The organism is Exiguobacterium sp. s91, from assembly GCF_018618915.1.
Classification (GTDB): Bacteria; Bacillota; Bacilli; order Exiguobacteriales; family Exiguobacteriaceae; genus Exiguobacterium_A; species Exiguobacterium_A abrahamii.
This window is the reverse complement of record NZ_JACSMZ010000001.1, coordinates 1,312,916-1,420,634: the sequence shown is the minus strand read 5'-3', so window position 1 is coordinate 1,420,634 and position 107,719 is coordinate 1,312,916. Positions and strand designations below refer to the sequence as shown.

133 protein-coding genes (1 of these 133 only partly in view) are annotated in these 107,719 nt (G+C 48.1%); 76 read left to right on the top strand and 57 right to left on the bottom strand.

Annotated features, from left to right (window positions below; all coding sequences use genetic code 11):
• On the bottom strand, window positions 1-326 hold the 5' portion of the coding sequence (locus KNQ06_RS07370; RefSeq protein ID WP_215147752.1) for a type 1 glutamine amidotransferase domain-containing protein. It extends 337 nt beyond the left edge of the window; the window shows 326 of its 663 coding nt (coding positions 1-326); its start codon is at window positions 324-326; its stop codon lies off the left edge, out of view.
• A 163-nt stretch (window positions 327-489) separates the two neighbouring features.
• The gene (locus tag KNQ06_RS07365; protein ID WP_215147750.1) at window positions 490-876 is read right to left on the bottom strand and encodes a hypothetical protein; all 387 of its coding nucleotides are present in this window, start codon (window positions 874-876) and stop codon (window positions 490-492) included.
• A 397-nt stretch (window positions 877-1,273) separates the two neighbouring features.
• Here KNQ06_RS07365 and KNQ06_RS07360 point away from each other — a divergent pair, with 397 nt between their 5' ends.
• Entirely contained in the window at window positions 1,274-1,609 is a 336-nt protein-coding gene (locus KNQ06_RS07360; RefSeq protein WP_215147748.1) for an ATP-binding protein DrrA1-3 family domain-containing protein, read from the top strand.
• Here the strand turns inward: KNQ06_RS07360 and KNQ06_RS07355 are convergent.
• From KNQ06_RS07355 to KNQ06_RS07345, 3 genes are all read right to left on the bottom strand, one after another.
• Entirely contained in the window at window positions 1,598-2,209 is a 612-nt protein-coding gene (locus KNQ06_RS07355; protein WP_215147746.1) for a YdeI/OmpD-associated family protein, read from the bottom strand. The genes KNQ06_RS07360 and KNQ06_RS07355 overlap by 12 nt on opposite strands.
• A 64-nt stretch (window positions 2,210-2,273) precedes the next feature.
• On the bottom strand, window positions 2,274-3,359 hold the full coding sequence (locus tag KNQ06_RS07350) for a diguanylate cyclase (protein WP_215147744.1): 1,086 nt from the start codon (window positions 3,357-3,359) through the stop codon (window positions 2,274-2,276).
• A 155-nt stretch (window positions 3,360-3,514) separates the two neighbouring features.
• Window positions 3,515-3,898, bottom strand: coding sequence for a hypothetical protein (locus KNQ06_RS07345; protein WP_023468155.1), 384 nt, complete (start codon window positions 3,896-3,898; stop codon window positions 3,515-3,517).
• Window positions 3,899-4,039: 141 nt separating this feature from the next.
• Here KNQ06_RS07345 and KNQ06_RS07340 point away from each other — a divergent pair, with 141 nt between their 5' ends.
• The 4 genes from KNQ06_RS07340 (at window position 4,040) to KNQ06_RS07325 (ending at window position 7,416) form a co-directional block, all read left to right on the top strand.
• Window positions 4,040-5,044, top strand: a complete 1,005-nt coding sequence (locus KNQ06_RS07340; RefSeq protein WP_215147742.1) for an ABC transporter ATP-binding protein — start codon at window positions 4,040-4,042, stop codon at window positions 5,042-5,044.
• The gene (locus tag KNQ06_RS07335; protein ID WP_215147740.1) at window positions 5,041-5,835 is read left to right on the top strand and encodes an ABC transporter permease; all 795 of its coding nucleotides are present in this window, start codon (window positions 5,041-5,043) and stop codon (window positions 5,833-5,835) included. Before KNQ06_RS07340 ends, KNQ06_RS07335 begins: the two co-directional genes overlap by 4 nt.
• Complete coding sequence (locus KNQ06_RS07330) at window positions 5,832-6,623, top strand: ABC transporter permease (protein ID WP_215147738.1); 792 nt, start codon at window positions 5,832-5,834, stop codon at window positions 6,621-6,623. The genes KNQ06_RS07335 and KNQ06_RS07330 overlap by 4 nt, the downstream gene beginning before the upstream one ends.
• 262 nt (window positions 6,624-6,885) lie before the next feature.
• Complete coding sequence (locus KNQ06_RS07325) at window positions 6,886-7,416, top strand: hypothetical protein (protein WP_215147736.1); 531 nt, start codon at window positions 6,886-6,888, stop codon at window positions 7,414-7,416.
• Between the two features lie 68 nt (window positions 7,417-7,484).
• On the opposite strand, the gene KNQ06_RS07320 is transcribed toward KNQ06_RS07325, so the two are convergent.
• The 3 genes from KNQ06_RS07320 to KNQ06_RS07310 form a co-directional block, all read right to left on the bottom strand.
• Window positions 7,485-7,907, bottom strand: coding sequence for a MarR family winged helix-turn-helix transcriptional regulator (locus tag KNQ06_RS07320; RefSeq protein WP_023468160.1), 423 nt, complete (start codon window positions 7,905-7,907; stop codon window positions 7,485-7,487).
• Between the two features lie 19 nt (window positions 7,908-7,926).
• Window positions 7,927-8,346, bottom strand: coding sequence for a MarR family winged helix-turn-helix transcriptional regulator (locus tag KNQ06_RS07315; protein ID WP_215147734.1), 420 nt, complete (start codon window positions 8,344-8,346; stop codon window positions 7,927-7,929).
• Between the two features lie 154 nt (window positions 8,347-8,500).
• The gene (locus KNQ06_RS07310) at window positions 8,501-9,031 is read right to left on the bottom strand and encodes a hypothetical protein (RefSeq protein ID WP_215147732.1); all 531 of its coding nucleotides are present in this window, start codon (window positions 9,029-9,031) and stop codon (window positions 8,501-8,503) included.
• Window positions 9,032-9,230: 199 nt separating this feature from the next.
• Between KNQ06_RS07310 and arr the strand changes: the two genes are divergently transcribed.
• From arr to KNQ06_RS07295, 3 genes are all read left to right on the top strand, one after another.
• A complete protein-coding gene (arr, locus tag KNQ06_RS07305; RefSeq protein WP_215147730.1) occupies window positions 9,231-9,632 on the top strand; it encodes an NAD(+)--rifampin ADP-ribosyltransferase in 402 nt (133 codons plus the stop codon).
• 19 nt (window positions 9,633-9,651) lie between these two features.
• Window positions 9,652-10,167 (top strand): hypothetical protein, encoded by a 516-nt coding sequence (locus KNQ06_RS07300; protein WP_149427283.1) that lies wholly within the window; start codon window positions 9,652-9,654, stop codon window positions 10,165-10,167.
• A 104-nt stretch (window positions 10,168-10,271) separates the two neighbouring features.
• Window positions 10,272-10,448: a hypothetical protein gene (locus tag KNQ06_RS07295; RefSeq protein WP_156501836.1), complete on the top strand. Its 177-nt coding sequence runs from the start codon at window positions 10,272-10,274 to the stop codon at window positions 10,446-10,448.
• 17 nt (window positions 10,449-10,465) lie between these two features.
• Here the strand turns inward: KNQ06_RS07295 and KNQ06_RS07290 are convergent, their stop codons facing one another.
• Entirely contained in the window at window positions 10,466-10,897 is a 432-nt protein-coding gene (locus tag KNQ06_RS07290; protein ID WP_058265849.1) for an Rrf2 family transcriptional regulator, read from the bottom strand.
• Window positions 10,898-11,060: 163 nt separating this feature from the next.
• On the opposite strand from KNQ06_RS07290, the gene KNQ06_RS07285 reads away from it, so the two are divergent.
• Together KNQ06_RS07285 and KNQ06_RS07280 are read left to right on the top strand one after the other, a co-directional pair.
• Window positions 11,061-11,696, top strand: coding sequence for an NAD(P)-dependent oxidoreductase (locus tag KNQ06_RS07285; protein ID WP_058704052.1), 636 nt, complete (start codon window positions 11,061-11,063; stop codon window positions 11,694-11,696).
• A 128-nt stretch (window positions 11,697-11,824) separates the two neighbouring features.
• Window positions 11,825-12,007 (top strand): hypothetical protein, encoded by a 183-nt coding sequence (locus tag KNQ06_RS07280; RefSeq protein ID WP_214857531.1) that lies wholly within the window; start codon window positions 11,825-11,827, stop codon window positions 12,005-12,007.
• 56 nt (window positions 12,008-12,063) lie between these two features.
• On the opposite strand, the gene KNQ06_RS07275 is transcribed toward KNQ06_RS07280, so the two are convergent.
• From KNQ06_RS07275 to KNQ06_RS07260, 4 genes are all read right to left on the bottom strand, one after another.
• A complete protein-coding gene (locus KNQ06_RS07275; protein ID WP_214723063.1) occupies window positions 12,064-12,345 on the bottom strand; it encodes a hypothetical protein in 282 nt (93 codons plus the stop codon).
• An 89-nt stretch (window positions 12,346-12,434) separates the two neighbouring features.
• The gene (locus tag KNQ06_RS07270; RefSeq protein WP_149427285.1) at window positions 12,435-12,830 is read right to left on the bottom strand and encodes a hypothetical protein; all 396 of its coding nucleotides are present in this window, start codon (window positions 12,828-12,830) and stop codon (window positions 12,435-12,437) included.
• Complete coding sequence (locus KNQ06_RS07265) at window positions 12,796-13,599, bottom strand: hypothetical protein (protein WP_215147728.1); 804 nt, start codon at window positions 13,597-13,599, stop codon at window positions 12,796-12,798. Before KNQ06_RS07265 ends, KNQ06_RS07270 begins: the two co-directional genes overlap by 35 nt.
• 26 nt (window positions 13,600-13,625) lie before the next feature.
• Window positions 13,626-14,168, bottom strand: a complete 543-nt coding sequence (locus tag KNQ06_RS07260; RefSeq protein ID WP_064300890.1) for a GNAT family N-acetyltransferase — start codon at window positions 14,166-14,168, stop codon at window positions 13,626-13,628.
• A 215-nt stretch (window positions 14,169-14,383) separates the two neighbouring features.
• Between KNQ06_RS07260 and KNQ06_RS07255 the strand changes: the two genes are divergently transcribed.
• From KNQ06_RS07255 to KNQ06_RS07245, 3 genes are read left to right on the top strand one after another with little or no spacing between them, the layout of a single operon-like run.
• Window positions 14,384-15,013, top strand: a complete 630-nt coding sequence (locus KNQ06_RS07255) for a DedA family protein (RefSeq protein WP_058704058.1) — start codon at window positions 14,384-14,386, stop codon at window positions 15,011-15,013.
• 54 nt (window positions 15,014-15,067) lie between these two features.
• Window positions 15,068-16,195: an MGDG synthase family glycosyltransferase gene (locus KNQ06_RS07250; RefSeq protein ID WP_064300891.1), complete on the top strand. Its 1,128-nt coding sequence runs from the start codon at window positions 15,068-15,070 to the stop codon at window positions 16,193-16,195.
• A gap of 17 nt (window positions 16,196-16,212) precedes the next feature.
• Complete coding sequence (locus tag KNQ06_RS07245; protein WP_064300892.1) at window positions 16,213-16,899, top strand: polysaccharide deacetylase family protein; 687 nt, start codon at window positions 16,213-16,215, stop codon at window positions 16,897-16,899.
• A gap of 46 nt (window positions 16,900-16,945) precedes the next feature.
• On the opposite strand, the gene KNQ06_RS07240 is transcribed toward KNQ06_RS07245, so the two are convergent.
• Window positions 16,946-17,194 carry a hypothetical protein gene (locus KNQ06_RS07240; protein ID WP_064300893.1) on the bottom strand — a complete coding sequence of 83 codons (249 nt, stop codon included), beginning with the start codon at window positions 17,192-17,194 and terminating at the stop codon, window positions 16,946-16,948.
• A gap of 78 nt (window positions 17,195-17,272) precedes the next feature.
• Complete coding sequence (locus KNQ06_RS07235; protein ID WP_214723069.1) at window positions 17,273-18,382, bottom strand: GGDEF domain-containing protein; 1,110 nt, start codon at window positions 18,380-18,382, stop codon at window positions 17,273-17,275.
• A gap of 155 nt (window positions 18,383-18,537) precedes the next feature.
• Between KNQ06_RS07235 and KNQ06_RS07230 the strand changes: the two genes are divergently transcribed.
• Both KNQ06_RS07230 and KNQ06_RS07225 read left to right on the top strand, forming a co-directional pair.
• The gene (locus KNQ06_RS07230) at window positions 18,538-19,071 is read left to right on the top strand and encodes a DUF402 domain-containing protein (RefSeq protein WP_215147726.1); all 534 of its coding nucleotides are present in this window, start codon (window positions 18,538-18,540) and stop codon (window positions 19,069-19,071) included.
• Complete coding sequence (locus KNQ06_RS07225; RefSeq protein ID WP_215147724.1) at window positions 19,068-19,553, top strand: NUDIX hydrolase; 486 nt, start codon at window positions 19,068-19,070, stop codon at window positions 19,551-19,553. The genes KNQ06_RS07230 and KNQ06_RS07225 overlap by 4 nt, the downstream gene beginning before the upstream one ends.
• A gap of 36 nt (window positions 19,554-19,589) precedes the next feature.
• Here KNQ06_RS07225 and KNQ06_RS07220 read toward each other — a convergent pair whose 3' ends face one another.
• Window positions 19,590-20,087, bottom strand: a complete 498-nt coding sequence (locus tag KNQ06_RS07220; protein ID WP_214804852.1) for a DinB family protein — start codon at window positions 20,085-20,087, stop codon at window positions 19,590-19,592.
• A gap of 90 nt (window positions 20,088-20,177) precedes the next feature.
• On the opposite strand from KNQ06_RS07220, the gene KNQ06_RS07215 reads away from it, so the two are divergent.
• The 5 genes from KNQ06_RS07215 (at window position 20,178) to KNQ06_RS07195 (ending at window position 23,642) form a co-directional block, all read left to right on the top strand.
• Window positions 20,178-20,942, top strand: a complete 765-nt coding sequence (locus tag KNQ06_RS07215) for a helix-turn-helix domain-containing protein (RefSeq protein ID WP_214804854.1) — start codon at window positions 20,178-20,180, stop codon at window positions 20,940-20,942.
• Window positions 20,933-21,568, top strand: coding sequence for a M15 family metallopeptidase (locus tag KNQ06_RS07210; protein ID WP_215147722.1), 636 nt, complete (start codon window positions 20,933-20,935; stop codon window positions 21,566-21,568). The genes KNQ06_RS07215 and KNQ06_RS07210 overlap by 10 nt, the downstream gene beginning before the upstream one ends.
• On the top strand, window positions 21,565-21,810 hold the full coding sequence (locus tag KNQ06_RS07205; protein ID WP_023468184.1) for a phage holin: 246 nt from the start codon (window positions 21,565-21,567) through the stop codon (window positions 21,808-21,810). Before KNQ06_RS07210 ends, KNQ06_RS07205 begins: the two co-directional genes overlap by 4 nt.
• Window positions 21,811-21,944: 134 nt before the next feature.
• The gene (locus KNQ06_RS07200; protein WP_215147721.1) at window positions 21,945-23,081 is read left to right on the top strand and encodes a GGDEF domain-containing protein; all 1,137 of its coding nucleotides are present in this window, start codon (window positions 21,945-21,947) and stop codon (window positions 23,079-23,081) included.
• A 24-nt stretch (window positions 23,082-23,105) separates the two neighbouring features.
• Window positions 23,106-23,642, top strand: coding sequence for an Imm64 family immunity protein (locus KNQ06_RS07195; RefSeq protein ID WP_215147720.1), 537 nt, complete (start codon window positions 23,106-23,108; stop codon window positions 23,640-23,642).
• Between the two features lie 53 nt (window positions 23,643-23,695).
• Here KNQ06_RS07195 and KNQ06_RS07190 read toward each other — a convergent pair whose 3' ends face one another.
• Together KNQ06_RS07190 and KNQ06_RS07185 are read right to left on the bottom strand one after the other, a co-directional pair.
• Window positions 23,696-23,989 carry a hypothetical protein gene (locus KNQ06_RS07190; RefSeq protein WP_029341604.1) on the bottom strand — a complete coding sequence of 98 codons (294 nt, stop codon included), beginning with the start codon at window positions 23,987-23,989 and terminating at the stop codon, window positions 23,696-23,698.
• A gap of 200 nt (window positions 23,990-24,189) precedes the next feature.
• A complete protein-coding gene (locus KNQ06_RS07185) occupies window positions 24,190-24,867 on the bottom strand; it encodes a hypothetical protein (protein ID WP_149427297.1) in 678 nt (225 codons plus the stop codon).
• Between the two features lie 124 nt (window positions 24,868-24,991).
• Here KNQ06_RS07185 and KNQ06_RS07180 point away from each other — a divergent pair, with 124 nt between their 5' ends.
• Window positions 24,992-26,065, top strand: a complete 1,074-nt coding sequence (locus KNQ06_RS07180) for a threonine aldolase family protein (RefSeq protein ID WP_215147719.1) — start codon at window positions 24,992-24,994, stop codon at window positions 26,063-26,065.
• Here the strand turns inward: KNQ06_RS07180 and KNQ06_RS07175 are convergent.
• Window positions 26,035-26,442, bottom strand: coding sequence for a MerR family transcriptional regulator (locus KNQ06_RS07175; protein ID WP_035397549.1), 408 nt, complete (start codon window positions 26,440-26,442; stop codon window positions 26,035-26,037). The genes KNQ06_RS07180 and KNQ06_RS07175 overlap by 31 nt on opposite strands.
• Before the next feature lie 82 nt (window positions 26,443-26,524).
• Here KNQ06_RS07175 and KNQ06_RS07170 point away from each other — a divergent pair, with 82 nt between their 5' ends.
• The 3 genes from KNQ06_RS07170 (at window position 26,525) to KNQ06_RS07160 (ending at window position 28,653) form a co-directional block, all read left to right on the top strand.
• Window positions 26,525-27,274: an SDR family NAD(P)-dependent oxidoreductase gene (locus KNQ06_RS07170; protein WP_149427299.1), complete on the top strand. Its 750-nt coding sequence runs from the start codon at window positions 26,525-26,527 to the stop codon at window positions 27,272-27,274.
• Between the two features lie 541 nt (window positions 27,275-27,815).
• The gene (locus tag KNQ06_RS07165) at window positions 27,816-28,157 is read left to right on the top strand and encodes a DUF3139 domain-containing protein (protein WP_174316267.1); all 342 of its coding nucleotides are present in this window, start codon (window positions 27,816-27,818) and stop codon (window positions 28,155-28,157) included.
• Between the two features lie 247 nt (window positions 28,158-28,404).
• On the top strand, window positions 28,405-28,653 hold the full coding sequence (locus KNQ06_RS07160; protein WP_215147718.1) for a hypothetical protein: 249 nt from the start codon (window positions 28,405-28,407) through the stop codon (window positions 28,651-28,653).
• A gap of 68 nt (window positions 28,654-28,721) precedes the next feature.
• Here KNQ06_RS07160 and KNQ06_RS07155 read toward each other — a convergent pair whose 3' ends face one another.
• On the bottom strand, window positions 28,722-29,048 hold the full coding sequence (locus KNQ06_RS07155) for a DUF3139 domain-containing protein (RefSeq protein ID WP_149427301.1): 327 nt from the start codon (window positions 29,046-29,048) through the stop codon (window positions 28,722-28,724).
• 363 nt (window positions 29,049-29,411) lie between these two features.
• Between KNQ06_RS07155 and KNQ06_RS07150 the strand changes: the two genes are divergently transcribed.
• Entirely contained in the window at window positions 29,412-29,606 is a 195-nt protein-coding gene (locus KNQ06_RS07150) for a hypothetical protein (protein WP_023468199.1), read from the top strand.
• 180 nt (window positions 29,607-29,786) lie between these two features.
• Here the strand turns inward: KNQ06_RS07150 and KNQ06_RS07145 are convergent, their stop codons facing one another.
• Window positions 29,787-30,203 carry a hypothetical protein gene (locus KNQ06_RS07145; RefSeq protein WP_215147717.1) on the bottom strand — a complete coding sequence of 139 codons (417 nt, stop codon included), beginning with the start codon at window positions 30,201-30,203 and terminating at the stop codon, window positions 29,787-29,789.
• Window positions 30,204-30,463: 260 nt separating this feature from the next.
• On the opposite strand from KNQ06_RS07145, the gene KNQ06_RS17095 reads away from it, so the two are divergent.
• The gene (locus KNQ06_RS17095) at window positions 30,464-31,369 is read left to right on the top strand and encodes a methyl-accepting chemotaxis protein (protein ID WP_215147716.1); all 906 of its coding nucleotides are present in this window, start codon (window positions 30,464-30,466) and stop codon (window positions 31,367-31,369) included.
• 172 nt (window positions 31,370-31,541) lie between these two features.
• Window positions 31,542-32,477 (top strand): cation diffusion facilitator family transporter, encoded by a 936-nt coding sequence (locus KNQ06_RS07135; protein ID WP_064300911.1) that lies wholly within the window; start codon window positions 31,542-31,544, stop codon window positions 32,475-32,477.
• A gap of 46 nt (window positions 32,478-32,523) precedes the next feature.
• On the opposite strand, the gene KNQ06_RS07130 is transcribed toward KNQ06_RS07135, so the two are convergent.
• On the bottom strand, window positions 32,524-32,841 hold the full coding sequence (locus tag KNQ06_RS07130) for a hypothetical protein (RefSeq protein WP_215147714.1): 318 nt from the start codon (window positions 32,839-32,841) through the stop codon (window positions 32,524-32,526).
• Window positions 32,842-33,016: 175 nt separating this feature from the next.
• Between KNQ06_RS07130 and KNQ06_RS07125 the strand changes: the two genes are divergently transcribed.
• Window positions 33,017-34,216, top strand: a complete 1,200-nt coding sequence (locus KNQ06_RS07125; RefSeq protein ID WP_215147712.1) for an MFS transporter — start codon at window positions 33,017-33,019, stop codon at window positions 34,214-34,216.
• A 378-nt stretch (window positions 34,217-34,594) separates the two neighbouring features.
• The gene (locus KNQ06_RS07120) at window positions 34,595-35,335 is read left to right on the top strand and encodes a sugar nucleotide-binding protein (RefSeq protein ID WP_215147710.1); all 741 of its coding nucleotides are present in this window, start codon (window positions 34,595-34,597) and stop codon (window positions 35,333-35,335) included.
• Between the two features lie 48 nt (window positions 35,336-35,383).
• Here the strand turns inward: KNQ06_RS07120 and KNQ06_RS07115 are convergent, their stop codons facing one another.
• Window positions 35,384-36,523: a globin domain-containing protein gene (locus tag KNQ06_RS07115; RefSeq protein ID WP_215147708.1), complete on the bottom strand. Its 1,140-nt coding sequence runs from the start codon at window positions 36,521-36,523 to the stop codon at window positions 35,384-35,386.
• Window positions 36,524-36,662: 139 nt separating this feature from the next.
• On the bottom strand, window positions 36,663-38,294 hold the full coding sequence (locus KNQ06_RS07110; RefSeq protein ID WP_215147706.1) for an ABC transporter substrate-binding protein: 1,632 nt from the start codon (window positions 38,292-38,294) through the stop codon (window positions 36,663-36,665).
• 102 nt (window positions 38,295-38,396) lie between these two features.
• On the opposite strand from KNQ06_RS07110, the gene KNQ06_RS07105 reads away from it, so the two are divergent.
• The 7 genes from KNQ06_RS07105 (at window position 38,397) to KNQ06_RS07075 (ending at window position 45,399) form a co-directional block, all read left to right on the top strand.
• A complete protein-coding gene (locus tag KNQ06_RS07105) occupies window positions 38,397-39,632 on the top strand; it encodes an MDR family MFS transporter (RefSeq protein ID WP_215147704.1) in 1,236 nt (411 codons plus the stop codon).
• A gap of 15 nt (window positions 39,633-39,647) precedes the next feature.
• Entirely contained in the window at window positions 39,648-40,220 is a 573-nt protein-coding gene (locus tag KNQ06_RS07100) for a GNAT family N-acetyltransferase (RefSeq protein WP_215147702.1), read from the top strand.
• Between the two features lie 101 nt (window positions 40,221-40,321).
• A complete protein-coding gene (locus tag KNQ06_RS07095) occupies window positions 40,322-42,019 on the top strand; it encodes an RNA-directed DNA polymerase (protein WP_215147700.1) in 1,698 nt (565 codons plus the stop codon).
• A gap of 212 nt (window positions 42,020-42,231) precedes the next feature.
• Entirely contained in the window at window positions 42,232-43,002 is a 771-nt protein-coding gene (locus tag KNQ06_RS07090) for a CPBP family intramembrane glutamic endopeptidase (RefSeq protein WP_215147698.1), read from the top strand.
• Between the two features lie 81 nt (window positions 43,003-43,083).
• Window positions 43,084-43,749 (top strand): GntR family transcriptional regulator, encoded by a 666-nt coding sequence (locus tag KNQ06_RS07085; RefSeq protein ID WP_149427313.1) that lies wholly within the window; start codon window positions 43,084-43,086, stop codon window positions 43,747-43,749.
• Window positions 43,749-44,681: a DMT family transporter gene (locus tag KNQ06_RS07080; protein WP_215147697.1), complete on the top strand. Its 933-nt coding sequence runs from the start codon at window positions 43,749-43,751 to the stop codon at window positions 44,679-44,681. The genes KNQ06_RS07085 and KNQ06_RS07080 overlap by 1 nt, the downstream gene beginning before the upstream one ends.
• A gap of 16 nt (window positions 44,682-44,697) precedes the next feature.
• Entirely contained in the window at window positions 44,698-45,399 is a 702-nt protein-coding gene (locus KNQ06_RS07075) for a DUF554 domain-containing protein (protein ID WP_149427315.1), read from the top strand.
• Window positions 45,400-45,443: 44 nt separating this feature from the next.
• Here KNQ06_RS07075 and KNQ06_RS07070 read toward each other — a convergent pair whose 3' ends face one another.
• Both KNQ06_RS07070 and KNQ06_RS07065 read right to left on the bottom strand, forming a co-directional pair.
• Window positions 45,444-45,914: an NUDIX hydrolase gene (locus KNQ06_RS07070; RefSeq protein WP_149427316.1), complete on the bottom strand. Its 471-nt coding sequence runs from the start codon at window positions 45,912-45,914 to the stop codon at window positions 45,444-45,446.
• A 3-nt stretch (window positions 45,915-45,917) separates the two neighbouring features.
• Entirely contained in the window at window positions 45,918-46,664 is a 747-nt protein-coding gene (locus KNQ06_RS07065) for an arylamine N-acetyltransferase family protein (RefSeq protein WP_215147696.1), read from the bottom strand.
• 237 nt (window positions 46,665-46,901) lie between these two features.
• Here KNQ06_RS07065 and KNQ06_RS07060 point away from each other — a divergent pair, with 237 nt between their 5' ends.
• Genes KNQ06_RS07060 through KNQ06_RS07050 form a run of 3 tightly spaced genes read left to right on the top strand, consistent with a single transcriptional unit; the run spans window position 46,902 to window position 49,776 of the window.
• Complete coding sequence (locus tag KNQ06_RS07060; RefSeq protein WP_483299330.1) at window positions 46,902-47,768, top strand: ABC transporter substrate-binding protein; 867 nt, start codon at window positions 46,902-46,904, stop codon at window positions 47,766-47,768.
• Between the two features lie 59 nt (window positions 47,769-47,827).
• Window positions 47,828-48,811, top strand: coding sequence for a FecCD family ABC transporter permease (locus KNQ06_RS07055; protein ID WP_064300928.1), 984 nt, complete (start codon window positions 47,828-47,830; stop codon window positions 48,809-48,811).
• 5 nt (window positions 48,812-48,816) lie between these two features.
• Window positions 48,817-49,776 carry a FecCD family ABC transporter permease gene (locus KNQ06_RS07050; protein ID WP_215148265.1) on the top strand — a complete coding sequence of 320 codons (960 nt, stop codon included), beginning with the start codon at window positions 48,817-48,819 and terminating at the stop codon, window positions 49,774-49,776.
• A gap of 105 nt (window positions 49,777-49,881) precedes the next feature.
• On the opposite strand, the gene KNQ06_RS07045 is transcribed toward KNQ06_RS07050, so the two are convergent.
• From KNQ06_RS07045 to KNQ06_RS07035, 3 genes are read right to left on the bottom strand one after another with little or no spacing between them, the layout of a single operon-like run.
• Window positions 49,882-50,811: an ABC transporter ATP-binding protein gene (locus KNQ06_RS07045; RefSeq protein WP_215147695.1), complete on the bottom strand. Its 930-nt coding sequence runs from the start codon at window positions 50,809-50,811 to the stop codon at window positions 49,882-49,884.
• Entirely contained in the window at window positions 50,811-51,500 is a 690-nt protein-coding gene (locus KNQ06_RS07040; RefSeq protein WP_149427320.1) for an ABC transporter permease, read from the bottom strand. Before KNQ06_RS07040 ends, KNQ06_RS07045 begins: the two co-directional genes overlap by 1 nt.
• Window positions 51,501-51,524: 24 nt before the next feature.
• A complete protein-coding gene (locus KNQ06_RS07035) occupies window positions 51,525-51,938 on the bottom strand; it encodes a DUF4064 domain-containing protein (protein ID WP_215147694.1) in 414 nt (137 codons plus the stop codon).
• A 187-nt stretch (window positions 51,939-52,125) separates the two neighbouring features.
• On the opposite strand from KNQ06_RS07035, the gene KNQ06_RS07030 reads away from it, so the two are divergent.
• Window positions 52,126-52,428 (top strand): DUF2089 family protein, encoded by a 303-nt coding sequence (locus KNQ06_RS07030; RefSeq protein WP_215147693.1) that lies wholly within the window; start codon window positions 52,126-52,128, stop codon window positions 52,426-52,428.
• The gene (locus tag KNQ06_RS07025) at window positions 52,425-52,709 is read left to right on the top strand and encodes a hypothetical protein (protein WP_050677872.1); all 285 of its coding nucleotides are present in this window, start codon (window positions 52,425-52,427) and stop codon (window positions 52,707-52,709) included. Before KNQ06_RS07030 ends, KNQ06_RS07025 begins: the two co-directional genes overlap by 4 nt.
• Before the next feature lie 114 nt (window positions 52,710-52,823).
• Here the strand turns inward: KNQ06_RS07025 and KNQ06_RS07020 are convergent, their stop codons facing one another.
• Window positions 52,824-56,045, bottom strand: coding sequence for an ABC transporter permease (locus tag KNQ06_RS07020; RefSeq protein WP_215147691.1), 3,222 nt, complete (start codon window positions 56,043-56,045; stop codon window positions 52,824-52,826).
• 368 nt (window positions 56,046-56,413) lie between these two features.
• On the opposite strand from KNQ06_RS07020, the gene KNQ06_RS07015 reads away from it, so the two are divergent.
• On the top strand, window positions 56,414-56,737 hold the full coding sequence (locus KNQ06_RS07015; RefSeq protein WP_214769977.1) for a DUF3784 domain-containing protein: 324 nt from the start codon (window positions 56,414-56,416) through the stop codon (window positions 56,735-56,737).
• A 99-nt stretch (window positions 56,738-56,836) separates the two neighbouring features.
• On the opposite strand, the gene KNQ06_RS07010 is transcribed toward KNQ06_RS07015, so the two are convergent.
• Complete coding sequence (locus KNQ06_RS07010; RefSeq protein WP_215147689.1) at window positions 56,837-57,304, bottom strand: GNAT family N-acetyltransferase; 468 nt, start codon at window positions 57,302-57,304, stop codon at window positions 56,837-56,839.
• 119 nt (window positions 57,305-57,423) lie between these two features.
• On the opposite strand from KNQ06_RS07010, the gene KNQ06_RS07005 reads away from it, so the two are divergent.
• A complete protein-coding gene (locus KNQ06_RS07005) occupies window positions 57,424-58,035 on the top strand; it encodes a DUF3885 domain-containing protein (protein WP_215147687.1) in 612 nt (203 codons plus the stop codon).
• Between the two features lie 514 nt (window positions 58,036-58,549).
• Here the strand turns inward: KNQ06_RS07005 and KNQ06_RS07000 are convergent.
• From KNQ06_RS07000 to KNQ06_RS06990, 3 genes are read right to left on the bottom strand one after another with little or no spacing between them, the layout of a single operon-like run.
• The gene (locus KNQ06_RS07000) at window positions 58,550-58,927 is read right to left on the bottom strand and encodes a VOC family protein (RefSeq protein ID WP_214769983.1); all 378 of its coding nucleotides are present in this window, start codon (window positions 58,925-58,927) and stop codon (window positions 58,550-58,552) included.
• A 17-nt stretch (window positions 58,928-58,944) separates the two neighbouring features.
• A complete protein-coding gene (locus tag KNQ06_RS06995; protein WP_215147685.1) occupies window positions 58,945-60,108 on the bottom strand; it encodes an MFS transporter in 1,164 nt (387 codons plus the stop codon).
• On the bottom strand, window positions 60,105-61,109 hold the full coding sequence (locus KNQ06_RS06990) for an ROK family protein (protein WP_215147683.1): 1,005 nt from the start codon (window positions 61,107-61,109) through the stop codon (window positions 60,105-60,107). The genes KNQ06_RS06995 and KNQ06_RS06990 overlap by 4 nt, the downstream gene beginning before the upstream one ends.
• Window positions 61,110-61,373: 264 nt before the next feature.
• On the opposite strand from KNQ06_RS06990, the gene KNQ06_RS17090 reads away from it, so the two are divergent.
• The 4 genes from KNQ06_RS17090 to KNQ06_RS06970 all read left to right on the top strand — a co-directional run bounded on the left by KNQ06_RS17090 (window position 61,374) and on the right by KNQ06_RS06970 (window position 63,948).
• Complete coding sequence (locus KNQ06_RS17090; RefSeq protein WP_133208597.1) at window positions 61,374-62,279, top strand: methyl-accepting chemotaxis protein; 906 nt, start codon at window positions 61,374-61,376, stop codon at window positions 62,277-62,279.
• Between the two features lie 109 nt (window positions 62,280-62,388).
• Window positions 62,389-62,877: a GNAT family N-acetyltransferase gene (locus KNQ06_RS06980; RefSeq protein WP_215147681.1), complete on the top strand. Its 489-nt coding sequence runs from the start codon at window positions 62,389-62,391 to the stop codon at window positions 62,875-62,877.
• 34 nt (window positions 62,878-62,911) lie between these two features.
• Window positions 62,912-63,490 carry a GNAT family N-acetyltransferase gene (locus KNQ06_RS06975; protein WP_215084254.1) on the top strand — a complete coding sequence of 193 codons (579 nt, stop codon included), beginning with the start codon at window positions 62,912-62,914 and terminating at the stop codon, window positions 63,488-63,490.
• Entirely contained in the window at window positions 63,472-63,948 is a 477-nt protein-coding gene (locus KNQ06_RS06970; RefSeq protein WP_064300945.1) for a GNAT family N-acetyltransferase, read from the top strand. The genes KNQ06_RS06975 and KNQ06_RS06970 overlap by 19 nt, the downstream gene beginning before the upstream one ends.
• Window positions 63,949-63,988: 40 nt before the next feature.
• Here KNQ06_RS06970 and KNQ06_RS06965 read toward each other — a convergent pair whose 3' ends face one another.
• Entirely contained in the window at window positions 63,989-65,041 is a 1,053-nt protein-coding gene (locus tag KNQ06_RS06965) for a C45 family autoproteolytic acyltransferase/hydrolase (RefSeq protein ID WP_023468255.1), read from the bottom strand.
• A gap of 162 nt (window positions 65,042-65,203) precedes the next feature.
• On the opposite strand from KNQ06_RS06965, the gene KNQ06_RS06960 reads away from it, so the two are divergent.
• Window positions 65,204-66,910 (top strand): methyl-accepting chemotaxis protein, encoded by a 1,707-nt coding sequence (locus tag KNQ06_RS06960; RefSeq protein ID WP_214723142.1) that lies wholly within the window; start codon window positions 65,204-65,206, stop codon window positions 66,908-66,910.
• 127 nt (window positions 66,911-67,037) lie between these two features.
• On the opposite strand, the gene KNQ06_RS06955 is transcribed toward KNQ06_RS06960, so the two are convergent.
• Window positions 67,038-67,541 (bottom strand): DNA topology modulation protein, encoded by a 504-nt coding sequence (locus KNQ06_RS06955; protein WP_149427332.1) that lies wholly within the window; start codon window positions 67,539-67,541, stop codon window positions 67,038-67,040.
• Between the two features lie 81 nt (window positions 67,542-67,622).
• Here KNQ06_RS06955 and KNQ06_RS06950 point away from each other — a divergent pair, with 81 nt between their 5' ends.
• Window positions 67,623-68,045: a hypothetical protein gene (locus tag KNQ06_RS06950; RefSeq protein ID WP_149427333.1), complete on the top strand. Its 423-nt coding sequence runs from the start codon at window positions 67,623-67,625 to the stop codon at window positions 68,043-68,045.
• Window positions 68,046-68,295: 250 nt separating this feature from the next.
• Here the strand turns inward: KNQ06_RS06950 and KNQ06_RS06945 are convergent, their stop codons facing one another.
• Window positions 68,296-69,042: a bacteriorhodopsin gene (locus tag KNQ06_RS06945; protein WP_214770013.1), complete on the bottom strand. Its 747-nt coding sequence runs from the start codon at window positions 69,040-69,042 to the stop codon at window positions 68,296-68,298.
• 151 nt (window positions 69,043-69,193) lie between these two features.
• Here KNQ06_RS06945 and KNQ06_RS06940 point away from each other — a divergent pair, with 151 nt between their 5' ends.
• Entirely contained in the window at window positions 69,194-69,634 is a 441-nt protein-coding gene (locus tag KNQ06_RS06940; protein WP_214804892.1) for a VOC family protein, read from the top strand.
• A 20-nt stretch (window positions 69,635-69,654) separates the two neighbouring features.
• Here the strand turns inward: KNQ06_RS06940 and KNQ06_RS06935 are convergent, their stop codons facing one another.
• Together KNQ06_RS06935 and KNQ06_RS06930 are read right to left on the bottom strand one after the other, a co-directional pair.
• Window positions 69,655-70,923 (bottom strand): NAD(P)-binding domain-containing protein, encoded by a 1,269-nt coding sequence (locus KNQ06_RS06935; protein WP_214770019.1) that lies wholly within the window; start codon window positions 70,921-70,923, stop codon window positions 69,655-69,657.
• Window positions 70,924-70,959: 36 nt separating this feature from the next.
• Window positions 70,960-71,406 carry a MarR family winged helix-turn-helix transcriptional regulator gene (locus KNQ06_RS06930; RefSeq protein WP_023468262.1) on the bottom strand — a complete coding sequence of 149 codons (447 nt, stop codon included), beginning with the start codon at window positions 71,404-71,406 and terminating at the stop codon, window positions 70,960-70,962.
• 121 nt (window positions 71,407-71,527) lie between these two features.
• Between KNQ06_RS06930 and KNQ06_RS06925 the strand changes: the two genes are divergently transcribed.
• From KNQ06_RS06925 to KNQ06_RS06915, 3 genes are all read left to right on the top strand, one after another.
• Window positions 71,528-72,007: a GNAT family N-acetyltransferase gene (locus KNQ06_RS06925; protein ID WP_149427337.1), complete on the top strand. Its 480-nt coding sequence runs from the start codon at window positions 71,528-71,530 to the stop codon at window positions 72,005-72,007.
• Window positions 72,008-72,161: 154 nt separating this feature from the next.
• Window positions 72,162-72,779 (top strand): flavodoxin family protein, encoded by a 618-nt coding sequence (locus KNQ06_RS06920; protein ID WP_149427338.1) that lies wholly within the window; start codon window positions 72,162-72,164, stop codon window positions 72,777-72,779.
• Window positions 72,776-73,261 (top strand): YusW family protein, encoded by a 486-nt coding sequence (locus tag KNQ06_RS06915; RefSeq protein ID WP_244290134.1) that lies wholly within the window; start codon window positions 72,776-72,778, stop codon window positions 73,259-73,261. The genes KNQ06_RS06920 and KNQ06_RS06915 overlap by 4 nt, the downstream gene beginning before the upstream one ends.
• 40 nt (window positions 73,262-73,301) lie before the next feature.
• Here the strand turns inward: KNQ06_RS06915 and KNQ06_RS06910 are convergent, their stop codons facing one another.
• The 5 genes from KNQ06_RS06910 to KNQ06_RS06890 form a co-directional block, all read right to left on the bottom strand.
• On the bottom strand, window positions 73,302-74,087 hold the full coding sequence (locus KNQ06_RS06910) for an endonuclease/exonuclease/phosphatase family protein (RefSeq protein WP_149427339.1): 786 nt from the start codon (window positions 74,085-74,087) through the stop codon (window positions 73,302-73,304).
• The gene (locus KNQ06_RS06905) at window positions 74,084-74,614 is read right to left on the bottom strand and encodes a GNAT family N-acetyltransferase (RefSeq protein ID WP_214770027.1); all 531 of its coding nucleotides are present in this window, start codon (window positions 74,612-74,614) and stop codon (window positions 74,084-74,086) included. The genes KNQ06_RS06910 and KNQ06_RS06905 overlap by 4 nt, the downstream gene beginning before the upstream one ends.
• Before the next feature lie 283 nt (window positions 74,615-74,897).
• Complete coding sequence (locus KNQ06_RS06900; protein WP_215147679.1) at window positions 74,898-75,359, bottom strand: hypothetical protein; 462 nt, start codon at window positions 75,357-75,359, stop codon at window positions 74,898-74,900.
• Complete coding sequence (locus KNQ06_RS06895; protein WP_023468270.1) at window positions 75,359-75,565, bottom strand: helix-turn-helix transcriptional regulator; 207 nt, start codon at window positions 75,563-75,565, stop codon at window positions 75,359-75,361. Before KNQ06_RS06895 ends, KNQ06_RS06900 begins: the two co-directional genes overlap by 1 nt.
• Window positions 75,566-76,036: 471 nt before the next feature.
• Entirely contained in the window at window positions 76,037-76,318 is a 282-nt protein-coding gene (locus KNQ06_RS06890; protein WP_149427343.1) for a hypothetical protein, read from the bottom strand.
• Between the two features lie 226 nt (window positions 76,319-76,544).
• Here KNQ06_RS06890 and KNQ06_RS06885 point away from each other — a divergent pair, with 226 nt between their 5' ends.
• The 4 genes from KNQ06_RS06885 (at window position 76,545) to KNQ06_RS06870 (ending at window position 79,339) form a co-directional block, all read left to right on the top strand.
• Complete coding sequence (locus tag KNQ06_RS06885) at window positions 76,545-76,721, top strand: hypothetical protein (protein ID WP_169738094.1); 177 nt, start codon at window positions 76,545-76,547, stop codon at window positions 76,719-76,721.
• An 80-nt stretch (window positions 76,722-76,801) separates the two neighbouring features.
• Window positions 76,802-77,854 carry a flavin monoamine oxidase family protein gene (locus tag KNQ06_RS06880; RefSeq protein ID WP_215147678.1) on the top strand — a complete coding sequence of 351 codons (1,053 nt, stop codon included), beginning with the start codon at window positions 76,802-76,804 and terminating at the stop codon, window positions 77,852-77,854.
• The gene (locus tag KNQ06_RS06875) at window positions 77,851-78,762 is read left to right on the top strand and encodes a PhzF family phenazine biosynthesis protein (protein ID WP_215147677.1); all 912 of its coding nucleotides are present in this window, start codon (window positions 77,851-77,853) and stop codon (window positions 78,760-78,762) included. Before KNQ06_RS06880 ends, KNQ06_RS06875 begins: the two co-directional genes overlap by 4 nt.
• Window positions 78,734-79,339, top strand: a complete 606-nt coding sequence (locus KNQ06_RS06870; protein ID WP_215147676.1) for an HAD-IA family hydrolase — start codon at window positions 78,734-78,736, stop codon at window positions 79,337-79,339. The genes KNQ06_RS06875 and KNQ06_RS06870 overlap by 29 nt, the downstream gene beginning before the upstream one ends.
• 40 nt (window positions 79,340-79,379) lie before the next feature.
• Here the strand turns inward: KNQ06_RS06870 and KNQ06_RS06865 are convergent, their stop codons facing one another.
• The 3 genes from KNQ06_RS06865 to KNQ06_RS06855 form a co-directional block, all read right to left on the bottom strand.
• Window positions 79,380-80,561, bottom strand: coding sequence for an MFS transporter (locus KNQ06_RS06865; RefSeq protein ID WP_214723174.1), 1,182 nt, complete (start codon window positions 80,559-80,561; stop codon window positions 79,380-79,382).
• Between the two features lie 17 nt (window positions 80,562-80,578).
• Complete coding sequence (locus KNQ06_RS06860; RefSeq protein WP_023468277.1) at window positions 80,579-81,172, bottom strand: TetR/AcrR family transcriptional regulator; 594 nt, start codon at window positions 81,170-81,172, stop codon at window positions 80,579-80,581.
• Between the two features lie 117 nt (window positions 81,173-81,289).
• Complete coding sequence (locus KNQ06_RS06855; RefSeq protein WP_050677910.1) at window positions 81,290-82,342, bottom strand: YrzE family protein; 1,053 nt, start codon at window positions 82,340-82,342, stop codon at window positions 81,290-81,292.
• Between the two features lie 282 nt (window positions 82,343-82,624).
• Between KNQ06_RS06855 and KNQ06_RS06850 the strand changes: the two genes are divergently transcribed.
• From KNQ06_RS06850 to KNQ06_RS06840, 3 genes are all read left to right on the top strand, one after another.
• Window positions 82,625-83,926, top strand: a complete 1,302-nt coding sequence (locus KNQ06_RS06850; protein WP_215147675.1) for a hemolysin family protein — start codon at window positions 82,625-82,627, stop codon at window positions 83,924-83,926.
• 300 nt (window positions 83,927-84,226) lie between these two features.
• Window positions 84,227-85,519: a globin-coupled sensor protein gene (locus tag KNQ06_RS06845; RefSeq protein ID WP_149427349.1), complete on the top strand. Its 1,293-nt coding sequence runs from the start codon at window positions 84,227-84,229 to the stop codon at window positions 85,517-85,519.
• 79 nt (window positions 85,520-85,598) lie between these two features.
• Window positions 85,599-86,294, top strand: a complete 696-nt coding sequence (locus tag KNQ06_RS06840; protein WP_149427350.1) for a hypothetical protein — start codon at window positions 85,599-85,601, stop codon at window positions 86,292-86,294.
• A gap of 143 nt (window positions 86,295-86,437) precedes the next feature.
• Here KNQ06_RS06840 and KNQ06_RS06835 read toward each other — a convergent pair whose 3' ends face one another.
• Window positions 86,438-87,067: a serine/threonine protein kinase gene (locus tag KNQ06_RS06835; protein WP_244290135.1), complete on the bottom strand. Its 630-nt coding sequence runs from the start codon at window positions 87,065-87,067 to the stop codon at window positions 86,438-86,440.
• A 145-nt stretch (window positions 87,068-87,212) separates the two neighbouring features.
• Here KNQ06_RS06835 and KNQ06_RS06830 point away from each other — a divergent pair, with 145 nt between their 5' ends.
• The 5 genes from KNQ06_RS06830 to KNQ06_RS06810 are packed head-to-tail and all read left to right on the top strand — an operon-like array spanning window position 87,213 to window position 91,382.
• A complete protein-coding gene (locus KNQ06_RS06830) occupies window positions 87,213-88,691 on the top strand; it encodes a carboxypeptidase M32 (RefSeq protein ID WP_215147674.1) in 1,479 nt (492 codons plus the stop codon).
• Window positions 88,691-89,413 (top strand): glycerophosphodiester phosphodiesterase, encoded by a 723-nt coding sequence (locus tag KNQ06_RS06825; protein WP_251133489.1) that lies wholly within the window; start codon window positions 88,691-88,693, stop codon window positions 89,411-89,413. Before KNQ06_RS06830 ends, KNQ06_RS06825 begins: the two co-directional genes overlap by 1 nt.
• A gap of 13 nt (window positions 89,414-89,426) precedes the next feature.
• Window positions 89,427-89,897, top strand: coding sequence for a hypothetical protein (locus KNQ06_RS06820; RefSeq protein WP_023468285.1), 471 nt, complete (start codon window positions 89,427-89,429; stop codon window positions 89,895-89,897).
• A complete protein-coding gene (locus tag KNQ06_RS06815; RefSeq protein WP_029341679.1) occupies window positions 89,887-90,444 on the top strand; it encodes a guanylate kinase in 558 nt (185 codons plus the stop codon). Before KNQ06_RS06820 ends, KNQ06_RS06815 begins: the two co-directional genes overlap by 11 nt.
• 50 nt (window positions 90,445-90,494) lie before the next feature.
• Window positions 90,495-91,382: a phosphotransferase family protein gene (locus KNQ06_RS06810; RefSeq protein ID WP_215147673.1), complete on the top strand. Its 888-nt coding sequence runs from the start codon at window positions 90,495-90,497 to the stop codon at window positions 91,380-91,382.
• Window positions 91,383-91,460: 78 nt separating this feature from the next.
• On the opposite strand, the gene KNQ06_RS06805 is transcribed toward KNQ06_RS06810, so the two are convergent.
• From KNQ06_RS06805 to KNQ06_RS06790, 4 genes are all read right to left on the bottom strand, one after another.
• Window positions 91,461-91,706, bottom strand: a complete 246-nt coding sequence (locus KNQ06_RS06805; protein WP_023468288.1) for a hypothetical protein — start codon at window positions 91,704-91,706, stop codon at window positions 91,461-91,463.
• An 85-nt stretch (window positions 91,707-91,791) separates the two neighbouring features.
• On the bottom strand, window positions 91,792-92,277 hold the full coding sequence (locus tag KNQ06_RS06800) for a tetratricopeptide repeat protein (RefSeq protein WP_215147671.1): 486 nt from the start codon (window positions 92,275-92,277) through the stop codon (window positions 91,792-91,794).
• Between the two features lie 72 nt (window positions 92,278-92,349).
• Window positions 92,350-92,793 carry a MarR family winged helix-turn-helix transcriptional regulator gene (locus tag KNQ06_RS06795; RefSeq protein ID WP_023468290.1) on the bottom strand — a complete coding sequence of 148 codons (444 nt, stop codon included), beginning with the start codon at window positions 92,791-92,793 and terminating at the stop codon, window positions 92,350-92,352.
• 71 nt (window positions 92,794-92,864) lie between these two features.
• A complete protein-coding gene (locus KNQ06_RS06790) occupies window positions 92,865-93,941 on the bottom strand; it encodes a GTP pyrophosphokinase (RefSeq protein WP_231681756.1) in 1,077 nt (358 codons plus the stop codon).
• A gap of 140 nt (window positions 93,942-94,081) precedes the next feature.
• Between KNQ06_RS06790 and KNQ06_RS06785 the strand changes: the two genes are divergently transcribed.
• A complete protein-coding gene (locus KNQ06_RS06785; protein ID WP_050677919.1) occupies window positions 94,082-95,218 on the top strand; it encodes a hypothetical protein in 1,137 nt (378 codons plus the stop codon).
• A gap of 131 nt (window positions 95,219-95,349) precedes the next feature.
• Here the strand turns inward: KNQ06_RS06785 and KNQ06_RS06780 are convergent, their stop codons facing one another.
• Window positions 95,350-95,772 carry an organic hydroperoxide resistance protein gene (locus tag KNQ06_RS06780; protein WP_029341685.1) on the bottom strand — a complete coding sequence of 141 codons (423 nt, stop codon included), beginning with the start codon at window positions 95,770-95,772 and terminating at the stop codon, window positions 95,350-95,352.
• Window positions 95,773-95,881: 109 nt separating this feature from the next.
• Between KNQ06_RS06780 and KNQ06_RS06775 the strand changes: the two genes are divergently transcribed.
• Entirely contained in the window at window positions 95,882-96,313 is a 432-nt protein-coding gene (locus KNQ06_RS06775; protein WP_023468293.1) for a MarR family winged helix-turn-helix transcriptional regulator, read from the top strand.
• 17 nt (window positions 96,314-96,330) lie between these two features.
• Here KNQ06_RS06775 and KNQ06_RS06770 read toward each other — a convergent pair whose 3' ends face one another.
• Window positions 96,331-96,786, bottom strand: a complete 456-nt coding sequence (locus tag KNQ06_RS06770; protein WP_064300971.1) for a hypothetical protein — start codon at window positions 96,784-96,786, stop codon at window positions 96,331-96,333.
• A gap of 125 nt (window positions 96,787-96,911) precedes the next feature.
• Here KNQ06_RS06770 and KNQ06_RS06765 point away from each other — a divergent pair, with 125 nt between their 5' ends.
• From KNQ06_RS06765 to KNQ06_RS06750, 4 genes are read left to right on the top strand one after another with little or no spacing between them, the layout of a single operon-like run.
• Complete coding sequence (locus tag KNQ06_RS06765; RefSeq protein ID WP_056061365.1) at window positions 96,912-97,403, top strand: PH domain-containing protein; 492 nt, start codon at window positions 96,912-96,914, stop codon at window positions 97,401-97,403.
• Complete coding sequence (locus KNQ06_RS06760; protein WP_215147669.1) at window positions 97,400-98,848, top strand: PH domain-containing protein; 1,449 nt, start codon at window positions 97,400-97,402, stop codon at window positions 98,846-98,848. Before KNQ06_RS06765 ends, KNQ06_RS06760 begins: the two co-directional genes overlap by 4 nt.
• A 34-nt stretch (window positions 98,849-98,882) precedes the next feature.
• Window positions 98,883-99,803 carry an alpha/beta hydrolase gene (locus tag KNQ06_RS06755; protein WP_215147668.1) on the top strand — a complete coding sequence of 307 codons (921 nt, stop codon included), beginning with the start codon at window positions 98,883-98,885 and terminating at the stop codon, window positions 99,801-99,803.
• Between the two features lie 18 nt (window positions 99,804-99,821).
• A complete protein-coding gene (locus tag KNQ06_RS06750; RefSeq protein WP_215147667.1) occupies window positions 99,822-100,613 on the top strand; it encodes a PP2C family serine/threonine-protein phosphatase in 792 nt (263 codons plus the stop codon).
• Window positions 100,614-100,648: 35 nt separating this feature from the next.
• On the opposite strand, the gene KNQ06_RS06745 is transcribed toward KNQ06_RS06750, so the two are convergent.
• Window positions 100,649-100,795, bottom strand: a complete 147-nt coding sequence (locus KNQ06_RS06745; protein WP_023468299.1) for a hypothetical protein — start codon at window positions 100,793-100,795, stop codon at window positions 100,649-100,651.
• Between the two features lie 148 nt (window positions 100,796-100,943).
• Between KNQ06_RS06745 and KNQ06_RS06740 the strand changes: the two genes are divergently transcribed.
• A complete protein-coding gene (locus KNQ06_RS06740) occupies window positions 100,944-101,540 on the top strand; it encodes a DUF1129 family protein (protein WP_029341691.1) in 597 nt (198 codons plus the stop codon).
• Window positions 101,541-101,561: 21 nt separating this feature from the next.
• A complete protein-coding gene (locus KNQ06_RS06735) occupies window positions 101,562-102,746 on the top strand; it encodes a hypothetical protein (protein WP_214723187.1) in 1,185 nt (394 codons plus the stop codon).
• 47 nt (window positions 102,747-102,793) lie between these two features.
• Here the strand turns inward: KNQ06_RS06735 and KNQ06_RS06730 are convergent, their stop codons facing one another.
• A complete protein-coding gene (locus KNQ06_RS06730; protein WP_149427360.1) occupies window positions 102,794-103,204 on the bottom strand; it encodes a hypothetical protein in 411 nt (136 codons plus the stop codon).
• 83 nt (window positions 103,205-103,287) lie between these two features.
• Complete coding sequence (locus KNQ06_RS06725) at window positions 103,288-104,751, bottom strand: potassium/proton antiporter (protein WP_149427361.1); 1,464 nt, start codon at window positions 104,749-104,751, stop codon at window positions 103,288-103,290.
• A gap of 160 nt (window positions 104,752-104,911) precedes the next feature.
• Here KNQ06_RS06725 and KNQ06_RS06720 point away from each other — a divergent pair, with 160 nt between their 5' ends.
• From KNQ06_RS06720 to KNQ06_RS06710, 3 genes are all read left to right on the top strand, one after another.
• On the top strand, window positions 104,912-105,784 hold the full coding sequence (locus KNQ06_RS06720) for an SDR family NAD(P)-dependent oxidoreductase (protein WP_023468304.1): 873 nt from the start codon (window positions 104,912-104,914) through the stop codon (window positions 105,782-105,784).
• Between the two features lie 222 nt (window positions 105,785-106,006).
• A complete protein-coding gene (locus KNQ06_RS06715) occupies window positions 106,007-106,492 on the top strand; it encodes a GNAT family N-acetyltransferase (protein WP_064299892.1) in 486 nt (161 codons plus the stop codon).
• A 73-nt stretch (window positions 106,493-106,565) separates the two neighbouring features.
• The gene (locus KNQ06_RS06710; protein ID WP_050677930.1) at window positions 106,566-107,615 is read left to right on the top strand and encodes an oxidoreductase; all 1,050 of its coding nucleotides are present in this window, start codon (window positions 106,566-106,568) and stop codon (window positions 107,613-107,615) included.
• Window positions 107,616-107,719 lie beyond the last annotated feature (104 nt).

The following is a 107,719-nucleotide window of genomic DNA, read 5'->3' as shown; positions in this document are numbered from 1 at the left end:
GCATCACTTTGAGGCAAGTCGAACATCGTACCGTGTCCGCCTGGCATGAAGATCGCATCGAATGCTGAGAAGTCTTGGATTGATTTTAAATCAAGTGTCTCTTTCAAGAGTGGAGCTGTTGCTTGAATCTCAGCTGGGACTTCGTCTTCCAGGCTCCGAGCGTCGATTGGTGATTCGCCGCCGTTTGGGCTTGCAACCGTTACTGTGTATCCTGCGTTCTTGAATTCGATGTATGCTTCCGCGAACTCAGACAACCAAAGTCCTGTCGCGTGACCTTCCTTCATTTCTTTTGCGTTCGTGACGACCATTAAGATGTGTTTACTCATGATATGTTCCTCCTTTTTCGTTTGCCGATTGGCTACGTGATTAGAATACGCCCAACTCTAACGAAAAACAAATTAATAAAAATGAGCTTATCGATAAATAAATTTATACATAAAAATAAAAACTGCTTCCTACCATGATGGCGGAAGCAGTTTGAAAGATAGATTAACGTACGTCAGAAGAATAGTTAGCTAACATCGAGTGACTTCGTACCGTCACGATGACACTGGCAAGACTCGCGACTGTTCCGAGGACGGCGACGATGATCGTCGAGGAACCGTTCGGAATCAAGAAGCCGACCGGAATTAGTCCGACGAAGCTAAAAACGATCAGTGATTGATAAATGACATTGACGATCTTCAGTACAGGGTGTTCGAAAAACGATAGGATGAGTGGTGGTAGGAATAAGACGACAATTAGTCCAATCGCGATGTAGACCGATAACGGCTCCTCAAACGAAATGGAATTGCCTGTTGAATGGCGTGCTGCGACGAGCACGGCGACGATCGCGACGCATAAGGTTACACAAACGAACGTTAACCGTTTTAGCATATGAATCCCTCCTTTTTACTCTGATTCCATAATAAACCATTTTTCAAATGGAAGACAATCTTTTTCCGGACGTCCAGTAATGACGAATCGCTTAGATGATGACGTCGGGACGATCCCAGTGTAATAGATGTCCTGACTCCGGGACGAAATGGACCGTTGCTTGCGTCATCTCATGTAATAGGTTCGTTGCCTGCTGACGGATCGATAATTGAAAAATAAGGAAACTTTCTTCAAAGAGTAGCGTAGAGTAAGATGACACGTCATTTACATAGAGGAGAATTCACATGGAAACCATCATCACGATGCTCTTAACAGCCGTTACCTTATATGGACTCGGTGTCCTTGTCACGAAAGTAAAAGAACGCTTGAATTAAAAGCGGAAGGAAAAACGATCTTCTTGACCTCACATGACTTGAATGAGATCGAAAAGATGTGTGACCGTGTCGCGATCATGACGGAGGGAAGAATCGTCCGCTATGGAACCGTTGCGTCCTTACAAGAAGCAATGAGGAAGGAGATTCAAATCAGTATTCGGACTGTTCCGCGATTAGCGCCATCGCATCTGCCAGCATACGCTCGGCTTTTGTCGCAAGCTGATGATTGTACACGGCTTGATTTATCGACGGAAGAGGATATTCCAGAGTTACTCGTCATGCTTGCGAAACAAGACGTCAAAGTCTACGAGGTGCAGATCGAACGCCAATCATTAGAAGAGATTTTCTTAGCGGTCTGACCGACTAGCCTCTGATTCCGTCTCCGGAACATCTTCGAGTAAAAGACGATCCCCGTCATTCCACTGACCGTACATCTGATTCCGTTTCGTTTTTTCAATCAACGTTTGCAGACGTTTTTCATAGAGAACGGGATCCTTGCGTACACTTTGAATCGTATCAATCCGGATCCGTCGATAGAGCTCCGGGAAGTCATTAAACTGTTCATAGACGATCGGGTCTTCTTGTAGACGCGCCTGAATGGCGTCATCGATGACGAACGCATCAGTGCGCATGTCTGGTAGAACCTGTCGTCCGGACGGTTGCATCAAGCCGAGGCGTTCCAAGCGGCGGACCCGTTCCTTGTTCAGTTCGGTCCAGTTGCTGTTCTTTCGACGCGGGGTGAACCGTTGCGCCAGTTCACCGTCTTCGGTCTTCTTTGCAATTCCATCAATCCAGCCGAAGCAAAGTGCCTCTTCGACGGCATCGAGATAAAGTAACCCGCCCCCGATTTGTTTTCGGCTGAGAATCACCCAACAGAAGGACGCGTGATCCGCGTGGTTCTTCAGCCACTGTCGAAAGCCATCGCGATCGGTAAAGCGTAAGACATTCGTGATTTCCACGTTCGTTCCTCCATTTCATATAGCAGTGCCCCCTCAACGTCACGCGAGGGGGCACTTTTTTTCTTTAACGCAACGGGTCATGATGAAAGACACAATTCCGACCACTCTTTTTCGCTTGATAGAGGGCAGCGTCTGCCTGCTGGATCGTTTGTAAAAAATTATGAGTCTCGGACGGTTGATGAGTTTGACGAGACACACCAATCGATAACGTCACTTGCAGCGGTTCCGTCGCTGATAACTCATACGTCCGTTTGGCACTGGCTTCACAGATTTGTTCCGCGAGTCGACGCGTCTCCGGCAACGAATGCTCCGGCAACAGCATCATGAACTCTTCACCGCCGAATCGCCCGAGCACACAAGAAGGAGGACAATACGATGTAAGCAAAGAGCTGATTTGCCGTAAGATATGATCACCGCGGTCATGACCGTAAGTATCATTGACCTGTTTGAAATGATCGACATCGATGATCATGATTGAAAAATCCGTTTGTTGTGATTTGTACCGTTGGACGGTCTCTTCTAGACGACGTCGATTATCAAGCCCTGTCAATGTATCCGTCAAGGCAAGACGCCGATGCATCCGGACTTGATTGAAGTGCCAGCGGACTTGATGCAAGATGCTGTGCAAGAGAAAACCAGCGCAGCCATTCCCGACGAGAAAGATCGTCATCGCTGTCACGTCATTCGGTTGAACATGTTGAACGTATGGTAAACAGAGAATGAGTGCAATCGTGAAGATGACCGGAAACGAGATGAATCGATCCGGTGCTTCATTTTGTAAGTACAAGACAACGATGCTGACGATCAGATACGTACCTATCAGCCAATAGGCATGAGCGGAATCAAAAACGAACGTTTGAAGGGAAGCGAAGACGAGGGTCGTGATGAAGCCGCTACTGATACCTCCATAAATGAAAGCGATGACGATCAAGGTAATCGACAAATCGAAACGGAATCCCTCATAGGTGATGGCGTTATGGATGACCCAGTAGCCGGCACCTGTCGCAAGAGTCAGTACTAACAGATTTTTCTTCAGCCAGCTGTCGAACGTGTTTCGAAACTGAAATCGTTTAAAAAAGAACAGGGAGATGAGCACGAAGAAAAAAGTCAGAGCGACGTTGAGGATTAGATGGTTCAGTATATTCCACATATTCGTGTTCCTCTCAAATGAGTTCTGAAAAATAACTACAAAAAAATGTTTCATTCAATGAATATTTATTCTATATAGCCAACAATACCCTAAAGATGTATGAAAATATCTTGATTTCCGTATATTTTAAAAAAGATTAGATTTCTTCAACTAAATCAATAATACTCTGAGATTTTTTCACGTGAAGACTCGACGAGATAATCAAGTGAGACGAAATTGCGAATGAATGCATACGAGCCAATTTCCTCGATGGATACGCCTAATCTCTCTGCCTGGTGACTGCGGTCATCTTCTTGCGATTGCAGCATCTCGAAGCCTGCTGCTTGCATCCGCTCTCCGTCGAATTCGAGCGTAACGACATCTCCATCTTGCCAATCATTTTTTAATTGATGAAAGTGCGTTTGATACGCTGCGCTTGGAGGATCGACTTCAAAGGCGATCCAGCCTGTTGGTGCATCGATTTGGAATGTCGGTGACAATCCACCGCGTGTCACGATTGATTTCATATGATGCCGATGTGTCATATGACGTAATAGCATGGTCAGACCACTCCTTTTTTATCTATTATTACGCGACAGCGTCAGAATATCGAGAAAAATTTTCAAAAGAGATGGAAGGATATTGGATTTTTCTGGTATACTACGTTTTCGGAAAGCGTTTGCACAAAAGGGGGAGAATACATGCAACCATATGCCGTCAAAGCAACAGGACTGACGAAACACTATCAAATCCTACAACGGGAACCGGGACTACGTGGAGCGATCAAAGCGTTATTTCACCGGACATATCGGACGAAAGAGGCAGTCAAAGCAATTGATTTGACGATTGCGCCAGGAGAACGGGTCGGCTATATCGGTTTTAATGGCGCCGGGAAATCAACGACGATCAAGATGCTCGCTGGTGTCCTGCGTCCGGATGCGGGGAACGTCCGGGTGTTCGGACTTGATCCACATGCCGACCGCGTCAAGAACGCGTCGCAAATCGGAGCCGTCTTCGGTCAGCGGACGCAACTGTTCTGGGACATTCCGGTCCAAGAATCGTTTGAGCTGTTGAAGGAAATCTATCAAGTACCGACGTCAGAGTTTGCCGAGACGCTCGCGTGGTTTCGGGAGAAGCTCGATCTCGCACCGCTTCTAGACGTACCGGTCCGACAACTGTCGCTCGGACAAAAGATGCGCTGTGAACTAGCCGCAGCCTTCCTGCATCGACCAAAAGTCGTCTATCTCGACGAACCGACGATCGGACTTGATATTGAAATTAAGGAGACAATCCGTCACTTCATCCGCGAGATGAGTGATCGCTGGGGAACGACCGTCATCTTGACGACGCACGACATGCAGGACATCGAGGAAGTCTGTGACCGTGTGATCGTCCTCGACGACGGCAAAATCATCTATGACGATACGATCGATCAGTTGAAGGCATCGTTCAGTCACGAGCGGACACTTCGAATCACGCTCGAAGAACCGGTGCCGTTCGTTTTACCGACGGCATTGATCAATCGTGTGATCATGTTTGAGACGGATGAGCTAACGTACGAGCTCGCCTTTGACGACCGAGAACTGTCAAGCGGTCAAGTCATCAAGGAAATCGTTTCGCTGTACGCCGTTCGGGACGTCTCCGTGTCCGTCCCGAAGATGGAGACGTTAATCCGCAAGCTCTACCGAGCGGGGATCAGCGCATGAGAATTAGCAAATATACCGCGTTGATGCGGTCCCAAATCAAGGTTGATCTCGCCTACACGGCCTGGTACTGGGCAAGCATGTTTAGCGTGACGATGCGTCTGTTCATCCTCTATTTCTTCTGGCAAGCCGTGTATGCCAATAAGACCGATGTTTCCGGTATCTCGCTGTCAACGATGCTGACGTATGCGGTGCTTGCGACGATGATCGATCAGTTCCGCGGGGGTGCCGGACGCGATCTCGCCCGGATGATCAAACAAGGGGCGATCGCAATCGAGTTACTCCGTCCGTATCACTTGCTCGATAAGTTACTCGCCCAAGACATCGGCTCAAAAGTCTCGATCTTGTTCCGCTCGATTCTACCACTCGTCCTCGTCTCGATCTTGTTCATCGGCGTGGATCGACCACAGTCGTGGTTGGCTGGCATCGCCTTCGTTGGTAGTGTCCTTTGTGCCGTGTTGCTCGCGACATTGATTGATCTGCTCGTCGGCATCTTTGCCTTCTATACCGTCAACATTTGGGGACTATCCGTCTTACAGGACGCCGTCATCACGATCATGTCCGGTGCAATCGTACCGTTGACGCTGTTCCCGGACTGGTTTCAGACGATCAGTCTGTACTTACCGTTCGCTTCACTCGTCTACGTCCCGGTTGCGATCTATACGGGAGAGATTGGCGCAAGCGGCATCTTGCAAGCGTTACTGATTCAAATCGGCTGGTTGATCGGATTCTTCGTCATCTTGCGAATCACGTTCGCGCTCGCGATCCGGAAAGTGACGGTGTTCGGCGGATGAAACGATACATAAAACTCTACTGGTTGTATGCCAAAAGTCATTTTAAGGTCATGATGGAATACCGGATCGATTTCCTGATTGGTGTCTTGTCGGTCTTCGGTCAACAGTTCGCCTCACTCTTTTTCCTGTCGGTCGTCTTTCAGCATATCGAGACGCTAAACGGCTGGGACTTTTACGAGATTCTATTCATTTACGGGATCGCCTTTTTAGGACGAGCCTTACATCATATCTTCTTTGATAACCTTTGGACGATCGGTTGGCAGTACATCCGGACCGGGAATCTAGATCGGTTGTTGATGCGCCCCGTCAATCCGTTGTTTCAAATCATCGCTGAGCGCGTCCAACAAGACGGATTCGGTCAACTGTTGATTGGTGGTGGGGTGCTCTATGTTGCTTCCAATCACCTCGACATGATCTGGAGCTTCGGTGATGTCTTGATGCTGATCGTACTTGTTCTTTCGAGCGGATTGCTCTATATCGCGATCAATCTGTTTTTTGCGACGTTCTCGTTTTGGATGGTCGACAGTTTACCGATCGTCTCAGCAGTTTTCAGTTTGAGTGATTTTGCTCGTTATCCGATGACGATCTACTCGAAGGTGTTGATGTTCGTCTTGACTTACATCATCCCCTTCGGCTTTACTGCCTTCTACCCGGCGATGTATTTCTTTGACGGAAGAGGCTATGGTGTGATGGCGATTGCGACACCACTTGTCGCGATCATCGCCTGTTTGATCGCTTATCGTTTCTGGTTGTTCGGACTGAAGGCATTTGCGAGTACGGGATCATGAAATAAGAAGAACCTTGAAGTGTTGCGACGCTTCAAGGTTCTTTTTGGATGTTTTTATCAGCTCGTTCGTAAAGATTTTGCATAGTTGAAAGATCAGCGATGTCAACTGTGTACAGCAATGGATGATGGTTAAAAATCAGGTTAAGAAAAATAATCCGTTCCCTTGATTCCTGAAAAAGGAAATTTTAAGTGTCTTGATTTTGTATAATGAAGAGGGAAGACGGAAGGAATATAAACATTATTCAAAGGAGGAGTGTAGTGAGATGAGAGTCGTAAGAGTAGACCGATTGGTAGTGGCATTGAGCATCTTTAGTGGACTTCTCGTATCCTTGGGTCGCTCGACGCAAGTGTATCCGCAATCAAGCAGCGGCAATGGTAATCTAGGGCTTATACCGCTCCTGCTACTCCTATTGATTTTTCCATTTGGCATCAGTCTCGTGGTGCAATGGATGAGAGCAGCGCAGTTACGTTTTTTATCCCTAATTGGTTTATCGATCTGTACGATGATCTATCTTGTGTGTGGCATCTTCTATCAAGTCGAGCAATTCAGCCAGTATCAAGTTTTCGTTAAACAACAAGTTAGGGCGGAGAATGGAACGATCGATGAAAGTTACTTAACAAGTATTACGTCGGTACCTTCGCCCTATATGAACAGTCAGTTCTTTAACAGCAATACTTTCTTGATTTACTGGGCAAGCATCTTATTAGTGGCAAGCTTGATTGCATGGTGGACTCGAAATAAATCGTTATTGTCGGATTCAGATAAAAGGAATACGTTCCCATTTGAACAATGAAAGAGTCCTTCTCTCAACTGTGCTTTCAGAAGAGAGAAGGACTCTTTTGTTATAACGATTACGCGCATTTAAAAATGATCGCTTTGCATCTTATGAAGCAATTGATCGAACGTCTCGTGGTCCTTTGATGTAAAGGCACGGAAATAACGATCATCAATCTCTTCGATCTCGGGAGCTGACGTTTGAATCAGCGCTGCACCATCTTCCGTTAAGAGAATCCGCTTTTCCCGGTTGATTCGTTTTCGGATGACGAGGTGTTCCGCGAGCAACTTCTTGACCGTTTGCGAAATGGCACCGCTTGAGAGTTCGAGCGTGCGTTCAAGTGATTTTTGTGTCGCACTCTCTTGATGATACAGGGTCATCAATAAATCGAATTGGGATTTTGAGAGCCCTTTTGGTTTCAATACATCGTTGACTTCTTTCGAATAACGAGAATGGATCCGCTGAATGGCGTTCCAGTGTTGCATTGAAGATTCGAATGTGAAGGTCATGATTTTTCCTCCTATTCTGTCATGCTGGGTTGAGCTTATCGAAGAAACGGATTAATTCTTCCTGTTGTCGAGCCGTCAGAGCGGCGAATTGTTCTTGTTGAAAACGTTCATAGGCAGGCAACACTTCTTGCAGAATGGCTGTTCCTTTTTCCGTCAATAGCAAATAGTTCGTCTTCCATTTGCGCTTGCGGGTGATGAGTTGCCGATCAAATAAACGTTTGATTCCGTGTGAAATCGTGCCGTCGGTCACTTGGATCCGTTCCGCGATTTCCTTCTGGCTCGTGCATGAGGTTGTCTGTAGGCAACGCAACACTTCAAGGTTCGTATGGGAGAGATCCCATTGTTTCAAAAAAGCATTGACGCGCTTGATTTGTTGATTATGATACGTCGAAATCGTCTGCCAGCATGTCATGGGATATGTCTCTGTCATTGTTGTCATGGGGAACCTCTTAAATGTAGAATGTACTGCTGATGAATTACTTTTACCATACCATATTAAAAATATGTAGTGCTACTAGTTTGAACGCAAACCCATCACTTCCCATCATTGCCTAGGAACTATACAAAAAAAGACCTGAACGTGTCAGGTCGTTTCAGGAAGGAATCCCATTTGAGAGCGTGAGATAGGAATCCGTTAACTGGAATCCATATTTCGTAAAACATTGATCTGAGACGCGTCCTTGTAAGGTGATCTTCGAATAATCACCACGAATCGCGTAATGGGTATACTTTTTTTCGATGTCATGAATCAACGACTCAAGTAACAGACCACGCTCGCCGAGTCCTTCTTCCCGAACATTGATTTCAAGTAAACAGAATGTACCGTATTCGGTGAGGGACGTGCGCTCCGTTCGTTCATGAAGCACGGTTAAGAACGAACGTTTTGAGATGAGGGATCGACTATTGGGTGGTTCAAGGATCGTGACGTAATAACTGAGTGCCGGGGGACGCACGTTACGCGTGACTTCAACGACTTGCCGCTGATTGTTGTACGCGAGACCAACGAATTGTTCCTGCGGATGATGCGGCAGGGTCAGTCCTTCTTGCTCACAAACGGTTTGCCACTCGGCTTCTGGAATCCAGACAGCCTCTTCGGTTTTCGCTAAAGCTTTAAAGAACTTCACGTTGAACGGATGACCTCCTATAGGGTATGTAAAATGACTATTCCCATCATGCCTGATGGCTAGACAAAAAACGAGTTACAATCTGACGACAAATGCTCTTCCTTTGCTATAAGTATACCGTGAAATTTCGTTTTGAAACAGACTACACCTGAATGAATCGACTGTCTATACTGAATGTATCCAGTCAGGAGGCGAGCATATGAAAACAGTTGAAGGTCCTTTTTTCCATGGCACGAGAGCCACGTTGCGAATCGGTGACGAATTGAAACCAGGACACGCGTCGAATTTTCGTCAACGACCGCTCCAGCACGTCTATTTCACAGCAACACTTGATGCAGCGAAGTGGGGCGCGGAGCTCGCACAAGGTGACGCTCCGGAGCATATCTATATCGTCGAGCCACTCGGAGCGTATGAGGATGATCCGAACTTGACGAACAAACGGTTCCCAGGCAATCCGACCCGGTCGTATCGTTCGACTGAACCTGTGAAGATCATCGCTGAACTCGGAACGTGGGAACGGCATACGGATGAAGAGATTGAGACGATGAAAGCATCCCTGCAGCGATTACGCGCAGAAGGGAAGGATACGATCATCGACTAAACGAACGGGGGAGAAAAGCTTGCCTGTACATGATTTTAAATCGATCCAACCGACGAATGTGAACGTCATTGATCAATTATTAGTCAATCACTTGCACGCCATCCGCCTGAATCAACAGGACGAGCGATGGATCACGATCCTTGGAGATCCGTTCGTTCCACCCATTGAAACGATCGTTGGCGTCTATTGTGTCTACCGGAAATCAATTCTTGATCTGTTGCAAGGTAGGATTGCCTCTATCGAATCGTATGACTTTCAGAAGGCATCTGCGAATGACAAACTCATGACAGCAGAAAGCGTCGAAGGAGTGCTTGATATGGCGACATTCGTCGTCATTGCTTCAGAAGACGACACCTATATGTCTCACTACTTCATCGGTGGTGATGCAAAGAAACTCAATTCGATCTTAAACGTATGCTTTGGTCATCCGAATGCGTTGGACGAACAAGCATCAAAACATTCTATCAAACGCTTCGAGCAGGATGTTTTGATCGTTGAAAAGATGGGATTCATGAAATTGCTTCGAAATGAATAGAGAAACGAATTGAATGTAAGATAAGCACTACCACGTATTTTTTTGTCAGAATGTACTGCAAGGTGAAGATGGAATGGTACAATATGTAAAAAGGGGGCGTTTATATGTCTCGCTTCAAACAAGAAAAGAAACAACCACTCGATCATCTCCGCGATGGTGTCGATCAAGGTCTCGGTAGTGCCGTACCACGTGGGCAAAACGACGGGATGCGTGGTCTGGAGATGCTCGCAGTGCTTGTCGTCCTCGGTGGAGGATATCTACTATATCAATGGTTTTTCTAAAGCAAGAAGCATCGCCCTTACGAGGACGATGCTTCTTTTTGTTCGATTTCACTGACGATATCATCTAATGTGACGTGAGCGAGTACCTTCTCAAGCGCGGATTGCGCAAGCTCAAAGATGGGTGTGACTGTCGATTGGATGTTTCGTCCGACTGGGCAGTCTGGGTTCGGTGCGGCATGGACGCCGAACAATTCCTTGTCCGGTACGACAGCAACGGCGTGATAGACGTCAAGCAGCGTAATCTTAGACAACGGGCGGGCGAGTCGCGCACCGGCGACACCCGGACGGACCTCGATCAAATCAGCTTTCTTCAACATGCTCATGATTTTACGGATGACGACCGGATTCGTATTGACGCTGCCAGCAATCAAGTCGGATGTCATCTTCTCGTCGGTCGCGATCAACGAGAGAATATGGATGCCGACGGAAAAACGTGTACTGATGGCCAACGGATGACCCTCCTTCTTAAAAACATTGTTCTCTCATTATACGTCGTATTGTTCATTTGGCAAGAAACGGGGAATAGGAACAACACTGTTGACAAACAAAGTAATTGTAACTATATTAGTTACATGTAATCGAAATAGTTACATATCAAAAGGAGGAATCATCATGAATATCGGAATCATCGGCGCAACAGGAAAAGCAGGGCAATTGATTTTACAAGAAGCAATCACACGTGGTCATGACGTCACGGCAATCGTCCGTAACGCGGCAAAAGTGACGGCAAACGTCACGATTCTCGAGCGTGATGTACTCGCACTGACGAAAGATGACTTAAACGGGTTTGACGCCATCGTCAATGCGTTTAACTCAGCACCGGGTGAGGAGACGAAACATATCGAAGTCGGGCGTCATTTAATCAACGTGTTAGCAGGAAGCAAGACACGACTTTTCGTCGTCGGTGGGGCGGGAAGCCTATTCGTCGATGCCGAGCATACAGTACGTGTCATGGAAACACCGGATTTCCCGGAAGCGTATTATCCGACAGCCTCGAACATGGGAAAAAACTTGATCGAACTGCAAGGGCAGCAAGACGTGACATGGACGTATCTCAGCCCCGCTGGATTCTTTGATCCGAGCGGTCAACGTACAGGAGCGTATACAGTCGGCGGTGAGCAGATGATTTTAAACGCAAAAGGGGAAAGCTACATCAGTTACGCGGATTACGCCATCGCGGTAGTCGATGAGCTAGAAAACGCGCAACATCTCAACGAACGATTCTCGGTCGTTGGCGAACAAGGGTGATGGTGTCAGACCGACTTACGTAGTCGGTCTTTTTTAATGGGCGGAGTGAGAGATACAGCGGAGGACGGATGGCATAGTAGCATGGTTTGTTTAATATGAGAATAGAAACGACTAAAGGAGCTCAAATCATGATGCGACGATGCTTTAGTATCATCAGTCTATTAGCTGTCTTGATCGTCTGTACGACATCAACACAACCGTCCCGGTTCGAACGTTCGGAACCGGTCGCGACGATCGAGGATCATTACGAGGGACAAATCAATTGGCCGAGTGAAAGCGATCCGTTGATAGAACTTCACGCCAAACCGTGATCTACATATTGCCGATCAAAGCCCGTCTTCTTGAGGAAGACGGGCTTTTAGTGACGTTAAATGACAGTCATTGCGTTCAAGAAGACGAACAAGAACGTAATGCCGCTCGTCAAAATCAAAAAGGGGAGGACGATCAGTAATTCAAGATGCGGACGAACACCGTGGAAGAACAGAAAGAACAGTGTCAAACAGGCGGTCGTGATCGTCAACGCAAGTGAGGCAATCAATTCATGAAGGGGTTCAACGAACGGAATGAGGGACGCTCCAGTGATCGTGTCAAAAGCGAAACCGAAGGACAAAAAAATGAGTAAGTACAAAAGTGATTTTTGACGAAACATGCGGCATGTCTCCTTTACTGAACGATACATTCAGTATAATGCCCAGCTTGTCATTCTTATCTAACAAAAATGTAAGAATGTGGCTGATTTCAAACAACTGAATCGTTTTTGTATAGTAATGTCAAACGTGTCAACAAAAAATAGAGGAAGGCGGCGCTACTCGCAATCGCCTGAAAATAGAGCGGTTGAAACAGACCATTGAAGACGATTAATAAGATGCCACCAATAAGGAAGGCGATGCCTTGATTCAGAAAGAGATGTGATGTAAAGGAAAGTGGACGCGTTCGGAAGCCGAAGTAACGAATCGCGTCAGTCAGGATGCCGCCGACCGTGATGACAATCATAAACGACAGCAATGTCTCGAAAACACCTGAATAATACCCAGCGTCCGTCTCGGCCATAAGGCGTGGTGACGACGGGAGATGTTGATACAGCATCAAAAAAATCCAGTTAGTCATCAGTAGTCGAAATGACAGACGGATCATGGTGTTCCTCCTTCCCGGTTTTCATGACGATGAATAGACGGGTGACCATCACATATAAAAAGGCAGCGACTACGTTTCCGATGAAAAATAAAGCAGGAAGTGAAGTGAACAAAATGAACGCGCCAGCAAACACGAAGACCGTGCCTTGATGAACGAGGAGATGTGTCGTCCACGGTAGCGAACGTTTCGTGAAACGGACAGCTAACAGCAAGTCACCCAACGCGATGCTACTGAAAAACAGTAGCATGACAGCATCCAACTGTTCATTGACCAACTGCTCCGTGTAGGACAAAAACGGCACCATCATCGTCATCGAACCAAACAAGTTAAGAAACAAAAAGAAGCTGAGGACGGTCCGACCAAGCCACCCGAACAGATAGGGGAGAAATGACGGATACTTCCGTGCCGACTCGGAGACAAGAAGATACACTAATGCTACTCCAGAACAGAACAAGACAAAATAGAACGAAAATGGATTGGGTTGCACAAGTAGATAGAGGACGATACTTGCGAACAACGCGACGACCTGATTGAGGATGATCCGTTGTGCGAATGAGATAGTCGAACGGAATAACAGGCGCGGCAGCCCTTCTGTCAAGAGTGCGCCGATTAGGATGACTGGACCGGCAAACAGTAGACCAATCAGGAAGAAGTCGGTGAAGGACGTGCCGTAGATTGCTGGATCCCCCATCTCATGCCCAGCAATCAGTGCGTACAAGAAAGCGAACAATATCGCGGAAATGAAACTGTTCTTTACGATTGATGCCATAGAAATAAGTCCTTTCCGTTTGTTGCTCAAAATAGTTTGTACCAATACAGCGTCAGATCGATGTCTGGATTGGCGGATTGTTTTAGGCTATCGACACCACCGAGCACGAAGCCTTCTCGCGCGTAAAACCGGCAAGCTATCAGATTATCGTCCTGTGCTTCAAGGGACAGACCGATCAACTCACGTTGCTGTGCCCACTTCGTCGCAGCGGCGAGCAGTTGGTGTCCGACGCCTAGTTTACGAAACGATTGTTTGACGGCGATGTTCTCGATGTAGGCGAAACGGTTCCAGTCACGTACGAGACGAATCTGACCGATACAAGAAGTGCCGGAGAAGGCGAGTAGGACGATACGATCTTTATGATCAATATAAGTAGACCAATCGAGACGGTCGTCCGGGAAATGGGTCTCGGTAACTGTTTCATAAAGTTCTTCCGTGTAGGACCAGGTGGTACCGGAAAACTGCGGAACGATGTGTCCGATGATTGGAAACGGATCGTTGGCATCATTGACGAGTGGAATACTCTCGATCGAGAGAGGGCGAATTTTCAATTGTTCAGTCTCTTTCATCGTCATCCTCCTTCTATCTTTAAAGATATAGTTCACTCTCTTCATCATCTCCTAAATGCTGAGAACTGTCACGAGGAGAGGTACGAGAACAGGTCAATTTTTAGCTGAAAACGGGTTTTAATTTTTCTAAAAAAGGAATTGCATGAACAGGAACGAATACATAGTCAGAAGACGATGAAACAGTACAGAGAGACAGCAGTAGAGGACGTGACAACATGAACATGGATACGGTCAACCAGTATCTCGATGCCTATGGATATGGCGTTATTTTCATTTTTTTATTTTTTGGCATCGTCGGGATCCCGGCACCGGAAGAATCACTACTCGTCCTGATTGGTATCTTAAGTGGTCAGAACGAAGAACGTTTGATTTATTCAATCTTGACGGCATTCGCCGGAACGTACGTCGGCATGTTGACGGCATATGGCGCGGGGCGCTTCTTTGGACCGACCGTCTTACGATACGGTCGGTTCATCGGATTGACGAGGGAGCGCTGGGAGCGGGTGTCAAACGGCTACATGGGACGCATCAATCGGACGATCATCGCCGGTCTTTATATTCCGGGCGTGCGGCAAATCAATCCGTATTTTGCGGGGATGAAGCAGATTCCGTTCGGTCGTTATTTCTGGGTGTCAGCACTTGGTTCCGCGCTATGGGTCGTTCCTTTCGTCTTACTCGGTCACTTTGCCGGGAAGACGTTCCATATCAAGCCGGAAGTCGTACCGTATTTCGGACTTGCCTTACTCGTATTGTTCCTGCTCGGTGTACTCGTCAAATGGCTCAAGCGTAAACGGCTTGAAAAACGCGTCGTTTCAGGGAAAAACCAAGCGGGAAAAGAAGACTAAGCGATACTTCTTTTTAAAGGATTTTTGCGGATAGTTTGAAGGAGTGGACATACGATGCAAAAAATAGTGATCTTTCCTTTTTTAAGGATGCGATCCGGTCATCATCTCGTCGCGGAAGCCATCGCCGAACGATTGCAGGGACCAGATGTTGAAGTCAAGGAAGTAGAGTTACTCAGTACGATCAGCCCGTTCGCGGAATGGGTGACATCGAAGTTTTATCTGAACTGGATTCGACATTTCTCAAACGGTTATAGTCGTTTTTACCATCGGCATATTGCCGGGCGCTCGAGTAACGCGCGCTCAAGGGGATGGACGTCGCATTATTTCCAACAGCAGATGTTACGAATCATCCGAACGGAACAACCGGATGTCATCATCTGTACGCATGCATTTCCGTCCTATCTCTTGAATCAATTGAAGGAACGAAACCTTTGTGATGTACCCGTCATCAATGCCTATACCGATCTATTCGTCAGTCGCGTCTGGGGAAAGAAGCATATCGAGTATCATCTGTTGCCGAATCGTGAGGCGAGGCGGGAATTGCACGCGCACCATGCTGTACCAAAAGAGCGGTTGTTCGTAACAGGAATCCCTGTCCATCCAGCAATTTCTGGTGGTTCCATCATTCGTTCGACGCAGTCCCGCAAACAAATTCTTGTTGCTGGCGGAAACGGTGGACTCGGTCAACTCGAGACGTTGCTGACGCAAATCGAACAGTGTGCGGAAGCAGATTTTCATGTCTTGTGCGGGAACAATCAGACGCTCTATAAACGACTAGCCACGCGACGTCATCCACATATCCATCCACTCGCCTATATCGATTCAAGGGATGAGATGAATCAACTGTATGAACGGATGGATGCGATCGTCACGAAGCCGGGTGGCGTGACGGTTAGCGAAGCGTTCGAAAAACGTATACCGCTGTTCATTCAACACGTCCTACCGGGGCAAGAAGAAATCAATCGCACGTATTTGATGGAGAAAGGGCTTGCGTTCTCCTTTAATCAAACGGATACACTCGCGGACGTCATCCGTCGGACGCTTGAGAATCCGGACGTCATGCACGCTTGGCAACAAGCGGTCACACAGTATCAAAATGATCGCGTCATGGCCGATCAGCGATTTTTCGCTGAACGGATTGCGGGTTGCCTGCAAGATCGTCGTCAAAAAGTAAATGGATAATAAGGGAGTTAGTTTACATGCGTTCACGTCTTGTCACAGCGGGAGTTCTCGCGACACTCGCCTATACGGTCGTTCCGTATATGGCGTCACGCGTCTTTGGATGGCGCGTGACGAAATCACTGGACTCACGATCCGTCGCCTTGACGTTCGATGATGGTCCAGATCCTGTCTATACGGCAGAACTTCTTGATCTCTTACAACAAGAAGGCATTCATGCGACGTTTTTCGTCGTGGGTCATAAAGCAGAAGAACATCCGGACCTCATTCGCAGGATGCACGAAGAAGGGCATCAAGTCGGTATCCACAATTATATCCATCGTCCGAACTGGTCGATGCGACCGTCGACCGTCCGGACAGGCATCGAGCGGACGGCTACAATCATTGAACGGATCACGGGCGAACGTCCGACGGTCTATCGTCCACCGTGGGGTGCGCTTAATGCTGGAGATGTCCTTTGTCCTCCTTCTTACAACATGATTCTCTGGTCGAAGATGGCAGAGGACTGGAAGCTAGAGGGCGGAAAGGCAAAAATCAAACGGCTGCTATCAAATGTGTCAGAAGGAGACATCATCTTGCTCCATGATAATGGGGATACGTTCGGTGCAGATCCACAAGCACCCGTGCAGACGATTGCGGCGCTGAAAGAACTCTTGCCGGAGTGGAAAGCACGCGGCTTACAGTTTCGGCGAATCGATCAAGCATAAAGAAAGAGGACTTACCGGTTTCATGGTAAGTCCTCTTTTGCATGGATTAAGCATTGCGTGACATGTCGTCCTCGTCTGCTTGACTATGATGGAGGATCAAGCGTCGTACGACGAACGAGCGTAAGAATAAGATGAAGGTGATGAGCGGAAGTAGTAACCACCACGATTGTGTTAAAAATAAGTCATCAAACGTCGTGATCATGACGAAATGACGCCCAATGTACAGCCACATGAACAAGGAACTGACGAATAGAATCGCTTCTGATGTCGTCATGAACTCAAAATCGGATTTCATTGCTTCACTCCTTATGGATGATCTGTTTTTGCATCACCCAGCGCAGTCTACTCAATAATCGAATGGGTATGATAAAAATTAAGAACGGACCGGTTCGCGGTCTTGCGTCGTCATCGCCGCCTCAGCATCGACCTCGTACAGAATGACGCGGTTCCGCCCTTGTTCCTTGGCAGCATATAACGCTTCGTCGGCAAGGATATTCATCCGCTGGGCAGCGACGTGTTTCCCATGGGCGATGCCGACGGACGCTGTGATCGAGATGGCGGGAAAGCCGTCGAGCTGAAAGCGCGTGTTCGCGATCCGCTCCCGGATTCGGTTGGCGACCTTCGCAACTTTCGACGGCGTCAAATCATAGACGAGGACCATGAATTCCTCTCCCCCGATGCGCGCCGTGATATCGTGCGGACGCGTTTCTTCCTGTAAGATCCGTGCGAACTGTTGCAAGACGAGATCCCCGTTCGCATGCCCGTATGTATCGTTGACATGCTTGAAGTGATCGATGTCGAGTGCGAGCACATTGTAGACACGTCCTTCTTCTTCGAGCAACGCCGTCCGTTCGTCCCAAACACGGCGATTGTACAGACCCGTCAAATGATCAAGTTCCGCTGATTGTTTGTAGCGCTGCACCTGTTCGTTGAGCAATTGAAAATCAATCGTCAATAGACTCGATAACAGTCCGACTGCGAGTCCGATCGTCCATGTCGAAGCGAGCAAGCGAAGAGCGGCGTCACTAAAGCCGAGATTGATTGAGACAGCAATCGAGATCATGAACAAGGCCCAGACGTTCATGATGAGATTTTGCAGTAACGGTCGGTGGAGCAACCGTTTATGGATGAAGTACATCCCGGAGCTGATGCCAAGGACTGCAAGAAAGGCGACGACCGCTTGTGGTGTCCAGCCGAAGTAGAACCGGGAGCAGCCGATGATCAGCGTTGCGATGATCAGTGGTGAGCGGACGCCATAAAAGGCGAGCAAGACGAGCGGTAAATGACGCAAATCCATTCGTAACGACTCGTTGACGGCGATCCCTTTAAACATCAATAGCACTCCGAGCAGCCCGGTCGCGAGACCGACGATGAGGGATTTCAAGCTACTTGACGCGAGACGTTGACTATAAATGATTTTGGCGATCAAATAAAAGCCGGTGAAGGCGATGCAAGCATTCAATAACAACTCGGCAATGAACATCGGTTCCACATCCTTGAGTATGATACCTTCACGATAGCAGTTTGATAAAGGATGTCAACGAGAGACTCTCAAAATTTTAGTAAATCAGGTAAAGACTTGCTTCGATATGATCATTTGGTAAAATAAGAGAGCTTTAGGGAAAGGGAGGGATGAGGTTGGAACCGAAACATCTAACGATAGAAGCGCGAAAATTTGATGGACGTCCGCACTATTCATGGAGCGGGTATGTCCTTGAACAGACGGAAGCGTATCTGCTCGTCGCGAATACGCCCGGACGGACACTTTTACATCATCGTCGCGAAGCGGTTTATACATATGACAATTATAGTCTCGAATTCTATCCGCTTGATGCGGATTTTACGGTCGGTCTTGATTTAGAGCGGACGGGAGAGGTGACGTACTACTGTAACATTTGCTTACCGCCGGTTCTTCAAGGAAATACCTTATCGTTCATTGATTTGGATCTCGATCTCGTCCATCGCGAGGGAGTGTGGACGGTTGTCGACGAGGACGAATTTTTAGAGAACCAACAATTGTACGACTATCCGCCTGATGTGATTGAACGAGCTCGTGCATCGTTACTGAACCTACAAGAACGAATCGCGCAGCAACAGTTTCCGTTTGACGGCTTTTTGGATCCATTCATCCCGACCGTCCTGCAGATGAAGAGAAGGGGGAATGACATATGAAGACGATTCGTTGTCACCGGGCATTCGGTGTTTATGGATTATTGATGAAGGAGGATGCCTTACTCGTCATCGACAAGAATGGTGGACCGTATATCAATCGCTATGACTTACCAGGGGGAAGCCTCGAAGAAGGAGAGACGCTCGCTACGGCGATGCGCCGGGAATTCACGGAAGAGACTGGGCTCGAAGTAGCACTTGAACGACAGATCGGCGTCGCTGACTTCAAGCTTCCGTGGGACTGGCGCGAGTTCGACGAAGTCCATCACATCGCTGTTTTTTATCTCGTCCGACAGACGGGGGGAACGCTTAGTATCCCTGAACAATTTGTCGGACAAGACTCGCTCGGTGCGCGCTGGGTCAAGGCGAGTGACGTCTCGATTGATAACGCGTCACCGCTCGTACTCGAAGCGTTTCGCTGGATCGAGGAACAGCAACTCGATCTCGAGGCACGACACTTTTCGAGTTGGGACGTCTTGAAATGAACAGGAGCGCTCTTCGTTAACGGAGAGCGCTTTTTCTTATGGGAGATTCGCTAATGCGGCATCAAGCCGTCGTTTTTGATGGCGATGGTGCGCGAGATGATACATGACGAGAGCATACCACTCGGCGGCATTCAACCAGCCCATCCCACCGTGTTGCGTCTTTTGGTCAGCGGGTGCCGACTTTGCGATGGAAGCAAGTGCAGTGTGACGATCGGTCAACTCAAGCCAACGCGTCCGTAATCGGTCGACGTGAGCCGTCTCGTCCGGTGGTGCGTTCATCGCATCCGGTAACCGGATCGGTGTCGCCGGAAACGCACCGGCAGCAAACAGTACCTCGCCAAAAGGTGACTTCCCGGACGTGGTCATGGGTGCGAACTGGCACGACTCGACCTCATCCAAATACTCATGACTGACGACGATCAGATGATCGTACATCTGACTGATCGACCATGTGTCATGATCCAGATGATGAATCAAGGAATCCGGTTGATAGTGATCAAGCTCCTGTAGATAATAGGTGAATAGTTCGTTCATCCTGTCACTCCTCTCAAAAAACATCTCCCTATTCTTTTCGAACAATCCTCGACTTCTTCCTGTCATATTTCCTAGAAAGGAGGAATCACCATGCAAGTTCCATATCTCCCGGTTCCCCATACGCTCTTACGGAGCGGGACGGCATTTGCGTCCGTCCATGAAAAGATGATCTATCTGATCCTTGAAAGCTTCAGTGGTCAGGATGGTCAAGCATTCCCGTCCTATCAAACGATCGCCGACGCTGTTCCGTGCAGTAAATCGACGGTCAAGTCGTGTATCCAGTCCTTGATCGCAAGCGGTCGGATCGAGAAAGTCGAACGGTTCACGAAACACGGGGGACAGACCTCGAATGCTTACCGTGTCCTGCCCCGTGCCGACATACCGTCCCCGGCGAGTCACGAGACGACTGCCCCCGAGGTTTCTGCTGACTCCGAAGAAGAAGTCTTGAAGAAAACGACTTTAAAAAAGGAACTGGTGCAGCAGTACGAAACGAATCTAGGTAAAGCGACACCACGAATCGAGCAGGAATTGCTACAGCTGGCAACAGACCATCCGATCGAGCGAATCCAGTATGCGATCGAAGAGGCAGCGCGGGCGAACAGTCGTCATTTTGGTTACATCGAGCAAGTCGTCAAACGCCTTGCGACCGGATCTGCGGCAGTACGTCCGAAACAAGGAACCAAACGTTCAAGAAGAGAAACTTCATTATTTCAATTACCGAATTGGATGGAACGAGAAAAAGCAGCGCAACGAGCATATGAAGCACACCATAAAGAGAAACAGACCATACCTGACGACGCCGAAATTGCAGAATTATTACAAGCACTGACAAGGGAGGGAGCTTTATGCAACTAGAAGAATTACTCCGACGTGCCAATCAAAAACTATCCGCTCCTGGCATGCATCCGTCTGTCATCCGGATCGCGCGTGACGTGATACGAGAGCTTTATCCGCATGGAATCAAGCTCGGTGTAGCGCAAAGCTTTCGGAGTATCTCGGAACAGAATGCGTTGTATGCAAAAGGACGGACGACACCAGGGCCCATCGTGACGCAAGCCCGCGGCGGACAATCGAACCATAACTTCGGTGTCGCAATCGATGTCTTCCTTTACGAAGACGGAGCAGTATTCCTTTCTCCACCAGATGCGCGACTCCGGCGGATTGTTGCAGCGATGAAACGACGCGGAATGGACTGGGGAGGGGATTGGTCTCGTTTTCCCGACTACCCACATTTTGAACTGTACGATCATGTCAGTCTTGCCCGCCATCATGTGCCAAAACCGGGACACTATCTACGGGAAAAAATCCAAGCACCGGAACTCATCCGAGCCCTTGAAAAACGCTTGGGACTTGTGGTGACGGGAGTCTTTGATGCCCGATTGACGCACGCCGTTCGAACGTTCCAACAGACGTGTCGTCTAGTCGCTGACGGGATCGTTGGTCCGCAAACATGGCGTCGTCTCTTTCCGGTGTCACCATGATTCGTCTTCAGGCGTGGATCCGTCTCTTGATTCCGCTCTATGTCTTTCTTGAGTTACTCTTACCGACGCTCGGTTTTACAGCATTGCCAGTATCGTCAAGTGACGTCGAACGGTTCGTGACGGGTCTGATCGGACTGGTCGGTCTACTCGTCGCTTGGTGGAAGAACAATGATGTGACAGAACGAGCACTGAGACGAAGGCAGTCACAGGAACAGCTGGAAAACACATCCCTGACCGATTAAGAAGGCTGGAAGCGTTTGGAATGTTCTAGCAACGGGCATTATTTCATACAAACGACTAACAGTTTGATTTCAAGACACCGATATAAGGGATAGACTTTAGTCAATTAGATAGAGAAAGAAAGGTCGGTCTTTTTGTGAAATGGTCAACGTTGCAGCGCTATTTGTTTTTGGCACTCTGTGCGCTTTTATTTACAAGCGTCTGGAGCTATCAAGCTTTCCTAAAAATCGAACGAGAGAATGCACGCATCTTAAACGAGGCGATTCCGATCTCGACGGAAGCAGCAGAGTTGTTTCCGGCGTTACTAAATCTTGAACTGGTCGTTCGCAGTTACATCCTCTCACCGAACGAGGCGGATCTAGCCCAGTATGATCGGACGATTGATCGGCTTGATCAAACGGTCAAGCGACTCAATCAACTCGATGAGAATCATCCGATCATGCGAAAGCTCGTCCGGACGGAAGCGATCCCACGAATTGAGACGGCAACCCGGTTTTATGATGCCCAACTGGCACTCGTTCGAAGCGGGGATCAAGCAGTCGCTGAGGCAAAACGCTATCAAGGGATGCAATATATCGAGACATTTCGTCCGATCGATGCCCGTCTACGGACGGACGTCAACCGAATCATTGCCGAAGCAACGAATCGTTCCGAACAAGCATCGAGTGCTGCGAAATGGGTCATCGTCGTCGTTGCAAGCATCGCTGTCATCGTCTTGATTGCCTTCATCCAGACGTTTCGGATGGAACGCAGCAAACAAGCCTTGATTCATCGTTCGCTTCACGACGCCTTGACCGGCATCCCGAATCGACGAGCGTTCGATGAACGATTGGAACATCTCCTCGAAAAAGCCAAACAGCACCAGACACCACTCTCCCTGATTTTGATCGATGTCGATGCCTTTAAGTCGTACAATGATACGTATGGTCATTTAAAAGGGGATGAATGTTTAAAAGAAGTCGCCCGCGTCCTGAAGCGTCAAGCACGGCATGGACAAGTCGCACGGTACGGTGGGGAGGAATTCACAGTCTTGTTGCCGCGCGGAGCAGAAGAAACCCGGCGCATTGCAGAACGAATCCGACAGGACATTCTCGACTTGAATATCGTACATGAACGCTATGAACCACTTTGCCGGGTCAGTGTCAGTCTTGGCTTGACGTCGCTTGTACCCGGAGCAGAGACGACGGAAAAAGAGGTGATCGACCAAGCCGATCAAGCGTTGTATCGGGCGAAAGAGAATGGTCGGAACCAAATCGGTGACATGGCAGGGTAATGCATAATCAGATGGGAATGAAGAATGGTGATACAGGTAGGATTTGTTTTTGAAAAAACGGAAAACATGGAAAACGCTGCTCGAACGGTCTTGGATGCATTTCATTCAGACATACGAGTTCTCGGATACAGTTACGCGACGGATATTGATGGATCACATTGGGGCGAGGAAAAAGGTCTTCCGAAAGACTGGCGTCCATTGCTGAGTCATCATTATGGGAATGCCTCGCTTGTCTTCTCAGCGTATCATGGTTTAACGACAATACCTGTTCGAATGACGATTGAAAAAGAGCCTGACTGCTTTGGTTTTCGATTCGGTTTTCAAGAAGAGAAGTTAATTCCGTTGACGACCGACCAGCAAGAATTGTTGTTCATGGAGGACATGCAAAGGGTTGCTGGCAGGTCAAACGCTCTGTATGCCTTTTGTGATTTTGATGCGGAAATCGAGCATCCGATAACAGAACGGGAACACATCAATCGAGAATATGCGATCATCTACTGGTCCAAGGAGCAGACTTTTTTAAAGAACGGTTGGAAAATCGATGGTTTTACAGACCGATGAACACAAAAATACCCCACGTGAGAACTTACTTCTCATACGGGGTATTTTTATGTTCATTGTAAGATGACGCAATACGATCGATCGGAAATGAGAGGCGCCGATATGACATAGACCGCTTTGACGGGAACACCACCAACACGTGCATCGAGTTGTTTGAGCTGGGACCGAATCTTGCGGCTTAAGCCATAGCGTGTTTCAGTACTGAGCTCATCGACATCTTCTTGGACGTGCAAGAGAAGTTGGAACGGTTCAAGTGAAAAGATTGAAAAATCACAGGAAATCCGCGGATCCTCGAATTTTTCATTCAATTCCTTCTTAATGTAATAGGCTTCTTGCGCACTGATCATCTTCTCTCACCTCACTCTCCTGGTTGAACGACTTTTTCTCTACTATAGTCTATATTACCCAGTTTTCTGGCAACTAATCGTCTGATTTTGAAAAAAAGTCAATCCAAACTTTAAAAACACTTGAAACGTTTTTTTAAGATGTCATCCTACTCGACAGCAAAAGAAAAACCGCCGAGCTTCAATGAGCAGGGCGGCAGGATTCAAGAGATCGATGATTGAACTTGGCATGTCCGAAGATACTGCTCCATCGATTGGGCGAAGAAGGTCAATTGATGCGTCGAGATGACCGGTACCTTCCCATACCGCACTTCAAAGTAGAGCGGATCAACAGGAGATGGGAACGCAATCCGATCAAACCATTCCGTTACCGTCTCGTGGGTCCGGCGTTGTAAGGACAGTGGCAATTGTGCATTAAAGTGAGCGAGTTGTTTTCGAATCGAGTCAGCAGGCAGGTCTTTTGTCTCATAAATGAAGATTGGAAACCGTGGCGGAAGCACGTACCCTGATGGATCGATACGAGGTCGACGCAACCACTGGAGATAATGCCAGAAAAACCAGCTACAAAACAGGAGAATGAGACATAGTATGAGAAGATAAGGAGGTGTCGTCACCGAAGAGTCGAACCCTGTCCGGAACCATGGAGCTGGTGGATCGGCTTCGCTCATCGTGACCGTGCTCTCGCCATAAGACGTTCCTTCTTCGATCGTATCGATGATCGATTCCTTTGGACCGCAACGGTCGACGCAATATGTATTCGTTGCTGGATCAATTCGTCCAAGCAGTGACGTATAGAGCGACGGGACGAATTGTTGCATGGTGAGTAGTAGTAGACAGACAAGTGGAATAAGAAGCAATAGGCGAGTGCGAAGCGTTTGCACGATAGGAACACCTCCTTTGACGAGTACGTTTAACAGACTTTCGCTACACAGTATAGCAAAAGTGGAGAGGGAATATTTTGATTTTTTCAAAAAATAGTCATTGATTTAGAAGGGAATGAAAGAGATGGATTTACGATCGAGTTACCAAGAAACGACGAAACGTTTAGATGGACATGGGAGTCGGACGGTTGGCGTGTTACAAGAAGCGCTCCGAACTGTCTCGGCTGATCAACCAAGTGATATTTATGGCAACGGCGAATTAATCAAGACATTCGAGCGCAAGATGATAGACTTACTCGGGCACGACGATGCGGTCTTTTTTCCGAGTGGTACGATGGCGCAACAGATTGCGCTACGTATCTGGTCGGATGAACAGAACAATCGTAAGGTCGCTTATCACCCGCTCTGTCATCTCGAAATCCACGAACAGGACGGTTTAAAAAAATTGCACGAGATCGAACCAGTACTAGTCGGAGAAGCCGATCGATTGATGACGATAGACGACGTCAAAGCTTTACCGGACGTTAGTTGTTTGTTACTCGAACTACCACAACGCGAACTCGGCGGATTGCTTCCATCGCGTGAAGAACTCGAAGTGATTTGTGCGTATGCCCGCAAACAGAATATCCGTCTTCACTTGGACGGTGCCCGTTTACTTGAGGTCTTACCGTATTATGAGGCAGAAGCTAAGGACATCGCGCAACTGTTTGACAGTGTCTACATCTCCTTTTATAAGGGACTCGGCGGCGTCGCAGGAGCAATCTTAGCTGGACCAGAACCGTTTTGCCAAGAGGCACGAAACTGGAAACGTCGCTACGGCGGTGACTTGATCAGTCTATATCCGTATATTCTGTCTGCCGATTTTTATTATGAACAACGAAAAGACCGCATGGCAGAGTACCATGCAGCCGCAAAGGAGCTTGCGAGCCGATTGAATACGATCTCAGGCATCTCGACTCGTCCCCTTGAGCCGGTCTCGAACATGTTTCATCTCTACTTCAAGGCAGAAAAAGCAGTCGTCGAGGAAAAATTGATTGAAATCCAGTCGCACGGAAAAGTTGGTATCGCTGGCTATCTAGTTGAGAAAGATAGCGGCTGCGCGACGGAAGTCAACATCGGCGACAGTTTTCTTGCGTTGCCGCCTGACGAGCGTGAAACGGTCTATCGTCAATTGACGGAGGCGTTCTCAGAGGATTGAACAACATCAGGAGCGGGAATTGTAGGATGGAGGCGACGATAAGTGTCGACTTTTTCTGCAATCATTCGCTCCGTTTCCTGTAATGCTGCTAGTTGTGCTAAGACGTTCGCATGGTGGGCTTCAAGCAATGCGAGCCGTTCTTGCGTCGTATCCTGCTCGCCGTGAGCAAGGAACAGCGTCACGTAAGAACGGATTTGCTCGATCGGCATATGCGTTTCGCGCAAGCGGAGGACGAACCGAAGCCACGTCACGTCTTGGTCGTCGTATCGACGTTGACCGTTCTGGCGCTTCGGAAACAGTAGCCCTTCTTTTTCGTAATAGCGGATCGTATGGGCACTCGTATCGGTCAATCGACTGATTTCAGAAATCGTATACATACATCTCACCTTTCTGCTTGACTTAGAGTTCACTCTAAGGATTAGACTCTCACTATACCAAATCAAAAAGGGGATATGCTACATGAAGTACACGGTCATTACAGGAGCAAGTTCAGGAATTGGATATGAGACAGCAAAACTACTCGCAGGAAAAGGGAAATCACTCGTTCTCGTCGCGCGACGGACGTCTGAGCTCGAAAAACTTCGGGATGAAGTCAAACAAATCTCACCAGATAGTGATGTCATCCTCAAGTCGGTCGATCTCGCAGATAACCAAAACGTCCATGATTTATATGAAGGACTAAAGGAACTCGACATCGAGACGTGGATCAACAATGCTGGATTCGGCGATTTTGATCTCGTCCAGGACATTGAGCTCGGGAAAATCGAGAAAATGCTTCGCTTGAACATCGAGGCGCTGACGATTCTATCGAGTCTGTTCGTCCGCGATCATCATGACGTTGAAGGAACGACACTCGTCAATATCTCGTCAGCAGGTGGCTACCGGATCGTTCCGAACGCGGTCACGTATTGCGCGACGAAGTTCTATGTCAGTGCCTATACGGAAGGGCTAGCGCAAGAACTGCAAAAAGGTGGGGCAAAACTCCGGGCGAAAGTACTGGCACCAGCTGCGACTGAGACAGAGTTTGCGAATCGTTCGCGCGGCGAAGCAGGGTTCGACTACAGCAAGAACGTCAAAAAGTACCATACGGCGGCTGAAATGGCAGGCTTCCTGCATCAGTTGATCGAAAGTGACGCGATCGTCGGCATCGTCGACGGTGAGACGTATGAGTTCGAATTGCGTGGTCCGTTGTTCAACTACGCAGGATAAAATAGAACAAGGTCCCTTTTTCGAATGAGAAAGGGACCTTGCTTATGTAATCATGATCGATACGAATTTCAAGAATTAATCAAAAAAGGGCGTCCATCAATTATTTTTAAAGACTTTCTTCGCTAATTTCCATACGACATAGTCGACTGCGCTAATGATCAGAAGATTCATCAAGGCACCGAAAATCATAAATTGCCCCACGAGTTAACCACCTTTACATACTTTTTTTAGAGCGATGAGCATTCTATTTACGTTTTCGTTTGAAGAACCTCAAACTGATAAAAAATAACGCCATCAGCACGATAGCGATGTTCACGGCTAACGTTAATCGCTCATTTTCAATCACTCGACCATTCAAGAGATTCAAGATGATAACAAGCAACATCAATAACAATAAAAAGTATTTTATGGATTTATTTATCATGAATGACTTCCTTTTTTTGTGTTCTTGTATTAGTTTAAACATATCGCGGATTTTAAAACAAGGGGAATGGAATCTGGAAATACGATATTTTTCTTACTTCTACTCGGGAGTGATGGTATGAAACGAATTTATGTATGGATTACGATAGTGATGATTCTAGGAGTGGGCATCATCGGTGCTTCAGCCTTTAAGGTGTTTTATTATGATGAAAAACAAGAGGTCACTCAGGAAATCGATCATTATTTGAAGCAACAGAAGTATATGACATATGTGAAGAACAAGGAAATTCGATACGATACGAGCACGGGTGAATTCATTGCACGGGTCGTGTTCCAAGATGAACCGGAAAATGAATATGAGATTTATCGATCGGGATCTCATCGCTTTAAAGTCACGGGATTCAAAGACGGCGAACAAATTACGAACAAACAAGAAGGACGGTATATTTCAGAGTATTGACAGCAAGTAGTCAAGAATGGAAGTGAGGTGACAAAATGAAAAACATGATCTTTTTAGGAAGCGTCGTTGCGCTACTCGTGGTACTCTTTTCACTTCATTACGGATTTCACGTAATCAGTGATACAACGCTTAAAATATCTTTATTGGCTTCTCTGATCGTTGTATTGATCGCGCGGAACAAATGGAAGATTTCGTTTTAATGGGAGATTGAATCGGATGACAAAAGATTGTTTGGAGGAAAAGATAAGTGAACGTCAGTGAATTTTTTGACTGGAAAATCAACTTAGATGATGAACTGTATGCTGTCATTGATGAGAAGGCGAGAAAAATGGTAGTGATGGGGAACTTCATCGAACTGAGCGCGGTCTTATGGATGGATCGAAATGATGTCCTTCAGTTAAAGCCGACGTGGGATTGTGTCATTTCCATCGACGATGCTTCAAAACAGATTACGATTCGCTCGTCAGAATCATTGAATATGAGAGAAGAATGTTAAGTAATCAAACAATCGAGTCCATTCGTGAGATAGCTGAATGGACTCGATTGTTATTTAAAGTACGATGTCTACTTTAATTCATGTTGAACGGAGCCAGTCACTTCAACATGATGCTGGTCGTATACAGTCGTCAGTACATGATCTTCGACGATTTCATAGTTGTATGTATAGTCTGGTTCATTCGTGTATTTGATTTCCAGCACGTATCTTCCGGTCTTCGACTCAAAGACCGTTTCCTTTTTTGAAATATCTTGGTCGTATCCTGATTCAACTAACATTCGTTCAATCTTGATTTCGGTCATCGTTTTAGAAACGAAGAGGTAAGTCGGATAGGCAGCTATCAAGATGACGAGAACGATAAGTGTATAGATGAGTGGACGTACTTCTTTTTTCATACAATCACATCCGTTCCGATGAAATGAATAGAGAAGCTAGGTATTCTATATTGAAGATGAGGAGAGATATGTGGTGGGAAAAAACAAAGACGAGATACCGTACTATATGAGGAACGTTCCGTTCTTCTTCCTAACGGCACTCCTCGCACCCGTCGCGGTACTACTTGTACTGCTCAATTGGGATAAGCTCTCGACACAAATGAGAAATAACCATTTAACGTTTTCAATCCTAATGACCCTGTTATATATCTCAAAAATACTGCCTGACGGTTTATTTAAAATCATATTCGCGGTCTTTACGTGGACGTTGATTCTTTTCGTGACATACATCTACTTCGGTGGCGGTAGAAAAGGAGCGAAATCATGAGTAAGTATCATTTATCGAGCATTCGGTTAGTTCTCATTGTCGTCATCACATCGTCAATCTTATATTTTGGATTCGATTGGGAACTCGGGTATGGAATTATCTGGTTGATTGGTTTAGTAGGATTTACGATTTATCGCAACTTTGAGGCTGCTCGGAACGAGAAAATCGAAGCGCAAACGAAGAACGATTGATTTCATTTGAAGTCCATCGTTCTTTTTAAATATGACCCCACAGAATTAAATCTTCGAGGTGCTCATTATCTTCTTCACCGACACACTAAAATTCACCTGCTTTTACGACAAATAGACCGTTGGATGAGTCCGACGGTCTACGCTCGTTATTTGTCGTACTGTAAAATACATATTATCGTGTTAGAACATCTTATATCCCATCCGTTTTGCCTCGATGAAAGCAGCAGCAAGAAAGGCGAAGACCCCCCAAAGGATCCATGCTGCACCATGTCCGACGAGTAAGGGATCCGTTCCATAAAGAGTTGTGCCCCACGTTAGAACGATTCCGTCTAAGAACGTAGCCACTAACAGTCCGAGACTGACACCTGGCACCATCTGTTCAGCATTCAAGCGTGCAACTTTTTTTATGATGATGACGGAAATCCACGAAACCGGTAAACCAATCAGGAAGGCAATCACATTTCCGACATTTTCGAACATGCCGATCCCAGATCCGAATCTGACTGACAGGGCACCGACGAACCAAAACGCTGCACCAAGTACGACCAAGACGATAGCTTGTTCTTTCGAAAATATAGGTGGCTTGTTATGTGTCATTTTTATTTCCTCCTTAAAGTTGTAGTATTTACTACATAATTAAATGTAGCATCTACTACACTTTTTGACAATGCCATAGTGTGTTGTTTGTATCTGTCACAATATTTTATTAAAGTGATTTCGTTTTCGTGAAAAACAACTTGAATAATCGCCGATTCAGCTATAAAAAAGGTCAATCGATGACGATAGATAGGTACAGATTGTTCTTTTGAAAAACTGTCTTAGTACATGAACGATACATAGAAGGAGTTAATGACACCATGAATGAAACCTTACCGAGACCGCTACGCTCACCAGCGATTTTGTCGAGCCTTGAAGCAAACGTCGCGATGATCTGTTTTGATCGCCAACGACGCGTCGTCGACGTCAATGACTTGTTTGCGAAAACGATGAAATATAAACGAGACGAGATGATTGGCTTACAGCACCATACGTTTTGCACACCAGAATTCGCGAACAGCCGTGAGTATCAGGACTTTTGGACACGTCTGTTTTCGGGCTTCAGTACAGCGGATAAAATCAAACGAGTCGATGCCCGGGGCGACATCTTGTGGCTTGAAGCAACCTACATGCCGATTTTTGAAGGAGAAGAGGTCGTCGGTGTCGTCAAGATTGCGAGTAACATTACGGACCGGATCGACCGCGTGCAAGGATATGCGAAAAGCTTCCAGACGCTTGCTGAAGGACTGAATCTGCAGTCGATTCAAGGATCGAAAGAGGGCAACCAGCTTCAAGAGACGATGAACACGATCTCGAGTGAAACGGCAGAAAACCAACAGACGTTCGAAACGCTATATGACCAAGCTATCGAGATCACGAAGATTGCTGATACGATCAAGGAGATTGCTGCTCGGACGAACCTGTTGTCACTAAACGCGGCAATCGAAGCGGCACGGGCTGGAGAACACGGTAAAGGCTTTACGGTCGTTGCCAGTGAAGTCAAAAACTTATCGGATTTAGTCGGCAGTGCAGTTATCGAAGTGCGCACGAATACGGAAACGATGAATCGTCAAATCATGGCGATGATGAAAAAGATTGAAGCGTCCCATCTCGAAGTCGCGTCGAGCCTTGCGACGGTAAAAGAAACGATGCAACGCTTTACCGCAATCGAAGAGGTCGCACGACAACTCGAGCAGCAAACAGAGGATTTCCGGTCGTTTATTTGAAAATGATATAGAAAAAGCGATGGCAATGGGCCATCGTTTTTTTGTTTAGTCAGATGAGTCGTTTTGGAAGAGTAAAGGCGTGGGATATAACAGATGAGCCCGTTGACCACAGAACGAAGGCACGTTATAATTCAAATAGACGTTTGAATGTAAGGTAAAAGGAGGCAACGTCATGGCACATGATCATCATCACCACCATCATCATACCGACAATAAAAAGGTACTAGGCCTGTCGTTCCTGATCATCACCGCGTTCATGATCGTCGAGGTCATCGGCGGGATTTGGACGAACAGTCTCGCGTTGTTATCAGACGCTGGGCACATGTTAAGTGATTCGATTTCACTTGCGATCGCCCTGTTAGCCTTCCAGTTCTCGAGTCAAGCACCGGATGCGAATAAGACATTCGGTTCAAAACGCTTTGAAATCTTAGCCGCTATCATAAATGGTGTGACGCTGATCGTCATCGCCCTCTATATTTTCATTGAAGCCATTCAACGCTTCATCGATCCACCCGCTGTCGCAACGACCGGGATGCTGATCATCAGTGTCCTCGGGTTGCTCGTCAACATTCTCGTTGCCTGGATCATGACACGCGGCGGAGGGCATGAGCACAACCTCAACATGCGTGGTGCCTATCTGCACGTCTTAAGTGACATGCTCGGATCCGTTGGTGCGATTGCAGCTGCTCTTCTGATCATGTTCTTCGGTTGGGGATGGGCGGATCCCTTGGCGAGTGTCATCGTTGCGATCCTTGTCTTACGGAGTGGCTATTACGTGACAAAGGCATCCGTTCACGTCTTGATGGAAGGAACGCCGAGCGACGTCGATATCGATGAGGTCGTTTCGACGATTCAGACGAACGAAGCCGTCCTCGGACTACATGATCTACACATCTGGTCGATCACGAGTGGGTATAACGCATTATCGTGTCACGTCGTCGTCAAGGAGGACATGACCGTCCGGGAGTCAGAGTCGATTCGCGAACAGATTGATCACGATTTGAAACACGTCGGGATTAATCACGCGACGATCCAGGTCGAGACGGATCAGCACGCACATGGCAATACGTTGTATTGTAACGGCAAACACGAATCGCATACGCATTAAAAAACGAGCACGCGTCCAAGTCGGACGTGCGCTCGTTTGCTTATGCTCAAATGATCGGCACCGTTGGTAGAAACAGCGTCGCGAACAGACTGATACTCAAGAACATCGAGTATCCGAAAAAGGTCGTTTTGGCATTTCCAGCAGCTCGGTTACCTAAGTACATGAATAAGACGATGGATAAGAACGTCAAACCCGTCAATACGGACGAGTGGTGTTGATCCGGCGAAGGAGCAAGCGACTGGACAAGATGCGCGAGACCAAGCGGCAGGACGATCAAAAGAAAGTAGTAGCCTAGACGTGCCTCGGATGGGACGTCGACCTGTTCCTGTCCGGTTTCATAGTCATAACGCGTTTGCGTTTTCATGGATCTTCACCTCCCTATGCGTTTTAGTATAGCGAATGAACATGTCGGCTCTGTTACAGACGGGTAAGAATGCCTTAACAGACGATGACGATGTGATGACGAAAAAAGAATGGGCAGCAATTGAGAAAAATTGTAAGATAGACAAGAAGTCGTTTTAGGAAAGGAATAAAGCATCATGTCACGTGCGTTTCGTTTTATGTATGTCTCGGATTTGTTATCGACCGTCGGGACGAGTTTCGTTTATATCGCGATCTACTGGTTGAGCGCGGAAGAGATCAGTGCTTCTGGCGTCGCCCTGATTGCGACTGGTGTCTTTTTGATTCGTTTTCTCGTTTCAACGTTCGTCGGACCATGGATCGACCGGTTCGTCAGTGCATCGTTGTACCAAATGTCGTTGCTCATTCGATTGCTGGCACTTGGGATCACGTTAGCAGGAATCGGGATGACGGACGTCGTCCTGCCGTGGTTACTCGGCTTACTCGTCGTTCAGACGATTTTACAAATCATTGGTGGCAATGCCGTCTTCACGTGGGTCGTTGATTTAGTCGAAGATGACCAATTGCCGCAAGCGAATGCGTACCTTGCTACGATTGAACGGATCGGTACGTTGAGCGGATTTTTACTCGGTGGGATGATGGTCGCCCATTTCTCGATCGCGAGCATCTTATGGCTCGATCTTGGTCTACATCTTGCCGCCTGGTTACTCGTTCGACATATGACAGGACAAGTCGCAGAAGAGTCGCGTCAAGGATCGTACCGCGAAGCGTTGCTCGAAGGGATTGGTCACGTCGTGCGTGACGGTCGCTTAAAATGGATCCTCGGTTGTGCGATCCTCGCAAACTGGATGATCACACCAATGAATACTTTACTTGCGCCATATGCGAAGGATGTCTTATCGGGAAATGCCCAGACGTTTTCTGCACTCGAACTGGCGACGGTGATCGGGGGAATCGCGATGTCGCTCCTTTACGGAAAATGGGTCGCCTCCGTACGACAGGATAAGCTGTTTCGTTTTGCCGTCGTCTTGCAAGGTCTTGCGATTGCGATCGTCGCCTATGTCTCATTCGTCCCAGTGGCTGTTGGTGGGTTCATCTTACTCGGGATGGCGCTGACGTTATTCGGGATTCCATTTGCGACCTTGTTACAGCGCTCGACGCCTACTCATTTGCTCGGCCGGGTCCGGACGGCGATGGTCGCTGCATCAACGGCATGTTCCGCGCTCTGTTACGGATTATCGTCGTACTTGACGTCGTTCTTTAGCGTCTCGTTCGTTTTCCTGTTCTTTGCCTTAAGTGGTCTTGTGATGACCAGTGTCTGGTTACTTCTTCATCGTACCGTTTCCTTTACTGAGGTACGACAGGACAAGGTCGGATGAAATATCCGCCTTGAGGTGGAGGTAAGCGGTTTCGCACTCTTATACACTAGAGATAGAAATGAACGATGAGGAGTGGAGTCGATGGAGAGTTTATGGATCACAGCGTTATTGTTTTTGATTCCGATCAGTGGGATGACGGTCTTCTTGAATGTACTGTGGCGCCGAATGGAAACGGAAGGCGTTTCGGAGTAAGGATGAACTAACTAAACAGTGCGTCTGCTCGCCGATGTTAGATCGGACAGCGGACGCTTTTTTCATTTGAGGCACAGATGGTCGTAGGAGAATGACTTAGATTCGTTAAATCAACACTTCCCGTGTAAACTGAAGTAGCAAGTGATTTTATGAAGTTTCGATTGAACATAAGGGGGATGAATCACAATGAAAGCAATCATTACAGGTATGAACGGAACGGTAGCACCCGTCGTTGCGGACGTCTTAGCAAAGCACGACATCGAGACAGTCGCCTGGGACCGGACAAAAGTCTCGACGACTGACGAATCCGCGATGCGCACGTTTTTAGAAACGGAACGACCAGATTATTTTTTACATATCGGGATGGGGTCCGTCAGTTGGACGGAAGCGCTCGTTCGCTTGTGCCAAGAATATAAGATTCCATTTTTCTTCACGAGTACGGTGTCTGTCTTCTCGGACGACGTGCCGGCACCGATCGACAAGGACGCAGTACCGGATGCGACCGATGAATATGGTGCCTATAAGATTGCTTGCGAGCAAGCAATTCAAGCAATCAATCCACAAGCGAAGATCGTCCGGATCGGATGGCAGATCGGGACGGAAGCTGGTTCGAACAATATGGTCGACTACTTCACGAACGAGATGAAACAGCACGGCGTCATTCGGGCGAGTCGGAATTGGTATCCGTCGAGTTCGGTGCTTGAAGATACGGCAGAAGCGCTCGTTACGATTTTACTCGAACAGGAAGCAGGTCTCTATCAGTTGAACGGAAACGATCACTATTCGATGTACGACTTAGCGCGTGCCTTGAATACGCTTCATGCGAAAAACTGGACGATCGAACCGGTCGATAAACCACGCCGTGATAACCGAATGGCGACGGACGTCGTTTTGGTTCGTCCTTTGTCAGAACGATTGCCACTATAATCAAACATCCCGTTCTCCTTGATGCGTGTCAAAGTGAACGGGATGTTTTTATTGTGTAACTGGAGTTTCTGCTGAAAAGGCAAGCGTTGGTCCGAAGATTTCGTAATGCAGTTTGTCTGGTGACGCCTTGAAGTGTTCGATCACATATTGAATCATCGCTTCCGGACCGCAGACGTATGTCGGATCTGTGATGCTTGCGATAACGTCTTTCGGCAGGCGACCTGCTTGATCCGTCGCCTGATGCTCCGCGTAACGAATGACTCGCGCGCCGCGCTCCTCAAGCAAGGCAAGTTGCTCGTTAAATGGACGATTACGTTCGTCTTGGACGGCGTGATGTAAGGTTACGTGGCGACCAGCAGCTAACGCTTCGTCAGCCATCGCAAGCATCGGTGTAATCCCGATACCACCAGCAATCAGAACGACGGGTTCGTCGGAAGCGTCAAGCGTAAAAGCACCCGCTGGCGCACTAATCAATACCGTGTCACCGACTTGCGCTGCATGTAAATAGTCCGAGACGATGCCTTCTCGTTTGACACCAATCGTATATGTCTCCGTGTTCGATGCCGTCGTCAGACTGTATTGACGATTATGCCATAAGCCATCTTTGTCTTGAATCCGCACCGTGATGTATTGTCCGGCTTGATAAGCGGGGAGTGGACCGTCCATGCGGAAGGTCAAGGCGCGAATCCCATCCGCTTGTTCTTCGACATTCGAAATCTCGACTGTCTGATAACCGGAAAAATCTTTCGCTTGTTCATCCTGCGCGTAGAGTTCGGCTTCGAGCGTGATGAACAGATTGGCAATCTCTCCGTATGCTTCTCCCCACGCGTGCAAGATTTCTGGCGTTGCGGCTTCTCCTAAGACATCTTGCATCGCTCCGAGTAATTGTTGTCCGACGATAGGATACATCTCCGGTTTGATTTGTAGACTGCGGTGCTTATGCAGCACTGGTAATAAGACTGGCTTTAACGTCTCGAGTCGATCGATGTGAGCAGCAGCGGCATACACGGCTGTCGCGAGTGCTTGCGATTGCCGGTCGCTCCGCTGATTCGATTGATTGAAGACATGTTTTAGTTCCGGATGAGCCTGAAACAAACGCTGATAAAAGACTTTCGTGATCGCGGCGCCGTGCGACGCAAGGACGGGAACAGTCGATTGAACGATTTGAATGGTAGAGGTTGATAACATAAGACCACTTCCTTTTTGTTAAGTAATGAAGACAGTCTTAGTATTTCGTAGTCTCATCTTTAATACAATATTTAAAATACTAGATTAATGAATATCGTGTCTTTTGTCACAAGCAGGTCAAGATTTCGACAACGATTCGTCACGATTGATTGGAAATCCAGAGCTTCGAGAAATCAAAGTAACCGAACGAGTCGATCGTGATGTTTTGCAGTTCGATCGGATACGGAATCAGCCGCGTATCGTGATAGAACGGGATGAAATACGATTCGTCGATCAAGTGGCGTTCGATTGCTTGGTGGATCGGGAGCCATTCTTCGAACGGTGTCGCATCGTATTGTTCGATCCAGGTCAGCATCTCTGGCATCTGCTGAAACAGTCGGATCGGTGGTGAGAACGTGTTCGTCATGAACTGATAAAAGGCGTACTGGATATTTCGCTCGAACACTTCGGCATGGATGGCGAGATCAATCGTATCGTAGACATGAAAATCCGTGATGCTCTCTTCAAATCCGACCTCGACGAACTCATACGGAATTCTGTCCTGATCAAATCGCTGACAGAGCCAGCGTGTTACCTTGTCCGTAAAATCGGTCAACTTGATTCGGATCGGTTGTGTGAATAAAACAGCAGGACCTTCCGGTGTAGGGTATGGTCGACTGTACGATTCAAGAAATCCGGAGTCGTTCGGTTGTGCCCGTTCATGGAAGTCATGAATGCCATTACGGACTTCTGCGACGAGCCGGTGGATATAATGTCGCGCGGCTTTGGATTCAAACGGACCACCGGCGCGTGGATGGAGCAAGACAAGACCAAATCCGGATTGCGTTGCGATCGTATCAATCGGACTGGAATCAGAAGCCGATGTCCGGTAGACCGGGTCATATTGCTCCGGCATCTGGATGAACTCAATCCGGTCGAGCAGGGCACGGATGCCAAAGTAATTCGGGAACGCTGTCAGAACGGTTTTCTTGTCGTCATGTTGCGTCAGTTGGAACGGTCCCGTCCCGACACCGTCCTTAATAATGCTCGTATGTATCGAGGCAAGTTGCGGCAAAATCGAACTTCGACGTTGATCGAGTGTGAGGTCGACCCGGTACGGACCGTTCGAGACGATCTGTTTTACGTGCCGGTAGGAATAAGCGTAAGCCGGATATTTAATCAAAGCACGCAAGCTCTTCGTCACTTCCTTACTCGTCAGGAGCGAACCGTCATGAAAGCGGACGTCTTTCCGTAAGAAGAGACTGAGCGTCGCCCCGTTCCAGACAAAGTGATGAGAGAGTTCACCCTGAATGTTGCCGTCGCTGTCGATCGTAAACAGACGGTTGAAGACGTTCTGGACGAGATGGGCACTATGGATATCGGCTGCTTCTAACGGGTGTGTCGTCAGGAAATTCCGTTTTCGCGGAATCAATAACGCGTCAGCCGTCGTCTGTGTATAGCCGAATTTTCGTTCCAGTTGTCGCATGAAGCGTCCTGCTTGCGCCGGCGACCAGTCCCACGTCAATTCCTCCGTCACCGATTCGATCGAGTCACGGTCGATCCGATCGAGCATCTGTTTCGCATACTCCCGTTCGACGTGGCGCAACCAGACGAGTTCACTTAAGTTGCCCCGTCCGCGGCCGCTCGTGTAACCAATCCAGCCGTCTTCCTGCCATTTATTGAGATATCGTTTCGTTTGTTTAGGACTGAGATGGATGGCGTCGGCAAGAGTCGCAATCGAGTAGTGTCCATTTCGGCAAGTCTTCCATAACATAAAAAGATAAGCATCCATCGTACTTCTCCTCCTTAAAAGGGGACATCTTTTTTAAATGACGTCCATTTTTCCTATGTCTTGTCTTGTTTATGATACAGGTAGAGAATGGAAGGTGACAATATGAAATGGAAAGAAATACCGAAACCAATTAAAGTACGTCTCATCACATCGTTTTTCAACCGGGCTGTCTCGTTCTCCATCATGCCGTTCATGGCCCTCTTGTTCGTCCAGGCATTCAACGAAGTCATTGCCGGTGCATTTTTGATCGCGATGGTCTTCGTCAGCTTCATCACGAATCTACTCGGCGGATATCTTGCCGATCGTTTTTCCCGCAAACGTCTGCTCGTCACGACTTCTTCGCTCACAGCGCTGACATTCATCACGATGACGATTTCATTGACACTCGACTGGATGCTGTTGTTCATGGTCATCTACGCTGTCTTCTCGGTGACGAGTAATCTTGGTCGACCGGCAATGAGCGCAATTATCATCGATGCAACGACGAAGGAAAATCGCCAAGCGGTTTATGCGCTCGACTACTGGTTGATCAATCTCTCGATCGCCATCGGTACGGCACTCGGGGGCTGGCTCTACGTCAGTAACCAATTGCTGTTGTTCGGGATATTAAGCTTCACGTCGTCCGTTTTACCGATTGCCTATTATCTGTTTCTTGACGACACGCCACGGACGTGGCAACGTCAAAAACTACGTGGCGTTCTCGGCGATATCTTCACGAGCTATCAACTCGCTTGGCGGGACCGTCCGTTCGTCAAGGTCGTCTTTGGTTCGATGTGTATCTTAGCGGCTGAGTTTTCGATGGGCAGTTATGTCGCCGTCCGACTCGCTGATTCGTTCGAACCACTATCATTTGCCGGGTGGTCGATCAACGGGGTCCGGATGATGAGTATCATCAACATTGAAAATACGTTGCTCGTCGTCACGTTGACGTTCATCGTCCAGCGATTAGCGAAGCGTTTGTCGCCGCGCCGGACGCTCGCTGCAGGTTTGATGCTTTACACGATCGGTTATGTTGTCGTGACGAGTGCCAATAGCATGACGGCACTGATGGTCTTCATCTTCATCGCAACGATTGGTGAGTTGCTCTACTCTCCGGTCTTGAACACACAAAAAGCAAACATGATGCCAGCCGATCAACGTGGGGCGTACTCAGCGTTCGCGGGAACGTCGTTTGCTGGAGCGGACTTACTTTCTCGGTCGACGATTCTCGTCGGGACCTTCTTGATCCCATCGATGATGAGTGTATACATCGGATTGATCCTCTTGACGGGCTTTGGATTAGTCTATACGAGTCTGTTCGTGAAGGAATCTGTCGAACGAGAGCGAAACGTATCTTAATAAGGGGGAATACAGATGAACTTACCAGATACTATCGAAACGCCACGGCACCTGTTACGCCGTTGGCAAAAAAATGATGCAGCCGCATTGTATGCTTACGCGAAGGATCCAAATGTTGGACCAAAAGCAGGTTGGGCGCCGCACGCGTCACTTGACGAAAGCCAAGAAGTGATCGGCATTTTCCAAGCGTCACCTGGTGAGTATGCCGTGACCGATAAGGAGACGGGGGCAGTCATCGGGAGCTTCGGATTTCACTTCAATCGTCGGCCGGACGATTCGATTACCCATGACCGTCAAGTCGAGATCGGCTATGTCCTCGCGCCTAACTACTGGGGAGAAGGGCGGATGCCGGAAATCGTTGAAGCAATACTTGATTTCATCTTCCGGGAACTACCAATCGATGTCGTCTGGTGCGGGCACTTTGATTTTAATGACCAATCACGCCGTGTCGTTGAGAAACTCGGGTTTACGCCTATTCTTGACCGACCATTCGTCTTAGAACGAATCGACGGACGGACCGTGACGAGCCATGTCTACAACTGGACGCGTGAGCGGTATGAGGCAGAGAAGGGAATACAGAATAAGTAATATATAAAAAACGACCTCAGCTATGAGGTCGTTTTTTATATATCATACATATACAAATGATATTATATTAGTATTAATGCATTATACATGGAGGTTATGGAATGACATTGATAGCGAATGTTCCAAAAATATGGTACCAACAATATTTTTCAATGGATTATTTATTAAAGTATGGTTATTTTGATTTTAAATATTCTTCACGTAAATCAAATGAAGAATATATACTTTCTAATTTGGTTTATAAAGAAATCTTTAATACGGAAGATATTTCGAAAATATACTTAGATTTAAAATCGTTACACAATATAAAATTTAATTCGACAAAAGTTACATATCCAATTGAATTATCTATCTTCAAAAACGATGATGAAAGAAGAAAAATCAAATTTCCTAACATCTATTCATATATTTGTTTATGCGAGCACTTAAACCAAGAACAAGATATTTATATGGATATACTGTATAAAAGTAAACAGTCATTGTCTAATCGATTCTATTCGGAAACTTTTTTGAACGGAAAGATAAAAAGAACAAAAAATCGATTTGGAAAAAGAAAAATATTTAAGACAGACATTCAACATTTTTATCCGAGTATATATACGCATTCAATTCCATGGATTCTTGTAGGAAAAAATGAAGCGAAAAAAAATAAAAACAAAAAAAATCTATACTACAACAAACTGGATAGTTTAATCCAAAGATGTCAAATTGGAGAGACGCATGGGATACCTACAGGAAGTTTTGCTACGAAACTAATTGCTGAAATCTATATGTGCAAACTAGATGAAAAATTATCTGATCATAAATACGTAAGGTATGTAGACGATTTTGAAATTCCTTATAATGATGTTGTTAAAAAAGATTCGTTTTATAAATCTTTAAGTAAAGAACTTTCAAATTTGAACTTAAAAATAAAAGTAGAGAAAAACGAAATTGATAGATTTCCATTTCAAGATGGGAATAATTCCGCATTTTTCTTCGATTATTTTACTAATATTGCAACTAAAGTTTCAGACCAAAGAAAAAGAATATACAATTTTATCGAAGAATCAATTAATAAAGAACGCGAAGGTCACAAAGGTTCAATTAAATTAATGTTCAGAGCATTAATTGATAGTGTGAAAAATGGTGTTTTAAAAGAGGAGACCTTTGATAAGTATCTTCACAGTAATTTATTTAATTTAGTCTTAATGCAGCCAATATTAGCTGTTCTATATATAGAGTTTCTTGAGCATTTTAAAAATAATGATGAAGCTATATTGAGTATTAAATCAAATAAAGAAGAGATTCAATCAAGTATTAATAATTATATTGAATTGAGCTATAGCCAAGAATTGTTTTCATTACTTAGTATTTTCCATTATTTGGAATTATACGAATTGCTTCCAAAGGAAATATTAAAAAAGATAATTGAACAAATGGATGATTTAAGTGCAATATTGGCGTTTGAAGCACTATTAGTAAATGAGGATAACATTGATTATGATTTATTTGAGAATTCGGAAACTAAATTACTAAACTCGCTTTCATGGGAAGATGAGTTTTGGTTTTTTAAATATCATGTCATTTTTAAAATAAATTTAAATAAGAAGAAAAAAATATATAAAGAATTTCGTGAATTTTTATTTTTAAAATATGGAAATGGAAGTATGAATAAAGGTGCTTTTATGAATAAAAAAAATCTAGTTAATATTGAATCTCCCATTAATAGATTTTTTCAATCTAAGAACTCTCATCAAGATATCGGAAAATTCTTTGATGTGTTGCTCGATAACAAAATAAGCTTTATAAAAATATAAATTGTTTTAAAACTAATTATAGTAGACGTTCTATATCTCTTTAAAGAAAGATTTAAGTGTCTTAAATGATTTACTGTGTTTAACAAAGAAATTGAAATTTAGAGTTATCTTACAGAAGGAATCTATTGTCGATGTGGATTTATTTCTCTGAAAAAAAGGTAAATCAATGATACAGAAGAAAGGTCGCTCGTTTGAAAAGGGAGGTATTGATCGTGGATAAACGAAATACCGTCGTCTCGGCAACCGTCGTCTTCATCATCATGGGTATCGTCATGGCGATCTCTGCGTTTGGTTTCGGTCTTCGTTACGGTGAACCGGAGTTGTTACGTATCGCGATCTTCGGTGAAGTCGCAACAGCGATTTTTCTCGTCTGGTACATTCGTCGTCATGCCACGTTTGCTGCCGTCGGGTTTTCGAAATTGCAGTCGCGGGGTCTAATCTGGTACATTCCGTTACTGCTGATCGTTCTCGTTCAAGTCGGATTGATCGTCAATGCGTTGTTCACGTCCTCGATATCATCATCGGCACTCCAACTTGTCGGAATCGTCTTCCTGACGACCTTATTCGTCGGTTTCAATGAGGAAGTCTTGTTTCGGGGCATCATCTTACGCTATCTCAAACCGAACGAACATCCGTATCGTGCCGTCCTTATCAGTGCGCTTCTGTTCTCATCTTTCCATTTGCTTAATTTAATCGCCTTGATTCCACCGGCAGCGATGTTGTTCCAACTTGCGAATACATTCGTTTTTGGCGTGTTCTTAGCGATCATCGCACTCAAGCTGAATAATCTTTGGCCGTTGATCATTTTCCATGCGCTGTGGGATTTCGCGAGCATTGCAGCGGATGTCGTGAACGTCAATTTAGGCATCACTCCTCTTTTGACGCAAGCTTATCTACTCGTCGCGATTGTCATTCAATTGATCTTGTTGAAACGGCACGATCTCAGTCACCTGAATGGACCGATGAATCCACGTAACGTTTGAATAGTTGACTCCTCGTTGTTTGACGGGGAGTTTTTTTGAATAAAGCTAGTATCATTGATTAATATGTAATATATTACTTGTATGAAACCTACAGATGATTTAGCCATTGCACGACTTCCTCTCAGTGAGGAAGTATATCGACGTTTACAGCATCACATTATCACTTTACGCCTCGCCCCAGGTGAGAAGGTGAACGATCAAGCGCTCGCGGAAATGTTCGGTGTCAGCCGGACGCCGGTTCGCGAAGCCTTGAAACGACTCGAGGAGGAGGGATTGATTTTTGCGAAACGGGGCTCGCGGACGATCGTGACGGAGCTTGATGCTGAACAGGCACAGCAAACCTATCCGATTATCGCGACACTGCACGGGCTAGCAGCGCGTCTAGCGGGACCGCAATTGACGGAAGACGACTTGATGGAACTTCAAACGATTCACCAACAGTTCACGACGGCAATCGACCAACAGGAGACGGAGACAGCGCTGACGCTTGACGATGCCTTTCACGATGTTTTTGTGTTGCGCAGTCAGAACGCTCAGCTACGTGAAACGATTCGCCGATTGACGCCGCTGATCCGCCGGCTCGAATACGCCCAGTTCAATCGACTCGGTCGTCAATCGATTGCCGATCATGCGGCGATTTTGATTGCATGTCAACAACGGGATGTCGAGCAGCTCGTCCAGGCGACGGAACATAACTGGAACGGGCTCGGACGTTTACTCGTCTCGACACTAAAGGAGGAGCGCTGATGCGACCAATCATTTATGGGATCTTGGCGGCGATGTTCTTTGCCGTCACCTTCATCTTAAATCAATCGATGCAAGGAGCAGGGGGGCACTGGATCTACAGTGCGTCGCTTCGCTTCTTCTTGATGTTGCCGTTCTTCGTCGTCATCGTCTTGATGCGTCGGGGAGTTGGTCGCGTCTTACAGGCACTGCGAGCCGACTTCGGTTTTTGGTTACTATACGGAACGATTGGTTTCGGACTGTTTTACGGTAGCATCTGTCTTGCTGCCGATCATGCGCCGGGCTGGCTGATTGCCGGAACGTGGCAATTGACGATCCTAGCCGGACCGCTGCTTGCTCCCTTGTTCAAGCAACGGATTCCGTGGTCGGCCCTTAAGTATTCCGTCTTGATCGTCCTTGGGGTCGTCGTCATGCAGTTATCCGTCGCAGGAAGTCTATCGCTACAATCCTTACTGTTCGGTGCCTTGCCGGTGCTCGTCGCTGCGATTGCCTATCCGCTTGGTAACCGGAAGATGATGGAACGGTATGGGGATGAGCTCGATGTATTCGAGCGGATCCTTGGAATGACGATCGCGAGTCTACCGTTTTGGATCGTTCTCTCGGTGATTGCTTACATACAAGTCGGTTTGCCGAGTGTCAGTCAAGTGACTCAGTCCGGCTTCGTCGCCTTATTCTCGGGCGTCATCGCGACATCGCTCTTTTTCTACGCGACGTCGCTCGTCCGGACGGAACCGGTCCGGTTAGCCGCGATCGAGGCGACCCAGTCGTTTGAGATCGTCTTTACCGTTCTCGGGGAGATTTTGTTTCTCCATGCGGCACTACCGACGGGACTCGCGACATTCGGGATCATCCTCGTCATGCTCGGGATGACGTTGCATAGCTTGAATCAGGCGGAGCGGACGGTCGTCCGTCCCGCTAAAAGAAAAATCAATTGAGAAAGTAGGCTGTCAGATGGTTTTAACAGGTACACTCGTCAATACCGTCCTGATCATCGTCGGGACGTTGCTCGGATTGATGTTCCACCGGATTCCGGAACGGATGAAGGAGACGGTCTTGCAAGCGATTGGTCTAGCCGTCGTCGTCCTCGGGATCCAGATGGGAATGAAAAGCACGAACTTTTTGATCGTCATCGGTAGTCTTGTTCTCGGAGGTGCGATCGGAGAATGGTTCCGCCTCGATGAGACGCTCGACCGGATGGGGGCTTGGCTCGAGCGTAAGATCAGTCGCGGTCGTCCATCAAATATCGCCGAAGGCTTCGTCACCGCGACGTTGATTTTCGTCATCGGAGCGATGGGTGTCCTCGGTGCGCTCGACGGTGGACTGCGTCAGGATCACGATGTCCTCTATACGAAAGGGTTGATTGACGGCTTCACGGCGCTCGTCCTCAGTTCAACGCTCGGGATCGGCGTCATGTTCTCAGCGATTCCCGTCTTTATCTATCAAGGGGCGATTGCACTGAGTGCCGTTGCCATCACGAAGTTCATTCCCGACGCCGCGCTGCAAGAATTCATCTTGGAGATGACGGCGACCGGTGGGGTGATGATTGCAGCGATCGGTCTCAATCTCGCCGGAATCACGAAGATCCGCGTCGCGAACTTGTTACCGGGCATTGTTATCGTTGCTGTCATCGTGACGGGCTTACATCTATTCTAACGAGACATCCCCGCCTGTCCGAAAGGACAAGCGGGGATGTTGTGTTATGTCTCAATTAATTCATGTGTCTCGTATGCCGTGATTGTATGTCCATCGTAATGGAAGTCATGCAGTAACGGGTGTTCGGTCGACAGAACAATCGGTAGGTAGTGCCGGAGGTTGCTGATGACACCCATGTTATCGTCGCCTAAAATCCAGTCGAGTGATTTCCAATCGAGGATTCCTTCAACTGTCATGACCGGTGTTGGAAACGGACGATCTTCTAAATCAGCCAGGTAGAGGTACATGCCAGATGTCTCTTCCCCATGTAAGCGAACGATGCCTTTTGATGTCACTGAGGTGAGCGTGATGCCTGTCTCTTCAAACGTCTCGCGGATGACGGCGGCTTCCGGTGTCTCGCCCGGTTCGATCTTACCACCGACACCATTCCACATGCCCATCGCCGGACGTTTTTGCCGATTGACGAGTAAAAAGTGGTCTGCGTGTCGGATTAAACAAAGTGTATAACGATCCATGATTTACGACTCCCGTCCTAAAAAGTGTGTGTTGTACAGCATCTCGAATTGGGCGGGACCTGCGACCGGTAACTCGGTCGTCGTCGTTTCTTCAATCCGTAACGTCCGCTCAGTCAACGTCTTTTGTCCGCGCGGCGTCCGCATTGCAACGAGGCGACCTTTATTGAACGGCGAAGCGTCGCTCTGCTGGATGATCTGTTCCATCTTCGATAAGTCATCTGTTGTAATGGGTGTCTCTTGGTCGAACCGGTAACCTGTCACAAATTTCGCTTGTCCCGTCCGCTTCATCTCAAGTGTGTCATCATTGATGATCCGGTAACTGCCGCTTGCGGAATCAACGGTCTCCCCACTCAACGGAACAGGAACGAGCGGTAAATTGACGCCGAAGCCGGTATCGAGCAAGTGCGTTTCATTCCAAATGACCGCAACATGGGTCGGTCCGGTCGCTGACCAGGCGTCCGACTTCGTATCGTAAACAGTCGCTTGAACGAGTCGAACGGGACAATTTAGTTCCTGCAGGACCCGGTGCAGCAGTCCGTTTAAGTCATAACAGACACCACCGCGTCGTTCTGTCAGAAACGTCTCGATGAAGCGCTCGTCGCTAAACGGACGGATTCGCTTCTCAAGGACGGTCGTATTCTCGAACGGTAACTGGTAGGCGAAGGCTTCGAGTAAGTCAGGTAACTGATCAAACGTGATTGCATCGAGCGGAAACTCAATTCGCTGTTCTAAGTCTTTCATCCAATCCATCTCTGATCCCTCCTTTGTTCACTACCTGATTATCCCATATTGCTTCAGAGAATGTGAATGTTAGCCTATATTATCTGAAAATAAGGATTTCCCTTTTGTTCGATGGAAATCTTTGATATGCTGAGACAGGATTAATTAAGAATGATTCTCAATGTCGAATCACGAATCAAAGGAGGTCTCACCATGAGACGGAAAACTTGGATGACAGCGTTGACGCTCCTCGTGTTGAGCAGTTTGATGCTTGCGGCTTGTTCTAGTCAAGCAGAGCAATCGAACGAAAAGACGCGGACGATTACGCACGAAGCAGGAAAAACGAAAGTACCGGAAAAGCCGAAGAAGGTCGTCGCGCTCGAATTCTCGTTCGTTGATGCGTTAGACGAACTAGGCATCACACCGGTCGGGATTGCACAAGAAAACAAGACGGATGTCTCTGGATTACTCGGAAAAGACATCGAGTTCACGGAAGTCGGTACACGCCAACAACCGAATCTTGAAGTGATCAGTTCCTTGCAACCGGACTTGATCATCGGCGACTTCAATCGTCATAAAGGAATTTACAAGCAATTGCAAGAAATTGCACCGACGATCATCTTGAAGAGTCGCAATGCAACATATGAAGAGAACATCGATTCGTTCAAGACGATTGCTGAAGCGGTCGGCAAAACGAAACAGATGGACGATCGCCTTGCGCTTCATGAAGAGCGCTTGCGGGCAGCGAAGAAGAAGGTTGATCCAAAAGATGACCGGAAAGTCATGGTCGGTGTCTTCCGCGCCGATTCACTGACAGCACACGGTGAGACGTCGTTTGACGGTGAGTTGCTCGAGAAGATTGGTATCGAGAATGCCGTTACGAAAACAGCGGAACCGACCGTGACGATCACGTTAGAGCAGATGGTCAAGTGGGATCCGGACGTCATCTTCATGGCGGAAGCCGATCCGAAGTTACTAAAAGAGTGGAAGGATAATCCGCTCTGGAATCAGATCACAGCGGTCAAAAACGGAGAAGTCTACGAAGTCAATCGTGACCTCTGGACACGTTACCGTGGTCTGGACGCTGCTGAACAAATCGTTGACGAAGCAATTCAATTGCTCAAACAGAAATAACGAACGACAAAAAGCCGGAGCAATCTGGCTTTTCGTCTTGATGAAAGGGGAAAGATCCGGTGCAGCGGAAACGTCTGATTTTCGTACTTATCTTACTCAGTTGCTTGGCCGTTTATAGTAGCTTGTTCTTTGGCATCACACAGATGAATCCGGTCCACTTAGTGCAGGAGTGGATCAGTGGTACGACCTCTAAAGCGGGACTCGTCCTGACGAATCTGCGGTTGCCGCGTCTCTTACTCGGGTTGTTGCTCGGAGCGAATCTTGCCGTCGCTGGAGCAATCATGCAAGCTGTGACGCGGAACCCGCTCGCTTCACCACAAGTCTTTGGTGTCAACGCCGGTGCGTCGTTTCTCGTCGTCTTAAGCCTGCTCATCTTTCCGTCACTCGGGACGGCGAACTTGCTTTACTTCGCCTTTGCCGGTGCCTTGCTCGGTGGCGTGCTCGTCTTTTCGTTCGCTTCGATTCGCGGGATGACGGCGTTAAAACTCGCCCTCGTCGGGATGGCGATTCATCTCTTGTTGACGTCGCTAACGAAAGGCTTGATTTTGTTCAACGACCGGATCACGAACGTCTTGTACTGGTTGTCCGGTTCGCTCAGTGACGCAAGCTGGCTCGAACTCCGGATCGTTCTCCCATGGTCGCTCGCAGGTTTGATTCTTGCGGCAAGTCTCGCGAAGTCGCTCGCCGTTTTCCAACTCGGGCAAGACGTCGCGGTCGGACTCGGACAAAAAGTGACGCGGATCCGTCTGCTTGCGGGTATCAGTGTCGTGTTACTCGCAGGGGTAACGGTTGCCGTTGCCGGAGCGATCGGCTTCATCGGTCTGATGGTGCCGCATATCACGCGTCGCCTTGTTGGTGAGGACTACCGGATCGTCTTACCCGTCTCTGCCGTCATCGGTGGTCTGTTGTTGACGTACGCTGATGTCCTGGCGCGCTTCATCGCCTATCCGTATGAATCACCAGTCGGCATCGTGACTTCATTGCTCGGGGCACCCTTCTTCCTTATCTTGGCACGCCGCCAGATGAAAGGGGGATTACGATGAGAGAGATGCGTCGGATTCTACTTGTCGCAGTTTTAGTTCTTGTCACGAGCTTCGCCTTACTGTCGGTCGGATCGATTCAGTTATCGGTAACGGAACTCTGGCAGTCATTCTTCGGTGGAAAGGATGCCTTCATCGTCCAAAATTACCGCTTGCCGCGAACGGTCCTCGCCTTTTTAGCAGGAGCGAGTTTCGCTCTTGCTGGAGTCATCTTACAAAGTGTCATCCGCAATCCATTGATCTCACCGGACGTGATTGGGGTGACGAACGGAGCGTCTCTGTTCGCCGTTTTGACGATTGCCTTAGTGCCGGATGGTCCGCTCTTGTTGACACCGATTGCCGCCTTCATCGGAGCAGCAATCGTCATGCTGGCATTGATGATGCTTGAGCGGGGAGGAAACGTCTCCCGCAGTTCGTTTGCGTTACTTGGTATCGCTGTCAGTGCGATCTGTGCCTCGGGAACAGAATACCTGTTGATTAAATTTCCACTCCAGACGAACGATTCACTCGTCTGGCTTGCCGGAAGTCTATTTGGGAAAGGGTGGCAGGAAGTGATGATCTTAGCACCTGTCCTCGTCGTGATTGGTGCGATCCTCTTCTATCGCCATCGTCAACTTGATATCTTATCACTTAGTGAAGAAGTCAGTATCGGTCTTGGGTTACCAATTCAGCGGACGCGGCACGTCTTCTTGGCGCTCGCTGTCGTCCTAGCCGGTGTTGCCGTTGCGACGGTCGGTGCAATCGGCTTCATCGGTCTGATTGCCCCACATATGGCACGTCGTCTCGTCGGACATAAACACCTCGCTGTCTTACCGATGGCGCTGTTGCTCGGCGGTGGGTTACTCGTCGTCGCTGATGCGCTCGGTCGCGGAATTCATCCGCCACTTGAAGTACCAGCCGGATTGATCACAGCAATCATCGGTGTACCGTACTTTCTGTATCTCTTACGGAGAGAGCGGGCGGCTTGAACGGATGAAAGAAAACAAAACAATCCCCCTCATTTCGTAATTGGAATGAGGGGGATTGTTGTATAGAAGTTTTTGTTTAATTCATCATGAGGCATGTTTTTCACTTTACGCCGAGCGGATTTCTGTACCTAAATTCAAGAAGATCTCTTCCAACGACGCTTCCTCTACTGCAAGTCGATACACGTTAACGTGTTGTGAGACGAGATAGCTATTGATCGTAGCAATATCGTGTTCACTTTGGACGATGAACGTCGAGTGAGTAGAGGAGACGTTGACGTCTTTCGCAAGTGTCGACAACTTGGTCTGCAGATGTTGTTGTGTATCATTGTCGAGCGGTGCATGTTTTACGTGAACGGTGATGTTCTTTTCATGTTGTTCCCGTAACTCCTCCATCGTGCCTTGCGTCTGAATCGTTCCGTCCTGCATGATCGCAATCTCCGTACACAGTTTTTCGACCTCGTCCAAGTTATGAGACGTTAAGAAAATCGTCGTTCCGTCTGCTGCGATCTTACGAATCAAAGTATGAATCCCGAGAATCGAGTTGGCATCAACGCCAGACGTCGGTTCATCTAAAAATAGGATTTCCGGTCGATTAATCAGGGCTTGGGCGATCCCGAGCTTTTTTTTCATCCCAAAGGAGTAGTTCTTCGTTTTTACATCGATGGCGTCTTCGAGTTGTACATCACGGAGGAGTTGCTTTAACTCGTCCGTCGTCGTCTTCAGACCGAGGACTTTGCTGAAATACTTCAAGTGATCGAGCGCCGTGAAGTTTTCGTAAAAGGTCGAGTAATCCGGCAGGACGCCGATTCGGGTCCGGACGTCCTTCAAGGAATCGTTCGGCGCTCCGAGTAACTCGAACGTTCCGGATGTCGGGCGGACAAGACCCGTGATCATGTTGATGAATGTTGATTTACCGGCGCCATTTTGACCCAGGAAGCCGAAGATGGCCCCTTGTTTGATTTCGAGATTCAACTGGTTGACGACGGTCTTATTGCCGTACTGTTTCGTTAGATTGGTTGCGCGAAGGGCTAGCATCATAAATCTCTCCTTTTAAAGATCATCAAGCTCGCGATGACGAAGACGGCGATATGGATCAAGACAAGATACGTGTATGCAGTGTTTTCTTGCGTGTAGTAATAATAGGGCGTCAAGTAAGACAACGTATCAACGATGACATTCTTCGAAATAAGACTCCACATCCCAATGACCGGAAGCGCGATCGAGATGAAGATACCGACGAACATCGTCATTGCAGAGCTGTTGACGACTGTCGAAAGAAACAGCGACAGACCGATGAAGTAAGAGACGAAGATGATACTCTGGATCAAATCGACGATCGGGAACGATTTTGAAAATGGAACGATCAACAAGAGAGCGACTGTCAGACAGAGGACCCAAAACGAAACGTTGCCTAAAAACTTCCCGAAAATGATGTTCTCACGAGAAGTTTTCGTCGCAAGAAAACGAATCGTCTTCGATTCAATCTCTTTGTTGACGCTACTATGAGAAATACTCGTCACGAATAAAGGAGATGCTAAGAACAGAAGTAGCATCAAACCGATGATATAGGCGTTGTCACCTAGACCGAGATCACTAAGTTGTCCTTTGAACTGGCTGACAAGCTTAGCGGAACCAATCGTCACACCGAACAAGACGACGATGATCAGGATGGCTCGAATACTTTGGAAAAGCGATTTAAATTCTCGAAGTGTAATCGCGAACATATCGACACACCTTTCTGTTTGAGTTTAGTATTGCCGTGCTATCTTTTTATTCTTCGTGACGTTAGTGATACCGGCGATCAAATAAGCGATTGAACCAAAGACACCGGCGAGTAATGTAAAGATCCCACCAAGAATTGCAGTGATGATCAACATCTTTCCTGCTGAACCGTTTTTGCGAATCCGGACGATTGAGACGATTCCGCCTATCGTACATAAAAGAGAGACGGCACCAAGGTACAAGAAGAATTGTTGGAAGGATGTGAGGATTTGGGTAGACGTGACATCCGTAATGTTCTCATCCTGGATGAATTGATCGACCAACTCCTTTATGCCAGCGTGATCCGCAATCGATCCAGACAATAGAAACCCACCTAAACATAATGATCCAAACAAGACGATACCGATGACAGCAAATATGTATTCCGTTGTTCTTTTCAAGTAAAACACTCCTTTTCCTTATTTTTCCGATTTGACAATCCTAAACTACCATGACTCGAATCACTATGACAAGCGAAATAATGAATATATTTTAATTATTTATTGGTTAAATGTTTAATTAATATCAAAAATACTTTAACTTTATTTAATTGGATGCTATTATGGTGACATGGGAGGGAAATGGTAAATGAAAAAAGATGATGTTCCAGATTGGGTTTTATCTCTAGAATTGGAAGAGATGGAATTCGTTAAAAAATTCATCGTAAGCTCGGGTTCTTTGAAAGAACTGGCGAAACATTATGATGTCTCCTATCCCACAGTCCGGATTCGCGTCGATCGGATCATTCAGAAAATCGAAGTGAATGAGAAAATCGAGAATGAACCGTTCATCGCATACATTAAACAAATGGCTATCGAAGACCGGATCACGATTGAAGATGCCAAAAAAATCATCGAAAAATATCGACTTGAGAGGGGTAACAGCGAATGAACTTTTTCATTTCTGCTCTAATTATCAGCATCTGTTTAGGAATACAATATTTTTTATCGAGTCGTCATAATCCGTATCTCGGTATCATCATGCCAATCGTTTTAGTGATTTTCCTGACATGGCGTTACTTTGATGGTAGATACAATAGTTTTTTAGCCTATGTATTGATTTTAGGAGTCGGCATGATTTCACTGTGGGAACAATGGTCGCGTGGTCGAAAGAAGCTTAAAGAGAATCAAGAAAAAGAATTAGAACGGATGCGCGTGCACGATACATTGTGAGTTACACCCATACATATCTTTTTTAGTAAAAAATGAGAGTAGCCTCGGTTTCGATGATGAAACAGAGGCTACTCTCATTTACGTGTTAAGGACTATATTCATATTCTGTTCATTTTAATCGAGTTCAATCTTCACTGTCGTATCCTTTGGAAAAGCCTCATCTGATGCATAAAGAACAAATACCTTTTGATCGTCAGGAACTTGATAGACTAAGTCGACAAGTGACTTATATGGAGCGAAGTACTGATAGCCGTTCTTAAATGCTTTTTCATTATGATTGACATAATCGACGGTAGAATATTCTTTACCTTCTAGCGAGGTCAGCGTAAATGTTCCTGGTCTGTAAGTTGAATATGCACCTTTACTTTGTATATCCGAGTTGTACATAAAGACAGGAATTGTGACATACCGATAACCAAGCTTTTCCTTTAAATTCAGTTCTTTTGGTGTTGGAACGAGTGATTTAGCATAAAATAGCTCATATTTTGCTTTCGGATCACCCAGATAGGTTTGAATAACTCCTTTCTCCATTAGTTTTTTAATTGCCGCCTCTTGATCACCTGTTTTCTTGTCATCAGATGATTTTGCATCAGAAGCCAAATCCTTTAATTTATGTCCGCTCGTCTGTTGTTGAGGAGCACTCTGTGTTGTAGTCGTCGAGGATTCCGTTGAGGCGAACAAGAATAGGCTTGCCACTCCGATACACAAGGAAGCGGCGATGGATCCAATTGTCCATTTGAAACGCCGTTCTGTTGCTTGCGTATTTTCGACGATACTGCCGAGTGCAGCATTCGGTGTAATCCGGACGGCACGTTCGGCAGGGAGCAAGGCACCTAACAGACCCGTGATCACCGGAATCAAGAGCATGATGCTGAGGAAACCAAGCTCTTGGACCGGAAATTGTCCGTAAACGAAGCCAATCATTCCAAGTGCTGTCAAAAGACCAATCACACCAGCGCAGAGCCCTGTCATCATGCCTTCACTTAGTACGAGTAAACGAACTTGACCGTCTTGCCAGCCTGTTGCTTTAAGGACGGCGAGCTGACTTTTCCGTTCATTGACGTTTTGCCACATTATTTCGGTCGTCGTCAGGATGGCAATCAGTAAAGCGACACCCATCGCGACGTAGTGCATCGTCCCGACTTCGAGTGCGACATATTCGCCGAGCCACGTTGCATACAAAACACCTTTCAGTCGGAACGTGATAAACAAGAAGAATATGAACAAACTCGTCGGTAAGGCAATCGCGACGACGGAGAGTAATGTCCGTTGCCAGTAGGTGACGAGCTGGTTGATGCTCATCCCAAGCACGCTACGCGCGCGGACGAAACGGCGACCTTTTGAGACTTCACCGAAACGCATGCTTTCGTACGGTTTGATCCGACGGATGAGCGTCATCGGCACGAGCGTTCCACCCCAGTAAATAAGTAAACCAGCAAGACCAATCAATAAAATTCGACCGATTGCAATCGGGTTGTCCGTCGTGACCCAGAACGAACCGAGAATCGTCCAGGCAATCAAGACGACGAGTGTCCCGAGCAGCGTGGCTTCGAGGAACAGTAGTTTTGACAGCTGGCGCGGACGCCAACCGAGTGATAGTAAAATCGCGAATTCTTTCTTTCGTGCATACAGCAAAATGATGTTCGAGCTGAAGACATAGACGAGGGCGACAGCGATGACACTTGCGATGATGCCACTCATCCCGACTTTTGCTTCCTGAAAGATCGCAATCGACGAGCCGAGCTTAATCCACGGTTGTTGAACCCACCCGAGTGCTGATTCGTCTTTTAGTCCCGGTAAATAGGTTAAGGCGAGCTGCGGTGACGAGCCGAGGGTCACGTCCGTGATTAGACCTGTCTTCTGTTCGATTTCTGTCGCCACCTGTTGGAGCTTTTTCTCGCTAGCAGCATTCATCGTCTCGACACCTTTGACGTTGACGCGGATGGCAGAGATCGCTTTGTCACCACGAATCTTAAACGCAGCATCAAGCGTCGTCAGCATCGATGGTGGTTTCGTCAGGAAATCGTACGGATCATTCGTCGGTTTAACGTCTCGAACCGGATTGACGGGACGTTCATTCTTATCCATGACCCACTGGGCTTTTGACGGGAAATACGTCTCCATCGGCAGTTCCGTTAGCGGATCTTTCGAGATGTTCAATTTTTTCGGATCAAAGACCCCGATGTAGTTCAAGTTGACCTTTGGCCAGTCCGTGCTTTCTTTTCCGAACATCCGCGCTTCCCGGTACATGCTGCGTTTAGCGAGTAAGGAATCTTGCTCGACTTGTTTCGGTTGGACTTGATAGGTGAACGGCCAACGTGATGCGTACGGACTTTTGATCGAGCGGTAGTCGATCGGAGACGGTTTTAAGGCAATCCACGTAAAGGAATTACTGTTCGTCTCTTCAGCAGTCGGTAACGTATGTTTTAAAATATCATTGACGAGCTTTTTCTGGACATCTTGTGTCGTGATCGTATAACGTTTCGCACCACTTGTCGGTAAAGAGTCTAAGTATTTATTTCCGCCTTTTTGTTCGACTTGTTGTACCAGATCGTTAATGGATGTCTCTTTCGACGGAAGCTCTACTTTTTCGTACGTGTAGATGCGCGACGCGTCCACGTATTCACGATTGTTCAACAGGATCGGAATTTGGACACCATCTTCACCAAACGAGGTGACTTGATCATCTTTTGAAAAATAGTTACTATAGGTTCCTTTGGTCGTCGCTTTATCTAAGCCAACGAGTGCGGCTTCCGCCTCAGGATCAACCCCTGCAATCATGACTTGACTCCCATACTCAAAAAGAGGCTGCTTTCCAAGTGGAAGGGGGGACACGCCTGATTTTACTGCATTTTCTGTAGGTTCCCATCCCGCTGCTAAGAAGGTGACGCCACTCGAGGATTCGTTCTGTAACCCGGTGTCTTGCGTGTCTTTGATCGTCAGTTTATAAATCCCTTCTTGATCAATCGTATGCGTACCGATACTCGAAAGTGTTTGGTTATACCCAATCATCGCGATGGGGGCAGCAACCTCGACGTCAGTCATTTTTTTGATTGTCTCGTATTGTTTACGCGTGATGCCACCATCGAGACCACTCATGTAGTTTGGCTCGAGTAACTTTAAGTCTTCCGTCACGCTCCGGCTACCTTCTGGTCGGACGACGATGTCGTAAGAGGAGGCCCAGCGTTTTTGCAGTTCATCGACGACGGTTCCGTTATTGGCTTGCGTCGTTCCGATCAAATAGCTCAGTCCAGTACTGACGATCAGAACGCCGACAAGTAGCAGGATGAATCGCTCTTTATTACGCCACCAGGAATTCCAGATGAACTTAAGCATCGGCAAACCCCTCCCGTGGTAAGATGTACTGTCTTATGATGGACCTTGCATCAATCATCAACTGAAGTGAAGTGTGGCTGAAAATATGTACCGATTCAGTCATGGATGAACCCTCCTTTGAATGAATGTTTTTTATTCCATATGTAAGTAAAAAAATCCAATCATTACCTAATTATAATAGAAGGTTGAGAAATCGGTCTATAAAAACAGAAAAATGAGTCAATCATTCAACTTAAGAATGATAGTAAAAGAGACAAACATATTATCCAGTGGGTAATTCAAAAAGATTATGAAACTTAAAGGAATGTAAAAGCGTTAATGAATTGATACGCGTCATACATTAAAACGAGAGAAAGGAGCGGATGGTCATGAGCGAATCCATTATTTATTTTGTAATCCTTGCTCCTCTGCTGGTGTTTGCTATCGTTCTATCGAAAGGAAAAGGCGCATCATTGCTTGCAGGATATAATACGTTGTCTGAAAGTAAGAAACAAGATTATGACGAAGTCGCCCTATGTCAATTCATGGGTAAGATCATGTACGGCATTTGTTTTAGCATCCTGTTGATCGCTGGGAGCGAGCTGTTTGGATATCACTCTTTGTTTACTTTGGGTATCATGCTACTATTCTTTCTTATTGTATTTGCAGTCGTCTATTCCAATTCGAATGACCGATTCAAGAAAGAGAAATAGTTTTGTCCACGTCAGCAAGAACTTAATCATTTAAAATATAATGAGAAATCCCTTAAGACAATTAACATCGAAATGGCTTTCGTCGTTCATATGAAGATATCAATTCTCATCAATCGTGTATGAAAAAATATGTATGGGTGGATCCGTTGTCTCGATCGTCTCGACCAATGTCCAACCTAATTTTATATAATATGCTGAAGCGTTTTCTGTTTTTAAATAAATTGTAGTGATCTGTCGTGATTTGGCGTAGACGATTAATTGATTGATGAGTTGCTGCGCGATTCCTTGATTCCGATAGACTTTTTCAACGAATAAAGAAGCGAGCCAAGGCGTATAGGCTAGTCGTTCGTTCAAGTCATTTTCAAAGAGGGAGACGGTTCCGATACACGTGACATCATCTAAGGCAACGAACGTCATAGGATATGGTTCACTTGTTTTTTTGTCTAAAAATGCTTTTACTTTTTCATAAGGTGCCGTCCCTTTTTTCTTTTGAACGAATTCGGTATGAATCATTGTGGAAACCACTTCTAATTGTTCAGGATGATTCGATAATGTATCAATGATCATCTTCTTATCCTCCTTTCTACACTTATTGTATCGATCATTAAATCGATTCGTCCTGCAACATGCGATTGTAGTTATTTAAAACAGTACATCTGTCCTCATCAGAATAAAGGAGCTTTGGAATGAACTTCGAACAATACTTACAACAACATTTTGGGAATGTGAACTTATTTGATCGTTCCTTCGTCAAGAAGGATTTAGTAATTCACGTAGACTTAGTGAAAAATCTTTATCAGTTAAAGAAAAATTCAGATGAAATCAATGAGGAATACTTCAAACAGGCATACGAAAAATCGAACGAACTGTTTAAGGATCTATTCCGAGAAGTGGACCCCCTTTTTTTCGTCGTGCATGTGAGAAGTGAGCGCGGTAAGTATCAAAAGTCAGCGACGAAAGTGTTCCGTCACTTAAGACGTAAAGAAGATAAATACAACATAAAGTTCGTAGAGAAAATGATGGATGAAGAAGAGCGGGTATCCGAATATGCCGTGTTATTACCGAACAAAAACGCGTTGGATTATAAGCGTGTAATCAAAGCGATTTGCCATCAGGATTTCCCGACGCTGCAGCCAAGATTTCGTCAAACGTATACATACTATCCGGAAGTCTTTTTCGTGAACGTAGATCGAAATATCGTCATGAATATCTATGATGATCGCGGTTGTTTCCTTCTGTTCGGTGATTCAGCAACTTATGACGTGTTTAAGAAGAAATATCGTAATGATATTAATTGATCATCAACCGTCTTTTCATCGGTTCGCAAAACGCTCAAGCTAGTGCTAAGAAGCCGATCACTGAAAAAATAAAAAAAACCAATAGAGAAGTGAGCAATGTTAATGCAAGGATTTTCCCCGTGTTTTTTAGACTTATGATGGCGCACACTATCGCAAGCAATAGTCCAGCTAACATATAGTTCGTACCCCAAAAACCATTGAACGGTAAGAGCTTAACAGTAAGGAAAGTGAAAACCACGATGCCGATTGAGATCCATCCCAAATGCCTTCGCATAAACTACCTCCTCGTAAAATGAATACACATAGTCATAATTTGGTTTTTTTAAGCGTATCATTATAAATGTTTACAGTGAAAGAGTTTTTTAAATAAGTCGTCTAAAGATATCCTGAATGAACGCGTGTCATACACCAGCTCGTCACGAAACATACCAACAAGCAGGAAACCATTGAGCAGTCATCGAGCAACAAACAATCCCTCACTCTAATCAGAATGAGGGATTGTTTCGTTTCATCATTAGATCGTCAACTCGATCACATTACCTTCCGGGTCCGTGATCGTACTTTCATAATACCCGTCACCCGTCGTCCGGGGACCGTCAAGATGTTGTACACCTGCGTCCTGTAACCGAGCCGTCCAGTCGTCGACCGCTTGTTTGCTGCCGAGCGAAAAGGCGAAGTGGGCATACCCGAGCGCATTCATCGTCCGTTCCGTGATATCCGTCCGTTGCATCAACTCAAGGCGCGCACCACTCGAGAACGTCAGGAAATACGATGTGAACCCTTTCGTCGGATTATGATACCGATCGCCTGCCGTAGCATCAAAATGTGTTTCGTAGAATTGACGCATCCCGTCAAGGTCTGCCACCCAGAGGGCGATATGTTCAATCTTCATCTCCATTCCTCCTTTTTTCAAGACGCTTTTGCCAATCGCTGTCTGAACAACATCCGGTTCAACCCTTCCGTAGCGACCAGCATCAAGAAGATGAGACTGATCGTAAACCAATGGAACAACGATAAGGAATAGGACGTCGCCAGCCAGCCGAACAATGGCGGCATGAAGGTACTACCGGTATAGGCGAATGCCATTTGTACCCCCATCAGCCGTTGCGCCGCAGCCTCCCCGAAGCGAACCGGCGTCTCATGGAGCATTGCCGGATAAATCGGTGCGAGACCAAGCCCGACAAGTACGAAACCAAGCGGCATCCAGGCAGCGGGTGCGAGGATGAAACAGGCGGCTCCGACGAATGCCGTCCATTGACCGACACGAATCAAACGACGATTCGACCAGCGCAGCGACAGAAAACCACTAATGAATCGACCCACGGTGATACTTCCGTAGTAGACGGAAATCCACGTCGCTGCTGATGTTACGGAAAAGGACCGGACTTGGACAAGATAACTACTGCCCCACAGCCCGACGACCGCCTCGACGCCGCAATAAAAGCAAAACGCTGCGAGAGCGGCAATCAATCCACGTGGTTTTCCAGAAGACGTATTCACGGTCTGAACCTGTTCGGACACGTGTTTCGGAGCCCGCTTCCAGAGTGGTAAGCTGACGATCAAGATAATCATCAAAATAAGTTGCAATACGCCGACGACGAGGTAACCAACACGCCAACCGGAATCGAGCAATACGCCAGCCATGATGAGTGGACCAGCTGTCGCACCAATGCCCCAGAAGCAATGGAGCCAGTTCATATGATGCGCTTGATAATGGGTGGCAACGAAGTGGTTTAATGCCGCGTCAACAACTCCAGCACCCAGTCCGAGCGGGATCGCAAGGACGAAGAGCCAAATCAAGGAGGGAGCAACGAAAAAACCGATCAATGCCAGTGCCGTCAAACCAGCAGAAGCTGCCGTGATCGGACCCGTTGAATAACGTTCGATCAAGCGACCGCTAAACAGACTCGAAACGATCGTTCCGGCAGCGATCGTCATGAAGAGCCAGCCTGCCATGTCGAGCGGTGCGTCGAGATCGAGCCGCATCACAGGCCACGCTGTACCGAGTAATGCATCCGGCAGACCAAGACTGATGAAAGCGAGATAAATCAAAGGTAATAGTAGACGGGTCATCGGGCGAGACCTCCTAACGGAATTTGTTCAATGAATGACTGGATGCTCAGTTGCATCAGACCATCTAAGTAATCAGTTTCCCAGTCGCCTTTCCTCAATTGAGGTAATTTGTCGAGCGGAAAGCGCTTGGCGCATCGTTCCGTCAACCGTGCTAATCCGTCATCCGAGACATCGGACTCCGTAAACAAGATGACATCTGGATTCAAAGTGACGCTAAACGAGAGAATGATTCGACATAATGCCTCATACCAATCGTCAGAGTGTGGTGCAGTCGTTGCGAGTACTTGACCGACATTTCGCTTGTCGTCAAACGGGATGAACGAGATCTCTCCAGCGAAGTGATGCGCTCCTCGGACGACACGACCTGAAACGGCGAGACCGGCTCCCGGTCCGTTCGTTCCGAGATACATATAGACGGTCGTCTCGTTATCAGAAGCTTGGGCACGAACCGCTGCATTCATATCATTTTCGACGATGACGGGTCGCTCGAACCGTTCCGTCAGTTCTTTTTGCAAGGGGCGACCGTCAAGCGTCGGATAATCTGGGGCGAATAGGATCGTGCCGGTTGTATCAACGGCACCAGCGACACCAATCGCAAGCGTTTGAATAGATGGATGATCGTCGAGTAATGTTGTCAGTGTTTTCGATAAAACAGATCCATGATCCGACAAAACAGATCCATGATCCGACGAATCGAAGTTCAGGCGATCCGTTGCGATCAGATGTCCACCGACGTCGTGGATGCGATACTGCAGATACGTGCGTTCGAGATATAGAGCGAGTCCGTGGAAGCGATCCGCGCGATAGCGATACCGTTTTGCCGGACGCCCTCCGCGAACCAATTCAAGTGGTGTCTCTTCAATTTCAAGAGCAGCGATCATCTGATCGATCTGTTTGCTCGCAGTCGGAAAACTGACATCCAAGACTTGACGAATCGCAGGGATCGTATCCAGATGGTCGACTAAAAAAGCGTGACGTGTAAGTGAAATGAGTTCAGTCAAACAAAGACCTCCAATCTACATCACTTATTAAAAAAGTTTAATAAGTTTTGATTTGAGTATAGCAGGTCGGAAGAAAAAGACAAGTTTAAAAAAGAGGTGTAGGATAAGAATATTTAGAGAAATAACGTTTCATCCTATCGTTGTCTGGATATATAAAAAGAAGATAAAAAATTTTAGTCATATATCTTTAATTCATACTATTCCGATTTGTAATATCTTGGATAGCCTGTAACAGGAGGTAGATGGCGAGAGGAGCTTGTAATCATGACCACCCAACTTTCAACCGACCTAGGATCCCAAGATATTTTAGCCTCCCTGCGAGATAATGTCGCGATGATTCGATTCGATCGGCAACGTCGTGTCGTCGATGTCAATGGTTTGTTCGCAAAGACGATGAAGTATAAACGAGAAGAGATGATCGGGATGCAGCATCATCTCTTCTGCACGACGGAGTTTGCAATGAGTGACAGTTACCAAGCATTTTGGCAGAAGCTGTTTAGTGGCTTCAGTACGGCAGATAAAATTGAACGCATCGATGCGCATGGTCAGTCGATTTGGCTAGAAGCAACCTATATGCCGATTTACGATGGAACGGAAGTGACCGGTGTCTTGAAGATTGCCTCCGATATTACGGATCGTCAGCAGACGATTCAAAAGTTCGCGACTTCGTTTGACACGATTGCTAGTGATTTGAATACGCGATCGACGCATGGCGAGCAGGAAAGCGAAGCGTTACGACGAACAATCGAACAGATGGCCGAGACGACCCGTGATAACCATCAGACGATTGAACGGCTGCAACGCCAGGCACAGGACATCGCTCAAGTGACTGAGACGATCAAAACAATTGCGTCACAGACGAATCTATTGTCACTGAATGCATCGATCGAGGCAGCGCGAGCCGGAGAACACGGCAAAGGATTCAATGTCGTCGCGACGGAAGTCCGAAATCTCTCAAAGCTCGTCGAACAAGCCGTCGTCGATGTCCGGCAAACGACGCAGCGAATGAATGATGAACTGCAGCGGATTGCCCGTGCGATGACGCAAGCAACGTCGGATGCACAAGCAAGCGTCACGGTCGTCGCAGAAACGGTCGATCGCTTCCATGACGTTCAAAGTGCGGCATCGACGTTAACGGAGACAGCGCGAGACTTTACAAAAGCAATTTAAGTGAGAGACGGCATTCCGGTAAACGGAGTGCCTTTTTGTATAAAAAGTACCCCTATACTTTGGAATAATATGTTAATATACTACAAAACGGAAAGGGAGCGAACTTCTGATGAATATCCGCACTGCTCGACCTGACGATTTTCAGGCATTGATTCCATTGTTCCAGCAAATCCACGATCAACACGTCGCGTTACGACCCGATCATTACCGTCCGCACGAGATGCCGGTTCCGGAAGACTTATTTCTGTCGCAACTCGAGAATCCGGATTTTGCATTACTCGTTGCGGAACTAGACGGGCTTGCCGGTGTGATCGTCCTAAAGGAAGACATCGTCGAAGGGAGCGGCTTCGTCTTCGATAAGCATTACTTACGCATCATCAGCCTCGTCGTTGCGGATACGCATCAAAAACAAGGCGTCGGGAAACGATTGATGCAAGCCGCTTACGCACATGCGGAAACGATCGGCTGTGACAAAATCGAACTCGGCGTCGATGACGCCAATCAAGAAGCGATCGCCTTTTACGAGGCACTTGGAATGGCTGTCCGCTCGAGACGAATGGAATGGAACGTGACGTCAAGCAGGGAAACGTCGACGTGATGTCAAACAACAGGTACTAGAAAGGAGAGAGGTCATGTTCAGATTACAAGTATCCGATCACGTATCGCTTCAATTGTTTGAACGGCACCATGCGGAAGGATTATTCGCCCTCGTCGATGCCAATCGCGCACATCTCCGCGAATGGCTCGGTTGGGTCGATGGTGCAACAGAGACTATTACATATCAGGAGATCGTCATTCCAGCATGGCTGCAACAATTCGCCGATGGCAACGGCTTTACATGTGGCATTTATCTTCATGACGAGCTCGTCGGAACGATTAGTTTACATGAGATTAATCGGCATCTCGGGCAAACGTCGATTGGCTATTACTTAGGGGAAAAGGACCTTCGAAAAGGCGTCATGACGGACGTCGTCCGGTTCATCACGAACTATTGTTTCGAGACGCTCGGCTTAAACCGTGTCGTCATCGAGTGTGCGACCGGAAACGTCCGAAGCAGACGAATCCCGGAACGACTCGGTTTCACGGAAGAAGGCGTCTTACGGGACGCTGAGAAATTGTACGGGACTTATCACGACATCCAGGTCTATGCGATGTTACGACGGGACTGGACGAAAACACAGGAGGTGGCAGCATGCGCATCGAGCCAATGAATCAAGCGACGTATGACGCTTACTTACCGGTCGCAATTGAGGAGTATGCGGCAGATAAGTGTCGCGCTGGTACGTGGTCAGAGAACGAGTCGCTTGAGAAGGCGACTGAAGAGTTCGCGGCGCTGTTGCCAGAAGGTCTGAAAACGAAGGATCATTATTTGTTTACGTTTCGTGATGAGACAGATAGCGACATCGGGATGGTTTGGGTCCATGTGACGGAAGAATCACGCGGACGTTCCGCCTTCATCTTCGACGTCAAGATTACGTCCGACAAGCAGAACCAAGGCTACGGCAAGAAAGCGCTCCGATCACTAGAAGTGATATTAAAACGGATGAACGTCAAGAAAATTTCCTTACATGTCTTCGCGCATAACGAACGGGCGATTCATGTCTATGACTCGCTTGGGTATGAAAAAACGGATTATTATATGTCGAAACGTCTCGATGACAGCCATTAAAAAAGATTCCTCTTGCGCAAGCAGGAGGAATCCTTTTTGTTTAACGCCATGTTTGTAATGTATTCGCGAACTGGATATTCGTCTCCAGTTCTCCCGTGATCTCGCTTGCTGTAAAGTCATTGCCAGCGAGCCAGTCGGCAAAGTCGAACGTGACTGGTTCCTGATCACCACCGAGCGCGAACCAGACCTTCAACTCTTCCGGGAAGTAGGCAGACGTATGAATCGTTCCCGCCCACTGGGCATATAAATCAGCGAAGACGCCTTTATCGGTATCGTTGAGTAGTCGGAAAGCGGACTCCGCATCTTGAATCATGTGTTGATGGGTCTTCAACTCCATCATCCGACGTTTCGAGTCATCCAGATGATAGCGGTTTTCGTGTTGTAGCAAATCGAAGTGATTGGTGCACATGTTCGATTCCCGCACTTGGACGTCGCGTGCCGTCGCCTCGATGACGAACGAACGCGCCGATTTATCGTGGACGACGTACGTGAACGATCCGCGATGTGGAATTTCCTTGACGAGTGAGATCGCGTCGTCGACCGACGTGCACATCTCGAGGATGATCCGCCCGATCATGAAACTGACGAACCCATCGCCCGGACGACGACGGTTGATGAAGTTATAGCCCATTGCAAGACCATGTTCATTCATCCCGTCCATCCTACCGGTTACCCGCGATGCGGGACCGATGATTGCTGAGCCACCATCATTCGGTTGAAAGACGGAAAATCGACCATCATATGTCATCGGATGGTAATCATAGTTGCGGACGAGGAAATTATCACCTGTCATGATCGAACAACCGCTTTTCGGTCCTTCGACCCGATAATGCCCGAAATGGAGTAACGTATCCGGAAGCGACAGTTCAAGTTCGTCCTGGAGTCCAAGTAACTCGTCCCAAATATGCGGGGCGTACCGGAGAAACATCTCCTTCGTCTCGACCGGATCGACTTGAAAGCGCGGAACACGGATTTTCCAGTTGTCTTCCCGGTTATGGAGCAACTGGTTTCGTTTGACGTAACGCCCTTGTTCGCGACCGAACTCATAATGACTGCCGCGGAATTGCGTGATCTCATTGGCTACACGTTGCATACGATTCATCCTTTCTTCAACTGCTGTATGCTGATTATATCGAACGTGAGGGAGAAAGTCGTACGGTAAGTCTTTACCAAAGCACATCTAAAGTATGGGAATATTGAAAAAATAGTCAACTTTTTCATTCTTAAACCGATAACAAAAACGGGAGGGGATGGAATGAAACACATGTCAGTCAGACGGAAGATACAAGCTTTGATCGCAACAGCCGTCGTTGCGATGCTTTTGATTGCGGGAGCAGGACTTTATTTCTTAAATCAGATGTCGAATGCTTCCCGAGCGATGTATCAGAAAAACTTAATACCGATCCAGGAAGTGGCGCAAATCCGGATCGATACACGCGCGCTCGATTCGTTTTTAGTCGAGATGATGTTAACGAAGGACGATACGCGGGTCACGGAACTGCAAGCTGAGATCGATACGCGTCAGGCGCAGATTCGTTCGTCGGTCACGAAGGTCGAAAAAACAGGGCAATTCGATGCTAAAGAGAAGAAACAGCTTGAAGAATTAAAGGATAACGTCCTAGCCTATGATAATTCGATGACAATCGTCCAGGATGCGGCGACGCGCAACGAAACCGAAGAAGCCTATACGGCATACACGCAAGGTCTGGAACAAGTTCGGGATAACGTCGCGGATTCTGCGAAGTCGTTGATGGCTTCGATGACAAAACAAGCGAAGACGTTAGACGCTCAGAATCAAGCAGAAAAACAAACGGCCTTTTACTTAATGCTCGGCATCTTTTTACTCGCGGTCCTCTTGTTTGCAGGACTTGCAATGTACATTACACGTCTCATCACGCGTCCGATTCGTCAATTGCAGGGGTGGATGGATCAATCAGGGAACGGGGACTTGACCGTCCGTGGAACATACGACTCAAAAGACGAGCTTGGACAGTTGACGACGTCCTTCAACGAGATGATTGCGTCACAGCAACAAGTCGTGCTTGAACTAACCGGTACGGCTGACCGCGTCGCTGTCGCATCGGATGAGTTGAGCGTCAACGCGGAATCGACGACGAAAGCAACGGAAATGGTCGCCGTGACGATGGAAGAGATGGCAAGCGGTGCTAGTCAACAATTGCATCAAGTATCGGATGCCTCACGGACGATCGAAGAGTTGACGACGTCGGTCCGTTACGTCGCCGGTAATGCCCAACAAATGACGGAACGCACAGCGGATGCGATGGAAAAAGTCGCACTCGGTGGTCAAGTCGTCGGAACACTCGGTACCCAAATGGGACGGATTCAAGAAGATGTTTCTCGACTGAGCCACGTCATTGACGGTCTTGGTAACCGATCGCAGGAAATCGGACAAATCACGGATTCGATCAAAGGTGTCGCGGCACAGACGAACTTGCTCGCGTTAAACGCAGCAATCGAAGCAGCGCGTGCTGGCGAACAAGGACGCGGATTCGCCGTCGTCGCAGCGGAAGTCAAGACGCTCGCGGAGCAGTCGGCGGTCTCGGCAAAACAGATCGAGTCGTTGATTCGTGTCATTCAACAAGAGACGGAAGCATCGGTCGCCTCGATGGAGAAGGTTTCGACCGAGATGACGAGTGGAATTGCCGTCGCTGATCAAGCCGGTGCCTCATTCTTAGAAATCGAGACAGCGATCACCGACGTGACAGGGCACGTCGAAGAAGTGTCCGGTGCCGTACAGGAAATGGCGGCAGCGAGTGAGCAGATTGCCTCCGTCATGCGAACGATTCAAGCAGTGACGGAAGGGACTGCTGCCGGAACACAAAACATCTCCGCTTCGACGGAGGAGCAGATGGCATCGATGGAAGAAATCTCATCCGCGTCCCAATCACTCGCGACGATGGCAGATGATTTAAAACAAGTCACAGGCAGATTCACCGTGTAAGATATTGAACGACGACCATGAGGTAATTCATCATGGTCGTTTTTTTATTTGTGGTAATGAATGGAAAACAAGCAGGGGAGTAAGCGTGTGGCGTCGTATGTACAGGTTAAGTAGCAGCAGATAGATGTTATGAAAGTGATTGAAGAAATTGTTTGACAGCACGACGGGACGTCAGATGGATGACTTGTTTATCGGACGTCGCTGTAAGCGTTGAAAGAATACTCGGTCGCTTATCGATCGGGAAACGCCAAATCCATTTCAGAAAATCGAACGATAGTTTCTCGGGACAGCCTGCCGCCATATCCGGTCGACCGGTCTTGCGATAGCGCCATGTCCTTTTCAATGCCCGGTACAGACAGAGTGTCCGTGGTAGGTCAAGGAAGATGATCGTATCGGCGGCATCAATTCGTAAATCAAGCGTTCCACCGTAATTACCGTCGATGATCCACGTGTCGCGCGATATAAGTGTTTGTTGAATCTGGCGTTGTTCCTCACGCGAAACTGTCTCCCAGTTCGGACGCCATAATAAACTGTCGAGGTGATCAACAGGATAGCTGAGTTTTTTGCCCATCTCGCGGGCAAGCGTCGATTTACCGGATCCACCAGAACCAATCAAAATGATCTTTCGCATCGTAGACCTCCTATTTTTTGTCATAGAAATTGATCATACCACGGTTTTCTAGTCGAGGATAGAACGAAAGGAGTGAATGAGATGGTACCAAATTTCATAATCGAAGGGATGACGATCGTTTTTACACTACTCGTAATCGGTTGCGGCGTGATATTCCTGCCGCAGCGTTGGAAGCGGTATGGCTTGATTTTGCTTGGTTTGGTGGCAATCGGGTGTAGTTCATTTTGGTACATCCGACCGACGCTCGTCAATCAACAGATTGCTGAGGATGAGAAATTGCTTAAGATAGAATTAGCACGGCAATTCCCGGATGAAGTCTACACTACAAAAACACAAAAATTTTCGTATGAGTCTTCGGCGAATCCGGCTTCAATTGAAGTCGAATTTGCAAATGAACCTAACGTAACTTATTTTCTAGATATGGATGGGAACCGGATTAGGCTGTCAAGTTTCACCTTTAAAAACGGAGGATTTCCACAGGATTTACAGCATGAATTCAAATGAAGAGGCTGACTCAAAAAAAGAATGACGCGTCTTTTTACGCCCTTTCCTCAGGCGAGACACAAGCCAGTTTTCCTGCTTCATTTAAGCAGGAAATCGGGTCTTGTTCGTCTCTGACAGCGCATAAATGCGCTTGTTCCTGTAGGAGTGGCGTGTGACGTGTCATTCTTTTTGTTACTAAATAAGGGAGGCAGATCATTATTCTGCCACCCTTATCTTTGTAGAGACTGACTTTTGAGTCAGCCCCTTTTGATTAAGTCGATTTCAAATTTTTCGTAGCAGACATCGTCTTGACGGCGAAGAAGGCAATCAGACCAAATCCGACCTTGTTGATCAAGTCAGCGAAGTTATAGATCAATTCGCGGACGAGTTGTATCTCGATGCCGGGTGCAAACAAGGTGACCGCGTAACCGACCGGATAGATCGCCCATCCGATCAAGATGAACAAGCGCATCTGCAGCAAGGCTTTACGAATCGGGGCAGGCTTATCTTCAGCGGCTTTCGTGACGTTCGTGAACAAGAGATAAATGATATAAAACCATGCGATACAACCGACGACGTATGCCCAAAGACCGAGTTGCGTGAAGCCACCCGCTAGATTGATGGACGACTCTCCGATGTAACCACCGATGATCATGATGATGTCCGCGATGACGAGTTTCGTCAGAAGGGAACGCCCTTTCCCACCTTTTAAACCGAGTAACAGCGGAAACTTGATCAGCAAGAGAGGCGTCGTCACGAGCCAATCGATGTAGCGGATTTCAGTCGGAAAACCATCGATCTCCGACAACAAACCCGATTCCCCGACAGCTTGCTTCATGAAATAGTAATGAATCGCAGCGACGAACGTGACGAGAGCAGCGACTGTTGCGGTTGAGCGGTATTCCGGGGCAAGGGAATTTCGTTCGACGAGAAAATAGAGCGTACCGGCGGCCATTCCGACGAATCCGACCCAGAACATGTACTGGGTCGCAAGGACGAGAAGGTTAACGTCTTCCATGTTGTTTCGACTCCTTTTCGTAAGTGGACACGACCTTTCATACTTTTATTTTACTGACGATACAAACTTCAGACACCACGTCGAAACGCTCTTGATGTGCAGTCTGTCAACGGTTTGACAACATTTTGACACACATGAGGAGGAGTGACGTATGTCGATTAAACGAACGGATCATATCAGCCTGAACGTCTTGAATCTAGAAGAAGCGATTTACTTTTTTTCACTTTGTGGTCTCGAAGTACGCGGACGTTGGGAGATGAAAGGAGAGTTACTCGATCGTTTATTGAATCTAGAGGGAGCGGAGACGGAGTGTGCTGCACTCGGATTACCAAGTGAACCGATATGGCTCGAACTCGTTCGGTTCAAACACCCGCGTGACACGGCTTCCGTAATCCAATCCGTCCATGCGAGTGGATTGCGTCATCTCTGTTTTGAAGTAACAGAACTCGCCGCGCTCGTCGAACGTTTAGCGGACAATGGATATCAGTCGATTGGCGACGTCGCGAATTACGAAAATGAGTATCGCTTATGTTACGTAAGAGGGCCAGAAGGCGTGATTATTGAGTTGGCAGAAAAAATCGGACCTGTCTAAGACTGGTCCGATGTATATATTTAAGAACAACAGGAAGTCGATGATTGTGGCAGAGAAACGTTGCACACACCCGTCTCTGGTAATGATAACTTGACCTGCTTCGCACGTGCCTCGTCTCCGACAAGAAAAGCGACGATTGATCGAACTTGTTCATAACCGGTCGCAAGCAGGAAGGTCGGAGCACGACCGTAACTCTTCGCACCGACCAGATAAAGTCCGTGATCTGGATGACGTAACTCCGCTTCCCCATGTGGACGGACAGTCCCGCAACTATGAAGGTTCGGATCAATCAGAGGAGCAAGTATTCGACTACTCTCGGTGACAGGGTCGATGTCAAGCCGTACTTCCTCGAGGAACGAAAAGTCGGGTCGACTTCCTGCATTGACGATCAACTGATTGATATGATGGAGAGACCGACCATCTTGAGCAGTGATGTCAAACGACTTTCCTTTCGATTCAATGGATTGGGTCTTGAAGCTGGAGTGAACCCTAATCTGATCTCGTTCAACGAGCTGACGGATACGCGAACCGAGTGCCCCGCGACCTTCCAGTGCATCCTTGTCTTCTCCTCCGTAAGCTTGAACGGGGTCAGATTTGCGAAGGATCCAATGAATCTCCGTTTCAGGGTGTTGCTCTTTAATGGAAACGAGTTCAAGGAGCGAGTTCAAAGCCGAGTGCCCGCTACCGATGACAGCGACGGATTGATTAGCGAAAACAACAGTATCACGTTTCGCATCTACGATCGAATACCGGACAGATAAGTTCTGCTCAATTTCGACTCGATGTCCGGAACTGATTGCAGGGTTTGGTCGCCCGAGGACGCCAGACGCATCGATGACCGCGCGAGCGAGAATATGTTTACGTCCGTTCGGCGTGTCTATGACTAATTCGAACGGTGTTACATCACGTGAGGCATTCGTCATCTTGTCTAGACCTGCCCGTGAGATCGAGAGAATCTTATGTTGGAAATGTAGAGAGGGAGCAATTTCCGGTAATGCAGCAAGTGGGGCAAGGTATTGTTTGATCAATTCAGTTCCGGTCGGCACAGTATCGTTTGCTGGTGCAATCCAGTCCGTCAGCTCGAGCAAGTGACGTGCTGCGTCACTAATATTGTATTGCCACGTCGAAAACATCCGAACGTGTTCCCATTGTTTGATATGGTGGGCAACCGAAGGACCTTTCTCAAATAGTAAAAACGATTGACCTTCCACTACAAGTTGAGCTGCAGCTGAAAGACCGATCGGACCGGCACCGATGATGACGATGGGGTGGGAAGAAGCGTATGACATGAATAAAACCTCCTTTTTATTTGTAAGTTGCAAGTATTAGAGACATGGTTTACAGCAGACGTCACTCTCGCCCATCTTCGTGTTCAGCAAGTCGATTGCCTGGAGGACATGTGCTTTTTCGAAGGAAGTCATTGATGAGAAGATGGAATCAAGATACGTGTTCATCTCTTCGTCAATGGCTTGAGCAACACGTAATCCTTTCTCGGACAGGCGAAGTAGGTGAATTCGCCGATCGTTGATCGCGGGACGCTTTACGAGTAGGTCCCGCTTAATCAATGTTTGTACTTGTCTGCTGAACGTAGTGATATCAAGAGCGAGTTGGTCAGCAATTTCTTGCATTGCCGAGTCAGGATGTTTGGCAACCTGATACAGCAGATGACTTTGAACGAGAGATATCTCTTCATCTAGGACGGCACAACAATTCTTATTCAATAATCCGAAGCGCCGGGTGAACGTTTGAAATAATTCACGAGTTTCATTCATGTATAGCTCTCCTTTCTCTATTTTGCTTATGAATCAGTTATACGATATAAACTTGCAAATTGCAAATAATAAATATATGATTTTCTCATATTCAATTTTAAATAAGGAAAGGGGGAATTGGATGCTTGTTCGTTCGATGGAAGAGAAAGATCGTAGCACTGTGTTAGCCATCTATCGTCAAGGAGTAGAAGAAGGGAACGCGACGTTCGAAACGATGATTCATGAGCAAGAGTGGTGGACAACGCTGACGCAATCTGAACGATTCGTTCTAGAGCAAGGTGGAAAAGTGATTGGCTGGGCTAAACTGGGACGTGTTTCTGAACGTCATGTCTACCGTGGCGTTCGAGAAGTCAGTATATATCTAGAGCGTTCCGCTCGAGGACTCGGCGGTGGACGATTCTTAATGGAGGCGTTGATCACCTATGCGGACGCCAACGGGATATGGACACTTCAATCACACATGTTCCCAGAAAACATCGCAAGCAGACGGCTGCATGAGCGACTTGGGTTCGAGCTAGTCGGTCGACGACGTGCCATCGCACAGCATCATGGTGTCTGGCGAGACACGTTGTTATTTGAGCGACGAAATGACCTCAGGTAATGAAGTGATGTTTACACGCTTGATTGTTCATTTCAAATCTTCTAGCATGACCTGCCTTCGCTGAAGCGAGGGTTTTTTAGTTTATCCGTCGATGGAAGAAGGAAAGTACTAAAGACGTATGATGTTACTTAAAATGACGGAGGAGGATGGATGGATGTTGCACGCCTTATTTTTAAACTGCACCTTAAAAGCATCACGTGAACCATCGAATACGGAGGCGCTGATCCGTGACGTGATTGCATATTGGAAACAAGAGGACGTCACTTCAGAAATTGTCCGGATCGTCGATCACCAAGTGGCGTTCGGCGTCACGGAAGACGAAGGCAACGCGGATGAATGGCCCGTGATTTTCGAAAAGGTGAAGCGGGCGGACATCGTTGTCATCGGAACACCGCTCTGGTTGGGTGAAAAAAGTAGTGTTGCGACGCAAGTCATTGAACGATTGTACGGAGGGAGCGGCCTGACGAACGATCTTGGACAAGCAATCTACTACAACAAGGTCGGTGGCGTCATCGTCACGGGGAATGAAGATGGAGCTAAACATGCGTCTGCTTCCATCTTGTACGGTCTGTCGCATATCGGCTTTACGATTCCGCCGAACGTCGATGCTTACTGGGTCGGTGAAGCGGGACCAGGACCATCGTACATCGAAGCAGGACGGAACAACGATTTTACGAAGCGGCACGCACAGTTTTTAGCTGCCAACCTATACCATTTTGCGAAGATGTTAAAGGAACACCCGATTCCAGCAGAAGGGAATGTGATGGAATGAAAAAACAACGTTTAACAGGATATGGTGTCGCAACGTTGTTCGCGATGAGTTTAATGCTTGCGGGTTGCGGAAACGACGAAACGTCGACGGACAAGGTCGAAGAAGGATCAACGAATTCGAACACGACCGACGATACGATGCAAGACAAAGATACGGTAACGAAAAATGCCGACACGGATTATGGCTTCAACAGTCTGTCGATTGAAGCGGACGTTGAAGGGGATAACGATGCCATTGATATTAGTTATGATCGGGATAATGACGGAACGGAAGCGGAATATCGCTATAAAGGGGAGCAAAAGCAAGGAGACGACGCGATGACGGAACTCGACGCGAAGTTCAAGAACTTAAAGATTGATGCGGATACATCTGAAAAAGAGGTCATCAGTGAGGTTGAACGTGTGTTTGCGATCCAGGATGCTTCTCGCTTAGAGGTTGAAATCGAATTCTCAGACGGAACCGAAAAAGAATATAAAAAATAAACAACAGGTCTGCGCCCATAAGGGGTGTAGACCTGTTGTCTTAGTGTAGCTTCACATGAGCGAGGACACCGTAATGATCGCTCGGTACAAGGTGATGCTGCAGTCGATGATTTCCGATCAGCTGGACGTGCTGTAAGGTCACCTGTGAAAGTGAACGCTGACAGAGTAACCAATCATATCGAACGGGGCTTGTAATGCCGTCATTCTTCCTTACGTACGGATTCGTCACGGAATCAAGCGTCGCGGCGGCAATTTGTCCTGTACGAGCGGCAAAACTACCGGCGAGATCGACCCATTCCTTAAGCGCAGCTTGATGCAGAACAGAGTTTGGACCATCATTAAAGTCACCGCCTAAGAACTCGATCGTCGTGTCATCCGTCTGTGAGGCAATCCATTCGTTGACGAATCGAAGTTGATCGAGTCGGATGTCTGAAGCACGCCAATTGAAATGAATGTTCGTCACGGCAAAACGAACACCGTCAATCGAAAACGGGATCCGAATCGCACAGTGGTGGTTGATGTTTGCTGTCGCAGCGGCACTCGAATCCGTTCGTTCAAACGGCAATTTCGTCAGAATGGCAAGTCCTTCATCTGGTGAATCCATGTAAGGATCCATCATCCAATACGGATAACCGGTCGCCTCTGCGAGGTGCTCAGCGATCGAGACGAATGGTTCATCCGGATGAAACGTCGACATGACTTCTTGCAGAAGGAGAATGTCCGGTTGGTGTTGCTTGATCTCCGCGCATAACGCCTCGAACCGTTTTTGTCGTTTGTGCGGGTGATGCCAGATGTTATATGTCGCAATCGACAATGAAAGACTCATAGCTGTAAGCCCATCAACACCGTATCGTAAAAGCAACCATCCGATAATAACCGGTCATGACGCAGTCGTCCTTCTTCTTGAAATCCATGTCGCTGATAGAGGCGAATGGCGCCGAGGTTCGTCTCGACGACTTCGAGCTGAATTTTTTGCAGGGATTGCGCTTTTGCCCAAGCAATCATTCGTTCCAGCAGTTGGGTACCGATTCCTTGCCCCCAGTCGGATTGAAGTACACCGAGTCCAAATGATGCCTTGTGCGCGAAACGTTTTAAATGAAAACCACGACACCGGGCGTAGGCGATGAGTCGTCCCTCGCGCTCGACGACGAGGATGCGATCCGGAACCGAGGAATCGCGTAACTGATCTGCGAAATCCGTCGCCGTCATCACGTCCTCACCAGGCATCCGGTCGAAGTATTCCGTTTCCGCATCGAGCGTTTGGCGGAGTTCAGCGAGGGCTTCAGCGTCACTGAGTCGAGCCGGTCGAATCTGGTACCGTTGCGTATCGAACGAGTGGTGCATCGTCTGCATATGTAATCCTCCGTTCTAGATGGAATATGCTATCATTATGGCAGGAATGGTATCATTTGTAAATTTAAGGAGAGAAGAAATGAAAATTCAATTAGGGTCAGAACAATACGAAAGGGTGACTCAAAAAAAGAATGATTCGCCTTTTTGCACTTTTTCCTATCGGAGTTGCGTGTGACGAGTCATTTTTTTACGAGATAAGGATGATAGATGATTATTCTGTCACCCTTATCTTTGCAGAGAATAATTTATGAATCACCCTCCATGATGTGTTCAACAAATGATTTTAACGCCGGACGTGCACGATCCAAGCTGACATGTACGTAAGTGTTCCGATCGATAAGATAATAGCAATCGCATAGAACGGAAACGATGGATACAGTTGGAGTAACGGTTGCTCAAACAAAAAGGCAATCATTAGGACGGGAAGGCTGATCATAAAAGCAACATACGCGGCACGAGTTGCTTTACCGGTGATCAGTGCCTCACGTTCATCGGAGTCGGAAAATTCTGCTGTCGCGAACGAACGTGTACGGTCTTCTCGTAAGAAATAGCTGACGATCGAAAGGACTATCGCAATCACTAGCACTGGAAGGACACCCATTACATCTAATTTCAGCGACAATCCCGTACCGGATACAGGATCATCTTGAAATAACTGCAGATTAGCATGAATGGCACTAATGAGATAAGCAGCTAAAAAGTAGAGACAACAATTAAGTAAAGATTGAGTGACGACACGTTTCATCAGGATTCCTCCTCTAATTGAAATAGTTCCTCGATCGGGCAATCAAAGACGCGGGCAATCTGCATCGCGAGTAAGAGCGACGGTGTATAGCTTCCTTTTTCAAGTGAGATGACGGTTTGTCGTGTCACACCGATTCGTTCAGCGAACTGCTCTTGTGTCCACTTGTGCTGTTGACGATAGAGGCGGACATGGTTCGTCAGTTTCATCTGACGACCTCCTTTCCAGTTGTTTACATTGTAAAGTCGGGTTTACATTTTGTAAAGTAGACTTTACGTCATGTATGTAAAAAATGGAGCTGACTCAAAAGTCAACTCCTCAGACTGAAGACAAAGCGTAAATTTTTTTTAACGAAAAGGATTGCGCTTTTTTGTTCATCTCGAATCGTTTTCCTGGGACTAGCATCGCTTCGCTTCGCTGCAGGGTCGCTCTTGCTTATTTTCCCTAGAAAGTGATATGGAGTGAACAAAACGCTTCTTTGATCCTTCTTTTGGATATAAAAAATGACGCATTACACGCCACTCCTACAGGAAAAAGCGCGATTTTGCGCTGTCAGAGACAAACAAGACCCGTTTTCCTGCTCGAACGGAGCGGGAAAACTGGCTTGTGTCTCGCCTGAGGAAAGGGCGTGAAAAGACGCGTCATTTTTTGGGGGCAGTCATCTGAAGCCCACGTGAACATTAAAATGCGTAAGGTGTCAAAATGACAGCCATGAGACAGGCGAACGTCGTCAATCCCTGATGATGACGTAAGGATAAGAAAAGCGTGACCAGCCCAGTGATCGTCATACCGGATAAAATCCATCCTAGCCAAAACTCCGTGCTATTCGAAGCAATCGGGATGCTCAATAAGTAAGCTGTCGTGTGCGGAAAGAAGCCGATGGCATCTAAAAGGATACCGCCAAAGACACCCATCAGCAGCAAGCCGATCGACAGGCGAAATAGTGCTTGACGTTTAATCATATGCATACTCCTATTCTGTTTGGTTGACGCAAGAATTCCTACTGTTGCGCCTATTCAATATATTTCTACAAAATATTTCTACAAAAAGCGATGAATTCCTTTCTGTTATCTATCCCTGAATTTTATCAAAAATCCTTGCTTATGCACATTGATCGGAATATTCAGATAATTATCGGGTATTCTCTTGAAAACACCATCGCCGATTCAGTGGAGAGGAGAAGAGAAGATGATGCCTGAACTGATACCGGATGACCGGGAGCTCGAACGAAGGATTCGGATCGTCCATCTGTTGCGAAAACTGGGGAAAACGGACGAAGCGATTGCCCGATCCTTGTATGTTTCGATCGAATGGGTTCAATCGATTTATGAAGAAGACGACTGGCAGCAAATGCAATCATCCTAAGGCAAGGACGTCTCGTCCTTGTTTTTTCACGTGTTCCGGTATACTAAAACAAGCATCTCAAATCGAGAGGATGAAGTGAAATGAACGTTGCCATCATAGGAGCAGGAATTAGTGGTTTATATCTCGCGACGTGTATACAGGAGCTTGGACACGACGTGACGATCTATGAAGCACGTGACCGAATCGGCGGAAGAATTGAGACGGTTGATTTCAACCTAGCAGGACAATCATATGCGTTTGATCTTGGACCGACCTGGTTTTGGTCGGACAGTGAACCACTGATGGTCGATTTGATTCATCGATTCGATTTACCGACACTAGAACAATATGCGGCGGGAGCGCTTCGACTCGAACGGGCTGACGGCATCGAGTCACATGTAGTTGCGAATCAACCGACGGCGCTTCGCCTTCGTGATGGAATCCGCTCCGTTGCTACGGCACTTGCTGCACGACTCACACCGGGAACGCTTCGACTCAAGTCTCCGATCAGCCAGATTGATGTCACGAACCGGATTGTCGTCAGTAAAGGAAGGAAAAGTCAACCGTTCGATGAGATCGTTCTCGCACTACCACCACGTCTAGCGGCAAGACTATCGTATGTGCCAGCTTTACCTGAAGCAGTCCTGGATGAACTCGCAGCATTACCGACCTGGATGGCGCAGCAAGCGAAATGTCTGATTTTTTACGAGAAACCGTTTTGGCGTGATTCAGGCTGGTCCGGTCAGGCAATCAGCTGGACTGGGATGGTGCAAGAGATTCATGACGCTTCCCCACAAGACGGACCGGGAGCGTTGTTCGGTTTTTTCCGGACGCCGGCACGTGAACGACAGTTATTGACCGAGGCGGAAATCAAGGAAACGTTACTCGCGCAGCTGGTTCGTCTGTTCGGTGAACAAGCGCGTCAGTCGATTGGTTGGGCGTATAAAGACTGGTCGACGGATAGTTGGACAGCAACACGAGCTGATGCAGCACCGCTCGTGGATTTCCCGGCATATCATGCCGTTAATCTCGGAGTGGAACATGCAGCGATTTCACTGATTGGAACAGAGACCGATCCGAGTCATGGTGGACACTTAGAAGGCGCCTTACGATCCGTTGAACGCTATTTAGAAAAGAGAGGAAGAGAAAAATGATCGAGACGCTACATTATGATGTGTTTACATCGACGCCAGGAAGCGGTAATCCAGCTGGGGTCGTCTTAGACGCCGATCAATTGACTGAGTCGGAAATGCAACGAATCGCTCGTACGAACGGCTTTACCGAGACGACGTTCGTCCTGTCATCCGAGCAAGCGGACTACCGCATGCGCTACTTTGCACCGGAACGGGAAATGGATTTATGCGGCCATGGTACGATCGCTGCATTAACGGCACTCGATTCAAAAATCCGTTTATCTACGATATGTCAGATCGAGACAAAGTCAGGCATCTTGCCTGTGATGCGTTTAGCAATCGGAATGTTTCGCTTGCAACAAGGACAACCACAATTACATCAGTTTGACGGTGACATAAAGCACGTTCTAGCCGCAATCGGTCTCGAATTGAAACATCTCGATGACCGATGGCCAATCGTATACGGCAGTACTGGGAACTGGACACTGCTCCTCCCCATTCGTCGACTTGAGGACTTTCACCGGATGGTGCCGGATAACCAACGCTTTGCCACCGTGTTGACCGACTTCCCACAAGCCTCGATTCATCCGATTTGTTTCGATACATATGACCGACAAGCGACGATGCACGGACGTCACTTCTCAGCAACGGGAGCAGGAAGCATCGAAGATCCGGTTACGGGAACGGCGAGTGGTGTGATGGGCGTCTATTACCGGAAATTCATCCAGCCACTTGCAACGGAAACAGCGATCATCGTCGAACAAGGACACGAGGTGGGTCGACCCGGTCAGGTCGGAATCCGTATTTCTGGCGAAGGTCTTGATCACAGCAAATGGAAAGTCGAGATGGACGGGCAAGCCGTCTTTGTCGGCGTCAAGAGAGCGGGAGAGGAAGAGGCAGATGTTGAAACACTTCATTTGGGATTTTGATGGCACCTTGTTTGATACATATCCGGTGTTAGTCGATGTGTTCGTGGAATTACTCGAGCGTGAGGGGCGAACGGTTGAACGCGAGCAAGTAGCAGAGCTGATGGCGATCTCGGCAAAAACGACGTATGAGGCGTTTGGTGTGTCCGAAGCGTTCATTCTGAACTACAAGCAACAAAAGATGATCATCGAACAAGAACAGTCTGAACCGTTTCTCGGAATCCGTGAACTGCTAGAGGTGTTATCGACGAGAGGTGCGACGCATCATATCGTCACCCATCGCGGAACATCGATTCATGCGTTGCTTGCAAAACATGGGATGACGCATCATTTTCAAGACGTGTTGACAGTACCGGATGGATTCGCCCGAAAACCGGATCCGGAAGCTGTCACGTACTTGATCGATCGGCACCAGATGGCACGAGACGAGACGATCATGATTGGAGACCGGGAACTCGACGTCTTAGCCGGACATCGTGCCGGTATCAAGACGTGTTTGATAAGCGAACATACGAGTCAGACCGTTGCGACGTATACCATAACGTCGCCCGGTCGATTAAAGGAATTGTTACTGACATAAATACAGCCCCGCTTCCAGTGATGGAAACGGGGCTGTATTTTTAAGAAGACAATCGATCTGCTTTGGTGGCTTCAGCGCGTGGTGCACGCCAGAAATACGTCAGGAAAATACCGACTGCGAGCATGGCTGTCGCAAAATAGAACGGATAGTTCAAATTGACGTCAAAGAGTAGTCCACCAACGATCGGTCCGAGAATGTTGCCGATGCTCGTAAACATCGAGTTCATTCCGCCGACGAATCCCTGTTCATCTCCGGCAATCTTCGAAAGATAGGTCGTGACAGCGGGGCGCATCAAGTCGAACCCGACGAAGACGACCATCGTCACGAGAATGATCGAGATATAGTTCGTCACGAACGTCATCAAGACGACGAGCAGTGTCGAACCAATCAAACTGTACCGGATTAAACGAATCTCACCGAACCAGCGTGTCAAACGATCGAACAGTCCAACTTGGACGATGACGCCGACGATCGCACCGAGAGAAATTGCGAGCGCAATGTCCTTCGCCGTGAAGCCGAACTTCCGGTCGACGAACAAAGCGAATAACGACTCGAACGAGGCGAGACCGAACGATGAGATCAACAGGACAAGAAAAGCGATGAAGTAGAGCGGACTGAAGACTTTCCGGAAACCGGTCTGTTGTTTGACCGTCGTTGTCTCGTAGTGACGTTTCGGTTCTTTAAGCGTAAAGACGGATAACACCATCGCTGTCAAACCGAACGCAGCAGCAAAGAAGAACGGCGTCCGCGAGCCGAGGTCAGCGAGGAACCCACCAATCCCCGGTCCGATGATGAAACCGGTCGAGATGGCAGCAGACATATATCCGAGCGCTTTCGGACGAGTCTCGTTCGTCGTGATATCAGCGATGAATGCCGTGACGGCTGGCATGATGAAAGCCGCACTGACACCACCGAGAATCCGTGACGCGAACAGGACTTCGACGCTTTGACCGAGACCGAATAAGAGCTCGGACATACTGAAGATGAACAAACCGATGATGATCATCGGTTTACGTCCGTACTTATCGACGGCACGTCCCGCGAGTGGTGAAAGAATTAGTTGCGCAAAGGCGAAGGCGGAAACCATGTAACCGACTGTCGCCCCGGAGATGTTCAACTCGTTCATGATCGTCGGTGTGACGGGAATGACGAGTCCGATACCTAAAAAGGCGATGAATAAGTTGAGCAGGAGTGTACTTAAAATCAATGTATTGTTTTGCATAGTTCACCTCAATAGAATTAAATCGTTTTTGACATACCGCGCCAGACGATCGGCCAGACAGCTTGCTGTCGAGCGTGAAACGCGTCGACACCGTTGTAGACGAGTTCCGTCAGCGTACCTTCCGCAACCGTCAGATAGGCGAGAGCGGCACTTTTGTAATCCGTCGAATAGAGAATCTGTTCCGTTCGGTCTCGTTCGCGTAGTAATCGCGTTAATAGATCGTGCAGTGAATCGAAAAACGGATTGAAGCGGTCCGTCATTTCTTGTTCGAGCTTCTCCGGTGGAAAATAGGCAGCCCGAAGGATGAATCGCATCAGGATATCGTCTTGCTGTTCCGAAATGAACCAATCGAAGAAGCCGTGCAGCGATTGCTCGAGCGGCTGCTGCCGCGTACTCGTGAAATACGTCGCAAAGCGGCGCTTTTGTTCTTGCAAGGCGTACGTCGTCGCTTGCAGGAACAGGTCGTCCTTCCCTTTATAGTGCGCATAGATCGATGGCTTTTTTATGCCAACCTCTGTCGCGATCTCTTGCAACGATGCCCCTTCATAGCCGTGTGCGGCAAAATGATGGATGCTCGTCTGTAACAATTGTTGGGCTTTCAGATGAATCACCTTCCTAACGGTCGTTAGGTAACACTGTAACAGCAAATTTCAAATGTAGTCAATCAGATTGTCTTACCGCACAAAAAAACTGACTCCGCGAAGGCGGAATCAGTTAAGGAAGAATCATTATTTATTCATGACACGACCGCGTGTTGCGACGCGTGAGCCGACGATTCCTGCGAATGACGTAAAGATGAGAGTCAGAAGCAGTCCGACGAACGCCCAGATTGAAACTTTTGACGCCGTTTGTGTCGCTTGTTCTGTTTGCTCGCGAACATCTTGGACCGTTTTCTTGAGGTCAGCGGATGTTTCATCAAGCGTTTGTTTAGCAGTCTCAATTTGTTGCGTCGTTTCTTTTGTTGCCGTGTTGAGACCATCGACGATATTTTGCGTCGCTTCTTCCGCTTCAGCACCTGTCAAATCGGTGTTTTTCGCGACTGCATCAGCGATTTTATCTTCATCGACTGATTTCTCGATTTTTTCAGCTCGTGCTGTCAACGAATCACCAAGATCCTGGACGATCGTATCGAAGTTTTCTGGTTTCGTGATCGCTTCCTTACCAGCAGCCGTGACGTCTTCTTGAACAGCGTCAAGTTCGTTCTGCAAGTAACCTGGTTGCAATTCTTTGATGTCCGTATCTTTTAAGATTTCGTCGACGTTCCCTTCAAGCTCTTTTGTATCGACTTGTGACACGTTTTTCGTAATCGAATCGAATCCTTTCGTCGCAGCGTCTTGCGCCGTCGAAGCAACGGATCCGATACCGTTACCAGCCGCACCACCGACCGTACCGAGTAGTGAACCAACGGATTGTAACGTATTGACCGTCGTGAACGTCAAGAGAGCGAACAAGAGGATGACGCTCGTCGACCATGTCAAGAAACCGTGGACGAGACCGGCACGTGCCGACGTCACACCGGAGACGAATCCAGCAACGAACAGCGAGATGAGCAATGAAAGGATTGCCCAGATGATCAAGCCTGTTCCGACACCGTCAAACGGGTTATTCGACGTGACGTCCGTGACGCCGAGTCCGATTGCTGAACCGATTAAACTAAATAAGATTAATAAAGATAGAAATGATACCACACCTGCAAAAATCGAGCTCCATGAGATGTTACGACCTGCTCCGTCCGCTTCCGCTCGGAAATGCGACGAAAAGCCTCTGTTTGTCTTTTCCATAATAAGCACTACCTCTCCCCAAATTGGTCTTTCAAGTTCGAGATGTTCATGAATGTAAAAGCTTCATCTCAAGTTTCTTACGCGCATAGCTCTTATATAACCGGTAACTAAATAAGAGAAACCTAGTATTACAGGTACATGATTAATGGTCGTCTGAACTTCAACGAAGTGATATTGGTTGCGTTTGAAGAAAAAGCATCGTACACTCTTATCAAGTGTCACGTTATACTGTACAGTTTAAAATCAAAAGGAGGTGATCCCCCGCTTTTAGGGGGATACAAGTTGGACATCGTCTTAACACTGAATTTGTTGTTGCTCGTCGTATTGATTGGTTTGACCGCGTTTTTCGTCGGTTCGGAATTTGCTGTCGTTAAAGTCCGGATGTCACGTCTCGACCAGATGGTGCAAGAAGGAAAAAAGGGAGCAGTACTTGCGAAGAAGGTCGCAGGAGATCTCGATTATTACTTGTCGGCCTGTCAGCTCGGTATTACGATCACTGCACTTGGTCTGGGTGCACTCGGGAAACCGACCGTCGAGAAATTGTTGACACCGGTCTTTGATGAACTTGGTGTCGCCGTTGCGCTGTCAACGATTCTCTCATACAGTATCGCTTTCATCTTCGTAACGTTTCTCCACGTCGTCATCGGAGAACTTGCACCGAAGACGCTCGCGATCCAGTATGCGGAACGGATGACGTTACTGCTAGCTCCTTCACTCTATGTATTCGGAAAAGTCATGTATCCGTTCATCTGGATCATGAACGGTTCGGCCCGTGTTCTCTTGCGGATATTCGGTGTGAAACCAGCCGGTCACGAACAAGCCCATTCCGAAGAAGAGTTGAAGATCATCATGGCTCAAAGTTTTCAAAGTGGTGAGATCAATCAATCGGAACTCGCCTTGATGCAAAACGTCTTTGCGTTTGATGAGCGTGTCACACGTGACATCATGGTGCCACGGATGAACATGATGGTCATTTCGGACGAGATGAGTTGGGAAAATCTATTACAGACGATGTCTGACAATCCGTATACGCGCTACCCGGTCAGTGAAGGAACGGACAAGGATCGGATTAGTGGTTATATCAACGTCAAGGAAGTACTCGCCCATCACGCGGTACAAGACGAACGAGAACTCGCATCGTTCATCAAACCGTTGCCGGTCGTCTCGGAATTGACACCATTACAAGAAACGCTCTTGAAGATGAAGCAGACACGGTCACACATCGCTCTCGTCATCGATGAGTATGGTGGGACATCCGGTTTGATCACGATGGAGGACATTTTGGAGGAAATCGTCGGTGATATCCGAGATGAATTCGATGAAGCGGAGCAAGCCGAGATCGAACAGTTACCGGACGGCTCGTACCGCTTAGCGGGTACTGTCCTATTAGTTGAAATTGAAGAACGATTTGGTCTTCGGTTCACTGAAGCAGAGGCGGTCGACACGATCGGTGGGTATATCCAATCACGGACGGCTGCTTTTGAAGAGGGAACGATCGTCACAGATGAGGCGTTTACGCTTGAGATCTTGCGTTCTGCCCAATATCAGATTCAGGATGTCAAGTTGACCTTGCCGTCAAGCTAACAGAAAGACCCGTTTTGCTTAGTAGTTCAATCTACTGAGCTGGCGGGTCTTCTTTTATCAAACGAGGTCTTAGCGCGTTCATCAAAGAGAAGTATGATAATATTCCGGACCGACGAGCTCGCGAATCGATAAGATTTGGCGATAAAGCGAGAGTATATCTACTAGATGCTCAGGAAAGTGGTCTCTTTAATCAACAAACGTTCAAGGTTATACATAATTATTGTGATTTTCCATTCAATTGTTAGAAGTTCGAGACGATATAAGGAATGAAGTTCACAAATAAATGAGGGAGAGAAGCATATGAAATGGTTCGCGAAATCAGCATCACCGTCCTTTGATGCGCGCATCGAAGGCGAACGCGCTCATGTCGTGTTGAATGTTCCGACATCCTTACATGAACAATTACGTTTAATCGGTCTAGAAGCAGTCGATTTACAAATTGTCCGGGTCATCCGCGAAGATGTATCCCGTTGGATGCCGAGCATGGTCGACGCGTTCTACGAGGAGCTGGTTCGTGTTCCGTCACTCCGGCATTTGATTGAACAGCATTCGACGCTCGAACGATTGAAAGGCACTCTCGCTCGGCACATCCTACAAATGTTCGATGGTCAGGTGACGATGGACTACATCGAAGCCCGGCGCCGGATCGCTGAACGGCATGTTCAAATCGGGCTGCATAATAAATGGTATATCGCCGCCTTTCAAAAAGTCTGGAACGTCCTCAGTGAACAGATTGACTGCAGTGATTGGCCGGAAGCAGAACGTGTCCGGATCATGCGGGCAGCGGGGAAACTCTTCAACCTCGAGCAACAGATCGTCATGACGATGTATGAGGATCAAATCGATGAGGAACGCCAAGCGATCGCGACAGCCAAACGGCACGTCGGAGATGGCGTTCAAAAATCAACGGAAGAACTTGCTGCGATGAGTGAAGAGTCGTCAGCGAACTTCCAAGAGATTGAACGGCACGCCAAACACGTCTCGACGACGACAGACGCAATTTCAATCCAGTTGACGGAAGCGGTCAGTGAAGCAGAAGCAGGTGTCGTCCTCGTCGAAGAGGAGACACGTCGCTTTGAACATGTCGTTGCAGATTTATCACGGACGACCGAACAAGTCGCTGAACTGTCTCGTCTGTCGCAGGAAATCGAGCGAATTGCCGGGATGGTGACGACGATTTCTGATCAGACGAACCTTCTCAGCTTGAACGCCTCGATCGAAGCGGCGCGTGCCGGGGAGATGGGGCGCGGATTTACCGTCGTGGCGCAAGAAATTCGGAAACTCGCTGAAGAGAGTAAACAGTCGGCAGCCGAGACGTCGCGGATCGCCCAAGAAATCACGCAAAAGATGCTCGTCGTCTCAGAGCGGATGGGAACGACGGAGACGGCGGTTGTCCGAACGACGACGGAGATGCAACAAGTCGTCCGTGCCTTCTCACGTATTTCGGAACAGACGGATGCGGTCTCGCGGCAAATTCATGAACTATCGACCGATACGAAGGATGTCGCCGGGACGATCGAAGGTATGCGTAAGATTGCAGAAGCGATTGCTGAGACAGCGGATGACTTACAAGAAGTCGCAGCAACCTTATAAGTGATCCCTCCTTTCTACGGGAAAGGAGGATTTTTTTGTCGTTTTATGGAAAAATGTAAAGTGGAGGTGTGAAGGATTCATGATGAAAAGTCTTGGATTGATTTTTGTATGTATGATCGCTTTTGTAGGAAATTACGTGATAGCAGGTGACCTCGCTCCACGGGAGTTCTATGCCTTACTCGGTTTAATGGGTGTCGCTTTCTTGACCGGCGGGATTGAATGGTGGCAAATCCGGCGCGATTTACGTTATCGGGGAGTAGAAGAGGGGATATCCGTTCGCTTGGCAGATCGGGCGAGCCGAAAGACGAATACGGTCTTTCTCGCGCATGAACGATGGCTGACGTTCTCACGTCGATACGCCACGTGGTGGCAGGCAATCCTTGCGCGCTTCGAAAAGTTCGAATCATTTTTTCTCGACGTGACGTTCGAAGGAGACGGGGAACAATTACAAATTAAAGAGACGAGAACGGAGTGGCTACGCAATACGACACATTTCGTGATTCGCAAAGACGGACGCGATGTCGGAACGATTCGTAACGATGCGGCACTGCGTCAGCAACTGCAGCTGCAAGAAGTCTTACTCGTCTCGTATGCCGATCAGGAGTATCAGATTCGGTCCTCGACGCTTACGCGAAAAATCGGCGTCTATCAAAACGGGGATTGTATCGCGACGGGGTCACGACACGGGGCGCGACTCGTCTTTGATTGTGACACGAACGAACGTCTCTTAGCCGTCGCTAGTATGATCGTCTTTCGACTTGTTTATTCGAAGTGATTTTATTTCACTGACCGTACTATTGATTTAAAAATTCAAAGCACAAGAAGTAATAAGATAGGTCCGTTCCCCTAATGATTATATGAATACATACAAAAAAGGCGCGCTGGATCTCTACAGAAGAGAATCAGCACGCCTTTTCGTTAACCGGTCTTTCGGATCGATTCGAACAACCGTCCCTTATAGACGTCGGCAATCGTATTGAGGAACGTCTCGCTCAACTTTTTCGGGAAGAACGGTTTTGCATATACATAATGATATGCCTTCTTCAAATCATCCCATTGTGTACACGGTTCCGTTTGACGGAACCGAGCGACGTCGATGATCCGTGTTCCGTTAGCGGTCAAAAGGATATTGCGTAAATGGATGTCTGACGGGTTCAAACCGACGGATCGTGCTTGTGCTAAAGCCGTATCGACTGTCGTTAAGACGGATTCCGGGATGAACGTCCCGCTGACGAGACATTCAAATAACGTTTGACCTTCAATGTATTCAAGCACGATATAATCGGCACCGTATTCGTAGACTTGCGCATACGTCGGAAAATCAGTCAACTGTGCGTAGATGCTCCCTTCGAGATCAGCGAGCGATCGAAACGACGGGTAAAATTTCTTGATGACGCGATCCGTGCCGCGGATACGAAAGACGAACGCACTTCGTCCTGTCCCGATTAAGTCAAGTTCACTCGGAAGATGCTCGATCGTACAAACGAAGCCTGTTTCTTTCAATTGGATCAATTGCGCTAACTCAGCGTCAGTTTTCAATGGTGTCACTTCCTTTCCTCCTTCATTTCTTATACCCATTATACGCTCATCTGACAGGAAAAGTTTCAAAAATCGCTTGTGTGTGAAAGTTTTGAACATTATGTGATATGCTAAAAATGCTACACTGTTACATACTTTAAGGGGGTTTTTAATCATGTCAACGACACAACAATGGCGCGACCATTTTGATGGTCTTCGCGCATACGAAGAAGCCGTCGCATTACTTTACTGGGATATGCGGACATACATGCCGGATCAAGGCGCAGCGAACCGTTCCGCGTCGATCGGATTCCTCTCGACGGAGAGCTTCCGTCGCCGGACAGGCGAAACATACCAACAATTACTGGCAGCGATGGAGCAAGAGACGCTGACGGGTATCGAAGCGATCTCGTTCGCAAAAGCAAAAGAAGCATTCGATCGCGACTCGAAGATTCCAGAAGCCGAGTACCAAACATTCATCACGTTGATCTCTGAGGCAGAGAGCGTCTGGGAAAAGGCGAAGGACGCGAACGATTGGTCGATGTTCGAACCATACCTCGAGAAAATCGTCGCGATGGAGCGCCAGTTCGTCGAGTATTGGGGCTATGACGCGCACCCATATGACGCACTGCTCCATGATTATGAACCTGGGATGACGGTCGCGACACTCGACCCATTGTTCGCAGAACTCCGTCAAGCGATCATCGGTTTGCTCGGTCAGCTCGAAGGAAAAGACTTTCCGACGCTTGATTGGTCAGCGGACCGCGAGACACAGATCGCCTTGAACCAAGAGTGGCTCCGCGATATCGGCTATGACTTCACGTCTGGTCGCTTAGATGAGACGGTCCATCCGTTCCAGACGACGATCAACCGGAAGGACGCACGCATCACGACGAAATACGATGAGAACGACTACCGGAACTCTGTCTTCGGCACGATGCATGAAGCCGGACACGCGACGTATGAGCAAGGGATCGAACCGGAACTCGATTCACTCGGTCTTGGTAACGGGGCTTCGATGGGGATTCACGAATCACAATCACTGTTCTTTGAGAACTTCATCGGACGCAACCAAGGTTTCCTCGACGCACGTTATCATGGCTTACAACAAGCGATTCCGTCACTGGCTGACGTTCCGTTCGAACGCTTCTATGCCGCGGTCAATGAAGTCAAACCGTCACTGATTCGGATCGAAGCCGATGAATTGACGTATGCGCTTCATATCATCATCCGCTATGAGCTGGAAAAACGCTTGATGACGAAAGAGCTCGAAGTCAAGAATCTTCCGCAAGAATGGAACCGTCTCTATAAAGAGTATCTCGGTGTGGATGTGCCGAGTGACTCAAAAGGCGTCTTACAGGACGTCCATTGGTCAGGTGGCTCGTTCGGTTACTTCCCAAGTTACGCGCTCGGTCTCGTCTATGCGGCACAGCTCAACGAAGCGCTTCGTCGTGACGTCGATAACGTCGATGGTCTGATCGCGGCCGGAACACTCGCTCCAATCAAAGGCTGGCTAAAAGAGAACATCCACCGTCACGGGAAATCGAAGACACCGGCTGAACTGATCGAAGCAGCAACGGGTCAATCGATCTCGGTCGCACCACTCGTCAACTACTTGACGAAGAAATACACGCGTGTCGTCGAGGCACTCTGATGTTATGGTTCGCACACCGCGGCGTCAGTGACCGTTTTCCGGAGAACACGCTTGAAGCCATCGCTGCTGCGATTAAAGACGACGTCGATGGGGTCGAATTCGATGTCCATTTCTCAAAGGACGGTGTCGGTGTCATCATTCACGATGAGACCGTCAACCGGACGACGAACGGGAAGGGGCGCGTCATCGACATGACGGTTGCCGAACTGCAGGCGCTGGATGCTGGAGCACGATTCAAAGGGGAACCGATCAAGACGAAGATTCCGACGCTTGACGAAGTCCTCGCAATCCTTGCACCAGTGACCCTACGGCTCAACATCGAGCTGAAGACGGATACGATTCGCTATGACGGGCTTGAAGCGTATGTCCTTGAACGCTGTGCATCGCACGGCATCGCGACCGACCGGCTGTTATTCAGTTCGTTCAACCATTATTCGGTTGCCTTGATTCGGAAGCTCGACCCAAGCGTTGAGACGGCGATTCTCTATCCGTATCCGATCTATCATCCGGAAGAACAAGCCCTCCGGATTGGTGCGACCGGTATCCATCCCGATTATCGACGGGTGACGGAAGCGGACGTCGCGTTCGCTCACGCGCAAGACGTCACGGTCCGGGTTTACACTCCGAAGACGGTCGAGGATGTCCGGCAGATGCAGCGGATCGGCGTCGACGCCGTCATCGTCAATGATCCAAAAGGGATGCGCGATACACTCGAAGGATGAGGAGGAGGAAGGGATGCGCAAGGAATACGTATTCGTCATCAGTTTGTCGCTCGTCGCTTTATTCGTCGGACTTCAGCTTGGCTTTGCCCGCTTGCCGGAACCAAAACCGAAGCAAGTGACGACGACACCGATGCGTCCTGCGGATTATCAGGCAGGACTTGCGTCAGCGAAACGGGAACTGAAGCAGATTCAGCGCTTCACCTTGAAAAGCACCCTTCCTGCGGATGGAACGACGGTGACCTGGATTTATGAGACCCCATCCGATGAACGAATTGCGGTCGATTGGTATTACGTCGAGAGTTATCCGGAAGAACAAGTCCAGATGACACGAAACGAGACATCCCGGATCATCTCGTACGAACGCTATTTAATCGTCATCCGACCGATTTACGGAACGGTCGTCGATAGTGAACTGGAACAGTTCGCTCTTCGCTTTACAGGTTACTTCACGACACAACAACAGGGGGAAAACGATGTCAGGTAAAATCATTCTCTTGATTGGTGGATCGGGCAGCGGAAAGTCCTCCCTGATCAAACGTCTGCGGACGGAATACGCGCACGTCCGGTTCATCCCGTCGGTGACGACCCGACCGAAACGACCGACGGAGATTGATGGAGCAAGCTATCATTTCGTCGACGTCAAGACGTTCCAACAATTGATCCAAGACGACGGCTTCATCGAATACGCCCACGTCCACCGGGCGTGGTACGGGACACCGCGTCAAGCGTATGTCGATGTCCTCGAACAGGATCAAATCGTCATCAAGGACATCGATCCGAAAGGGGCGGCGAACTTCAAGCGTCTGTTCGGCGACCAAGTGATCACGATTTTCGTCTCGGTCCCACCCGACTTGATGAAGGAACGACTGTTGATGCGCGGGGATACACCGGAGTTCGAAGCGCGACTCGTCGATTACGAGGAAGCGTGGAAAGACCGCGATCATTATGATTATATGATCGAAAACATCGATTTTGAGACAGCGTATGCCGATCTGCTTGAGATCATTGCTGGCTACATTCCACAGGCATGACGAAGAGGACGCAAGATGCGTCCTCTTTTTGATGTCAGAAAGGAGTCTTCATGCTACCTTTGCATCCCTTACTCACGAACGTTGAGAGCGAAAGACAGTTATCTGGACGATCGCGCCAAGCCGTCTGGTCCGTCAAGACAGCAACAGCGCACTACATCGTCAAGGTCGTGACGGATCCGTCTAGTCGTCAATTTGAACGAGAAGCCGCTTTAGCGATTCCAAAACAAGAGGGAATCTCTCATGCCTTACCGCTAGCGACCGGACGGACCGCAACGACTGCTTACGGCATCTATCCGTACCTCCCCGGACAAACCGTTCGAAGCGTACTCGAGGAGTCACCGGAATTAGCGCCCCGACTCGGTCAGGAGACAGGGCGAGCGTTGAGACGCATTCATGACGTCACCGCACCGAGCGGAATAACGTCATGGAGCGAACGTTGTCAGGCGAAACACGATCGCTATCGCGCGGCGATTGACGGGTTGCTTGAGCCAACGTGGATCAAGCGTCTTGATCGATTCATTAGCGAGCGGATTCCGTTACTTCAGACACGTCCAAACCGGTTGCAACATGATGACGTTCATCTCGATAATCTCCTTGTCGAGGATGGGCATCTTTCCGCCTTCCTTGATTATGGGAACCATGATTATGGCGATCCGTGGCATGACTTCGTCAAATGTGGTCTGTTTCAGGTCGAGACGAGTCCGCTATTTGCCCGTCACATGATCGAAGGATATTTCGATAAAGAAGTACCGTCCGACTTTTGGCGAATGTATAGTCTTTACATGGCGATGGTCGTCTTCTCGGCACTCGCCTGGGCGAAGCGGTTCGATGCAGACGGAATGCAAGCGATGCAACGACGTGTCGAGCGAATCATTCAGGATCATGCTGGATTTCAGCGGGACATCCCGCTTTGGTATGAAGGGCAACGTCATGACTAAAAAACAACGGGTTCGTTTCTTTTTAAGAAGAGACGAACCCGTTGTTTTTATAGGTGAATCTTAAGATGAAAATAGAGATTACCACTCGAAGCCTTCTTCACTATACTTGCCGTTCGAATTGAAGAATCGTTCTTCTGTTTTACCGTTTACCGTACTCGTATAAATGACGTAGACGTCGAGATGATCATTCTGATCCGCCATCTTTTTAGCAGCTTTCTTAGCATCGGCTTCATTCGTATATGTCTCTGACTTGCTTGCCTTGCCGTGTTTTTCTTGCCCTTGTTCTTCGTAACCTTCTACTGTCCATACTTTTTTTGATGACATTCTTAACTTCCTTTCCTGCCAAAAGCGAGTCCGCTTGGCTGTTACATTATGCTGTGCAAAACGATCACTCGTCAACCGTTGCTGTTCATTCTTTGACGATCTCGTCCAAATGATCGGCATAATAACGGATTGCTCGGTCAAATGTCTGGATCGATGTGTCCGACGACGTCGTAGCAAGACTCTTCAGCAACCGACCGACCGCCTGATCGGCTTGACCCAGATTGTACTCCGTCATCGCGAGGAAGGCTTGCAGGGCATGGGCGTCCGGAAACTCACGGAGCGCACGATGGAACACGTCTGACGCAACTTCGAACTGACCGATGACGCGATACGTACTGCCGAGCCCGATATATGCCTGCAGACGGTTCTCACCTGTAAGACCGAGGGCTAGGGCTTGTTCGTAATAGGGAACAGCAGCCTGCTCCTCACCGAGACTATCATGACACCACGCCATCTGATAGAGGACGGTCGGGTCGTTAGGTGCCGTCTCGACATACTGACGGACGACTGCCTTCGCTGCTTCATATTGCCCCGTCTGTCGTAACTGTTGCACCGATTCGAAATCAAACATCGCGTATCCTCCTCATTTATAAACTAAAAAACGGACCCGGTCGTCCTGACCGGATCCGTTCGATTGAACAGCTTAGATTGTTTTTTCAAGCTTCGTCAAGAGCGTCCGGAACAGTTCGAGTTCCTGATCCGAGAAGTCCTCGAAGACGTCTGCGAGGTAATCCATCTTCATCGATTCGAGTTTTTCATAGAGCTCGATGCCTTTTGGAGTGGCGCGGAGTTCGACGACACGACGATCGAGTTCACTTCGCTCACGCGAGATCAACTCTTTTTTTGTCAATTCGTCTGCTAATGCCGTGATCATGCTCGCTGAGAATTGGAACTCCTGCGAGAGGGCAGAGGCGATTTGCGGACTGTTCGCACAAAGGGACTTCAAGATGAAGAATTCATTGCGTGTCAAGTAAGTCGTGAACATGCTACGCACGTCCTTTTTGATCGCGCGGTAGTTCATCCGTAATCCTTTTTCTGTATCAACGATCAACTGATCGCGTTGTGCTACTTCTAGTGTAGTTGCCATGTATCGTTCACTCTTTCTATACCGTAGTTTCTTTCACTCGTGATTTAGTATAGTGAAAAATTTTAGTTTAATCAATATTTTTCTCTTGAATCATCTGTTTCGACGACGCGGGCGACTTGGGCGACGATCTCTTCGACGTTGCGCAGTTCCGGGTAGAAGCGGCGGAAGAAGTAGTCGATCCGGTGTGTATCTTCGCCAGCAATCGTCAGTGCCATGCAGATATAGGCGATGCCGATTCCTTGACGGGGCAGGAACGGATTCGGCATGACCTTCGCACAGCGTAAAGCGAGCGGACTGTGGGTCGTGACGGCTTCAATCAATTCCCCGTATGTCCGGATATCGACATAATGGAACATCCGAATCAGTTCGTTGATCAGTTGTTGATCGGAATCGAGCATCATTTGCGATGTAACGAGTCGTTTATCGAGCTCGTTGATGACCGGGGAGTGATCGATGAAGTAGTTCAAGTTATCTGCCGTGATCCGGACTTGATGGGGGTCAGACAAGATTTGTTGAACGGTCTCGTCTTCAAATTGTTTTAACTGTTTCTTGATGTTGACGAACTCCTGATCGGCGATCTCGAGTAATCCTGCCACCCGACTGAAGCTGCGCCGGACTTCTGCTGGGACACTGTTCGGATTTTTATATCCGAGATCATGTTCGATCTCCGCCCACGCGTGTTGCAGGATCGAGCGGATCTGGATCTCAGCCGTGTAATCCTTGAAACGACCATACTCGCTCAGGGCAAGCCGCTGATCGCTCAGTGAAGCGACGAAGTGGACCGAGAGATAACCGAATTCCGTCGTATCGAGCAACGTCGACTTATCGACCGATTGATCGCGATCGATCGCGAACTCATTCTCGATGATGCGTGCCGCTTCCCGGACGTCGTCATGGAAATAAGTGACGATCCGGATCCCGGTCAAGTCATGGACGTCCTTAAGTGAACGGTATTTGTTCGGTTGCCGTAAGACTTTTTGATACAGACTCTCGGAGTCCTTCGTCCGGGCGACGATCGAGTGGTATTTGATGCCTGCCGCGTCGAGCAACTCGGACAAGAGCATCTTCAACTTGTCGGCGTAGGCATCGTATTCTTCCTTATCGTTGACATATTCGAGCATCATCGTATTTAAATCTTGTGATTGCACCGTTTCGCACCTTCCTCATCCTGTAGTCATCTAGCCATATTGTAGCACTCTGCTTCGTTAAACGCACAGCAAGACCCTGTTTGAAGCAGTACGATTCGTGGGAAAAAGACAAGTAGTACGTGTCCGGGAGGAGATTAATCATGGAAATAGTGGATGCCCGTGCTTTACCCGCCGATCATATGGATGTTTTGCATGTCACACCATCGTCGATCTATTTTCGACGTCGTCTTGATGACGCCCGTTACCACATCAGCCGGTATGATCTTGAAGATCAAGAACAGGTCGATCTAACGCCAGAAGCCTTGACGGATCACGGACCAACCCGACCGTTCGTGCGGCACGGAAGAGTCTATTGTTTGAATGAACATACGCAAGAACAGGGCGGGGAGACGGAAGTGCTCGTCATCGATCTCTTGTCCGGTAAACGGGAGCAGATTGCATCGTTTTATGTCGAAGGGGATTTGACGCTCTACTGGGTGCTCAATGAGAACTATCTCGTATTCTTACAGACGACGGATACGACGTCCGCGTTTCTGTATGACGTCAAGGATGAATCGCGGCAGACGATTCGCGATCCACGGCTCTACGGGATGACGGAGAATTACCGGGAACTCTATTTCTTTCTCGTCACGCTCGAAGACAAGGAGTACATCGTCTGTAATGCTCGGCTCGATGAGTTCTCGTTCTATGATGCCCTTGAAAGTGGTGTCATCTCACCAGAAGATCCGATCGACCACTCGGAAAGTCTGTTGATTGCCCCACTGCCGACCTTGATCGAGGAGATCGAACGCGGTGTTGAGCACTTATCGTTCGCAACCTTGTTGAAGTTAGAAGGGGAAGGGGATACCGTCCAGTATCTCGGAGAACAGGAAGGGCATCTGATCTTTAGTGCCTATACTGACCGTCTAAACGAAGAAATCTTTTACCGGATCGACACGGAAGCGAGTGTCGAAGAGGTTGCCCGAATTCAGTGGAGTGACTATGAACCGCTCGACTTCACGTACGATGACGTCGAGTCGACGATCTTCATCGTCAATGACCGGTCTGAACACCATCATGAAGTGATCAACTTACGCAACGGTGCCCGATTCCTCGATAAGGAACCGTTCGAACGTGTCTTACGTGGACGCTTCTATTTACACGAAGCGATCGGAGACGACGCGGAACCGATGGTCACGGTTTACGACGCAGAACATAATGAACGCTACCGGTTCGAGGATGCCTATTATGTCACCGTGTCCGGGGAACTCGTCATCTTATCGGTCCATCAACTATAAAAAAGAGCGGTTGTTCTTTTCGTGAGAGCAACCGTTCATCATCAAGAATATAATTATTTCAACTACCGAAATTATTATAAAAAATAAAAACCAGCCGAGAGTAAACCTCAGGCTGGCTAGAAATGCTACACTTATTCTGCGTCAGTCGTACGTGTATAGACGTCGACTTGGATGTTTCCAGCAGTTGCACGTGAGTAAGGGCAGACCGTATGCGCAACTTTCGCAAGTTCAGCCGCCGCTTCTTCCGAGATCCCGCGGACGAGAACATCGAGTTCGACAGAGAGCATGAATCCGTCAGCTGCTTCGTTTAATGTTACGTGTGCTGTAACTTCACTTCCGTCGTGTTTGATGCCTTGTTTACGAGCAACGAGATTCAATGCAGAGTCGAAGCAAGCAGAATATCCTGCAGCAAAGAGTTGCTCTGGGTTCGTTGCTTGTTTTTTCGATCCTGGTACCGGCATTGCGAGGGCGACGTCAAGGATTCCGTCCTCCGATACGACGCGTCCGTCGCGACCTCCGACAGCTGTTGCAGATGATGTGAACATTGGTTTCATGTGTGTAACTCCCTTTCGTTGTTAGATTCAAATAAGTAGCTTACAATTAGATTGTATACAATTTAAATCAAAATGCAACTCGTTTGCTCACGATAGGAGGAATTTTTTTATGAACCCATTAGCGTTAGATGAACAACTCTGTTTTCCGTTTTATGCGATTTCGCGTGAGATCACGCGTCGTTATCGTCCGTTACTTGAACCACTTGGTCTGACGTATCCGCAATATCTCGTCATGCTCGTCGTCTGGGAGGAGGAGGGACAATCGCTGAAAGCCATCGGTGAACGGCTCCATCTTGATTCGGGAACGTTGACACCGTTACTGAAGAAACTCGAAGCAGCAGATCTGTTGCGACGCGTCCGTAAACCGGAAGACGAACGGCACATCCAGATTTTTTTGACAGATGCCGGTCGTGCGTTACGGAAACAAGCAGAGACCGTTCCGCTTGATCTCGTCCAAACACTCGACGTCGACGAAGAAGACTTGCGCGTCGTCAAAGCGGCACTGAATCGTCTCGTCATGAAAATGAGCGACCCGGATTAACCGGATCGCTCATTGTCTTATTTACGGCGAAAGCCTTCTTCTTCAAGATAGTTCGCTGCTTCCTTATACGAGTTGAATGCACCGTCTAAAAGATCACCAGCGTAGACGAGCCACGTGTCGATGTCTTCATTGAGCAACGTCAATTCAAACTGATTATCGTTGACCCATGTTTCTTCGAGTGTTTCGACCGATTGGACCGTCGAGAGTGCTTTGATTGCATCTTCTAATAAGAGAATTAAAGCAGGCTCTGAGAATTCACGGATATTAACGAATCCTTTTTCGTCCGTTTCATAACCTGGTAGACCAGCGGCATAGACGAAGCCGTTCCCGTTCGGATGCAAATGATAGACGAGATTCTTCTTCTCATACTGACTGTCCGGGAATTGGAAATTGATGCGCTTTAGCGAGACATCTTTGCGGACGAGTTGTGGGAAGGTCTCGATAATTCGTAGTTTTTCTTCAAAAGTTAACATGGTTCCTCCTTGGTGTTACAGTTCTTCACTTCTATATATGCGATGAAATCAAACAAAATGTCAACCGCTGTCTGAAACCAAGCGACGTTTTTAACCGTAAATGGAAACGAAAGGAAGTGTTTTTGATGTCTACTGTACAATGGCATACGTTGCCAGAACGATCGATTCGAGCAGAACGGCTCGGATTGTTGCCGTTACACGGCTTGATCGCCGTCATTTTGATCGGAACGACGATCACTCAAGTCATGTGGCTCGACCTGACACCCTGGTGGATGGGTATCGTCGGTCTGCTTTGGCTGATCTATTTCATTCCCCGTATCGTCTACATACCCGTTCTTCGCTTGAAGTATATGCGTTATCGCATCGATGAGGAATTTCTCGTCGTCCGCAACGGCATCTTCTTCCGCCGCGAAGTCACCGTGCCGCTCGTCAAGGTGCAATTGATCGATAGTCAAACGGGACCGATCCTGCGTCGCTATGATTTGATCACACTTGATATTCGAACGGCATCCGGCTTCGTCACGTTAACTCGACTCGATCGTGCGCAAGGAGACGCGCTACGCACACAAGTCGAACGATTCGCGAAACTCGAGGAGCGGGAGGAGGAATCGTTATGACCCGGCGCGTCCACCCGCTGTTCATCGTGATGTCGAGTATCTCGATTATCCGCTCGCTCCTGATTCCGTTCGCCGCCTTGATTTTAAATGCGATCCGCAAAGGCGAGATCAACACCTATACGTGGATCGGGATCAGTGTTGGGATTGTGTTCGTCCTCTTATACGGGATCGCCTCCTGGTATTTCTATACGTTCACGATCGATGCCGAGACGATTCGGGTCCGCAAAGGGATTTTCCAAAAAAGTGAACGGACGACGCAACGTAAACGGATCGAGTCGATCGGCATCCAGCAAAATGTCATCGAACGACTGCTGCGTCTTGCGACGTTGACCGTCGAGACGTCGTCCGAGAGCGGAACACCAGAAGTCGAACTAAAGGGAATCCGTCTTGATTTTGCGAAAGAACTAAAGTCGTCGATCAAAAATGAGGGACAGCTCGTCGTCGAAGAACAACAGGAAGAAGTCGCCTATACGATCCCGGTCCGCGATTTGGCATTAGCCGGTTCCTTGTCAGGACGCGTCGGACTGGCGCTCGTCGGGATCGGAACCGCCTATCAATTCATCGATCAGTTCATTGAACGTTATGTCGATCGACTGTTCTCGGAGCTCGCGCATTTATCACTGTTCGTCTTGACGGGACTTGGCGTAATCGTCTTACTCGTCATCTACATCGGCTCGATCATCGTCTATATCTTGAAGTACGGTTCGTACCGTGCCGTCTTGCAACATAACCGGTTATTGATCGGATACGGGATGTTGAACCGGACCGAGGTCGCGTTTCATGCCGACAAGATTCAAGCCCTCGTCATTCAGGAAAGCTGGATTCAGCGGTTGATTGGACGGGCTAGCCTGTCCTTGCACATCATCTCGGCGACTGGAGAAAAGGAGCGACTGTTGCTCCATCCGTTCATCCGGACGAACGAGATTGATCCGTTCCTAGCGACGTATCTACCGCGCTTTCGTCAGTTCCACCCGCAGCATGAAGTTGCACCGATCGGCTTTCGCTACCGGGTTCGTTGGCCATTACTCGGTTATGCGCTGTTATTTACGGCACTAAGCAGTGTCGTCATCATCGTCCTTGATTCCTCATGGCGCTTCTTAATCTTGCTTCTATTCATCTGGTTACCGTTCTATTACTTCGCTGTGCGTAGCGGTTACCGAAAGACCCGTTTTGGCACCGGACACGATCTCTTGATGTTACGCAAACAATGGGTCCAAAAAGAGACTGTCTATACGCCACGACTGAAGATCGAGGAATTGACCTGGTCCGTCTCCCGCTGGCTCGAAGCAAAGGAGATTGCCCGGATCGAAATTCAATTACGAGGCAATACTGCCTTTAACGCGCTTTATTTTGAACGAACGGATATCGATACCTTACAACGCTGGTATAAACAATCGTTCCTTTCGACCCCGTTAGCAGGGGAAGTGAAAACCGACGACGAATAAGGAAAGACTCACTGTCGGAAAGGAAGCGAAGCACATGCGCAAATGGGGAATCGGCATCGTGTTGCTCGTCACGTGTCTGCTACTGTTCATCGTCTATGATGGATACCGGATGCAAGAAACATTGATCGGTCAGTCGGACGCTTCTCCGATTCTGAAGACGACGAGAACGGACGGACAGGTGACGAACGACGAGACATGGTTCAAACAAACGAGCGAGACACAGCAATGGTCGAAGGACGGGCTCGTCCGCTTCGGTCGTTATCTACCGGTTGACGGTAGCAAACAGACAGTCCTCCTCGTCCCGGATGAGATGATGTTTTCACAGACCGGTGTTTATGCACTTGCCCGCTATTACCATGAGGCGGATTTCAATGTCTTACTCATCGAACGGCGTGGTCAGGATCGTAGCGGTGGCGTCCGGAATTACGGTTGGCTCGATCGACTGGATGTCTTGGACTGGACGAAGCGCTTGCTTGCTGAAAACGGAGACGATACACGGATCGTCTATCATGGACTCGGTGTCGGCGCATCGACCGTCTTACTCGCTTCTGGTGAGACCGTACCGACACAAGTCCGGGCGATCGTTGCTGAAGGAGCTTACGCCCGACTCGACGACTGGTTCAGTCTACTTGCGGACGAACAGATCCGTTACCCGGCACTGCCGTCTCTGACGGTCGCGAGCATGTGGAACAAAGGCGAGCAAGATTTCTTTTATGGCGACGTCTCGGTGACCCGTCAAGCAACGAAGAGTCGGGTTCCGACGATGTTCATTCATGGAATGAAGGACGAACTCGTCCCGGTTCGGATGATGTACGAACTGTATCAAGCAAAAACGGGATTAAAGCAATTGTATCCGGTTCGTGATGCCGGTCATGACGAGACGTATACGATGGACCCGGATAACTACGAAAAACGATTACGCTTATTCTTGCAACCGTACTTGCGGGAGATGTAAAGAAGGGAAGACTGATGCATGCAGACGACACATCCATCCTACTACTGGGTCGGATCCGACGAACCATTCGTCGACACGAAGCAGATGGACCAGATTGGTCGGATAACGCTCGGGCGATTCGGAGGCTGCTCAAGAAGCGGTCAATATAAAAATGAAGACGGGGCTGCCATCTTGATCGGCGACGATTGGGAGATGACCGTCGTCTTGGACGCTCATAAGACAGCAGATAGTGCGGCACTTGTCTTACAGCAGTTAGCACAACACGAGTCGCGCATTCGGACTGATCTTGATGCCCCACTTACGGACGCATTCCAACGAATCGAGACGACCGTGCTGGATCTATTTCAAGATCCGGACTTTTTAGCGGCGTGTGCGACGTTGCAAGGGGAGACGGCGTGTCTGATTGCGGTCCGCAAAGGACGGTTCATCTGGTGGTTCTCGGTCGGTGACGTCGTCTTGTATCTGTTTCACCCGGAGCTGATGAAGATGGGACAAGCCGCTTTGAACCAGCGTCAATTCTATGAATGGATTGGACGCGCGAACACGTTTGCGTTACCGGTCCCGAGTTACGCGCGTGGGATCCGCGAATTGCGTCAAGGCGAGAATCAGTTGTTCGTGACGACGGATGGTTTGCTTGAGTGCCCGGGAACCCCATATGCTGACGCGATGCAGATCGAGGACACTTTACGATCAGGTGGTGTCAAAGAACTTCTCTCGACGATCGAGGCACAGGGTGTTCGTGACAGTACGACGGTCGTTACATGGACCGTAACGATTGACGAACGCGTCACCCAACCTAGTGATACATGAAATAACCCGCGCTCCTGCTTGAGCGCGGGTTATTGTTATTCTGTTTCAGGCGTTTGTTCCTGTTGCTGATCGAGTTCGACCGGTTCTTGGTCCACAGGTGGCTTCGCTTCAGCCAACGGGAAGGCGATGCCCGCACTTGTCAGCAAGGTGATCAAGGCGGCGCTCGTCAATGTTTGACGCATGGTCCGACACGTCCTTTCTGTCTGATTCCGACACTATATTTTAATAATTCTGAACATTCTTCATCGTTTCGTCAAGCAATCTTTTACTTCCACTACGTATTTTTCCCAAAAACCCAGTATACTTAAACATGAAAAAGGGGGAAATCGATTGAAATTAACGAAAGCCAACACACGTCTATTAGAAACCGTTTTACCACGCTTGAATCTGAATGTCGCAGAACCGGACCGGACGGAGATTGAAGACCGTCTGCGGGCAGATATCTATGAAGCCCAGCGGAAACAACGACCGTTCGAAGAGATTCACGGTCTATCGGTCGAAGCACGCCTCGATCAGATGATCGCTGAATTACCACAACGACACCGGATGGAGACACAAAAACGCTGGACGCGAAACTATGTCTCGTCGATCCTGATGTTCATCTTCATCGAAGGGATCGATGGATTGTTCCAATTCGCTTTGATTGACTACTTATTCTTCTCGATCATCGCTCTATTCTTGATCGATGCGATGTCACAAGTCATCACGGCACCGAAGCTTAAACAAGTCAAACCGCGGGTGTGGATTCAATTCGTCATCAGCTTCATTTTGTTTTCAACCTACAAGGCACTGCTCGTGACGGTCTTCCCGGCACCAGACGTCTTGATTCAAGTCAGCGGAACGCCGTCTTATATCATCGGCATCGCGGGACTCGTTGGTCTCTACATCTACTGGTCAAAGAATCCGTTACGAAAGCGCGGCGCATAATTCGCGAGAGGAGAGGATTGCGTGGAGTTCACACATTGGAAACGACGGCTGCAAGATCATTTCGAACGAATGGGCTTTTCCCTACTGACAGAACGATTAGCATCGCAAGATATGGTCAAGCTCGAAGCGACACATGGTGCCTTCCTGTTCTTTCCGGTGACAATCCATCTGTATGAGCGGTCCGGCTGGAAGATGGTCGCCTTTGAAGCAGAGACGGAGGAGGAGCCACAACTCGTCGAGCAGCAGATTGCGTCGTTGTTCCAACTCTTGATGGTGACCTTTCAGGAAGAAGAGCGCGAGTTCCTGCTCGGATTTCATGCGAATACCGGTCGTTACCTGACGGACCGTAATGCACCCGTCGGACGGCTCGTCCGTCTGATCGAAGAGTGCTGGTATGACGGTGACGTCCTGCGAGTCGACACATTCGATCCGTTTCCGGGACTGTTCGTCGCACCACCTTTTGCCCATCAAAGTTATGCCTTCATGCCGGAAGAACGGACGTGGCGCTTATCTGTCGGGCGTACTGGACGTCCGGCGAACGATTATCGTTTCGACGGAACGATTTTGTCCCCACACCGCTTACCGGAGTCGGAATTATTCACCGTGACACCAAAGTCGGTATCGTTAGAAGACGATAACGCGATCCGGACCTTACTGGAAACAGAACGACAGACGATCACTAAGTTCCATGATCGCGCCATGGCGACGATTCGGGCGTACGATCCATCATTTGGTTTTGCTTGGCGCGGGACGCAGACATTTTTCCACGGTGTTCCGGTCAATCCATTCGCACAGCGCTTGTGGCTCGAGAACGGCGTGACGCGATACCGGATTCTACAACAAGGATCGACGCGATTGCTTGCTTCCGGTGAGACTTGTGACGCTGTCATCGAAATGCTCGATGATGCCGTCAGCAGTGAAGAACCGGATGGTCAATCTGTCAGTCCGATTGGTCAACTGATCCTCGGGATTTGGCAACAGATCGAGTCGGACGAAGCAACGTATATCACGAACGTCGATTGCCGCGGCATCTCGCGTACACAAGCCGATAACCGGATCCGCCACGCGCTAGCAAGGCAAGAGACGATCGAGTGGGTGCACCGGGCACCGAACGAAGATGATATTTGTCGCTTTGCCGGTCTGACGTTGACCTTCCCGCATCGTCCACCGGGTGTCATCACGATTGAACGAACGGAAGCAGAATAACACGAACAGGCACGTCTGCTTACTCGCGGACGTGCCTGTTCGTTTTTTTAGTGCGCGTGCTGTGACAATCGATTAAAGACGACGGACAGACTGTAATAGATCATTGCTGTCAGAGCAGCGATCGTAAAAGAAAGCGGCAGGTCAAATGCGTCCTTCGTCGTCAAGAGAATCAGGAGACTCGCGATCACGATACCGTACACTCCGTAACCGAGGACTGTCGGCATATACGCTAATGTCGTCGATGACCGGTTGATGATCATGCCGATAAGGAAGTCGAGTAAGAAGCCGGACAGCAAGATGATGGGTAACGCAAATAAGGTGTAGGAAATGAATGTCGAACCAAGCGATTCATACATCGTATCCGATGTCCGATCTCGGAGCGGTGTATAGGATATGTATGCTAGGACGGTGCAAACGAGCGTGGTGGTCAAGATGACGGCAAGTAATCGTTTCAACATCAAGGTTCCTCCTTTATTTTCCTTTTTGAGTATACCAATCTACATCAAAAAAACACACCCTACTGGAGGATGTGTCAAATGATCTATATTCCGAGTGACGCGATCAGCCGTCGCACGTCCTGATCCGCTTGTTTAGGTGTTAAAATCAACAGTTGATCGTCTACGAGGACACGTGTCTGACCACGCGGCGTCAGAATTTCATCTTCACGAATGATCGCAACGACGAGCACATCTTGGGGCATCTCGATATCCTGTAACGTTCTTCCGGCAATCACACTGTTTGTCGAGACCCTGACCTCGATGATTTCCGCTTGCGGATGGGTGACGGTCATGAATTTCAGGAACGGTTCGACCGTCGTGTCGGGCTGTGTCTCTAGCCCCATTCGCCGGACGATCCACGGTAAGGCTGTTCCTTGCAAGAGAGCAGACGTCATGACGGTGAAGAAGACGATATTGAAAAGAAGTGGTGCTTCCGCGAGACCGCTTGAAAGCGGATAGGTCGCGAGAATGATCGGAACGGCGCCCCGTAATCCGGCTGCCGTGATGACACTCTGTTCTTTGACCGTGTACCGAAACGGAAGCAACGACAAGACGACGGCAAGTGGACGAGCGAGCAGGATCAACGTCAGGACGATGACAGCCGAGACGAACAATGTCCGGGGATCGAGCAATTGTTTTGGAAAGACGAGCAATCCGAGCATGATGAACATGCCGATCTCTGCTAAATGCGACAAGCTGCCACTGAATCGTTTGAGCGTCTCGCGGTAGATCATGTCATGATTGTTGATCCAGATCCCGGTCAAATAGACAGCGAGAAACCCACTGGCGTGCAAAATCGTCGCGAGACCATACGAGAAGAGAGCACCGCTGAACAGAAGCGTCGGATAAAGGGCGGACGATGGCAACTCAATCCGGTTCAGCAGTTGCGTGACGAGATACCCGATCGCAAGACCAACTAGCGTCCCGAGTCCCATCTCGTAGATGAAGGACAGAATACCCGCACCGATCGAGAACGATTCCGGCGCTAACGCAAACGATGTGAACAAGATCGTCAGGAAGACGGCCATCGGATCATTCGTTCCGGACTCCGCTTCGAGCGTATGTTTGACTTTGGCATCGACCGGTCGTCCACTGAGCAGGGAAAAAACAGCAGCCGCATCAGTCGAGCCGACGAGCGCGCCGATCAATAACGCGACCGGCCAAGAAAAATCAAGTAATAGATACGCAACGATGGCAATGATCCCGGTCGTTGCAAGGACCCCGACGGTCGCAAGCGACAGGGCAGCGGGGAGAATTTTCCGGAAGTGTACCCATTTCGTATGCAAGCCACCGTCAAACAGAATCAGAACGAGCGCCATCGTCCCAAAAAGACGAGCTTGCTCGAAATCACCAAAGTTGATGATTCCTGTGACATCTGACCCTGCCACGATCCCGACGACGACGAACAGGATCAACGTCGGTACATTTAACCGGACGGCAAACTTCGTCGTGATGATCGCAATCAATAGTAACGTTCCTGCGACGAATAAGATCGTCCCTTCTTCCATCCGACCACCTCTTTCGTGATAACATGTTCTCCTTTTAGTATACGTTACTTTTTGAAAATTTCGAAAAATAACGTCAAAACGAGGTGTACAAACGAAAAGAAAAAGGAAAACTAGAAGCAGAACTATATGCGTTCAATACGGAACACAAGGAGGAAAAGGGATGAACATCTGTATCGTCACGGGTGCCAACTCCGGCATGGGGATGGTCACGATTCAAGAATTATTGGAGCGAGGAGATCGGGTCATCGCTACCGTCCGTTCGCAGAAAAAAGCGACGGCACTCGTGCAACTACTGCGGGAACATGGTGTATCGCATACGCACCTGGAAATCGAGATCGTTCAACTCGATCAACTGGATTCCGTCCGTCGCTTCGCGGATCGTCTGTTTGATTTAGTCGGTCGCATCGACCGCTTGATTTTAAACGCCGGTGTCATGGTACCGCCGTATCATGTCACGAAGGACGGCTTCGAATCACAATTCCAGGTCAACTACTTGAGTCATTTCTATTTGATCGAGCGCTTATTGCCGTTACTTGAGAAAGGGAACGATCCGCGTGTCATCTCGATTTCGTCGCTCGCAGGTGAAGGCGGTTTGATTCGGACCGACGTCGAACTCGAAGCGATCGCCCACGTCAAAAAAGAACACTATAGCCCGATGCGTTCCTACCGCGAATCAAAGCTCCTGCAAATGATTCATATGCGTGAACTGGCTGAAAAGCACGGCGACCGGATCACGTTCGTCAGCGTCCACCCGGGGATCGTCAATACGGATCTGTTCTATCGCGGCAAGTACGGCAAAGTGATGAAGACGTTACTCAAACCGGTCGCGCAAGTCGGATACTGGACCGGAAAACTCTATACACCAGAATACGGCGCGAAGACGGCACTCTATCTCGCAACGACCGACGATCCGCTCGATAACGGCGGCTACTATGCAGATTCCGCTCCACGACTCAGTAATCCGATCGTCGAAGACGACGAGTACCGGGCGCAAGCACGGAATTTGTCGCGTCGCTGGGTTGAACTCGCCTGAACGACAAAAAACGACCGGCTCGTGGGAAGCCGGTCGTTTATCCGTTGTGACGACTGGGGGTCAGATCACTCCTAAAGGATACGTTACATTGAAATAAAATTGTGGAATATGAAAAAAATCACAAAATAATGGGCAAACGTGAAATCTTGAAGCAAAAAGGTTTTCTTCTCGCTGTACATTCGTTAGGATAGAGAAGAATTTTTTTGTAACAGGAGGAATAACATGATACGACAAGCTACATCAAAAGACGTTCGAAACATCGCAACCCTACTTGAGCAAAAAGCGCTCTCCCTCAAAGCCAGTGGCAGTAGCCAGTGGTCTGCTTATCTGGAGCAAGACATCGAACAACTCGTCGCGCGAGATTTAGAAGCCGGCCGCCTGTATGTCTTTGAGGATCAGAACGAGCTGCTTGGTTCCGTTGCCCTGCTTCCTTCGCTCGAATGGGATCAATCCTTGTGGGATGATGTAGAAGGTCTGTATATCCATCGAATCGTCGTCAGCGACCGCGCCAAAGGACGCGGGGTCGGTCGGAAATTGCTGGAACACGCGATTGCTGTGACAGAGGATGAAGGAGAAATCCTACGACTCGATTGTGTCGCTTCAAACGAGTTTCTCAATGCATATTACACGTCCTTCGGATTCGTCTATCAAGGAACACGGGACGGCTTCTCGATTTATGAGTATGAACGCATCGAAGCGACAGCCTGAAGCGGTTCAATCAAGACAACGGTCGTTTCGTTTGGTATGGTAATAGAAAAAGAACGGTTCAAGGAGTGATCGGATGCGATTGAATATCGGCTTCATCGGCTTTGGCAAAAGTACGACCCGTTACCATTTACCGTACGTGATGATCGAGGACAACTATCACGTCACCTGGATTTACAATCGGAAGGAAAAACCGGAGCTGTTCGCATCCTATCAGGATCGACTGCCGGATGCCCGTTTTACGACGGATCTGTCCGAAATGCTCGCTGACCCGGCACTTGATGTCGTCGTCATCAATACACCACCGGCGACACATTTCGAATACGCGTTGCTCGCGCTGCAACATCAAAAGCACGTTCTCGTCGAAAAACCATTTACGGTGACGGAAGAGGAGACGAAGCGTCTATTTGCAGAAGCACATGCGCAAGGCGTCAAGATTCTCGCCTATCAAAACCGACGTTACGACAGCGACTTCCAAGTCGTCGCGCAAATCATCCGTTCCGGGAAACTTGGTCGTCTCGTCGAGGTCGTCTCGCAATTTGATCTATTCCGCCCAGAAGCGGCGTCAGCTGATGCGCGTCACGAAAACGGTGCGCTTTACGGACTCGGCGTCCATACGCTCGATCAAATCATCGCTTTGTTCGGAAAACCGGACAAGGTCGCCTTTGACGTGCGCAGTGTTCGACTGCCTCATAATCCAGACGACGCGTTTGCGATTGATCTCTATTATCCGGAGCTCAAGGTCAGCGTCCGGACGAGTCATGTCGCACTTGCCCCGGCACCCCGGTGGATGTTACACGGCACGAACGGGACGTTCATCAAACAACACGTCGACCGGCAAGAGCTCGACCTGAAAGCGAACTACTTCCCGGGAGAAGAGGGGTTCGGTGAGGATTCAGAAGACGATTATGGGCGTTTGATCTATCACGATGAACACGGTCATCTGCAAGACGTCCGAATCCCGAGTCCTGTTGGTGATTACGGTAAAATGTATCGCGCCTTTTACCGCAGTATCGTCGAAGATGCACCGCTTCCGGTGAAAGAAGAGGATACCTTGTTTGTTGCCCACCTGCTCGAACAAGCTTTTGCGCAACCGTCACCTTATATCTTGACGATCCAAAATTAAATTTTAATTTGATTGCAGGTTGATGACAACTCGACTGTGCCCATAGGCATGGTCGGGTTTTTTTGATATAAAGAACAGGTGCATTCCTTATTTTTCAGATTTTT

What these genes read in the sequence shown, in the direction of transcription:
- KNQ06_RS07220 (WP_214804852.1), bottom strand. Translation starts at nt 20,087, where the DNA reads ATGAACGAACTATTCACCTATTATCTACAGGAGCTTGATCACTATCAA.
- KNQ06_RS07085 (WP_149427313.1), top strand. Translation starts at nt 43,084, where the DNA reads ATGAAACCTACAGATGATTTAGCCATTGCACGACTTCCTCTCAGTGAG.
- KNQ06_RS07075 (WP_149427315.1), top strand. Translation starts at nt 44,698, where the DNA reads ATGGTTTTAACAGGTACACTCGTCAATACCGTCCTGATCATCGTCGGG.
- KNQ06_RS06765 (WP_056061365.1), top strand. Translation starts at nt 96,912, where the DNA reads ATGTCTACTGTACAATGGCATACGTTGCCAGAACGATCGATTCGAGCA.
- KNQ06_RS06730 (WP_149427360.1), bottom strand. Translation starts at nt 103,204, where the DNA reads ATGTTGAAACGATTACTTGCCGTCATCTTGACCACCACGCTCGTTTGC.
- KNQ06_RS07135 (WP_064300911.1), top strand. Translation starts at nt 31,542, where the DNA reads ATGGCACATGATCATCATCACCACCATCATCATACCGACAATAAAAAG.
- KNQ06_RS06720 (WP_023468304.1), top strand. Translation starts at nt 104,912, where the DNA reads ATGAACATCTGTATCGTCACGGGTGCCAACTCCGGCATGGGGATGGTC.
- KNQ06_RS07010 (WP_215147689.1), bottom strand. Translation starts at nt 57,304, where the DNA reads ATGATCATTGATACATTATCGAATCATCCTGAACAATTAGAAGTGGTT.
- arr (WP_215147730.1), top strand. Translation starts at nt 9,231, where the DNA reads ATGAAAACAGTTGAAGGTCCTTTTTTCCATGGCACGAGAGCCACGTTG.
- KNQ06_RS07270 (WP_149427285.1), bottom strand. Translation starts at nt 12,830, where the DNA reads ATGATCCGTCTGTCATTTCGACTACTGATGACTAACTGGATTTTTTTG.
- KNQ06_RS07070 (WP_149427316.1), bottom strand. Translation starts at nt 45,914, where the DNA reads ATGGATCGTTATACACTTTGTTTAATCCGACACGCAGACCACTTTTTA.
- KNQ06_RS07100 (WP_215147702.1), top strand. Translation starts at nt 39,648, where the DNA reads ATGAACTTACCAGATACTATCGAAACGCCACGGCACCTGTTACGCCGT.
- KNQ06_RS07280 (WP_214857531.1), top strand. Translation starts at nt 11,825, where the DNA reads ATGATGCGACGATGCTTTAGTATCATCAGTCTATTAGCTGTCTTGATC.
- KNQ06_RS06940 (WP_214804892.1), top strand. Translation starts at nt 69,194, where the DNA reads ATGTCGATTAAACGAACGGATCATATCAGCCTGAACGTCTTGAATCTA.
- KNQ06_RS06805 (WP_023468288.1), bottom strand. Translation starts at nt 91,706, where the DNA reads ATGTCATCAAAAAAAGTATGGACAGTAGAAGGTTACGAAGAACAAGGG.
- KNQ06_RS06960 (WP_214723142.1), top strand. Translation starts at nt 65,204, where the DNA reads ATGAAACACATGTCAGTCAGACGGAAGATACAAGCTTTGATCGCAACA.
- KNQ06_RS06810 (WP_215147673.1), top strand. Translation starts at nt 90,495, where the DNA reads ATGCTACCTTTGCATCCCTTACTCACGAACGTTGAGAGCGAAAGACAG.
- KNQ06_RS06955 (WP_149427332.1), bottom strand. Translation starts at nt 67,541, where the DNA reads ATGCGAAAGATCATTTTGATTGGTTCTGGTGGATCCGGTAAATCGACG.
- KNQ06_RS07105 (WP_215147704.1), top strand. Translation starts at nt 38,397, where the DNA reads ATGAAATGGAAAGAAATACCGAAACCAATTAAAGTACGTCTCATCACA.
- KNQ06_RS07030 (WP_215147693.1), top strand. Translation starts at nt 52,126, where the DNA reads ATGAAAAAAGATGATGTTCCAGATTGGGTTTTATCTCTAGAATTGGAA.
- KNQ06_RS07260 (WP_064300890.1), bottom strand. Translation starts at nt 14,168, where the DNA reads ATGAAAGAGACTGAACAATTGAAAATTCGCCCTCTCTCGATCGAGAGT.
- KNQ06_RS06855 (WP_050677910.1), bottom strand. Translation starts at nt 82,342, where the DNA reads ATGGAAAAGACAAACAGAGGCTTTTCGTCGCATTTCCGAGCGGAAGCG.
- KNQ06_RS06845 (WP_149427349.1), top strand. Translation starts at nt 84,227, where the DNA reads ATGAAATGGTTCGCGAAATCAGCATCACCGTCCTTTGATGCGCGCATC.
- KNQ06_RS07340 (WP_215147742.1), top strand. Translation starts at nt 4,040, where the DNA reads ATGCAACCATATGCCGTCAAAGCAACAGGACTGACGAAACACTATCAA.
- KNQ06_RS07330 (WP_215147738.1), top strand. Translation starts at nt 5,832, where the DNA reads ATGAAACGATACATAAAACTCTACTGGTTGTATGCCAAAAGTCATTTT.
- KNQ06_RS06900 (WP_215147679.1), bottom strand. Translation starts at nt 75,359, where the DNA reads ATGAAACGTGTCGTCACTCAATCTTTACTTAATTGTTGTCTCTACTTT.
- KNQ06_RS06980 (WP_215147681.1), top strand. Translation starts at nt 62,389, where the DNA reads ATGAATATCCGCACTGCTCGACCTGACGATTTTCAGGCATTGATTCCA.
- KNQ06_RS06920 (WP_149427338.1), top strand. Translation starts at nt 72,162, where the DNA reads ATGTTGCACGCCTTATTTTTAAACTGCACCTTAAAAGCATCACGTGAA.
- KNQ06_RS06795 (WP_023468290.1), bottom strand. Translation starts at nt 92,793, where the DNA reads ATGGCAACTACACTAGAAGTAGCACAACGCGATCAGTTGATCGTTGAT.
- KNQ06_RS07095 (WP_215147700.1), top strand. Translation starts at nt 40,322, where the DNA reads ATGACATTGATAGCGAATGTTCCAAAAATATGGTACCAACAATATTTT.
- KNQ06_RS06780 (WP_029341685.1), bottom strand. Translation starts at nt 95,772, where the DNA reads ATGAAACCAATGTTCACATCATCTGCAACAGCTGTCGGAGGTCGCGAC.
- KNQ06_RS07325 (WP_215147736.1), top strand. Translation starts at nt 6,886, where the DNA reads ATGAGAGTCGTAAGAGTAGACCGATTGGTAGTGGCATTGAGCATCTTT.
- KNQ06_RS06760 (WP_215147669.1), top strand. Translation starts at nt 97,400, where the DNA reads ATGACCCGGCGCGTCCACCCGCTGTTCATCGTGATGTCGAGTATCTCG.
- KNQ06_RS07115 (WP_215147708.1), bottom strand. Translation starts at nt 36,523, where the DNA reads ATGTTATCAACCTCTACCATTCAAATCGTTCAATCGACTGTTCCCGTC.
- KNQ06_RS06945 (WP_214770013.1), bottom strand. Translation starts at nt 69,042, where the DNA reads ATGGAAGACGTTAACCTTCTCGTCCTTGCGACCCAGTACATGTTCTGG.
- KNQ06_RS06880 (WP_215147678.1), top strand. Translation starts at nt 76,802, where the DNA reads ATGAACGTTGCCATCATAGGAGCAGGAATTAGTGGTTTATATCTCGCG.
- KNQ06_RS17095 (WP_215147716.1), top strand. Translation starts at nt 30,464, where the DNA reads ATGAATGAAACCTTACCGAGACCGCTACGCTCACCAGCGATTTTGTCG.
- KNQ06_RS06935 (WP_214770019.1), bottom strand. Translation starts at nt 70,923, where the DNA reads ATGTCATACGCTTCTTCCCACCCCATCGTCATCATCGGTGCCGGTCCG.
- KNQ06_RS07320 (WP_023468160.1), bottom strand. Translation starts at nt 7,907, where the DNA reads ATGACCTTCACATTCGAATCTTCAATGCAACACTGGAACGCCATTCAG.
- KNQ06_RS06715 (WP_064299892.1), top strand. Translation starts at nt 106,007, where the DNA reads ATGATACGACAAGCTACATCAAAAGACGTTCGAAACATCGCAACCCTA.
- KNQ06_RS06815 (WP_029341679.1), top strand. Translation starts at nt 89,887, where the DNA reads ATGTCAGGTAAAATCATTCTCTTGATTGGTGGATCGGGCAGCGGAAAG.
- KNQ06_RS07145 (WP_215147717.1), bottom strand. Translation starts at nt 30,203, where the DNA reads ATGACACATAACAAGCCACCTATATTTTCGAAAGAACAAGCTATCGTC.
- KNQ06_RS07215 (WP_214804854.1), top strand. Translation starts at nt 20,178, where the DNA reads ATGCAAGTTCCATATCTCCCGGTTCCCCATACGCTCTTACGGAGCGGG.
- KNQ06_RS07040 (WP_149427320.1), bottom strand. Translation starts at nt 51,500, where the DNA reads ATGTTCGCGATTACACTTCGAGAATTTAAATCGCTTTTCCAAAGTATT.
- KNQ06_RS07065 (WP_215147696.1), bottom strand. Translation starts at nt 46,664, where the DNA reads ATGGATTGGATGAAAGACTTAGAACAGCGAATTGAGTTTCCGCTCGAT.
- KNQ06_RS06755 (WP_215147668.1), top strand. Translation starts at nt 98,883, where the DNA reads ATGCGCAAATGGGGAATCGGCATCGTGTTGCTCGTCACGTGTCTGCTA.
- KNQ06_RS07180 (WP_215147719.1), top strand. Translation starts at nt 24,992, where the DNA reads ATGGATTTACGATCGAGTTACCAAGAAACGACGAAACGTTTAGATGGA.
- KNQ06_RS07170 (WP_149427299.1), top strand. Translation starts at nt 26,525, where the DNA reads ATGAAGTACACGGTCATTACAGGAGCAAGTTCAGGAATTGGATATGAG.
- KNQ06_RS07020 (WP_215147691.1), bottom strand. Translation starts at nt 56,045, where the DNA reads ATGCTTAAGTTCATCTGGAATTCCTGGTGGCGTAATAAAGAGCGATTC.
- KNQ06_RS07080 (WP_215147697.1), top strand. Translation starts at nt 43,749, where the DNA reads ATGCGACCAATCATTTATGGGATCTTGGCGGCGATGTTCTTTGCCGTC.
- KNQ06_RS07350 (WP_215147744.1), bottom strand. Translation starts at nt 3,359, where the DNA reads ATGTGGAATATACTGAACCATCTAATCCTCAACGTCGCTCTGACTTTT.
- KNQ06_RS06745 (WP_023468299.1), bottom strand. Translation starts at nt 100,795, where the DNA reads ATGCGTCAAACATTGACGAGCGCCGCCTTGATCACCTTGCTGACAAGT.
- KNQ06_RS07335 (WP_215147740.1), top strand. Translation starts at nt 5,041, where the DNA reads ATGAGAATTAGCAAATATACCGCGTTGATGCGGTCCCAAATCAAGGTT.
- KNQ06_RS07000 (WP_214769983.1), bottom strand. Translation starts at nt 58,927, where the DNA reads ATGAAGATTGAACATATCGCCCTCTGGGTGGCAGACCTTGACGGGATG.
- KNQ06_RS06830 (WP_215147674.1), top strand. Translation starts at nt 87,213, where the DNA reads ATGTCAACGACACAACAATGGCGCGACCATTTTGATGGTCTTCGCGCA.
- KNQ06_RS06875 (WP_215147677.1), top strand. Translation starts at nt 77,851, where the DNA reads ATGATCGAGACGCTACATTATGATGTGTTTACATCGACGCCAGGAAGC.
- KNQ06_RS07205 (WP_023468184.1), top strand. Translation starts at nt 21,565, where the DNA reads ATGATTCGTCTTCAGGCGTGGATCCGTCTCTTGATTCCGCTCTATGTC.
- KNQ06_RS07015 (WP_214769977.1), top strand. Translation starts at nt 56,414, where the DNA reads ATGAGCGAATCCATTATTTATTTTGTAATCCTTGCTCCTCTGCTGGTG.
- KNQ06_RS07255 (WP_058704058.1), top strand. Translation starts at nt 14,384, where the DNA reads ATGAACATGGATACGGTCAACCAGTATCTCGATGCCTATGGATATGGC.
- KNQ06_RS06890 (WP_149427343.1), bottom strand. Translation starts at nt 76,318, where the DNA reads ATGATTAAACGTCAAGCACTATTTCGCCTGTCGATCGGCTTGCTGCTG.
- KNQ06_RS07240 (WP_064300893.1), bottom strand. Translation starts at nt 17,194, where the DNA reads ATGAAATCCGATTTTGAGTTCATGACGACATCAGAAGCGATTCTATTC.
- KNQ06_RS06915 (WP_244290134.1), top strand. Translation starts at nt 72,776, where the DNA reads ATGAAAAAACAACGTTTAACAGGATATGGTGTCGCAACGTTGTTCGCG.
- KNQ06_RS07265 (WP_215147728.1), bottom strand. Translation starts at nt 13,599, where the DNA reads ATGGCATCAATCGTAAAGAACAGTTTCATTTCCGCGATATTGTTCGCT.
- KNQ06_RS06975 (WP_215084254.1), top strand. Translation starts at nt 62,912, where the DNA reads ATGTTCAGATTACAAGTATCCGATCACGTATCGCTTCAATTGTTTGAA.
- KNQ06_RS06770 (WP_064300971.1), bottom strand. Translation starts at nt 96,786, where the DNA reads ATGTTAACTTTTGAAGAAAAACTACGAATTATCGAGACCTTCCCACAA.
- KNQ06_RS07285 (WP_058704052.1), top strand. Translation starts at nt 11,061, where the DNA reads ATGAATATCGGAATCATCGGCGCAACAGGAAAAGCAGGGCAATTGATT.
- KNQ06_RS06965 (WP_023468255.1), bottom strand. Translation starts at nt 65,041, where the DNA reads ATGCAACGTGTAGCCAATGAGATCACGCAATTCCGCGGCAGTCATTAT.
- KNQ06_RS06905 (WP_214770027.1), bottom strand. Translation starts at nt 74,614, where the DNA reads ATGCAGACGATGCACCACTCGTTCGATACGCAACGGTACCAGATTCGA.
- KNQ06_RS06950 (WP_149427333.1), top strand. Translation starts at nt 67,623, where the DNA reads ATGGTACCAAATTTCATAATCGAAGGGATGACGATCGTTTTTACACTA.
- KNQ06_RS07210 (WP_215147722.1), top strand. Translation starts at nt 20,933, where the DNA reads ATGCAACTAGAAGAATTACTCCGACGTGCCAATCAAAAACTATCCGCT.
- KNQ06_RS06820 (WP_023468285.1), top strand. Translation starts at nt 89,427, where the DNA reads ATGCGCAAGGAATACGTATTCGTCATCAGTTTGTCGCTCGTCGCTTTA.
- KNQ06_RS06970 (WP_064300945.1), top strand. Translation starts at nt 63,472, where the DNA reads ATGCGCATCGAGCCAATGAATCAAGCGACGTATGACGCTTACTTACCG.
- KNQ06_RS06930 (WP_023468262.1), bottom strand. Translation starts at nt 71,406, where the DNA reads ATGAATGAAACTCGTGAATTATTTCAAACGTTCACCCGGCGCTTCGGA.
- KNQ06_RS07365 (WP_215147750.1), bottom strand. Translation starts at nt 876, where the DNA reads ATGCTAAAACGGTTAACGTTCGTTTGTGTAACCTTATGCGTCGCGATC.
- KNQ06_RS06885 (WP_169738094.1), top strand. Translation starts at nt 76,545, where the DNA reads ATGATGCCTGAACTGATACCGGATGACCGGGAGCTCGAACGAAGGATT.
- KNQ06_RS07235 (WP_214723069.1), bottom strand. Translation starts at nt 18,382, where the DNA reads ATGTTCATTGCCGAGTTGTTATTGAATGCTTGCATCGCCTTCACCGGC.
- KNQ06_RS07345 (WP_023468155.1), bottom strand. Translation starts at nt 3,898, where the DNA reads ATGCTATTACGTCATATGACACATCGGCATCATATGAAATCAATCGTG.
- KNQ06_RS06840 (WP_149427350.1), top strand. Translation starts at nt 85,599, where the DNA reads ATGATGAAAAGTCTTGGATTGATTTTTGTATGTATGATCGCTTTTGTA.
- KNQ06_RS07060 (WP_483299330.1), top strand. Translation starts at nt 46,902, where the DNA reads ATGCTTGCGGCTTGTTCTAGTCAAGCAGAGCAATCGAACGAAAAGACG.
- KNQ06_RS07050 (WP_215148265.1), top strand. Translation starts at nt 48,817, where the DNA reads ATGCGTCGGATTCTACTTGTCGCAGTTTTAGTTCTTGTCACGAGCTTC.
- KNQ06_RS07165 (WP_174316267.1), top strand. Translation starts at nt 27,816, where the DNA reads ATGAAACGAATTTATGTATGGATTACGATAGTGATGATTCTAGGAGTG.
- KNQ06_RS07125 (WP_215147712.1), top strand. Translation starts at nt 33,017, where the DNA reads ATGTCACGTGCGTTTCGTTTTATGTATGTCTCGGATTTGTTATCGACC.
- KNQ06_RS07275 (WP_214723063.1), bottom strand. Translation starts at nt 12,345, where the DNA reads ATGTTTCGTCAAAAATCACTTTTGTACTTACTCATTTTTTTGTCCTTC.
- KNQ06_RS06895 (WP_023468270.1), bottom strand. Translation starts at nt 75,565, where the DNA reads ATGAAACTGACGAACCATGTCCGCCTCTATCGTCAACAGCACAAGTGG.
- KNQ06_RS07250 (WP_064300891.1), top strand. Translation starts at nt 15,068, where the DNA reads ATGCAAAAAATAGTGATCTTTCCTTTTTTAAGGATGCGATCCGGTCAT.
- KNQ06_RS07120 (WP_215147710.1), top strand. Translation starts at nt 34,595, where the DNA reads ATGAAAGCAATCATTACAGGTATGAACGGAACGGTAGCACCCGTCGTT.
- KNQ06_RS07190 (WP_029341604.1), bottom strand. Translation starts at nt 23,989, where the DNA reads ATGATCAGTGCGCAAGAAGCCTATTACATTAAGAAGGAATTGAATGAA.
- KNQ06_RS07155 (WP_149427301.1), bottom strand. Translation starts at nt 29,048, where the DNA reads ATGAAAAAAGAAGTACGTCCACTCATCTATACACTTATCGTTCTCGTC.
- KNQ06_RS07150 (WP_023468199.1), top strand. Translation starts at nt 29,412, where the DNA reads ATGAGTAAGTATCATTTATCGAGCATTCGGTTAGTTCTCATTGTCGTC.
- KNQ06_RS06775 (WP_023468293.1), top strand. Translation starts at nt 95,882, where the DNA reads ATGAACCCATTAGCGTTAGATGAACAACTCTGTTTTCCGTTTTATGCG.
- KNQ06_RS06865 (WP_214723174.1), bottom strand. Translation starts at nt 80,561, where the DNA reads ATGCAAAACAATACATTGATTTTAAGTACACTCCTGCTCAACTTATTC.
- KNQ06_RS17090 (WP_133208597.1), top strand. Translation starts at nt 61,374, where the DNA reads ATGACCACCCAACTTTCAACCGACCTAGGATCCCAAGATATTTTAGCC.
- KNQ06_RS07315 (WP_215147734.1), bottom strand. Translation starts at nt 8,346, where the DNA reads ATGACAACAATGACAGAGACATATCCCATGACATGCTGGCAGACGATT.
- KNQ06_RS07195 (WP_215147720.1), top strand. Translation starts at nt 23,106, where the DNA reads ATGGTGATACAGGTAGGATTTGTTTTTGAAAAAACGGAAAACATGGAA.
- KNQ06_RS06925 (WP_149427337.1), top strand. Translation starts at nt 71,528, where the DNA reads ATGCTTGTTCGTTCGATGGAAGAGAAAGATCGTAGCACTGTGTTAGCC.
- KNQ06_RS06910 (WP_149427339.1), bottom strand. Translation starts at nt 74,087, where the DNA reads ATGAGTCTTTCATTGTCGATTGCGACATATAACATCTGGCATCACCCG.
- KNQ06_RS07295 (WP_156501836.1), top strand. Translation starts at nt 10,272, where the DNA reads ATGTCTCGCTTCAAACAAGAAAAGAAACAACCACTCGATCATCTCCGC.
- KNQ06_RS07025 (WP_050677872.1), top strand. Translation starts at nt 52,425, where the DNA reads ATGAACTTTTTCATTTCTGCTCTAATTATCAGCATCTGTTTAGGAATA.
- KNQ06_RS06995 (WP_215147685.1), bottom strand. Translation starts at nt 60,108, where the DNA reads ATGACCCGTCTACTATTACCTTTGATTTATCTCGCTTTCATCAGTCTT.
- KNQ06_RS06710 (WP_050677930.1), top strand. Translation starts at nt 106,566, where the DNA reads ATGCGATTGAATATCGGCTTCATCGGCTTTGGCAAAAGTACGACCCGT.
- KNQ06_RS06750 (WP_215147667.1), top strand. Translation starts at nt 99,822, where the DNA reads ATGCAGACGACACATCCATCCTACTACTGGGTCGGATCCGACGAACCA.
- KNQ06_RS07130 (WP_215147714.1), bottom strand. Translation starts at nt 32,841, where the DNA reads ATGAAAACGCAAACGCGTTATGACTATGAAACCGGACAGGAACAGGTC.
- KNQ06_RS07245 (WP_064300892.1), top strand. Translation starts at nt 16,213, where the DNA reads ATGCGTTCACGTCTTGTCACAGCGGGAGTTCTCGCGACACTCGCCTAT.
- KNQ06_RS06785 (WP_050677919.1), top strand. Translation starts at nt 94,082, where the DNA reads ATGGAAATAGTGGATGCCCGTGCTTTACCCGCCGATCATATGGATGTT.
- KNQ06_RS07005 (WP_215147687.1), top strand. Translation starts at nt 57,424, where the DNA reads ATGAACTTCGAACAATACTTACAACAACATTTTGGGAATGTGAACTTA.
- KNQ06_RS06725 (WP_149427361.1), bottom strand. Translation starts at nt 104,751, where the DNA reads ATGGAAGAAGGGACGATCTTATTCGTCGCAGGAACGTTACTATTGATT.
- KNQ06_RS07225 (WP_215147724.1), top strand. Translation starts at nt 19,068, where the DNA reads ATGAAGACGATTCGTTGTCACCGGGCATTCGGTGTTTATGGATTATTG.
- KNQ06_RS06800 (WP_215147671.1), bottom strand. Translation starts at nt 92,277, where the DNA reads ATGTTTGATTTCGAATCGGTGCAACAGTTACGACAGACGGGGCAATAT.
- KNQ06_RS06825 (WP_251133489.1), top strand. Translation starts at nt 88,691, where the DNA reads ATGTTATGGTTCGCACACCGCGGCGTCAGTGACCGTTTTCCGGAGAAC.
- KNQ06_RS07110 (WP_215147706.1), bottom strand. Translation starts at nt 38,294, where the DNA reads ATGGATGCTTATCTTTTTATGTTATGGAAGACTTGCCGAAATGGACAC.
- KNQ06_RS07045 (WP_215147695.1), bottom strand. Translation starts at nt 50,811, where the DNA reads ATGCTAGCCCTTCGCGCAACCAATCTAACGAAACAGTACGGCAATAAG.
- KNQ06_RS06870 (WP_215147676.1), top strand. Translation starts at nt 78,734, where the DNA reads ATGTTGAAACACTTCATTTGGGATTTTGATGGCACCTTGTTTGATACA.
- KNQ06_RS07175 (WP_035397549.1), bottom strand. Translation starts at nt 26,442, where the DNA reads ATGTATACGATTTCTGAAATCAGTCGATTGACCGATACGAGTGCCCAT.